This is a genomic window from Gaetbulibacter sp. PBL-D1 (genome assembly GCF_050509525.1).
GTDB classification, from domain to species: Bacteria; Bacteroidota; Bacteroidia; order Flavobacteriales; family Flavobacteriaceae; genus Gaetbulibacter_B; species Gaetbulibacter_B jejuensis.
On record NZ_JBNWKB010000001.1, the window covers coordinates 230,687 to 346,029 of the forward strand.

Annotated in this window: 113 protein-coding genes, 2 tRNA genes and 1 pseudogene (2 of these 116 running past the window's edge); 62 read left to right on the forward strand and 54 right to left on the reverse strand. The window is 32.8% G+C overall.

Annotation, left to right across the window (positions count from 1 at the left end):
- The 4 genes in view from ACQ0RB_RS01195 to ACQ0RB_RS01210 are tightly spaced (at most 2 nt apart) and all read left to right on the forward strand, a layout consistent with a single transcriptional unit that may run on beyond the window.
- Positions 1-305, forward strand: the 3' portion of a protein-coding gene (locus ACQ0RB_RS01195) for a LemA family protein (RefSeq protein ID WP_129759167.1). The gene continues 298 nt to the left of window position 1, outside the view; only the last 305 of its 603 coding nucleotides appear in the window; the start codon falls outside the window, past its left edge; the stop codon is at positions 303-305.
- Positions 305-742 (forward strand): TPM domain-containing protein, encoded by a 438-nt coding sequence (locus ACQ0RB_RS01200; RefSeq protein ID WP_430495923.1) that lies wholly within the window; start codon positions 305-307, stop codon positions 740-742. Before ACQ0RB_RS01195 ends, ACQ0RB_RS01200 begins: the two co-directional genes overlap by 1 nt.
- Complete coding sequence (locus tag ACQ0RB_RS01205; RefSeq protein WP_430495925.1) at positions 742-1,575, forward strand: TPM domain-containing protein; 834 nt, start codon at positions 742-744, stop codon at positions 1,573-1,575. Before ACQ0RB_RS01200 ends, ACQ0RB_RS01205 begins: the two co-directional genes overlap by 1 nt.
- A gap of 2 nt (positions 1,576-1,577) precedes the next feature.
- On the forward strand, positions 1,578-2,123 hold the full coding sequence (locus tag ACQ0RB_RS01210; protein WP_430495927.1) for a hypothetical protein: 546 nt from the start codon (positions 1,578-1,580) through the stop codon (positions 2,121-2,123).
- Positions 2,124-2,184: 61 nt separating this feature from the next.
- On the opposite strand, the gene der is transcribed toward ACQ0RB_RS01210, so the two are convergent.
- The 10 genes from der to ACQ0RB_RS01260 form a co-directional block, all read right to left on the reverse strand.
- A complete protein-coding gene (der, locus tag ACQ0RB_RS01215; RefSeq protein ID WP_131505876.1) occupies positions 2,185-3,489 on the reverse strand; it encodes a ribosome biogenesis GTPase Der in 1,305 nt (434 codons plus the stop codon).
- Between the two features lie 65 nt (positions 3,490-3,554).
- On the reverse strand, positions 3,555-4,436 hold the full coding sequence (gene era / locus ACQ0RB_RS01220; RefSeq protein WP_129759941.1) for a GTPase Era: 882 nt from the start codon (positions 4,434-4,436) through the stop codon (positions 3,555-3,557).
- Between the two features lie 94 nt (positions 4,437-4,530).
- Positions 4,531-6,183 (reverse strand): solute:sodium symporter family transporter, encoded by a 1,653-nt coding sequence (locus ACQ0RB_RS01225; RefSeq protein ID WP_134198724.1) that lies wholly within the window; start codon positions 6,181-6,183, stop codon positions 4,531-4,533.
- 155 nt (positions 6,184-6,338) lie between these two features.
- Positions 6,339-6,411: transfer RNA gene (locus tag ACQ0RB_RS01230), tRNA-Met, on the reverse strand.
- Between the two features lie 113 nt (positions 6,412-6,524).
- Positions 6,525-7,430: a leucine-rich repeat domain-containing protein gene (locus tag ACQ0RB_RS01235; RefSeq protein WP_262732048.1), complete on the reverse strand. Its 906-nt coding sequence runs from the start codon at positions 7,428-7,430 to the stop codon at positions 6,525-6,527.
- A gap of 146 nt (positions 7,431-7,576) precedes the next feature.
- Positions 7,577-7,756: a CPXCG motif-containing cysteine-rich protein gene (locus ACQ0RB_RS01240; RefSeq protein ID WP_430495930.1), complete on the reverse strand. Its 180-nt coding sequence runs from the start codon at positions 7,754-7,756 to the stop codon at positions 7,577-7,579.
- Positions 7,757-7,767: 11 nt separating this feature from the next.
- Complete coding sequence (locus ACQ0RB_RS01245) at positions 7,768-9,084, reverse strand: TolC family protein (RefSeq protein ID WP_430495932.1); 1,317 nt, start codon at positions 9,082-9,084, stop codon at positions 7,768-7,770.
- Positions 9,074-12,268, reverse strand: coding sequence for an efflux RND transporter permease subunit (locus ACQ0RB_RS01250; RefSeq protein ID WP_430495934.1), 3,195 nt, complete (start codon positions 12,266-12,268; stop codon positions 9,074-9,076). The genes ACQ0RB_RS01245 and ACQ0RB_RS01250 overlap by 11 nt, the downstream gene beginning before the upstream one ends.
- 2 nt (positions 12,269-12,270) lie before the next feature.
- On the reverse strand, positions 12,271-13,404 hold the full coding sequence (locus ACQ0RB_RS01255; RefSeq protein WP_430495936.1) for an efflux RND transporter periplasmic adaptor subunit: 1,134 nt from the start codon (positions 13,402-13,404) through the stop codon (positions 12,271-12,273).
- An 83-nt stretch (positions 13,405-13,487) separates the two neighbouring features.
- Positions 13,488-15,401: an ABC-F family ATP-binding cassette domain-containing protein gene (locus tag ACQ0RB_RS01260; protein WP_129759178.1), complete on the reverse strand. Its 1,914-nt coding sequence runs from the start codon at positions 15,399-15,401 to the stop codon at positions 13,488-13,490.
- Between the two features lie 81 nt (positions 15,402-15,482).
- Here ACQ0RB_RS01260 and ACQ0RB_RS01265 point away from each other — a divergent pair, with 81 nt between their 5' ends.
- Positions 15,483-15,866, forward strand: coding sequence for a DUF983 domain-containing protein (locus ACQ0RB_RS01265; protein WP_430495938.1), 384 nt, complete (start codon positions 15,483-15,485; stop codon positions 15,864-15,866).
- Between the two features lie 95 nt (positions 15,867-15,961).
- Here ACQ0RB_RS01265 and ACQ0RB_RS01270 read toward each other — a convergent pair whose 3' ends face one another.
- From ACQ0RB_RS01270 to ACQ0RB_RS01315, 10 genes are all read right to left on the reverse strand, one after another.
- Positions 15,962-17,005, reverse strand: coding sequence for an NAD(P)/FAD-dependent oxidoreductase (locus ACQ0RB_RS01270; RefSeq protein WP_430495940.1), 1,044 nt, complete (start codon positions 17,003-17,005; stop codon positions 15,962-15,964).
- A gap of 100 nt (positions 17,006-17,105) precedes the next feature.
- On the reverse strand, positions 17,106-18,005 hold the full coding sequence (gene gldN, locus ACQ0RB_RS01275; RefSeq protein WP_131505886.1) for a gliding motility protein GldN: 900 nt from the start codon (positions 18,003-18,005) through the stop codon (positions 17,106-17,108).
- A 53-nt stretch (positions 18,006-18,058) separates the two neighbouring features.
- Entirely contained in the window at positions 18,059-19,594 is a 1,536-nt protein-coding gene (gene gldM, locus ACQ0RB_RS01280; RefSeq protein WP_430495942.1) for a gliding motility protein GldM, read from the reverse strand.
- Between the two features lie 58 nt (positions 19,595-19,652).
- Positions 19,653-20,303: a gliding motility protein GldL gene (gldL, locus tag ACQ0RB_RS01285; RefSeq protein WP_129759183.1), complete on the reverse strand. Its 651-nt coding sequence runs from the start codon at positions 20,301-20,303 to the stop codon at positions 19,653-19,655.
- A gap of 78 nt (positions 20,304-20,381) precedes the next feature.
- On the reverse strand, positions 20,382-21,749 hold the full coding sequence (gene gldK / locus ACQ0RB_RS01290; RefSeq protein WP_129759184.1) for a gliding motility lipoprotein GldK: 1,368 nt from the start codon (positions 21,747-21,749) through the stop codon (positions 20,382-20,384).
- Positions 21,750-21,955: 206 nt separating this feature from the next.
- On the reverse strand, positions 21,956-23,122 hold the full coding sequence (locus ACQ0RB_RS01295; RefSeq protein ID WP_343796287.1) for a formimidoylglutamase: 1,167 nt from the start codon (positions 23,120-23,122) through the stop codon (positions 21,956-21,958).
- Positions 23,123-23,125: 3 nt separating this feature from the next.
- The gene (gene topA, locus ACQ0RB_RS01300) at positions 23,126-25,615 is read right to left on the reverse strand and encodes a type I DNA topoisomerase (RefSeq protein ID WP_131505888.1); all 2,490 of its coding nucleotides are present in this window, start codon (positions 25,613-25,615) and stop codon (positions 23,126-23,128) included.
- 116 nt (positions 25,616-25,731) lie between these two features.
- A complete protein-coding gene (locus ACQ0RB_RS01305; protein WP_430495945.1) occupies positions 25,732-26,157 on the reverse strand; it encodes a hypothetical protein in 426 nt (141 codons plus the stop codon).
- A gap of 13 nt (positions 26,158-26,170) precedes the next feature.
- Positions 26,171-27,388 (reverse strand): LVIVD repeat-containing protein, encoded by a 1,218-nt coding sequence (locus tag ACQ0RB_RS01310; RefSeq protein WP_430495947.1) that lies wholly within the window; start codon positions 27,386-27,388, stop codon positions 26,171-26,173.
- Between the two features lie 57 nt (positions 27,389-27,445).
- Entirely contained in the window at positions 27,446-28,207 is a 762-nt protein-coding gene (locus ACQ0RB_RS01315) for a hypothetical protein (protein WP_430495949.1), read from the reverse strand.
- Positions 28,208-28,351: 144 nt separating this feature from the next.
- Here ACQ0RB_RS01315 and miaB point away from each other — a divergent pair, with 144 nt between their 5' ends.
- From miaB to ACQ0RB_RS01370, 11 genes are all read left to right on the forward strand, one after another.
- Complete coding sequence (miaB, locus tag ACQ0RB_RS01320) at positions 28,352-29,800, forward strand: tRNA (N6-isopentenyl adenosine(37)-C2)-methylthiotransferase MiaB (protein WP_129759189.1); 1,449 nt, start codon at positions 28,352-28,354, stop codon at positions 29,798-29,800.
- 78 nt (positions 29,801-29,878) lie between these two features.
- Complete coding sequence (locus ACQ0RB_RS01325) at positions 29,879-31,150, forward strand: sigma-54 interaction domain-containing protein (RefSeq protein WP_335973964.1); 1,272 nt, start codon at positions 29,879-29,881, stop codon at positions 31,148-31,150.
- Positions 31,151-31,657 carry an LptE family protein gene (locus ACQ0RB_RS01330; RefSeq protein WP_129759191.1) on the forward strand — a complete coding sequence of 169 codons (507 nt, stop codon included), beginning with the start codon at positions 31,151-31,153 and terminating at the stop codon, positions 31,655-31,657.
- Between the two features lie 7 nt (positions 31,658-31,664).
- The gene (locus ACQ0RB_RS01335) at positions 31,665-32,615 is read left to right on the forward strand and encodes a hypothetical protein (protein WP_430495952.1); all 951 of its coding nucleotides are present in this window, start codon (positions 31,665-31,667) and stop codon (positions 32,613-32,615) included.
- Positions 32,616-32,618: 3 nt separating this feature from the next.
- Positions 32,619-32,975, forward strand: a complete 357-nt coding sequence (gene secG, locus ACQ0RB_RS01340; protein WP_134198695.1) for a preprotein translocase subunit SecG — start codon at positions 32,619-32,621, stop codon at positions 32,973-32,975.
- Positions 32,976-33,127: 152 nt separating this feature from the next.
- Positions 33,128-33,403, forward strand: coding sequence for a co-chaperone GroES (gene groES, locus ACQ0RB_RS01345; RefSeq protein ID WP_129759194.1), 276 nt, complete (start codon positions 33,128-33,130; stop codon positions 33,401-33,403).
- 23 nt (positions 33,404-33,426) lie between these two features.
- Entirely contained in the window at positions 33,427-35,058 is a 1,632-nt protein-coding gene (gene groL / locus ACQ0RB_RS01350) for a chaperonin GroEL (RefSeq protein WP_131505895.1), read from the forward strand.
- Between the two features lie 111 nt (positions 35,059-35,169).
- Positions 35,170-37,617 (forward strand): hypothetical protein, encoded by a 2,448-nt coding sequence (locus tag ACQ0RB_RS01355; protein WP_430495955.1) that lies wholly within the window; start codon positions 35,170-35,172, stop codon positions 37,615-37,617.
- A gap of 14 nt (positions 37,618-37,631) precedes the next feature.
- A complete protein-coding gene (locus ACQ0RB_RS01360) occupies positions 37,632-40,046 on the forward strand; it encodes a hypothetical protein (RefSeq protein ID WP_430495957.1) in 2,415 nt (804 codons plus the stop codon).
- A gap of 298 nt (positions 40,047-40,344) precedes the next feature.
- Positions 40,345-40,554 (forward strand): hypothetical protein, encoded by a 210-nt coding sequence (locus ACQ0RB_RS01365; RefSeq protein ID WP_430495959.1) that lies wholly within the window; start codon positions 40,345-40,347, stop codon positions 40,552-40,554.
- Positions 40,555-40,622: 68 nt separating this feature from the next.
- Positions 40,623-40,982 (forward strand): hypothetical protein, encoded by a 360-nt coding sequence (locus ACQ0RB_RS01370; RefSeq protein WP_430495961.1) that lies wholly within the window; start codon positions 40,623-40,625, stop codon positions 40,980-40,982.
- 50 nt (positions 40,983-41,032) lie between these two features.
- Here the strand turns inward: ACQ0RB_RS01370 and ACQ0RB_RS01375 are convergent, their stop codons facing one another.
- The 6 genes from ACQ0RB_RS01375 to xrtF all read right to left on the reverse strand — a co-directional run bounded on the left by ACQ0RB_RS01375 (position 41,033) and on the right by xrtF (position 45,930).
- Positions 41,033-41,413, reverse strand: coding sequence for a heavy-metal-associated domain-containing protein (locus ACQ0RB_RS01375; RefSeq protein WP_262732062.1), 381 nt, complete (start codon positions 41,411-41,413; stop codon positions 41,033-41,035).
- 20 nt (positions 41,414-41,433) lie between these two features.
- The gene (locus tag ACQ0RB_RS01380) at positions 41,434-43,674 is read right to left on the reverse strand and encodes a TonB-dependent receptor domain-containing protein (protein WP_430495964.1); all 2,241 of its coding nucleotides are present in this window, start codon (positions 43,672-43,674) and stop codon (positions 41,434-41,436) included.
- Between the two features lie 14 nt (positions 43,675-43,688).
- A complete protein-coding gene (locus ACQ0RB_RS01385; RefSeq protein ID WP_430495966.1) occupies positions 43,689-44,417 on the reverse strand; it encodes a heavy-metal-associated domain-containing protein in 729 nt (242 codons plus the stop codon).
- A 67-nt stretch (positions 44,418-44,484) separates the two neighbouring features.
- Positions 44,485-44,898, reverse strand: a complete 414-nt coding sequence (locus ACQ0RB_RS01390; protein ID WP_343796258.1) for an HYC_CC_PP family protein — start codon at positions 44,896-44,898, stop codon at positions 44,485-44,487.
- 59 nt (positions 44,899-44,957) lie between these two features.
- The gene (locus tag ACQ0RB_RS01395; RefSeq protein WP_430495968.1) at positions 44,958-45,386 is read right to left on the reverse strand and encodes an exosortase F system-associated membrane protein; all 429 of its coding nucleotides are present in this window, start codon (positions 45,384-45,386) and stop codon (positions 44,958-44,960) included.
- Positions 45,379-45,930, reverse strand: a complete 552-nt coding sequence (xrtF, locus tag ACQ0RB_RS01400) for an exosortase family protein XrtF (protein ID WP_131505903.1) — start codon at positions 45,928-45,930, stop codon at positions 45,379-45,381. The genes ACQ0RB_RS01395 and xrtF overlap by 8 nt, the downstream gene beginning before the upstream one ends.
- A 92-nt stretch (positions 45,931-46,022) precedes the next feature.
- Between xrtF and ACQ0RB_RS01405 the strand changes: the two genes are divergently transcribed.
- On the forward strand, positions 46,023-46,481 hold the full coding sequence (locus tag ACQ0RB_RS01405; protein ID WP_430495971.1) for a GAF domain-containing protein: 459 nt from the start codon (positions 46,023-46,025) through the stop codon (positions 46,479-46,481).
- Here ACQ0RB_RS01405 and ACQ0RB_RS01410 read toward each other — a convergent pair.
- Both ACQ0RB_RS01410 and ACQ0RB_RS01415 read right to left on the reverse strand, forming a co-directional pair.
- Entirely contained in the window at positions 46,471-46,683 is a 213-nt protein-coding gene (locus ACQ0RB_RS01410; protein ID WP_129759206.1) for a hypothetical protein, read from the reverse strand. The two genes, ACQ0RB_RS01405 and ACQ0RB_RS01410, sit on opposite strands and share 11 nt — an antisense overlap.
- Positions 46,684-46,686: 3 nt before the next feature.
- Positions 46,687-47,940: an ABC transporter permease gene (locus ACQ0RB_RS01415; protein WP_335973945.1), complete on the reverse strand. Its 1,254-nt coding sequence runs from the start codon at positions 47,938-47,940 to the stop codon at positions 46,687-46,689.
- Positions 47,941-48,157: 217 nt separating this feature from the next.
- On the opposite strand from ACQ0RB_RS01415, the gene purH reads away from it, so the two are divergent.
- The 6 genes from purH (at position 48,158) to rodA (ending at position 55,410) form a co-directional block, all read left to right on the forward strand.
- Entirely contained in the window at positions 48,158-49,690 is a 1,533-nt protein-coding gene (gene purH, locus ACQ0RB_RS01420) for a bifunctional phosphoribosylaminoimidazolecarboxamide formyltransferase/IMP cyclohydrolase (RefSeq protein WP_430495974.1), read from the forward strand.
- A gap of 139 nt (positions 49,691-49,829) precedes the next feature.
- The gene (locus ACQ0RB_RS01425; RefSeq protein WP_129759209.1) at positions 49,830-50,858 is read left to right on the forward strand and encodes a rod shape-determining protein; all 1,029 of its coding nucleotides are present in this window, start codon (positions 49,830-49,832) and stop codon (positions 50,856-50,858) included.
- A 10-nt stretch (positions 50,859-50,868) separates the two neighbouring features.
- Positions 50,869-51,693 (forward strand): rod shape-determining protein MreC, encoded by an 825-nt coding sequence (gene mreC, locus ACQ0RB_RS01430; RefSeq protein WP_129759210.1) that lies wholly within the window; start codon positions 50,869-50,871, stop codon positions 51,691-51,693.
- Entirely contained in the window at positions 51,686-52,192 is a 507-nt protein-coding gene (gene mreD / locus ACQ0RB_RS01435) for a rod shape-determining protein MreD (protein ID WP_335973940.1), read from the forward strand. Before mreC ends, mreD begins: the two co-directional genes overlap by 8 nt.
- Positions 52,189-54,123: a penicillin-binding protein 2 gene (gene mrdA / locus ACQ0RB_RS01440; RefSeq protein ID WP_335973938.1), complete on the forward strand. Its 1,935-nt coding sequence runs from the start codon at positions 52,189-52,191 to the stop codon at positions 54,121-54,123. Before mreD ends, mrdA begins: the two co-directional genes overlap by 4 nt.
- 9 nt (positions 54,124-54,132) lie before the next feature.
- A complete protein-coding gene (gene rodA / locus ACQ0RB_RS01445; protein WP_335973937.1) occupies positions 54,133-55,410 on the forward strand; it encodes a rod shape-determining protein RodA in 1,278 nt (425 codons plus the stop codon).
- Positions 55,411-55,438: 28 nt separating this feature from the next.
- On the opposite strand, the gene ACQ0RB_RS01450 is transcribed toward rodA, so the two are convergent.
- Positions 55,439-56,041, reverse strand: coding sequence for a DUF6705 family protein (locus ACQ0RB_RS01450; RefSeq protein WP_430495980.1), 603 nt, complete (start codon positions 56,039-56,041; stop codon positions 55,439-55,441).
- A 158-nt stretch (positions 56,042-56,199) separates the two neighbouring features.
- On the reverse strand, positions 56,200-58,833 hold the full coding sequence (locus tag ACQ0RB_RS01455; protein ID WP_430495982.1) for a valine--tRNA ligase: 2,634 nt from the start codon (positions 58,831-58,833) through the stop codon (positions 56,200-56,202).
- Between the two features lie 184 nt (positions 58,834-59,017).
- Here ACQ0RB_RS01455 and ACQ0RB_RS01460 point away from each other — a divergent pair, with 184 nt between their 5' ends.
- Positions 59,018-59,443, forward strand: coding sequence for a DUF1573 domain-containing protein (locus tag ACQ0RB_RS01460; RefSeq protein ID WP_129759215.1), 426 nt, complete (start codon positions 59,018-59,020; stop codon positions 59,441-59,443).
- 48 nt (positions 59,444-59,491) lie between these two features.
- On the opposite strand, the gene ACQ0RB_RS01465 is transcribed toward ACQ0RB_RS01460, so the two are convergent.
- Entirely contained in the window at positions 59,492-60,823 is a 1,332-nt protein-coding gene (locus tag ACQ0RB_RS01465) for an aspartyl protease family protein (protein WP_430495984.1), read from the reverse strand.
- Between the two features lie 116 nt (positions 60,824-60,939).
- Between ACQ0RB_RS01465 and ACQ0RB_RS01470 the strand changes: the two genes are divergently transcribed.
- The 4 genes from ACQ0RB_RS01470 to ACQ0RB_RS01485 all read left to right on the forward strand — a co-directional run bounded on the left by ACQ0RB_RS01470 (position 60,940) and on the right by ACQ0RB_RS01485 (position 64,723).
- The gene (locus ACQ0RB_RS01470) at positions 60,940-62,130 is read left to right on the forward strand and encodes a pyridoxal phosphate-dependent aminotransferase (RefSeq protein WP_430495986.1); all 1,191 of its coding nucleotides are present in this window, start codon (positions 60,940-60,942) and stop codon (positions 62,128-62,130) included.
- Entirely contained in the window at positions 62,131-63,144 is a 1,014-nt protein-coding gene (gene murB, locus ACQ0RB_RS01475; RefSeq protein WP_430496129.1) for a UDP-N-acetylmuramate dehydrogenase, read from the forward strand.
- A gap of 236 nt (positions 63,145-63,380) precedes the next feature.
- Entirely contained in the window at positions 63,381-63,911 is a 531-nt protein-coding gene (locus ACQ0RB_RS01480) for an RNA polymerase sigma factor (RefSeq protein WP_129759218.1), read from the forward strand.
- An 11-nt stretch (positions 63,912-63,922) separates the two neighbouring features.
- Positions 63,923-64,723: an anti-sigma factor domain-containing protein gene (locus ACQ0RB_RS01485; RefSeq protein WP_430495989.1), complete on the forward strand. Its 801-nt coding sequence runs from the start codon at positions 63,923-63,925 to the stop codon at positions 64,721-64,723.
- A 73-nt stretch (positions 64,724-64,796) separates the two neighbouring features.
- Here the strand turns inward: ACQ0RB_RS01485 and aqpZ are convergent, their stop codons facing one another.
- The gene (gene aqpZ / locus ACQ0RB_RS01490; RefSeq protein WP_430495991.1) at positions 64,797-65,483 is read right to left on the reverse strand and encodes an aquaporin Z; all 687 of its coding nucleotides are present in this window, start codon (positions 65,481-65,483) and stop codon (positions 64,797-64,799) included.
- A gap of 166 nt (positions 65,484-65,649) precedes the next feature.
- On the opposite strand from aqpZ, the gene ACQ0RB_RS01495 reads away from it, so the two are divergent.
- The 7 genes from ACQ0RB_RS01495 to ACQ0RB_RS01525 are packed head-to-tail and all read left to right on the forward strand — an operon-like array spanning position 65,650 to position 72,928.
- Complete coding sequence (locus ACQ0RB_RS01495; RefSeq protein ID WP_129759221.1) at positions 65,650-65,853, forward strand: membrane or secreted protein; 204 nt, start codon at positions 65,650-65,652, stop codon at positions 65,851-65,853.
- A gap of 6 nt (positions 65,854-65,859) precedes the next feature.
- Positions 65,860-66,972: a glycosyltransferase gene (locus ACQ0RB_RS01500; protein ID WP_430495993.1), complete on the forward strand. Its 1,113-nt coding sequence runs from the start codon at positions 65,860-65,862 to the stop codon at positions 66,970-66,972.
- Positions 66,963-67,511 (forward strand): RNA polymerase sigma factor, encoded by a 549-nt coding sequence (locus tag ACQ0RB_RS01505; RefSeq protein ID WP_131505915.1) that lies wholly within the window; start codon positions 66,963-66,965, stop codon positions 67,509-67,511. Before ACQ0RB_RS01500 ends, ACQ0RB_RS01505 begins: the two co-directional genes overlap by 10 nt.
- Positions 67,511-68,725 (forward strand): Nramp family divalent metal transporter, encoded by a 1,215-nt coding sequence (locus ACQ0RB_RS01510; protein WP_430495996.1) that lies wholly within the window; start codon positions 67,511-67,513, stop codon positions 68,723-68,725. Before ACQ0RB_RS01505 ends, ACQ0RB_RS01510 begins: the two co-directional genes overlap by 1 nt.
- A 50-nt stretch (positions 68,726-68,775) precedes the next feature.
- Complete coding sequence (gene lipA / locus ACQ0RB_RS01515; RefSeq protein ID WP_129759223.1) at positions 68,776-69,654, forward strand: lipoyl synthase; 879 nt, start codon at positions 68,776-68,778, stop codon at positions 69,652-69,654.
- Position 69,655: 1 nt separating this feature from the next.
- Complete coding sequence (gene gap, locus ACQ0RB_RS01520) at positions 69,656-70,654, forward strand: type I glyceraldehyde-3-phosphate dehydrogenase (protein ID WP_430495998.1); 999 nt, start codon at positions 69,656-69,658, stop codon at positions 70,652-70,654.
- Positions 70,655-70,702: 48 nt separating this feature from the next.
- A complete protein-coding gene (locus ACQ0RB_RS01525; protein WP_430496000.1) occupies positions 70,703-72,928 on the forward strand; it encodes an ATP-binding protein in 2,226 nt (741 codons plus the stop codon).
- On the opposite strand, the gene lpxK is transcribed toward ACQ0RB_RS01525, so the two are convergent.
- Positions 72,925-73,935 (reverse strand): tetraacyldisaccharide 4'-kinase, encoded by a 1,011-nt coding sequence (lpxK, locus tag ACQ0RB_RS01530; protein ID WP_430496002.1) that lies wholly within the window; start codon positions 73,933-73,935, stop codon positions 72,925-72,927. The genes ACQ0RB_RS01525 and lpxK overlap by 4 nt on opposite strands.
- 49 nt (positions 73,936-73,984) lie before the next feature.
- Here lpxK and ACQ0RB_RS01535 point away from each other — a divergent pair, with 49 nt between their 5' ends.
- From ACQ0RB_RS01535 to msrA, 3 genes are all read left to right on the forward strand, one after another.
- Positions 73,985-75,079: a Nif3-like dinuclear metal center hexameric protein gene (locus ACQ0RB_RS01535; RefSeq protein ID WP_430496004.1), complete on the forward strand. Its 1,095-nt coding sequence runs from the start codon at positions 73,985-73,987 to the stop codon at positions 75,077-75,079.
- A 2-nt stretch (positions 75,080-75,081) separates the two neighbouring features.
- Positions 75,082-75,861: a zinc ribbon domain-containing protein gene (locus tag ACQ0RB_RS01540; RefSeq protein ID WP_129759228.1), complete on the forward strand. Its 780-nt coding sequence runs from the start codon at positions 75,082-75,084 to the stop codon at positions 75,859-75,861.
- A 121-nt stretch (positions 75,862-75,982) separates the two neighbouring features.
- A complete protein-coding gene (gene msrA / locus ACQ0RB_RS01545) occupies positions 75,983-76,663 on the forward strand; it encodes a peptide-methionine (S)-S-oxide reductase MsrA (protein ID WP_129759229.1) in 681 nt (226 codons plus the stop codon).
- Here msrA and ACQ0RB_RS01550 read toward each other — a convergent pair.
- Both ACQ0RB_RS01550 and ACQ0RB_RS01555 read right to left on the reverse strand, forming a co-directional pair.
- Positions 76,660-77,460, reverse strand: coding sequence for a class I SAM-dependent methyltransferase (locus ACQ0RB_RS01550; RefSeq protein ID WP_262732083.1), 801 nt, complete (start codon positions 77,458-77,460; stop codon positions 76,660-76,662). The two genes, msrA and ACQ0RB_RS01550, sit on opposite strands and share 4 nt — an antisense overlap.
- 103 nt (positions 77,461-77,563) lie before the next feature.
- On the reverse strand, positions 77,564-78,952 hold the full coding sequence (locus ACQ0RB_RS01555; protein ID WP_430496007.1) for a sensor histidine kinase: 1,389 nt from the start codon (positions 78,950-78,952) through the stop codon (positions 77,564-77,566).
- A 138-nt stretch (positions 78,953-79,090) separates the two neighbouring features.
- Between ACQ0RB_RS01555 and kynU the strand changes: the two genes are divergently transcribed.
- The 3 genes from kynU (at position 79,091) to ACQ0RB_RS01570 (ending at position 82,332) form a co-directional block, all read left to right on the forward strand.
- Positions 79,091-80,359 carry a kynureninase gene (gene kynU / locus ACQ0RB_RS01560; RefSeq protein ID WP_430496009.1) on the forward strand — a complete coding sequence of 423 codons (1,269 nt, stop codon included), beginning with the start codon at positions 79,091-79,093 and terminating at the stop codon, positions 80,357-80,359.
- A gap of 73 nt (positions 80,360-80,432) precedes the next feature.
- Positions 80,433-81,830, forward strand: coding sequence for an FAD-dependent oxidoreductase (locus ACQ0RB_RS01565; RefSeq protein WP_430496011.1), 1,398 nt, complete (start codon positions 80,433-80,435; stop codon positions 81,828-81,830).
- A gap of 91 nt (positions 81,831-81,921) precedes the next feature.
- Positions 81,922-82,332, forward strand: coding sequence for a RidA family protein (locus ACQ0RB_RS01570; protein ID WP_129759235.1), 411 nt, complete (start codon positions 81,922-81,924; stop codon positions 82,330-82,332).
- Positions 82,333-82,354: 22 nt separating this feature from the next.
- On the opposite strand, the gene ACQ0RB_RS01575 is transcribed toward ACQ0RB_RS01570, so the two are convergent.
- On the reverse strand, positions 82,355-82,705 hold the full coding sequence (locus tag ACQ0RB_RS01575; RefSeq protein ID WP_430496014.1) for a hypothetical protein: 351 nt from the start codon (positions 82,703-82,705) through the stop codon (positions 82,355-82,357).
- 119 nt (positions 82,706-82,824) lie between these two features.
- Between ACQ0RB_RS01575 and ACQ0RB_RS01580 the strand changes: the two genes are divergently transcribed.
- The 9 genes and pseudogenes from ACQ0RB_RS01580 (at position 82,825) to ACQ0RB_RS01620 (ending at position 89,340) form a co-directional block, all read left to right on the forward strand.
- A complete protein-coding gene (locus ACQ0RB_RS01580; RefSeq protein ID WP_430496016.1) occupies positions 82,825-84,270 on the forward strand; it encodes an aldehyde dehydrogenase in 1,446 nt (481 codons plus the stop codon).
- Between the two features lie 36 nt (positions 84,271-84,306).
- Positions 84,307-84,625 (forward strand): annotated as a pseudogene (locus tag ACQ0RB_RS01585) (GIY-YIG nuclease family protein).
- 33 nt (positions 84,626-84,658) lie between these two features.
- Entirely contained in the window at positions 84,659-85,441 is a 783-nt protein-coding gene (locus ACQ0RB_RS01590; protein WP_430496018.1) for an SDR family oxidoreductase, read from the forward strand.
- Between the two features lie 24 nt (positions 85,442-85,465).
- Complete coding sequence (locus ACQ0RB_RS01595) at positions 85,466-86,002, forward strand: 3-hydroxyanthranilate 3,4-dioxygenase (RefSeq protein WP_134198666.1); 537 nt, start codon at positions 85,466-85,468, stop codon at positions 86,000-86,002.
- Between the two features lie 3 nt (positions 86,003-86,005).
- Complete coding sequence (locus ACQ0RB_RS01600; RefSeq protein ID WP_131505931.1) at positions 86,006-87,088, forward strand: amidohydrolase family protein; 1,083 nt, start codon at positions 86,006-86,008, stop codon at positions 87,086-87,088.
- Between the two features lie 31 nt (positions 87,089-87,119).
- The gene (locus tag ACQ0RB_RS01605) at positions 87,120-87,431 is read left to right on the forward strand and encodes a GIY-YIG nuclease family protein (protein ID WP_131505932.1); all 312 of its coding nucleotides are present in this window, start codon (positions 87,120-87,122) and stop codon (positions 87,429-87,431) included.
- 103 nt (positions 87,432-87,534) lie between these two features.
- Positions 87,535-88,182, forward strand: coding sequence for an O-methyltransferase (locus tag ACQ0RB_RS01610; protein ID WP_430496021.1), 648 nt, complete (start codon positions 87,535-87,537; stop codon positions 88,180-88,182).
- 5 nt (positions 88,183-88,187) lie between these two features.
- The gene (locus ACQ0RB_RS01615) at positions 88,188-88,967 is read left to right on the forward strand and encodes a HipA family kinase (protein WP_430496023.1); all 780 of its coding nucleotides are present in this window, start codon (positions 88,188-88,190) and stop codon (positions 88,965-88,967) included.
- Positions 88,957-89,340 (forward strand): DUF3037 domain-containing protein, encoded by a 384-nt coding sequence (locus ACQ0RB_RS01620; protein WP_129759244.1) that lies wholly within the window; start codon positions 88,957-88,959, stop codon positions 89,338-89,340. Before ACQ0RB_RS01615 ends, ACQ0RB_RS01620 begins: the two co-directional genes overlap by 11 nt.
- A 63-nt stretch (positions 89,341-89,403) precedes the next feature.
- Here ACQ0RB_RS01620 and ACQ0RB_RS01625 read toward each other — a convergent pair whose 3' ends face one another.
- From ACQ0RB_RS01625 to ACQ0RB_RS01640, 4 genes are all read right to left on the reverse strand, one after another.
- Positions 89,404-90,909: a S8 family peptidase gene (locus ACQ0RB_RS01625; protein ID WP_335973880.1), complete on the reverse strand. Its 1,506-nt coding sequence runs from the start codon at positions 90,907-90,909 to the stop codon at positions 89,404-89,406.
- A gap of 117 nt (positions 90,910-91,026) precedes the next feature.
- A complete protein-coding gene (locus ACQ0RB_RS01630) occupies positions 91,027-91,314 on the reverse strand; it encodes a twin-arginine translocase TatA/TatE family subunit (protein WP_129759246.1) in 288 nt (95 codons plus the stop codon).
- 52 nt (positions 91,315-91,366) lie between these two features.
- Positions 91,367-92,239 carry a carboxypeptidase-like regulatory domain-containing protein gene (locus ACQ0RB_RS01635; protein ID WP_430496025.1) on the reverse strand — a complete coding sequence of 291 codons (873 nt, stop codon included), beginning with the start codon at positions 92,237-92,239 and terminating at the stop codon, positions 91,367-91,369.
- On the reverse strand, positions 92,217-93,032 hold the full coding sequence (locus ACQ0RB_RS01640; protein ID WP_166667437.1) for a carboxypeptidase-like regulatory domain-containing protein: 816 nt from the start codon (positions 93,030-93,032) through the stop codon (positions 92,217-92,219). Before ACQ0RB_RS01640 ends, ACQ0RB_RS01635 begins: the two co-directional genes overlap by 23 nt.
- A gap of 150 nt (positions 93,033-93,182) precedes the next feature.
- Between ACQ0RB_RS01640 and pepE the strand changes: the two genes are divergently transcribed.
- A complete protein-coding gene (gene pepE, locus ACQ0RB_RS01645; RefSeq protein ID WP_430496027.1) occupies positions 93,183-93,890 on the forward strand; it encodes a dipeptidase PepE in 708 nt (235 codons plus the stop codon).
- Positions 93,891-93,920: 30 nt separating this feature from the next.
- On the opposite strand, the gene ACQ0RB_RS01650 is transcribed toward pepE, so the two are convergent.
- Positions 93,921-93,993: transfer RNA gene (locus ACQ0RB_RS01650), tRNA-Gly, on the reverse strand.
- A 49-nt stretch (positions 93,994-94,042) separates the two neighbouring features.
- Positions 94,043-94,468 carry a GNAT family N-acetyltransferase gene (locus ACQ0RB_RS01655; protein ID WP_430496029.1) on the reverse strand — a complete coding sequence of 142 codons (426 nt, stop codon included), beginning with the start codon at positions 94,466-94,468 and terminating at the stop codon, positions 94,043-94,045.
- A gap of 57 nt (positions 94,469-94,525) precedes the next feature.
- On the opposite strand from ACQ0RB_RS01655, the gene ACQ0RB_RS01660 reads away from it, so the two are divergent.
- Together ACQ0RB_RS01660 and ACQ0RB_RS01665 are read left to right on the forward strand one after the other, a co-directional pair.
- The gene (locus ACQ0RB_RS01660) at positions 94,526-94,984 is read left to right on the forward strand and encodes a GNAT family N-acetyltransferase (protein ID WP_430496031.1); all 459 of its coding nucleotides are present in this window, start codon (positions 94,526-94,528) and stop codon (positions 94,982-94,984) included.
- Positions 94,985-95,078: 94 nt separating this feature from the next.
- A complete protein-coding gene (locus ACQ0RB_RS01665; RefSeq protein ID WP_129759252.1) occupies positions 95,079-95,849 on the forward strand; it encodes a M48 family metalloprotease in 771 nt (256 codons plus the stop codon).
- Between the two features lie 51 nt (positions 95,850-95,900).
- Here the strand turns inward: ACQ0RB_RS01665 and ACQ0RB_RS01670 are convergent, their stop codons facing one another.
- A complete protein-coding gene (locus tag ACQ0RB_RS01670) occupies positions 95,901-96,296 on the reverse strand; it encodes an ankyrin repeat domain-containing protein (RefSeq protein ID WP_430496034.1) in 396 nt (131 codons plus the stop codon).
- Positions 96,297-96,557: 261 nt separating this feature from the next.
- On the opposite strand from ACQ0RB_RS01670, the gene gpmI reads away from it, so the two are divergent.
- Complete coding sequence (gene gpmI / locus ACQ0RB_RS01675; RefSeq protein ID WP_430496036.1) at positions 96,558-98,075, forward strand: 2,3-bisphosphoglycerate-independent phosphoglycerate mutase; 1,518 nt, start codon at positions 96,558-96,560, stop codon at positions 98,073-98,075.
- 51 nt (positions 98,076-98,126) lie between these two features.
- Positions 98,127-98,540 (forward strand): BT0820 family HAD-type phosphatase, encoded by a 414-nt coding sequence (locus ACQ0RB_RS01680; protein WP_430496038.1) that lies wholly within the window; start codon positions 98,127-98,129, stop codon positions 98,538-98,540.
- Positions 98,541-98,542: 2 nt separating this feature from the next.
- On the opposite strand, the gene ACQ0RB_RS01685 is transcribed toward ACQ0RB_RS01680, so the two are convergent.
- The gene (locus ACQ0RB_RS01685; RefSeq protein WP_430496040.1) at positions 98,543-99,808 is read right to left on the reverse strand and encodes an acetyl-CoA hydrolase/transferase family protein; all 1,266 of its coding nucleotides are present in this window, start codon (positions 99,806-99,808) and stop codon (positions 98,543-98,545) included.
- Positions 99,809-99,935: 127 nt separating this feature from the next.
- Between ACQ0RB_RS01685 and map the strand changes: the two genes are divergently transcribed.
- From map to ACQ0RB_RS01705, 4 genes are read left to right on the forward strand one after another with little or no spacing between them, the layout of a single operon-like run.
- Positions 99,936-100,754 (forward strand): type I methionyl aminopeptidase, encoded by an 819-nt coding sequence (map, locus tag ACQ0RB_RS01690; protein WP_129759257.1) that lies wholly within the window; start codon positions 99,936-99,938, stop codon positions 100,752-100,754.
- A 9-nt stretch (positions 100,755-100,763) separates the two neighbouring features.
- Positions 100,764-101,546, forward strand: a complete 783-nt coding sequence (locus ACQ0RB_RS01695; protein WP_430496042.1) for a DUF3050 domain-containing protein — start codon at positions 100,764-100,766, stop codon at positions 101,544-101,546.
- A gap of 5 nt (positions 101,547-101,551) precedes the next feature.
- On the forward strand, positions 101,552-102,316 hold the full coding sequence (locus tag ACQ0RB_RS01700) for a class I SAM-dependent methyltransferase (protein WP_134198652.1): 765 nt from the start codon (positions 101,552-101,554) through the stop codon (positions 102,314-102,316).
- Between the two features lie 8 nt (positions 102,317-102,324).
- On the forward strand, positions 102,325-102,693 hold the full coding sequence (locus ACQ0RB_RS01705) for a DUF423 domain-containing protein (protein ID WP_430496044.1): 369 nt from the start codon (positions 102,325-102,327) through the stop codon (positions 102,691-102,693).
- Between the two features lie 56 nt (positions 102,694-102,749).
- Here the strand turns inward: ACQ0RB_RS01705 and ACQ0RB_RS01710 are convergent, their stop codons facing one another.
- The 9 genes from ACQ0RB_RS01710 to ACQ0RB_RS01750 all read right to left on the reverse strand — a co-directional run bounded on the left by ACQ0RB_RS01710 (position 102,750) and on the right by ACQ0RB_RS01750 (position 111,532).
- Positions 102,750-103,727, reverse strand: coding sequence for an FAD:protein FMN transferase (locus ACQ0RB_RS01710; protein ID WP_430496046.1), 978 nt, complete (start codon positions 103,725-103,727; stop codon positions 102,750-102,752).
- Positions 103,727-104,104 (reverse strand): Na(+)-translocating NADH-quinone reductase subunit F, encoded by a 378-nt coding sequence (locus ACQ0RB_RS01715; RefSeq protein ID WP_131505950.1) that lies wholly within the window; start codon positions 104,102-104,104, stop codon positions 103,727-103,729. Before ACQ0RB_RS01715 ends, ACQ0RB_RS01710 begins: the two co-directional genes overlap by 1 nt.
- Positions 104,105-104,124: 20 nt before the next feature.
- Positions 104,125-104,994, reverse strand: coding sequence for a DUF4846 domain-containing protein (locus tag ACQ0RB_RS01720; RefSeq protein WP_430496048.1), 870 nt, complete (start codon positions 104,992-104,994; stop codon positions 104,125-104,127).
- Positions 104,995-105,482: 488 nt separating this feature from the next.
- Complete coding sequence (gene nqrF / locus ACQ0RB_RS01725; protein WP_131505953.1) at positions 105,483-106,790, reverse strand: NADH:ubiquinone reductase (Na(+)-transporting) subunit F; 1,308 nt, start codon at positions 106,788-106,790, stop codon at positions 105,483-105,485.
- 1 nt (position 106,791) lies between these two features.
- Positions 106,792-107,508, reverse strand: coding sequence for an NADH:ubiquinone reductase (Na(+)-transporting) subunit E (nqrE, locus tag ACQ0RB_RS01730; protein WP_262732113.1), 717 nt, complete (start codon positions 107,506-107,508; stop codon positions 106,792-106,794).
- Positions 107,509-107,559: 51 nt separating this feature from the next.
- Positions 107,560-108,204, reverse strand: coding sequence for an NADH:ubiquinone reductase (Na(+)-transporting) subunit D (locus tag ACQ0RB_RS01735; protein ID WP_129759267.1), 645 nt, complete (start codon positions 108,202-108,204; stop codon positions 107,560-107,562).
- A gap of 4 nt (positions 108,205-108,208) precedes the next feature.
- Positions 108,209-108,952 (reverse strand): Na(+)-translocating NADH-quinone reductase subunit C, encoded by a 744-nt coding sequence (locus tag ACQ0RB_RS01740; RefSeq protein WP_129759268.1) that lies wholly within the window; start codon positions 108,950-108,952, stop codon positions 108,209-108,211.
- 1 nt (position 108,953) lies between these two features.
- Complete coding sequence (locus ACQ0RB_RS01745; protein ID WP_343796167.1) at positions 108,954-110,177, reverse strand: NADH:ubiquinone reductase (Na(+)-transporting) subunit B; 1,224 nt, start codon at positions 110,175-110,177, stop codon at positions 108,954-108,956.
- Positions 110,177-111,532, reverse strand: a complete 1,356-nt coding sequence (locus ACQ0RB_RS01750; RefSeq protein ID WP_129759270.1) for a Na(+)-translocating NADH-quinone reductase subunit A — start codon at positions 111,530-111,532, stop codon at positions 110,177-110,179. Before ACQ0RB_RS01750 ends, ACQ0RB_RS01745 begins: the two co-directional genes overlap by 1 nt.
- Positions 111,533-111,701: 169 nt before the next feature.
- Here ACQ0RB_RS01750 and ACQ0RB_RS01755 point away from each other — a divergent pair, with 169 nt between their 5' ends.
- A complete protein-coding gene (locus ACQ0RB_RS01755; RefSeq protein ID WP_129759271.1) occupies positions 111,702-112,952 on the forward strand; it encodes a DUF5103 domain-containing protein in 1,251 nt (416 codons plus the stop codon).
- On the opposite strand, the gene ACQ0RB_RS01760 is transcribed toward ACQ0RB_RS01755, so the two are convergent.
- Positions 112,949-113,497 carry a cysteine dioxygenase gene (locus tag ACQ0RB_RS01760; protein ID WP_430496053.1) on the reverse strand — a complete coding sequence of 183 codons (549 nt, stop codon included), beginning with the start codon at positions 113,495-113,497 and terminating at the stop codon, positions 112,949-112,951. The two genes, ACQ0RB_RS01755 and ACQ0RB_RS01760, sit on opposite strands and share 4 nt — an antisense overlap.
- 114 nt (positions 113,498-113,611) lie before the next feature.
- On the opposite strand from ACQ0RB_RS01760, the gene ACQ0RB_RS01765 reads away from it, so the two are divergent.
- A complete protein-coding gene (locus tag ACQ0RB_RS01765; protein WP_430496055.1) occupies positions 113,612-115,024 on the forward strand; it encodes a pyridoxal phosphate-dependent decarboxylase family protein in 1,413 nt (470 codons plus the stop codon).
- Between the two features lie 111 nt (positions 115,025-115,135).
- Positions 115,136-115,343, forward strand: partial view of a Co2+/Mg2+ efflux protein ApaG gene (apaG, locus tag ACQ0RB_RS01770; RefSeq protein ID WP_430496057.1) — the 5' portion only. Its footprint extends 179 nt past the window's final position; the window shows 208 of its 387 coding nt (coding positions 1-208); the start codon lies at positions 115,136-115,138; its stop codon lies beyond the right edge, outside the window.

A 115,343-nucleotide genomic window follows, 5' to 3' on the forward strand; every position in this document is an offset into this window, starting at 1 on the left:
AAGAAGTGCAAAGCACTATGACCTCAGCTTTATCTAGGTTACTAGCTGTTTTTGAGCGCTATCCAGACTTAAAAGCTAATGAAAACTACAAGGAATTGATGAACAGTCTTGATCGTGTTGAAAAACGAATTAAAGTAGAGCGCGACCGTTTTAATGAAACCATTACACCTTACAATAACTTAGTAAGACAGTTTCCTAACAACCTGTACGCAGGCTTTTTTGGATTTGAGAAAAAAGAACGTTTTGAATCTGACGAAGGCGCTGAAAAAGGTATTGACATAAACGACTACAAATCTGACAATTAATGTCTACCGTTGAAAATTTTCTTTCACAAACCGAAGAACAAGAGGTTATTAAAGCCATACGTGAAGCTGAACGTTTAACTTCAGGTGAAATTCGTGTTCATTTAGAAAAATCCGATAATGGAAATGCCGAAGCACGTGCTATGGAAGTGTTTCATTATTTAAAAATGGACAACACCAAATTGCAAAATGGTGTTTTAATTTATGTTGCTGTAGAAGATAAGTCGTTTGCTATTTATGGAGATAAAGGTATTAATAATGTTGTGGCTAATGACTTTTGGGAAAGCACAAAAAACACTATCCAATCTCATTTTAAATCTGGTCGTTATAAGGACGGATTAATCTATGGCATTTTAAGTGCTGGTGAGCAATTACAGCATCATTTTCCTTGGAATCATTTTGATACTGACGAACTCCCAAATGAAATCTCAAAAATTTAATGCGCAATAGAGTTTACATATTAAGTTGTGTGATTGTGTGCTTTTTTGCTACTCAATTTTCATTTGCTCAATTTAAAATCCCAGAAAAACCTACAGGTAGTAATCAAACTAGTGTTTATGACTATATTGGATTGTTATCTAACTCTCAAAAAGACCATTTAGAGCAAAAACTGATAAAATATGCCGATTCTACTTCATCTCAAATAGTAGTTGCCATTATTAGTACATTAAATGGAGACGACATTACCCTAGTTGGTGCAAATTGGGGGCACAAATGGGGAATTGGACAAGCTAAAGAGGATAACGGAATTTTAATCTTACTCGCTAAAGACGACCGTCAAATAGATATTAATACAGGTTACGGTATGGAATATCGACTTACTGATATTTTAGCCGAACGTATTATAAACAGAGTCATGATTCCTGAATTTAAAAAAGGGGATTTTTACAGTGGACTAGACAAAGGAACAGATGCAATTTTTGAAGTATTAAATGGTGAATTTAAAGCCGAATCTACTAAAGAAGACTATAGTTTTCCTATTGGTGTTTTTGTGGTCTTGTTTGTGATGTTTATTGTGCTCTTAATAGCAATTTCTAGTAATCGTCGTGGAAAAGGTGGCGGAAATAGTGGTGGCAAAGGTAAAGACTTAGATAGTAGAGATATTTTAGAAGCCATTATATTGAGTAATATGGGACGAGGTAGCTACGGGAGAAGTTCTGGTGGAGGTATTTTTGGCGGAAGTTCAGGTGGTGGAAGCTTTGGTGGAGGTGGTTTTAGTGGTGGCTTCGGTGGAGGCGGATTTGGAGGTGGTGGAGCCTCAGGAAGTTGGTAGTTATGAAAAAGACGATTGTATTTTTAATAATTATGGCTCTTTTTAGCTGCAATGAAGAACAAAAATTAAAAAATACTAATGGATTATTCTCCAAAATTGAATTTCAAGAATTAAATCTATTACTTCATGATTTTGACTCTATCTTAATTGAAGAGTACAATACATCTCCTATTAAAAATGCTTATTCTGAATTCTCTAAGTATGTATTAAAAAACAATACAATTCCTTCTAATTCTAAAATTGATTCTTTAGGAAAATCTGTTATAAAGTATAATGTTTTTGATAAAATTTGGTGGTCATATAAAAGTTCTAATTCAGATAAATTAAAATACAATTTAGCATCTCAAAGTAACTATCTTAAGTATTTAAAATTAATTGGAGAACAATTTGATTTCATAAAAGAATACACAAATATTATAGAGTCTACAAGTGACATTACACCTGCATTAGCATTTGGGTTTGCTAAAAACATTCAACTAAATGATTTTGAAAATGAAAATATCAGATTAATTTTTGCTATTCACTATTTGACTCTACTGAATAGATAAAATTCACTTCAAAAAACCTCTAACTTTGTAAATTACAAAAACGGAATTAATAAAATAGCAGCTATTTCTTACGCATATAAACGCTTACAGGAACTCCATGAAAATCAAAATGTTCCCTAAGTTTATTTTCTAAAAAGCGCTTATAAGGTTCTTTTACATATTGAGGTAAATTACAGAAAAATGCAAATTGCGGTTGTGGTGTTGGCAATTGCATAATGTATTTGATTTTTACATACTTACCTTTATATGCTGGTGGTGGATTATGGTCTATAATTGGTAATAATACTTCATTAAGCACACTAGTTTTTATACGCTTTGTTCTGTTTTTATAAACTTCAACAGCTGTTTCAATAGCTTTAAAAATACGTTGCTTGTTCAATACCGAAATAAACACAATTGGCACATCAACAAAAGGTTCAGTTTCTCGTCTTATCATTTTTTCAAACTCTCTGGTTGTTTTATTATCCTTTTCAACCAAATCCCATTTGTTTACCAAAATAACAATGCCTTTACGGTTACGTTCGGCTAGCCAAAAAATGTTTTGTACTTGACCATCAAACCCTCTTGTAGCATCTAAAACCAATAAGCACACATCACAATGTTCAATAGCTCTAACGCTTCGCATTACTGAATAAAACTCAAGGTTTTCTTTTACTTTAGATTTTTTACGAATTCCTGCGGTGTCTACTAAATTGAACTCAAAACCAAAACGATTATATTTTGTATCAATGGAATCTCTTGTAGTACCAGCAATATCAGTAACTATATATCTATCTTCACCTATCAAGGCATTGATAAAAGAAGATTTTCCTGCATTGGGACGACCTACAACTGCAAAACGTGGTAACTCTTCTTCTTCTACTTCTTCTTTTTCAGGTAAGGCTTCAACTAGAGCATCTAACAAATCTCCTGTTCCACTTCCATTAATACTTGCAATAGTATAGTACTCTCCAAGACCTAATGCATAAAACTCTACTGCATCTTCAGCACGCTTAGCATTGTCAACTTTATTAACAGCTAAAAACACTGGTTTTTCAACTTTACGAAGAAGTTTAGCAACGTCCTCGTCCATTCCTGTTACACCAGTTTCTACATCAACCATAAAAATAATAGCATCAGCTTCATCTATAGCAAGTTCTACTTGTTTATCAATTTCGGCTTCAAAAACATCATCACTACCAATAACATAACCACCTGTATCGATAAGAGAGAACTCTTTACCGTTCCAATCACTTTTTCCATAATGACGGTCTCTGGTAACTCCACTAACAGCATCAACAATGGCTTCTCTACGTTGTATTAAACGATTAAAGAAGGTTGATTTTCCTACATTTGGTCTTCCTACAATAGCTACTATGTTGCTCATTATGATTATTTTTTGCGCCTGCAAAGATAATATTAGTTTGCAGTATTTTAAGATAAAAAAGTGTTTTACTTTTGGTTATACCCAAAACGCTTTAATTGATTTGTATTTGTACGCCAATTTTTATTGACTTTTACGTATAATTCTAAATGAATTTGTTTTCCAAAGAATTTTTCTAAATCTTTTCTAGCCTCAATACCTACGCGTTTTAAAGCAGAGCCTTTATGTCCAATGATAATACCTTTTTGAGTATCGCGCTCTACCATAATTACCGAACGCATTCTAATGATATTTTCTTCTTCAAAAAACTCTTCGGTATCAATTTCTACAGCATAAGGAATTTCTTTCTTATAGTGTAGAAGTATTTTTTCGCGAATGGTTTCATTAACAAAAAAGCGTTCAGGTTTATCGGTAAGCTGATCTTTTGGATAAAAAGGTGGCGACTCAGGAAGCAACTCTATAATTCTGTTAAACACTTCTTTTACTTGAAATCCTTCTAATGCGGAAATAGGAAAAATTTCAGCATTTGGCACTTTTATTGCCCAAGATTGAACTTGCTCTTCTAGCTGTTGTTGGTCAGAAGTATCTATTTTATTCAATAATAATAAAACAGGAATTTTAGAATTGGTGATTTTATTGAAAAAGGCTTCATCTTTCAATTCCTTTTCTCCTATTTCAACCATGTAGATTAATACATCGGCATCATCAAAAGCAGATTTTACAAAATCCATCATGGATTCTTGAAGCTCATATGCTGGTTTTATAATTCCTGGTGTATCACTTAAAACTACCTGAAAGTCGTCTCCATTTACAATACCTAATATTCTATGACGAGTAGTTTGCGCCTTAGAAGTTATTATTGATAATTTTTCACCTATAAACGCATTCATAAGTGTTGACTTACCAACGTTAGGGTTTCCTATAATATTTACAAATCCAGCTTTATGCATTTTCATTAATTCTTGTTGGCAAAGATACAGCTTAATATTATAAAAAAACCTTTCAAGCTATTTGAAAGGTTTTTTAAGTTAATTGAGGTTTATTTTACTTTGAAAAATAGACGTAAATAGCAACTACTATAAGTGTAATCAATCCGCCTACAAGCTTTACATGTTTCCATGGTGTAATATCAACTTGCTCAGTATACTCTTGCACATAAGCTTCTTTTCTTGGGAAGAAATATCCAATCACAAGCATTATTATAATGTTAGCTACAAACAAGATAGCCATAATGTGCAAAAAGTGTGGATATGCTTCGGCTTCTACCAGCTTTAATGCAGCAGGATCTGTAACACCTGAAGCTTTTGCAGCTTCTAATGCTTTTTCTACTTTATTTGGACCAATGATGAACTGACTAACAATATACATTATTGATCCTGAAATAATACCAATTTTAGCAGCAATGGCTGGTACTCTTTTGGTTAAATACCCAACAACAATAATTGTAAGAATTGGAATACTGTAAATACCATTAATTTCTTGTAAATACTTAAATAAGCTTCCTGCATTTTCTATCATAGGAGCAATAAACATTGCTGCCAATGCTAAGCATATACCAAAGATTTTACCATATTTTACAACTGTAGATTCATCGGCATTTTTATTGATATGTTGTTTGTAAATATCAATACCAAACAATGTTACCGAACTATTCAATACACTATTAAAAGAACTTAAAATAGCACCAAACAACACTGCTGCGAAAAATCCAACAAGATATTTAGGTAATACAGCTCGTACTAATTCAGGATACGCTAAATCACTAGAAGCAAGTCCTCCTTCAAAATAGTAATAGGCAATCATACCTGGAAGCACTAAAATTAATGGTCCTAAAATTTTTATAAATGAAGCAAGCACTAATCCTTTTTGTCCTTCAGCTAAGTTTTTAGCCCCAAGTGCTCTTTGTATGATTTGTTGGTTGGTTCCCCAATAAAATAACTGAACTAACATCATTCCTGTAAAAATGGTTGAAAAAGGAACCTCTTGACCTGGGTTACCTGTAGAATCAAAACGTTCTGGGTTTGCAGACATAAGTGTTTCTAAACCTCCAAAAACCGAACCATCACCAATTGCCATTAATCCGAAAACTGGTATCAATATTCCTCCTATCAATAAACCTATTGCGTTAATTGAATCTGATACTACAACAGCTTTTAAGCCTCCAAAAACTGCATAAATAGATCCAATTATTCCAATTCCCCAAATACAAATTACCAAAGCTGAAGAATCTGAAACGTTTAATAGTGTTGGCACATCAAACATTCCGCTGATTGCTACAGAACCAGAGTACAAAATTACAGGTAGCAATACCACAACATAACCCGTCAAAAACAAAGCTGATGTTATAGTTTTAGTAGAGACGTCAAATCTATTAGCTAAAAACTGAGGAATTGTTGTTAGTCCACTTTTAAGGTATCTTGGCAACAAGAAAATAGCAGTTACAATCATAGCAATAGCAGCTAAGGTTTCCCATGCCATTACTGATAAACCATCAGTATATGCGCTACCATTAAGACCAACAATTTGTTCGGTTGATAAATTAGTCAATAATAAAGATCCTGCAATAACTCCTGCAGTTAGACTTCGTCCTCCTAAAAAGTATCCATCGGAAGATTTTTCATCAGTTTTACGCGTTGCATAATAGGAAATTATAGCCACAAGCGCAGTAAATCCAACAAAGGATAAAATTCCAATCATAATAATGTTACGTTAAATATTAGTTAGTTATAAAGGGTAAAAAACTATGCTCAATGCCTCTAATTTATAAAAGTAACTAAAATATAGTTTATAATTGGTATTCTCAGACTTTTCATAAAATTAAAAAGCCAAACACTTTCGTATTTGGCTTGTTGTAGCGGGAACTGGACTCGAACCAGTGACCTTCGGGTTATGAGCCCGACGAGCTACCTACTGCTCTATCCCGCGATATTGGACTGCAAATATAATACGTTTTTTTTGATTACAAAACTTTATTCAAAATAAAACTCCCAACAGAAAAATCTGTTGGGAGAAATAACTAATTAAAATACTTTAAAAATTTAATCTTCAGTATCTAAAGTTGCAATGCTTCCTTTAGAGTTATTATTTTGAGCATCAAAGTTTCTAATATTTGGAAACTTATCTTGTAAAGATGCTAAGTCTCCTTTAAATGCATTATTTCCTAATAATAACACTTTTAGATTTGTTAAGCTTGCTAATTCAGATGGTAAATCACCATAAAAGGCATTATCAGCAAGTACTAACTCTTCTAAATTAGTTAAGTCACCAATTGAAGAAGGCACTATTCCAAATAAGTTATTATCAAAAACGCTTAATACTTTAAGTTTTTTAAGATTAGAAATGCTTGAAGGAAGCTTTCCTGTTAAGTTATTACTGCTAACTAAAAATTCTCTCAGGTTAGTCAACTTTTCAATAGAAGCTGGAATTGAACCTTTTAAATTGTTGTTATATAATTCTAATGTTCTTAATCTTGTTAAGTTACCAATTTGAGAAGGTATTGTTCCTTCAATACTATTCATGTACAACTGTAATGAAACTAATGATGTTAAATCAGTAATTGTATTTGGCAACTCTCCATTAAGCTTATTGAAAGCTATGTTTAAATATCTTAAGGATTTTAATTTTCCTATTGAAGAAGGAATGCTACCTGTGATGTTATTTCTGAAAAAGTTAATTTTTTCAAGATTAACTAAATCACCAAATTCAAATGGTAAATTTCCTGTTAAGTTATTGAACTCTAAATTCAATTCAACAACTTTATCATTTCTAATAACAACTCCATGCCAATTAGATACTGGCGCGTTTAAATCCCAAGTTTTAGTCCAAGATTGACCTCCTGTAGAGTTATATAATGCTTTTAAAGCATCTTTTTCTTTGGTGGAAATACTAGCAAATGAAAAAACTGTTACTAGACAGAATAACAATGTAGTTTTTATGGTTTTCATAATAGTAGATTTTGTTGAGGGAGCACATTTACATAACGAATATAGATATAAGTCGTTGAATCACCAATTATTTTCGATGAAATGCACAAATCCGCAACACCAAAAAACTTCAAATAATTGATTTTCAGAAAACTAACAAAACACTACTATTCTATATTATTTGCTTCAAAACCAGAAATTTGATTGTTTTTTACACTGATATTCAACCTAATAGGGTTGCAACAAACCTCACAATCTTCGATGTAGTTTTGATTACTTTGTGAAGTATCAACAAGCATGGAAATTTCTTCCCAACAGTAAGGACATTGAAAAAAATGCTCTTCCATTTACTACGCTTTTAAAATTGAACATTCAACAATTCACCACTGATTTGAAGAAGAGTAAGTTCAGCTAATTTAGCATCATATTTTGCTTGGTTTTTACTAAGTTCAGCATTAAGCAAATTTAATTGAGCCTGTCTAAACTCTATTGAAGTTACTTGACCGAGTTTAAATTTTTCCTGAGTACGGTCGAAATTATTTTTAGAGGTGATTATATTTTCTTCCTGAACCCTATATATCGTTAACTTGTTTTGGTAATCGTCCCAAGCATTATTGAAGTTTCGTTCGATATCAATTATAATTTGATCTTTTTGTAACTGCTGAGTTTCTAAATTTATTTTAGCATTTTTAACTCTGGTTATTGCGCTTCCTCCATCAAATAAATTCCAACTTAAATTTAATCCACCAGACAAACCTGTATTAGTTGATACAGCTAAGAATGATGCAGCATTGTTATTGTTTTTATTCCATCCATAAGAACCTACTAATCCTAAGGTTGGTAAATATGCAGCCTTATTAAACTTTATATCGTATTCGCTTATTAAAATGTTTTTTTCTAATTGTAACAATGTAACGTTGTTAGATTTCATTTGTTCTAACAATTGGTCTTTATTAAGCTGAAGTTTAAACGTTACCAAAGTATCTGCTTCAAACTGAGAATTCATAACATTACCCATCACAACATTTAAATCGCGTTTAGAGTTTTTTAATTGCTGATTAGCGTTAATGTAATTAATACTGTCGTTATTAATATCAACTTGAGCGTTCAATACACCAAGTTTTGTGCTTTGACCATAATCAAACTGATATTGCGCTCTTTTTAACCTATCTTTTGAGATGTTTAAGGTTTGTTCTAAAGCCGAAGTATTTTCAGACAATTGAGCTACATTGTAATATACTGAGAGTAATTGCAGTATTGTATTTTCAATTGTTTCTCTTGCTTGTAGTTCTGATAATTGCTCTTCTTCCTTTAATCTTTTGTAGTTATATCGTCTTCCTAATCCATCAAATAATGTATAATTTAGGTTAATTGACGCATTGTAACGCGAACTTTCGGCACCTTCTAAAGTTGTAACACTTCCATCAGAAAACTCTGCTTCTGTATTATCAATATTATATGTTGCTCCTCCACTTGCTGTTACTGTTGGCAAGTATCCAGTATTTAAAACATTGGTATTATTTTCGGCAATTTCAACATTTTTATTCGCTATTTTAATACCATAGTTATTCTCCAAAGCAATTTCAATTGCTTCTTGTGTAGTGAGTACATCTTGAGCGCTGACTAAACTCGCTATTAAAATAAAAATTACAGATATAGAATACTTAATGTTCATCTTCAATATTTTGTTCTTTTATAGCACGTTCTACTTCTTCTTTAGTAACATTTTTACCTGTTGCCAACCATTTAGAATTCTTTTTTGCGCTATTCGTCACTGAAATTAAAAGTGGTAAAATTAACAATGTTAAAACTGTAGCGATACCAATACCATAGGCTATTGAAATTGCCATTGGCTTTAAAAATTGCGCTTGCCTACTCTTTTCTAAAAGTAAAGGTGCAATACCTGCAATTGTAGTTAATGAGGTTAAGAATATAGCTCTAAATCGGGCTTTACCTGCCTCAAAAAGTGCATCGTCAAATTTCATACCTTCTTTTAAAAAGGAATTGAATTTACCTATGAGTACCAATCCATCATTTACCATAATTCCAACTAGTGCAATAATTCCTAAAGCTGACAAAATATTAATTGGAAAATCATGAAACCAATGTCCCCAAGCTACTGCTATGAAACTAAACGGAATCATAAGTATCAATAATAATGGTTGACTATAACTTCTAAATGTAAACGCAATAACTACATATATTAAGAATATAACAACTGGCACTACTATTCTTGCTGAATTGGTGAGTTTGTTCTTCTCTCTGTTTTGCCCTTCGTAAGATGCACTAATGGTAGGATATTTAGACATCAGCTCTGACATAACATTGGTTCTTATGTCTTGTAAAATCTCGGTTGGACTTCCTTTAATATCTTTCAAGTCTGCATTAACCTGAATTTCTCTTCTTCCGTCAAGGTGACTAATACTCTCGTCGCCTCTTTTAATTTCATAAGTTGCTATTTCTCCAAATGGAACTCGTTGACCTAAAGGTGTAACGATACGCATTTCATCAAGGTCATTAATTGACTCTCTATTAACCCTATCATATCTTACCCAAACACGAATTTCATCTTGACCACGTTGAAAACGTTGTGCTTGCAAACCAAAAAAACCTGCTCTCACTTGACTCATCACCTCTCTTAAATTCAAACCAAGTGCATAAGCCGATTCTTTAAGTTCAATATTAATTTCCTTTATTCCTTCTGGGTCAGTATCAGAAATATCAGTCAAAAGTGGGTTATTTTCTAAGGCTAGCCTCAATTCATCTTTAGCCAATTTAAGCTCTTCGGTATTATTTCCTAATAAAGAAATAGACACAGGATTACCTCCAAAGTTTCCTCCCGAACCAAAAGTTAAACGCTCCACTCCATACACTTCTCCAACAGCTTCTCTAATAGAATTTGTAATTTCAGGTGAACCAAAATCACGTTCTTCACCTGGTAATAAGTTAACACTTAAACTTGCTTTGTTATTTCCTGGACCAACACGTTTAATAATATTTTGAACCACTTGCTTATTACCAGATTGTCTTTGGGTGTAATCCTCGTTAACTTCCCAAGCAGCAGTTTCAACCATAGTTATTATTGAATCTGTGATTTTTGGGTTCGTACCTTCAGGCATTAATAAATCTATACTCACTCTATCACTTGCAATACTTGGGAAAAACGCACTTCTAATAACACCTGCTTGAAAAGATCCTATGGTAAGAATCATCATAGCTAAGAGTATTGCAAATGTTATAAAGCGTTGGTTTAAAGCAAATCGTAATGCTGGAGTGTATAACGTATCTCTAAGATACACCATGAATTTATCTCCTAGCTCATTAAACTTCCTAAGTTTTAAAAACAGTTTTGCTATTCCTTTTTTCTTTGCCTTTTCTTCTTCGGATAGATGTGTAAGCGCTTTAGAATGTGCAATATGAGCAGGAAGAATAATTAATGCTTCAACCAACGACACAACTAAGGTCAACATTACAATAACCGAAACTTCGCTAAAAAACGCACCTATACGACCATCTAAAAACAGAAACGTTGAAAAGGCTAAAACGGTTGTAAGAATCGCTGATAAAATAGGAGGTACAACTTCCATAGTACCATCTATTGCAGCTTGTATTCTTGGTTTTCCTTTTTCAAAATGCTGGTAGATATTTTCAGAAATTACAATACCATCATCTACCAGAATACCAATAACTATTATCATTCCAAACAAAGACAATACATTAATGGTAACATTAAACAAAGGAGCAAAAATGAACATTCCTAAAAAGGCTACAGGTAAACCTAACGCCACCCAGAATGCTAAACGCGTATTAAGAAATAGTGATAAAAAGAATAACACTAACAAGATACCTACTGCACCATTTTCTAAAAGTAATTGTGTTCTTTGGTTTAACCGTATTGAAGAGTCGCTAACCACATCTATTTTAACTCCTGAATGCTTTTGATTAAATTCCTCAATGTACGCGTTTACTTTTTCTGCAGCAGAAAGAAGGTCTTCGCTATTTGTATTTGTAATTTCAACATTTACTGCAACATTACCATTAAAATAGGATGCGTTTGGTGTTTCAGAAAAACGGTCTTTTATAGTTGCCACATCTTGCAATCGTACTACAGTACCATCTTCTCTTGCTCTAACAGACAAGTGGTTTAACTCATTACCATAATAAGACCTATTGTTTGCTCTAATTAAGTAATCTTCACTATCGGTTTTTATATTTCCACCAGTAGATAAAATATTAGCTTGAGCGACTGCATTTGCAACCTCAGAAAAGGTTAAGTTATACGCTAAAAGGTCATTTTCTCGTACTGCAATTTCTATTTCTTCTTCAGGATAACCAGAAATACTGATTTGAGAAATCCCATCCATAGCTCTCAAATCGTTTTCTATTTGTCGTCCTATTTGTTTTAATGAAGCGAGTTCAATATTATCTCCACTAATGGCAAAATCAATGGTTTGTCTAATACGTTCTTGTTTTGCAACCACTAAAGGTTCCATTCCTGTTGGGAAATTCGGCACTCTATCAACTGCATTTTTTACTTCGGCGAGCATATCGTCTATATCCTCATCACTTTCAATTTCAACGGTAATACTCCCTCCATTTTCTCTTGAGGTAGAAGTTACTCGCTCAACACCTACTAATCCTTTAAGGTTGTCTTCAACTTTTAAAACAATACCTTCTTCAATCTCTTGAGGTGCTGCTCCAGGATAAGTAATATTTATGGAAATGGTTTCAGATTCTTGTAACGGAAAAAAGGATGATTTTAATTGAAAAACGCCTAAAACCCCAAAGATGAGAAACGCAATAATAATTATATTTACTGCAACTTCATACTTTATGAAATAGCTAATTATTTTTCTCATAATCAGTTATTGGTTTGTTGTGAAGTCGATTCTTGGTTAACTTTTACTAGCATACCAGCATAAGCTCCAGGTACTGATTTAGACAAAATTTTTGTTCCGTCAGGAACACCTTTTATCACAACTTCTTTTGGTGAAAAATAAACTGGCTTAACTTGTATTAAATCTAAAATACTGTCTTTAATAATGAATATTTCAGATTCATCAACTAGTAGCTTTCTTGAAATTTTAATCGCATTTGGTTCGTCTTTAGCCTCCAAATTGGCTTCAAGAAACATACCTTCTTTTAAGTTGTCGCCTTTTACTTCTACAAACACTTTTATGGTTTGAGTAGCTTGGTCAATTCTACCGTTAACTCTTGTTACATTGCCTGTATAAGTTTGGTTACCTTCTAGTGTGTTTAGCTCTACTTTTTCTCCTATTTGAAGTAAATCACTAAAGGTTTTACTAATTGCCAATTCTAACTCATAAACCGAAGTATCAATATATTCTCCTAATTTTTGACCAGAACGCACCAAAGTACCTTTAGTTACTAAAGCTTCGGTTAAAATGCCATTAAAAGGTGCATAAATACTATACTTTGAAAGTCGTTGTTCTAGGTTCTTAATATTGTAGTAAGACGACACAATACCTCTTCCTGTGATAAAATAATTGGCTTTTTCATTAGTTGACTCAGGTAAAGGTGCAACACTTTTGCTAATATCAAAATTTTTAAGATATGCTTCCCAGGCTGGGAAAACTTCAGGGTAATCCAGTCTTAAATCTGGCATTATAGAAGTTATCAAGTTATATAAATCACTTTTTGCTGATTGTACTGAAGCATAATACTCGCTACTATTTATTCTAATTAAGGATTCGCCTTTTCGGTATGGTTGTCCTGGTTTAAAATCGTGAGCACTACTTTGAAAAACACCTTGTACTTCAGAATATAGTTCTAATTTATGTTTTGCCACCAAAGTTCCATTTGCAGGTATGGTTATTGGAACTGTTGTATTTGTTACTGTTTCAGCAAAAACAGTCTTTACTACTTTTTCTATTCTAGGTTTTGGCTTATTGCTATTTTCAATGATTAAATAGGCTCCTAAAACAGCTAACAAAATAATAACTAGCCCAATAGCTGAGAGTATTAGTTTTCTCATTAAATGATTTTTGATGGTAATACCTACAAAAATATTTATTTGCTTGTGGTAAGCCGTTAAAAAAAACTTAAAAAGAACACTCTCTATGAGGTCATACCATCAATTTCCTCCTGAATAGTTTCCCATTCTAACATCAATGTTTCTAATTGGTCTTTTTTAGCTTGATAGGTGTCAAAAAAACTAGGGTCTGAAACGACTTCATCATAATTGGTAGCGAGCTCAACATCAATGTTTTTTATTTCTTTTTCAAGTGAGTTGATTTTAGACTCTGTATTACTTAGTTTATTATTTAAAGATTTTAGTTTCTTTTGATCTTGGTAGGATTGTTTGTTATTTGCTTCTTTAGGAGCTTCTTTAACAACGTCTCTTTTTTCTATTTCCCTAAGACTTTCAACATTTCGTTGCTCTAAGTAATAGTCTATATCACCTAAATATTCTTTAATTTTCTGGTCTTTGAACTCATAAACTTTATCTACTAAACCTTGAAGAAAATCTCTATCGTGAGACACCAAAATTAAAGTCCCTTCAAAACGTTTTAGCGCTTCCTTCAACACGTTTTTGGATTTAATATCGAGATGGTTTGTAGGCTCATCCATTACCAAAACGTTAAACGGCTGAAGCATTAATTTTGCCATTGCCAAACGGTTACGTTCACCTCCTGAAAGCACACGCACATACTTATCAACTTCTTCTCCTCTAAATAAAAAAGCACCTAAAATATCTCTTACTTTAGTTCGGTTAGTTTCGTTAGCAGCATCAATCATGGTGTCATGCACAGTTTTGTTACCATCTAAATATTCTGCTTGGTTTTGGGCAAAATATCCTATTTGCACATTGTGTCCAAGTTTTAGATGTCCTTGATGCTTTATTTCATTAACAATAATTTTTGCTAGTGTAGATTTTCCTTGACCATTTTGACCAACGAATGCAGTTTTAGAATCGCGCTCAATAGTAAGGTCAATATTATTCAATACTTGTAAGTCTCCATAATGTTTTGAAACGCCTTCGGCTTCAACAACTACTTTTCCTGGAGTAATGGAAACCGGAAAATTAAGTGTCATTACGCTGTTATCATCTTCATCGACCTCAATCCTATCAATTCTATCCAGCTTTTTTATAAGCGATTGTGCCATAGAAGCTTTTGATGCTTTGGCTCTAAATTTTTCAATTAACTTCTCAGTTTGTTGAATTTGCTTTTCTTGATTTTTTTGAGCTGCTAGCTGCTGGTCTTTGATTTCTTTACGTAATACCAAAAACTTTGAATACGGTTTAGGGTAATCGTAAATTCTTCCTAATGAAATTTCAATAGTTCTGTTGGTTACATTGTCTAAAAACATTTTGTCGTGAGACACAATAACCACTGCTCCATTATAACTTTTCAAAAATCCTTCTAGCCAAATAATAGATTCGATATCTAAATGGTTTGTAGGCTCATCTAGTAATAATATATCGTTGTTTTGAAGTAATAGCTTAGCGAGTTCAATACGCATTCTCCATCCTCCAGAAAATGTATCGGTTAGTTTACCAAAGTCTTCGCGTTTAAACCCTAAACCTTGTAGTATTTTTTCGGTTTCACCTTGATAATTATAACCTCCAATAATCTCATATTGATGTTGCACATCGTTAAGATCAATCATTAGCTGGTTATACCCTTCACTTTCATAGTCTGTACGTTCAGCTAATTGCGTATTGATGTCTTCCATTTTAGCTTCTAGCGATTTAATCTCTTCAAAAGCTTGGTAAGACTCTTCTAAAACTGTTCTTCCAAAAACAAAATCGATATCTTGTTTTAAAAACCCAATACTTAAGTTTTTATCTGCTGCCATTTGACCTGAATCGGCTTCCATTTCTCCAGAAAGAATTTTAAGCATTGTGGATTTTCCTGCTCCGTTTTTTCCAATCAATCCTACTCTATCTCCAGAGCCTAATTTAAAGGTGATCTCTTCGAATAGATATTCGCCTTGAAAAGAAATGGATAGATTATGAATATTGAGCATTTGCTACTATTGTTACAAAGAATTAATGATTAAAGAGTATTTTTGTATAGAGATACAAAACGCAAAAATAAACTTTTAATCATGATAAAAAAAGGAAGCAAATTATATAGCATTTTCACAGGCGCATGCCCTAAATGTCATGAAGAATCTATGTATACTACAAAAAACCCTTATGTTTTAGGTGATACTCTAAAGATAAATGAGAGATGTTCTAATTGTAACACAAAATACAGAATTGAGCCTTCGTTTTTTTATGGTTCAATGTATGTGAGTTATGCTGTAGGTATTGCATTTGCTGTTGCTGCTTTTGTTATTAGTTACTTATTTTTAAACACTAGCTTAAAAGTTGCTTTTATAGCTATAATTGGAACTTTGGTTGCTTTTGGACCAATAATAATGCGATTATCCAGAAATATATGGATTAATCTTTTTATGCATTATGATAAGACTTTAGCTAAGAAGTAACTCAAAAAACTATCTATCTAAAAAGTAGATTCTGCATCAAGTGCGGAATGACAAAGCTGAACGAAACTGATATATCTATTTGAGAACATATTTGTTCAAATTAAAAATCTTGAAATATTTATTTCGCTATCTAAATTTTCGTTGCGCTCAATATGGTTAAAGAGTTGCTGTGCAACATAAGGAGCAATCATAACACCTCTAGTTCCTAGTCCATTTAATACAAAAACGTTGTTGTAATTATTATGCGAACCTACCAAAGGTCTTCTATCTTTTACCGTTGGTCTTATTCCTGCTACTTGATTGACAACTTCAAAACTGCAAGTCATAAACTTTTTCAGCTTACTAACTAGTTCTTCTTTTGCTTCAATAGTTGTTGAGTTTGTTTTATCATCCCAATTATAAGTCGCTCCAACAGAATATAAATCGTCTCCCAAAGGCACTAAAAAAGCTGATGACTTTAAGATGTAGTCTAGCTTTAAGTCTGGTGCTTTAATGGTTAGTATCTCACCTTTAGTTCCACTAAGTGGAAGGTTTTTAAAATACGGATTTTTTAAAATCCCAAAGCCTTCAGAAAACACAATATGTGATGCACTAATAGTATTGTACTTTATCTCTTGCCTATCTATGATTAGATCTTCATATTTAAACAACTCTTTGTATAGTCTATTATTATCTTCAAGGAATAATCTATACGAATCAATAAGCACATTAGTATCAATTCTACCTGTATGTAAGACTTCTCCAAAACCAAAAGGAGCATCAATCGATACATTGGTATTCTTCACAATCTTTGTAGATAAATAAGGCTCTAAGGCTGGTTTATCAGCAGCTGAGAACCATTCGTTTTGCTCTTCTATTGATGAAAACCTTCTGTAAATAGACGATTTATAATCCAGTTTCTTGCTTAACAAACTTTCAAGGCTTTTATAATAAGGCAAAGCAATATCTAATTGTTCTTGAGCTCTCCAAACTTCAGTAAATCGTTTTAAAATAACTGGGTTATATAATCCTGCTGCAACAGTTGATGAGTGCTGAGATGAATTATCAAATACCACAAAAGATTTGTTGTTCTGTCGTAACTGCTCGCAAAAGGCAATTCCTGCTAGTCCGCAACCTACTATTATATAATCTACTTCCATGTACAATTAAAGAGTGACAAAGGTAAGGCGAAGGGTAATTATTAAAAAACAAAAAGCTCACTTAATAAGCGAGCTTTTTGTTTTATGTAGAAGTCTATACTTAGTAAGACCACATATCTTGTTCAAAGTTTCTAATCTTTTCTTTGATACGATCAGATTCTAATAACTGCATTAATGCGTTATCTGCAACATATTCTTTAACCTCTCTATCTCCATATACATTTTCTTCTTTGTACATGTAACCGTTAAAACGTCTTGAGTTTAACAAGTGGTCAAAAGATATTGGCATTGCACTATTTTTGTTATTGAATGATTTTGCTTCATGCAGAACCTCTCTTGCTTCAGGATAAAATACCCAAAACAAAGCATTAGGCACTTTATTAGCTTCGTCATTTGAGTTAATAAAGTTTACGTCTGGTGCTGCTGGAGCAATACCAAGTAACCTGTACTTTAACTCACCTTGTCTCTTGTCAAAATACCACAGACCTTTAATTAAATACGCTTTAATATCGTAAGCTTCAATTCTAGTTGTAGTAATATATTCAGGATCCACGAATCCTTCAGCGTTGAATTGGTCGTATCCAATACCTAAAGTATCTACTTTTGTTGTAATATCAGCTAAATCTTTAAGTGTTCTTTTAGCAGTGAAATAAGAATCATCATAGATATTCTTGATTTTTCCGTCTCTAACCGCTTTGATTAACACATGATATAAAGAACGTCTTTCACTTCCAATATTATTAGTATCTACTGGATAGTACAGTGGAAAGTTAGCTCTTTCATCAAGAACAATTTTTTCCCAAGTCATTTTAGAAAATAGTATGTCTCTGTCATCAACATATCCATATTCCAATGGCTTATCGTTATCCAATGCTAACTGAGCCTCTGTCTTCACTCCAATTTCTTCAGGTTTCTTAGCATTTAAGATGTTTGCCTGAGAAAATGTATTAAGAGTAAAACCTACTATTAGTACAATTGACAATAAGAATTTATTATTCATTTTTTTAATTTTTAATTTAACCATTATTACATAAGTAGTCTGTATAAAACAGATTAGTTAGATAGCTCTATTAATATAGGAGCTGCTGGTTTGATTTTAGGACCAGAACTTGTTGATCTAATCTCAAAAATTTGAACAGTGTCACCACGCTTAGCTTTACGTAATGCGTTTTTAGCAGCACTATTCAATCTGTTACCTTGTACAGTAACCGATGGTTGACCTGGAACTTTAAATTTAAATCCTGTTACGTTAAGTGGTAAGTCAAAATCAAAGTCTAATAGTTTTGCTTCAACTCTACCTATTTCAACGTTGTTTCTTGGTAAACTAAATGATCCGTCTTGACCAGCTAAAACACCTACAGGTTTAGGGATATCTTTAATTCTAAATGTAGCTCTATCACTAACTTTAGATCCATCTGGTAAAGTACCTGTAACATTAATTGTTACCTCTTTACCACTTGTAGGTACCATGTTATATTTTCCTACTCCAGAACCTTTTGATAAACCTGGTCCACTTGCAGATACATTGTTATCTGAAATACCAGCAAAAGAAATAGTCATAGGGTTATTAACACCTCTATATACTACATTCATTTTATCAGCAGATATTGTAGCAGAGTTTGGTTTAGGTACTACAGCGTAAGTACTCTTGATTGGAATTGGAACGATAGAATCACCTTCCTTAAACTCCAAAGTACCATTGATTTCACGCTCACCTACAGCACCTGCAGGAAAGTCAAGGACAACTTGACCAGCTTGTGTGTTCTCAATTTCACTACCGTTAACAACAATTTTATCAAAGTTCATTGTATTGTCAAAACGACCTAGAACTACTTTTCCTTTAAAATTTTCGCCACTGAAGAAAGCAGTTTTTTCAGGAATAACAATTGCTTGATAGTTTCTCATTGAAAGCTGTTTTACTTGTTCACCCGCCAGCATTGAAGATAATACTTCAGACTCAGTAGTTTTAATATCAGCTTGTAATTGAGTCATTTTAGTTAAAGAAGCAACTAAAGGGAATCCTTTATAGTGGTAATCTAACCAATCAATAGTGTTTCCATCTCTATTTTTTACAGGCTCTGTAGCAAATTTCTTCTTTACATCATCAGCCATACTTGCTAACTCTGGGTTACCTGCTAAAATATTAGACACTCCATCTCTAAACTTAGCTATTTGATTTAAAAATTCTTCTCCTTCAGGCTTTAGTTTATCTCCTTTAAAGAAATGGTTATCAAGGAAATCTCCTTTATCCATTACTTCATAATCTTTAGGGTCTTCAACCTTAGCAGTCATTTGAGCTTTTAAATCATCTAAATAACTATTAAAATCGGTCGCTAATTTGTCTATTTGATCAGCGTCAGCCTTTAAAGGTCTATACTTAGCTGGTTGCTCGTCTACTTTAGCAGCTAAACCTTCCATAAATGCAGCGTTACGTTCAGTAGCAGCTTCGTTAGACTCGGTTAGCTTTTCGTTCATTAATCCAAATGCCGATAGCACTTCTTTTGACATATTCAATGCTAGCATCGCAATGAAGATCAAATACATCAAGTTAATCATTTTCTGCCTTGCAGATAATTTTCCTCCTGCCATTTTAAATTAGTTTTTTGTTGTTAATTGTTTTAATTAATTGCGAAAATTAAAAACTAATTTAGTTTTTGTTCATAGCAGATAGCATTCCACCATATACTCCATTTAATGAAGAAAGGTTAGATGCTAAAGATTGCATTTGCTCTTTAAGTTTAGTTGCGTTTTCAACAGCTTCTTCGTTAATAGCAGCTTGACGGTTAACGCTTTCTAATTGTACTTTATAAAGGCTGTTTAATGATTCCATTTGTGCAGCAGCAAGAGATAATTCTTCTCCATACTTTTTAGTAGCAGCAATTGAATCTACAGTTGGGCTAATGCTTTTAGCAGCACCTTCGAAGTTTTTGATGCTTTCACCTAAGCTAGTCATAAGCTCACCATCAATTTTAGCTTCTTTTAATAAGTTATCTAATTTCTTAGACAATAAACCTTCAGCGTCTTTTGGCTCTTCAGCTTTTTTCTTTTTGTTTGAAGAAGCTCCTCCAGCCAATTCTGGGTATACTAAAGACCAGTCTAATTCATCGTCTACTGGTTCGAATGCAGATAATGCGAATATAATTGCCTCAGTAATAAGACCGATTGCTAACATAACATTACCAGTTAAAAATCCAATTTCGAAGTGAATAATTTTGAATAGTGCTCCAATGATTACTACTGATGCTCCTAGTCCGTAAGCCATGTTCATGAACCTCTTACTTGCTTTTGATTGTGCCATAATTTTTGTGTTTTTAGTTTAAGTTAAATATTACCTAAGTAGGTTAGTATTAATTGTTAATTTAAGTTGTTGTTGTTTTTAATTTCTTGCGTTGTTTGTTACTTCAGTACCCATGTAATCTTGTACTGTTCTAAATCCTATGTAACTTCTTGCAGAATCAGCATATTCATAATCTCTTGAGCTTACTTGTAAGAAATATGCAACATCTTTCCATGATCCACCACGTACTACTTTACGCTCATTATCAGGATCGTTTACATTAGGGTTAATTGTTGAAGAGTATTCATAAGAACCTGGATCATAAGAACCGTACACCCATTCTGACACATTACCTGCCATATTGTATAAGTTGTAGTCGTTTGGCTCATATGCATCAGCTTCTACAGTATATAAAGCTTGGTCAGCAGCATAATCTCCTCTTAAAGGCTTAAAGTTTGCCATAAAACAACCTCTGTCATTTTTAGTATATGGTCCACCCCAAGGGAAAGTTGCTCCTTGCAATCCACCTCTTGCAGCATATTCCCATTCTGCTTCTGAAGGCAGTCTGAATGAATTCACAAAAGCTTTACCTTTACTCTTTTGGTAACCATTTTTATTTAATGTTCTCCACTGACAGAAAGCATTTGCTTGTTTCCATGACACTCCTACTACAGGATAATCTCCGTAAGCATCATGCCAAAAATAATCGTTATGCATTGGCTCATTATAAGAGTAAGCGAAGTCTCTAATCCAAGCAGTAGTATCAGGATACACCTCAACCTCTTCAGTAATTAATACATCTTTACGTCTTAGGTTTTTGTTTTTAGCTGCTTTTTTAATGTCCATATAAGTATACTGGAACTTGAATTTTTTCACATCCCAAGTACGTTGTCCATTGTAAGATTCCTCAATTGGTAAATACATTGTATCCATAACCTCAGCATAGTACTCATCTGGATATTCAGAAGTATCAAAAATCAAATCTACATCATGATTTAATTTTCTTCCTTCATAACCAGTTGGCCCAAGTCCACTATAATTATCAATCATGTATTTTTCATAAACACTCATGTTTGTAGTATCGGCATCTTTAAAGGCAAATTCGCCAGTACCACCATCGTCAGGTGTTAATCCAAAATCATCTGCAATAATTGCAAGGTTAGTTCTAATAATTGAGTCTCTTACCCAATTAACAAACTGACGATACTCACTGTTAGTGATTTCAGTTTCGTCCATGTAGAACGCTCTAACTGTAGCAGTTCTTGTTGGTGCATCTTGCACACCAGCTAGGTCATCATCTGATTTACCCATAATAAATGCTCCACCTGGAACAAGCGTCATTCCATAGGGCTTTTCAGGATGCCATTTCTTTCCTTTAACTCCAACTAGTTCTCCTCTGTCTCCAGAGCCACAACTAACTAATAGAGCTAACACAGCGGTTAATAAAGCAAACTTCTTCATATTCATAGAAACTCGAGGTTAAATTAGTTTAAAATTGTTCGGTTATTAAATGTTAAATTTTTAAAAAAAATTTGTTTTCCCAATTTTGAGGCAGTAAACATATCCATATATTTTCAAAAAAACAATTTTTTTTTATTTTTTTTTGCACTTCATCCTGAAAAGCATGCATTTCATCGATGAAATTGACTTTTAGGATTAAAAAAGTAAATATACTAAAAACTATTCTTTTTATACGCCTTATACCATCTTTCAGGTATTTTTCCATGGCTTGCCTCTACATAATCTTCATGCGTGCATGGTAATAACGTATGCTTTTTTAATTTATTATTAACATTTGGCAAAAAAGGTATTTCTATCCACCAACGTCCAGTTTTTATACTCCTATAAAAAATAAGATCTTCATCTTCTACTAACACATTGAATTTTTGATAGTTATTGTCATCTTTAAAATCGTCGTCTTTTACTCGACAATTTACGCCCTCGACGAAATACCAAATTATTTGTGCAACTAACATTGCAGTGACTTCATCTTCTCTTGAAAGTTTATATTCATAAATCCCAAATGAAGATACTTTATTACTTATACCAGCATACCTTGAAATAGCACAAACTTCCTTTCCGTCAAGTCCATTTGGTGAGTACTTTTGCTTTTCTCCAACTTCAGATGCTTTTACAGATTTTAAATCGACACTCACTAAATGAGCATCTCTCATTACTGGCTCTACTAAACTTATATTATTAGACACCTCTCCTAAACGATACGCTTCAAAATAAAGCTTATCCATTAAATCAATTTCTTCTTGCGGATTGAAATAGGTTTGATATCCTATTGTAGAATAATTAAAGAGGTTAAATGGTTGCTCTAGTATAATCTTACCTAAATAACTATTATTCTTTATTGGTTGTGTTGAATCGCCTAAATCAAAATTACTATCTACATTTACAATATTAACCATTGGTATAACATTATCGTAAGCGCGATAATTAGCATAGGTTAAATCTTGACTTCCTCCTAATATTACAGGTATTATCTTTTTTTCAAGTAAAACAGTGATTATTGTTTTAAGAGCAAAGTAGGTATCTTCTACTGAATCTCCTTGATGAATATCGCCTAAATCGGCAAGTTTGGTATTCCAGTTTCCAGGGAAAAGTGCATAGAGTGCTTTTCTTACATTGGTAAAATCAACCATGTCACCAATGTAATTGACATCATTACGATTTTCTAATACACCAATGATAGCAATTTTGACATCCTCTAAATCTGGAATTCCTTTTTGAGCAGAGTGAACTTTTATTTTTCTTCCTAGTGCTTGTTGAGACAGCAACTCGTTATGAGCTAAAACAGTATCGGAAACAGGAGAAAGAAAATTAAAGTTCATGTATTATTTCTTTTTTGTGGTTGTCTTTTTCTTTGTGGCTTTTTTCTTAGGAGCAGCTTTTTCTAAAATTTCTTTAGCTTCTTCTAAAGTCATATCAGTTACGTCAACAGTTTTTTGAAGCTCAACTTTAGTTTTACCTTTTATAACATTGTGTCTTCCCCAACGTGCTTTTTCAACTCGTATACCTTCACTTTCCCAAGAGTGCACTAATTTATCCTTTTCTTTTTGAATTTTGTCCTCTATTAACTCAATAATATCAGAATCGGAAAGATTATCCCAATCATACTTCTTGTTTACGTTGATAAACATGTTGTTCCACTTTATAAATGGTCCAAAACGTCCTTTACCTTTTTGAACTGGCAACTCCTTATACATATATATAGGAGCATCGGCTTTTTGTTTTTCTTTTATTAAAACAATAGCGTCATCCATTTCTACACTTAGAGGATCAACACCTGCAGGTAATGACACAAACTTTTTACCAAACTTAACATAAGGTCCAAAGCGTCCGTTGTTAACTTCAACCTCTTCTCCTTCATAAGTTCCTAAACTTTTTGGAAGCTTAAATAAATCCATTGCTTCTTCATAAGTTATAGTATTTAATTGTTGGTCTGGTGTTAAACTCGCAAACTGAGGTTTTTCTTCGTCATCAACTGTTCCTATTTGTACCATAGGTCCAAACTTACCTAAACGCACACTCACTTGCTTACCTGTTTTTGGATCGGTTCCTAAAACACGTTCACCAGATTCTCTATCGGCATTTTCTTGAACATCCTCAACTTGCGGATGAAAATCTTTATAAAAGTCTTTCATCATTTTAGACCAATCTACTTTACCTTCAGCAATATCATCAAAATCTTCTTCAACTTTTGCTGTAAAGTTATAGTCTAAGATATATTCGAAATGATTCACCAAGAAATCCGTTACAATCATTCCTATATCAGTAGGCACTAGTTTACCTTTATCTGAACCTACTTTTTCTGTAAGTTTCTTATCTTTTATTGCACCTTGTTGCATGGTTAATTGAGAATAGTCTCTTGCAACACCATCCACAGTTCCTTTTTCAACATAATTTCTGTTTTGAATTGTTGAAATTGTTGGCGCATATGTAGATGGACGACCAATACCTAACTCTTCTAATTTCTTTACCAAAGATGCTTCAGTATATCTAGCAGGTGGTCTTGTATAACGCTCAGTAGCTGTAATGTAATTATTAAGCAAGGTCTCGTTTACTTTCATTGCTGGCAACATTCCGTCTTGCTCTGCATCTTCATCATCAGTACCTTCAAGGTAAACCTTTAAGAACCCATCAAAAGTGATTACCTCTCCATTAGCTGTAAAGGTCTCATTGTGCGTTGAAGCACTTATTTTTACATTGGTACGTTCTAATTGTGCTTCACTCATTTGAGAAGCAATGGCACGTTTCCAAATTAAATCGTATAGTCTTGCTTGGTCTCTATCTGCATTAACAGAATGTGCAGAAAAATCGGTTGGTCTAATAGCCTCATGCGCTTCTTGAGCTCCTTTAGCTTTACCTTTATAATTTCTAGGCTTACTATAGCTAGAGCCATAAGCATTTTTAATTTCGGCCTCGGCACCTTTTCTCGCCTCGTCTGATAAGTTAACACTATCAGTTCTCATATAGGTTATCAATCCAGCTTCATACAAACGTTGTGCATTTGACATGGTTCTACTTACTGAAAACCCTAATTTTCTAGCAGCTTCTTGTTGTAAGGTTGATGTTGTAAATGGTGCTGCTGGTGATTTTTTAGCAGGCTTTTTTTCGAGGTTAGCAACTTTAAAGTCTGCTGAAATATTCTGCTCTAAAAACTTATACGCTTCTTCTTTGCTAGAAAAGTTCTTAGGTAATTTTGCTTTAAAAGCTTGACCGTCTTCGTTAGTGAACTCTGCATCAATCCTATAAGATGCTTCAGGTGAAAACTCTTGAATTTCGCGTTCACGCTCTACAATAAGTCTTACTGAAACTGACTGCACACGACCAGCAGATAAACCACCTTTAACTTTTCGCCATAGTACTGGAGATAATTCGTAACCTACAATTCTATCTAATACACGACGTGCTTGTTGCGCATCAACTAAATCGTAATCAATACCTCTTGGGTTTTCTATTGCACGTTGAATTGCTGTCTTGGTAATTTCATGAAAAACGATTCGTTTGGTCTTTGATTTGTCTAGTTTTAACGTTTCAGCTAAATGCCACGCAATAGCTTCTCCTTCGCGATCCTCATCACTTGCTAACCAAACCGTTTCGGCTTTTGCTGCTAGCTCTTTTAGTTTTTTTACGACATCTCGCTTGTCTCTAGACACCTGATATTTAGGCTTAAAATCTCCATCAACATCTACTCCAAGTTCTTTTGAAGGCAAGTCGGCAATGTGACCAAAGCTAGATTCAACTTTAAAATCCTTACCTAAAAATTTTTCGATAGTTTTAGCCTTTGCAGGTGACTCAACAATTACTAGATTCTTCGCCATAAATCATTTTTTAAGGCTACAAATGTATGTCAAAAAAATTTTATGCACCTAATTTTTCATTCTTTCAATAAAAAAAGCCTGAAAACATTCAGGCTTTTTTTATATCTTTTTTAATGCTATTCGTTATGAATCAGAGCACCTCCATCCCAATCTTCAAGCCAATATATTGCAGTCTCATTATTGTTGCTTCCTAAATAAAACTGAAATGTTCTAGTGATAACAGCTGTACAGACTTCAATATTGGTAAAATCAACACGTATCGACCTACTAGGAGGAACAGATGTTGTTTCCAAACCATCAGTAACTAAGTCTGCTTCCCAAGAAGTTCCATCACATCCGCTAGCTGATAAGGTAACCATCAAACAATCACCATCTATTTCGGCATTTTGAATAGAAAAACTAGATGACGACTCTTGATTAAATAATTCTTCATCAAAAATCATTTGGTCTCCACATTCATTATTTGAACCATTGTCATCATCGGAATTACACCCTAAAAGCAACAGTAGAAAAACAAACGACATGTACTTTTTTAAAATCATAACTACACTGTATTTAGTTTAAGTCTAGCACACTAATTTGCTGTAAAGTTCCTTCACCATACTCATATTGATACACAATATTATCACCTATCATGATGAGTACATCATCCATAGGCACTACGTCTTTTGCTTGCAGGTCAATAAATGTTTGTGATAATTGTAGCTGTATTGGATCAGTTTTGTCATATACTTTCAAACCTGAAGTACCATCGCACACGTAAAGACTATTTCCTTTAAAACCTAACCCATAAGGATTATCTAAAAAATATGCAGCCACAAGAGTTGGATAAGCTTTATCACTTATATCGATAACCTCCAGAACACTTTCTTGTTGACCACACTCATTACCTCCTCTAAGTGTTAAATAAGCATAGTCTCCATCAACCACAACAGGATCACACCCTTCCCAATGTATAAACTCTGACACATAACTTGGATTAGCTGCATTTTCTAAACTATAAATATACATTCCGTTACTTCCTCCTAAATACAAATAGCCATCAGCATGAAACATTGTTTCAATATTCCAACCAGAATATTGTGTAGTCACCAGATTAGGTTGTGCGAGGTTTTCAATATTAAAAATAGACATTTCAGACACTCCTACCGTGTACAAATAATTATCTACAATTTGAAAACGCGCCAACGAACCTCCTGTACCAACATCACCAGATGCTCCTCCATTAAAAGTCTCTAACACTGCATCATCATTTATTACTTCGCGTTGTTGCTGAACAAGTTCCCAACCAACAATAACATCGTTTTCTGGGTTATAATCTCCAAACTCAGCAACATCGGTTCCTACAGGAATTTGGTAATTATAATATGAAAACACATCCTCTAAACGCTCAACCATTTGGATGTTGTTAATATTTGAAATATCAAACACTAACAAATCAATAGAACTATCGGCAAACAAATAATTATCTTTAATTGAAATATCTACATTTCCTGGTATCTTAATTGAAGATATTTGTTGAGGAGAAGCAGGATTACTATTATCTATAATATGCACACCTTTAAACTCATCATTAACAAAAATATAATCTTGGTACACATAAATTTTACCAGCTTCATCAATGGTTTGAGAAGGTAATATTTCAACTGAGTTTCTAAATTCTGCTTTACTCATTACTTGCGGAATAGCAACGTTTACTGTTTCGTACTGAATGTCGTCATCATTGCACGACCAAAGCACAAACACCAACAAGAGGCATAAAAGATTTTTCATAGATTGATTAGTTTACAAGTAGATGCAAAATCCATAAAAAGGTTGCGTGAGTTTTTGTTAAAACTGCTGACCCTCACCTATTCTATCTATCTCTTTTTCATCTAGTCCCACTGAATCTTTATAAATGTAATACAATGGCAACACTGTAAATGATGCTGTAACTAATACACCAATAAAGCACATTAGAATACCTACTACTTGAGCCAACATACCAGAAACTAAAATAAGTCCAAAAGTAATGAGCCATTTTTTGTTTCCTAAATTAAATGCAGCTTTAGTAATTTCGGAAGGTGAAAGGTGCGGATTAAATGCAAATATTACGTTCATTAATGTAACAGGCACCATAACATAAAATAACGGTAAAACGCATAAAAGTGTAGCTGCAAACGTAATTCCGAAAGAGATGAGGGACAATGAAAACACTTTACCTAAATATGGTTTTTTCAAAAAGTAGAAATAATCCTCTTTACCAACTTCATCAAGGTCTTTCATTTTACAAATTCTTAAGAATGCTGCTTTTAACGCAAACCCAATTACCATTGCAAAAAACGAGAAAACTAGCATCATTAAATAAAATGGAATCATAAGAGCAAAATTAGGTTCTCCAGACTCTAGCGCTTGAGGATCAAACAAACCCATAGCTATTAAAGGCAAATACATTATAATGTAAAACGGAATCATTAAAGCCATAGTAAGAATGGTCATGACAAGTCCTTGCACCCAGACCTTTTTAAAAAGCTCAATACTTCTGTTGAAAATATCACCAAAATCTAAATCTTTAGCGTTTTGGATTTTTAATTGTAGTTCTGTGAATGTCATAATTTTTTATAGTTGATTTATTGTAAAAGTACACTAAAATTCATCTTTAGCAAAAACAGAATACACACTGTCACTTTGTCATAAATTGCAAATTAATTGTATCTTTGCACACTTATTGACTGATAGAAATTTTCAGTATAGAATATGGAAAAGATAATAGACGAAAACAAACAAGGTGAACGCCTTATTTTAGAAACTAAAGACGGAAACACACGTAAGCTTTTTATTGAAAGTTATGGTTGTGCCATGAACTTTAGCGATAGTGAAATTGTTGCTTCAATTTTACAAAATGAAGGATTTAATACTACTCAAAGCCTTGAAGATGCCGATTTGGTTTTGGTAAACACTTGCTCCATTAGAGACAAAGCTGAGCAAACCGTAAGAAAACGTCTTGAAAAATATAATGCTGTAAAACGAAGTGTAAACCCTAAAATGAAAGTTGGTGTTTTAGGTTGTATGGCAGAACGCTTAAAGAGCAAATTCCTTGAGGAAGAAAAAATAGTTGACCTTGTTGTAGGTCCTGATGCTTACAAAGACTTACCCAATCTACTTGCTGAAGTAGATGAAGGCAGAGATGCTATAAATGTTATTCTTTCAAAAGAAGAAACTTATGGAGACATTTCTCCTGTGCGTTTAAATACAAATGGTGTTACCGCTTTTGTATCGATTACGCGTGGTTGCGATAATATGTGTACATTTTGTGTAGTACCTTTTACTCGTGGTCGTGAGCGCAGTAGAGACCCTCAAAGTATTATTGAAGAAGTTAACGATCTTTGGAACAGAGGATTTAAAGAAATTACACTTCTAGGTCAAAACGTTGATAGTTATTTATGGTATGGTGGCGGACTCAAAAAAGATTTTGAAAAAGCTACTGATATGCAAAAAGCCACTGCTGTAAATTTTGCTAAACTGCTAGAGCTTTGTGCCCAAGCGCAACCTAAAATGCGTATTCGTTTTTCCACTTCAAATCCGCAGGATATGACTTTGGATGTGGTTGAGTCTATGGCAAAATATGACAACATATGCAACTACATACATTTACCTGTACAAAGTGGAAGCGACAGAATATTAAAGGAAATGAATCGTCAACATACTCGCGAAGAGTACATAGAACTTATTGACAACATCAAGCGCATTATTCCTGATTGCACAATAAGTCACGATATGATTGTTGGTTTCCCAACTGAAACTGAACAAGATCATCAAGACACGCTAACTTTAATGGAGCATGTAAAATATTCATTTGGATACATGTTTGCCTATTCTGAACGACCAGGAACACTAGCGGAACGAAAAATGGAAGATGACGTTCCTGAACCAGTTAAAAAAAGAAGATTAGCCGAAATTGTAGCCTTACAGCAAAGACACAGTTTATACAGAACACAACAAGAAACCAATAAAATTGTTGAAGTCCTTATTGAAAAAGACTCTAAAAAGTCTTCTAACCATTGGTCTGGAAGAACACAACACAATACTGTTGCTGTGTTCCCAAAAGAACATTATAAAATTGGTGATTTTGTAAATGTAAAAATCACCGATTGTACAACTGCTACACTTATTGGTGAAGCTGTTGGATATTCAAATAATAATTAAACACATGTCGCCTCGAGCGCAGTCGAGAGGTCTTTATTAGGTCTCGACTACACTCGACCTGACAAACTATAATATAACATGGAATCAGTTCAAGCTATAAAACAACGTTTTGGCATTATTGGCAACGACCCAAAACTCAATCGTGCCATAGAAAAAGCCATACAGGTTTCTCCTACTGATATTTCGGTATTAGTTACAGGAGAAAGTGGTGTTGGTAAGGAAAGTATTCCAAAAATTATACATCAATTATCACATCGCAAACACGGAAAATACATTGCAGTAAACTGTGGTGCAATTCCCGAAGGCACCATTGACAGTGAACTATTTGGTCATGAAAAAGGAGCTTTTACAGGAGCAACACAAACACGCTCTGGGTATTTTGAAGTTGCCGATGGTGGTACTATTTTTCTTGATGAAGTTGGAGAACTTCCTTTAACCACTCAAGTAAGGTTACTTCGTGTACTTGAAAATGGCGAATTTATTAAAGTAGGAAGCAGCAAAGTACAAAAAACCAATGTACGCATTGTAGCTGCAACAAACGTTAATATGTTTGAAGCCATCAAAAAAGAAAAATTTAGAGAAGACCTTTATTATCGTTTAAGCACAATAGAAATCAATATTCCACCGCTTCGCGAACGCAAAGAAGATATTCATTTATTGTTTAGAAAATTTGCAAGCGATTTTGCACTTAAATACAAGATGCCAACAGTAAAGTTAACAGATGATGCTGTTAATCTTTTACTAAAATACAGATGGAATGGTAATATTAGGCAACTTCGTAACGTTGCTGAACAAACATCAGTTTTAGAACAAAATAGAACTATTAATGCAGAAGCGTTACGTCATTATCTTCCTGATGCTGGCAGCAACCTTCCTGCTGTGATTAACAATTCAAAATCAGAAAGTGATTTTAGTAACGAACGTGAAATTTTGTACAAGGTGTTGTTTGACATGAAGAGCGATTTAAACGATTTAAAAAAGCTCACTATGGAGTTGATGAAACATGGTAATGGCTCTGACGTTCAAAAAGACAATCAAGGTTTGATACAAAAAATCTATGGCAACAACGATGAAGATGACGATTCAACAATTGAAGATTTAGAAGTATTATCAATTCCTGAAAAAACTATTGATTCAGTTGAAGAGATAAGCAATATTGAAGACGTGCAAGACAAATACCACTTTGCTGAAGAAATTGAAGAAGAAGAAACCTTATCGCTTCATGACAAGGAATTGGAATTAATTAAAAAATCGCTTGAACGTCACAACGGAAAACGTAAATTAGCAGCTGCCGAACTTGGAATAAGTGAACGCACGCTTTATAGAAAAATTAAGCAATACGATTTGTAAATGAAAGCATTAAAATATAGTCTATTAATATGTATTTCTGTTTTAATCACAGGATGTAAGGTTAAGTATTCGTTTACTGGTGTGCAGGATTTAAAAGCCGAAACCTTTCAAGTTAATTACTTCCAAAATAACTCAGCACTTATTGAACCTGGTTTAGATAGAGATTTTACGCAAGCGTTACAAGACCTTATTCAAAACCAAACGAGTCTTAGCTTGGTAAACTCTGGTGGAGATTTAATTTATGAAGGTGAAATTACTGAATATAGAATTTCTCCAACTACAGCCACTGCCAACAATACTGCAGCTCAAAACAGACTTACTATAAGTGTTAATGTTCGTTTTTTTGATAAAGATGCTCCTGAAGAAGATTTTGAACAGCGTTTTTCATTTTTCTATGATTATGATGGTGATGCGCAACTTATAGGCAGTCAAAAAGACACTGCACATGAAGAGATTTTTGAACGTCTTACACAAGATATTTTTAATGCTACTTTAGCAAAATGGTAAATTACTAATGCAGTTGCAAGATTTTACATATTTACTTCAAAACCCGCAAAACATCACTACAGATCAAATTAGCGGCATTACTTCGGTTATTGAAGAGTATCCTTATTTTCAACCAGCAAGAGCACTATACCTCAAAGCCTTAAAAAACAAACAAAGCTTTAAATACAATCTTGAATTAAAAACTACTGCAGCCTACACTACTGACAGAAGTATTCTATTCGATTATATTACCAGTGATGCGTTTAACCAAAATGAAATATCTCAGATTATAAAGCAAAACTATGAGCATTTAAAAACTATTGAAGTTAAAGATGCCGACGATATTTCAGTAAATAAAAGTGTAACTATTGACGACGCACTTAAACAACATATAAAAGATACTGAAGGTGTTTTGGATCCAAATTTATTTGAGGAAAAATTCATCGCAAAAAATGTTGAACAATTTATTTCCGACATTAACGATGCTCCAAAAATTCCAATCATAGATATTGATACTGACAATATTGAACCTTCTCCAAAAGAGCAACTAAACATTGGGAAACCATTAGAGTTTAACAAGGCTGAAACACACTCGTTTACAGAGTGGTTAAAGATTACTAGTTTTAAACCTATCGAGCGAGAATCCTCAATAGAAGTAGACGAAACAAACGACACTCAAGAGGAAGCACAAGAATCTACCATTGATAAAAAGTTTGAACTTATAGATAAGTTTTTAAGTGAAAATCCTAAGATTGTACCTGTAAAAGATACCAAACCTCAACAAAATTTAGCGCAACCTAAACCAGAGCAAAATGATGGTTTAATGACCGAGACTTTAGCTAGAATTTATCTAGAACAAAAAAACTATGATAAGGCAATTCAATCTTATAAAATATTAAGTTTGAAATATCCAGAAAAAAGTGGTTTCTTTGCAGACCAAATTAAAGCAGTAAAAAAATTACAAGAAAATAATCAATAAATAATGACACAGTTTACAATATTTTTAGTTCTTATAGTTATTGTAGCATTTTTATTAATAGTAGTAATCATGGTGCAAAATCCAAAAGGTGGTGGTTTATCATCTTCATTTGGTGGTGGAGGTACTCAACAATTAGGAGGTGTTAAAAAGACAACCGACTTTTTGGACAAAAGTACTTGGACATTAGCAACAGTATTATTGTTATTAATCCTTTTGTCAAACTTTGCAATTGGAGGAGCTAATGGTTCTGAATCTAAAGCATTAGACCAAGACGAAGCTACAACTACAACTCAAGACGCATTACCAACCAGTACAGAAACTGCTGATGATACTGCAACAGTAGGAGATTCAGTTCAGTAATTTCTGATTATACAATTTAAGAATGCCAACTTTATGTTGGCATTTTTTTTTGCCCTAAAATGAAAAAATGTCAGTTACAATGTATTGGCACATTTTTAGCATAACGCTTAAGCGTTAAACACATTTTAATAACCAAAAAAAGAAATATAAAAATGGCATTAAACATTAAACCTTTAGCAGACAGAGTTCTAGTAGAACCTGTAGAGGCTGAAACCAAAACAGCTTCAGGAATCATTATTCCAGACAACGCCAAAGAAAAACCTCAAAAGGGTAAAGTTGTCGCTGTTGGTAAAGGCACAAAAGACGAAGCAATGACAGTAAAAGTTGGTGACACAGTACTTTATGGGAAGTACTCTGGCACTGAACTAAAACTTGAAGGCAAAGACTATTTAATTATGCGCGAGAGTGACATTTTCGCAATTGTTTAATCATCATTTAAAAACCAAATAAAATGGCAAAAGATATAAAATTTGATATTGAAGCACGCGACGGATTAAAACGTGGCGTGGACGCATTGGCAAATGCAGTAAAAGTAACTTTAGGACCAAAAGGTAGAAATGTAATTATTGGTAGAAGCTTTGGCGCTCCTCAAGTCACTAAAGATGGTGTTTCTGTAGCTAAAGAAGTAGAGCTTGAAGACGAGCTTGAAAACATGGGAGCACAAATGGTAAAAGAAGTAGCTAGTAAAACCAACGATTTAGCTGGAGATGGGACAACTACTGCAACAGTTTTAGCTCAAGCTATTGTAAAAGAAGGCTTAAAAAACGTTGCTGCTGGTGCTAATCCAATGGATTTAAAACGTGGTATTGACAAAGCTGTTGAAGCCATTACTGCTAACCTAGAAAAGCAAGCTAAAAAAGTAGGAAACTCATCTGAAATGATTAAGCAAGTAGCGTCTATCTCTGCAAATAACGATGACACTATTGGTGAGTTAATTTCTCAAGCATTTTCTAAAGTTGGAAAAGAAGGTGTAATTACTGTTGAAGAAGCTAAAGGAACTGATACTTATGTTGACGTTGTTGAAGGTATGCAGTTTGACAGAGGTTACCTATCGCCTTACTTTGTAACTGATAGCGATAAAATGATTGCTGATTTAGAAAACCCATACATTTTATTATTTGACAAAAAGATTTCTAACTTACAGGAAATCCTTCCAATATTAGAACCAGTTGCTCAATCTGGTCGTCCATTATTAATCGTTGCTGAAGATGTTGAAGGACAAGCTTTAGCTACTTTGGTTGTAAACAAACTACGTGGTGGACTTAAAATTGCTGCTGTAAAAGCTCCTGGTTTTGGTGACAGACGTAAAGCAATGCTAGAAGATATTGCGATCTTAACTGGTGGTGTTGTGATTTCTGAAGAAAGAGGATTCTCTTTAGAAAATGCCGATTTAAGCATGTTAGGTACTGCTGAGTCAGTTATGATTGACAAAGACAATACAACAATAGTTAACGGTTCTGGTAAATCTGCTGATATTAAAGCTAGAGTAAATCAAATTAAAGCACAAATTGAAACTACAACTAGCGATTATGACAAAGAAAAACTTCAAGAGCGTTTAGCTAAACTTGCTGGTGGTGTTGCTGTATTATACGTTGGTGCTGCAAGTGAGGTTGAAATGAAGGAAAAGAAAGACAGAGTTGACGATGCTTTACATGCTACAAGAGCTGCTGTTGAAGAAGGTATTGTTGCTGGTGGTGGAGTTGCTTTAGTAAGAGCTAAATCGGTTTTAGAAAAACTTACTACAGAAAACCTTGATGAAACTACAGGTGTACAAATTGTAAACAAAGCTATTGAAGCACCTTTAAGAACCATAGTAGAAAATGCTGGTGGTGAAGGTAGTGTTGTAATCTCTAAAGTAATGGAAGGTAAAAAAGATTTTGGTTTTGATGCTAAAACTGAAACTTACGTAGATATGCTTAAAGCTGGAATCATTGACCCTAAAAAAGTAACACGTATTGCTTTAGAAAATGCAGCTTCAGTTTCTGGTATGATTTTAACTACTGAATGCGCTTTAGTTGATATTAAAGAAGACGCTCCTGCAATGCCTCCAATGGGAGGAGGCGGAATGCCAGGTATGATGTAAAACAAAGTTTTTTAAAAACTAAAAAAGCCTCAAGACAATCTTGAGGCTTTTTTTTGGCATAAATATTGTGACTGAATCTCTTAATCGCTATTCACTCTAAAACTTATAATTATGAAAAACAATTATTCTCATCGCTTAAATCTTACCACCAAACATTTATCTTCTTTACTAATTTTAATCATTTTTATTTTAAACACAACCAAAGTATTAAGTCAAAAACCCAATCTAAAAGAAACTACCGAAAATGCCTACGCTAAATATTTTAATGCAGAACGAGAAACTATTTACTTACACTTTAACAAGCATACTTTTTTAACAAACGAACCAATATGGTTCAAAGGTTATGTGTACGACAAAAAAAATGGTATTCCTTATATTACAACTTCAAATGTATATGTAACACTTTACGATAAAAACGGTAAAGAAATAGAAACCAAACTATTTTATTGTGAAAATGGAATGTTTACTAGCAGTTTTGATGTAGATACAAGTTTAGCAACAGGTTATTATTTTTTTAAGGCGTATACTAACTGGATGAAAAACTTTAAAGAGGATGAATCTTTCACCTCTAGTCCTATTCAAATTTTAAATCAACATTCCAATCAAGAAACCACTAATAATAAAATATTAGACTATGATTTACAGTTCTTGCCTGAAGGTGGACATTGCATAGTAGATGTCACCAATTCAATAGGTTTTAAAATTATTAATTGTAGTGGAGAAAGCCTTGAAATTGAAGGTATAATAACTGATTCAAACGACAAGACCATAATGCCTTTTAAAAGTAACACATTTGGAATGGGTAAGTTTGATTTATTGATGAAAAAAGGCGAAACCTACAACGCTATTTATAACATTAATGGCAAGAATTATAAAACCCCTTTACCTCAAAGTGAAGCTTTAGGATACTCTTTTTCTGTTAACAACCATATCAATACTAATATGGTTTACATAACACTTAAAACAAATAAAGCAACACAAGCATTGGAAGCTAATAAAACGTATTATTTAGCTATACACCAAAACAACAAAAGTTCAATTACTGAATTAAACACTTCAGTTTTAAAAACTGAATACACTATACCTATTTCATCAAAAACTCTTCCTTACGGAGTAAACACTATTACTTTATTTGATGATGAATTAAATCCACTTTTGGAACGCATGATATTTAATCCTAAAAACAAGGATTTTATGAGAGCTACAGTTGAAAAGACATCAAGCTCTTCAGATTCAATTGGAATAAAAATCAACCTAAAAGACAACAAGAAAATCGCTACTTCTACTAGCCTAAGTGTTTCTGTTTTACCGCTTGAAACCAAAGCAATAAACACCAATAAAAGTATAATAAGCAACTTATTAATTGACCCTTACATAAATGGTTCTTTTGAAAACTCAGAATATTACTTCAATAATTTTGATCGAATAAAAGCTTTGCACCTAGATTTAGTATTATTAACCCAAGGCTGGAGTAAATATAGTTGGGAAGATATCAAAAATGGCGAACAAGAATTAATTATTCCTTTTGATAAAGGGGTTTCAATTACAGGAACACTTAATGAACCAATAGACGAAGACTCTAATTACCAAGTTCATATGTTTTCTCTAGTTAACAACATTAACGAAACTAAATATATAGACAATAATAAACAATTTAACTTTGAGAATTATTTCATAGCAGATTCTTCTAAAGTACATTTCAATGTGCTTAAAAACGGAAAAAAAATAACCGACCCAAAGTTGTATGCAAGAGTAATAAGCTCAGGAAAAACTTCACTAAATCAATTATTTTCTATTCCTAATACTTGTGTTTTTGAAACTTTACCAATAGATACTGTTAACAGCTACAATGACATGGAGTTTGAAGGCGAATTACTAGATACTATAAACTTACACACGAAAATAGTTGATAAAAAAGCGCATCTTAAGAACAAAAAAGCCTATATTGGAGATGCTTATAGTATAGGTGTAAAAATTGATTCTATCCAAGAAAGAATGTATTCTTTCGTATCTGATATTATAGACGCAAATGGTTTTATGTCTTACCAAGCGCAAGGAAAAGTTATTATTATAAATAAGCGTCCTATTTCTATTAAAGCTGGTTCTAGCCCTTTATTAATAATTGATGGTGCCAATATGGGAACAGATTATGACATACTGTATAACATGCCTTTAAATCAAGTTGATGAAATATATTTTAATAAATCTGGTCTTGGATATGGAGTAAGAGGAGGTGCAGGAGTAATAAGTATATTTTTAAAGAAAAGTTATGGAGTTGGAGCTAAAGGAGATTTTAAAAGGTATGCTAACACACTAATAACAACTGGAGGATTTTCTCCTGAAAAAGAATTTTATATACCACTTTTTTATTTGAACTCGCCTAGTAACTTTATGTCATATGGAGCTATTGATTGGAAACCAAAACTTACAACAAACGAAAAAGGTTCAGTTGAATTTAACATAAAAAATACGTCAATAAAAAAGCTACTTTTAATCATCGAAGGTTTTTCAATTAATGGAAATTTGATTTCTGAAACTAAAGAATTACTATTAGACTAAGCCCAACCTAAAATATGAAAAACACACTTGTTTTAACTATAATGATTGCTCTATTTTTCTCAAAAAACATAGCATCACAAACTAATGAAAAGTCAAAAATAGAGCAAGCATATACTTCATATTTTAATACTGAAAGAGAAACTATTCATTTACATATTAACAAAAACATCTTTATAAGTAACGAACCTATTTGGTTCAAAGGTTATGTCTACGATAAAAAAAATGGAGTTCCTTTTATAAACACAACAAATGTTTACATATCGTTACTAGACTCAAACGGTAAGGAGATAACAAACAAATTATTTTTTGCCCAAAACGGTTATTTCACAGGAAGCCTAGACACCAACAATTTAATTGCAGGTGACACCTATTATATAGTTGCTTATACAAACTGGATGAATAATTTTAAAGAAGACGAAGCTTACGTCTCTATGCCTATACATATCCTCAACCCAAATTCTGATTTAAACACAAGTGCAACTAAAGATTCTACAACCGAAAAACTTAAACATGATTTACAGTTTTTACCTGAAGGCGGTTATAGCATTATAGGCGTTACAAACACTTTTGGTTTCAAAATCACTGATTGTAACGCTAGAGGATTAGAAATAGATGGCTCAATAGTCAATTCTAAAAATGAACCGATAACCAACTTTAAAAGTAACATTTTTGGTTTAGGTAAGTTTGATTTATTACCAGAGAAAAACGAAAAATACACAGCTAAATATACAGTTAATGGTATAGACTATTCTAAGGAAATAGTAATTGATGGTGAAGAGGGGTTTGCTATTTCGGTTAATAATTATACAAATCAAGAGTTAACCTATATAACCCTAAAAACAAACGACGTAACACTTAAAAACAATACAGGACTAACTTACTACTTAGTGATAAATCAAAACAACAAAGTAGTGGTTATTGATTTAAAAGTTGACGATTTAAAAACAAGCAATGTTATTCCTGTAAACAAAAAAAATCTAGTATCAGGAATAAATACAATTACATTATTTAACGAAAAATCTGAACCATTAATTGAACGCTTAATTTTTAACTACGACGACTCATTAATTTTAAACTCAGATATTATTGTAAATACTAAAACTAATGATTCTATCCCTTTATCAATCAAAACATTTACCCATACTAAAACACCAATAGCTTCTAATTTAAGTATTGCTATTTTACCAGACGATACTCTAACACAAACCAATAACCAGAATTTAATAAGCTCTTTTTTATTAAAGCCTTATGTGAAAGGTTATATTCAAAATCCTAATTATTATTTTACTGATATTAACAGGTTAAAAACATATGAGCTAGACTTGCTTTTATTAACTCAAGGCTGGAGCAAGTATAAATGGGAAAATATAAAAACCGGAACCCCAAAAATAACTCACAATTTTGATGCTGGACTTTCAATAAAAGGTTCATTAAATCCTCCAAAATCCAGTGTGCCTTACACCATTCAAATGTTTTCAATCACTAATCAAATTAATGAATCAACAACGCTAGTCAACAACAGTTTTTCTTTTAACAACTTTTACTTAAAAGACTCTGCATCTATAAACTTTACTGTTTTAAAAGGAGACAAAGTAATTAATAATTTAAAGCCTTACATTGATATTACTGACAACAATCGTAAGCTGCTAAAACAACCTACACTTCCTTTAATAAATAAATGCAAGACAACCATAACAAATAGTTTTTCTCTAGAACACGCAAGCAGTCTAGGACAAGAATTAGACACTATCAACCTTACTTATGTACACAAAAAAAATAGTGATACAATCTTACAAAACCGCAAAGAATATATAGCTAATAGGTATAGTAAAGGAATTAAAGTAGACGATGAATTAAGAAGAATGTACTCATATGTAACTGATATAATTAATTCTCATGGCTTTGTCGTTGATCAACTGCAAGGTGCAGGAGTTGTAAAAATAAAAAATCGTAACCCTGTAACTTTTATGGCGAGTAATGAACCTTTACTTATCATTGACGGATCAAGCTACGATAGAAATTATGATATATTATATAACATGACACTAGAGCATGTAGACGAAATATTTATTGATCCTGACGGAAATGGATATGGTTCTAGAGGTGGTGCAGGTATTATTAGAATATATTTAAAACAGAGTTACAAGTTAGATTACACTAAAAAAGCCATTGCAAATGAATTTACTGTAAACAATGGTTTTTCTACAGAAAAAAAGTTTTATGTTCCTGAGTTTTATGCGTTATCAAAAAATGACTTTATAAACTACAGTAATATTGATTGGAAATCAAACATTGAAACTGACCAATCAGGAAATGCTAATTTTAAAATTTTTAATACTAATATTAAAAAAGCTATTTTCGTGATACAAGGTTTTAGCTCAGACGGCAAGCTACTTTCTGAAATCAAAGAAATAAATTTAATTGATTAACAAAATATAAAAGCCACCTTTTTGAGGTGGCTATTTGCTTTAATCATCTTTAAATTGAAGGGCTATCAGAGTTTGTAGCCCAAAAACAGACTACTTCTTTTTAGCAGGAGCCTGTGGAGTCTTTTTTACTGCTTGTTTAGGCAGTGTAGACTTTCCTTTTGACTTGTCTTGTCCCATAACTTTATTGTTTTTAAAAGAACATACTAAAGATATGCAGAAAATAGATTCGTGATATTTTTATTGGCAAAAATTTAACTAAAAAATATTTATTAGTTTTAAGAGGATAATCTATTAAAAAATGAAAAAGAAATTCACGTATGCCTTAGGCGAAATACTAATAGTTATAGTAGGTATTTCAATAGCTTTCACCATGAATAAATGCTCTGAAAATTCAAAAAGCGAGGCATTAAAACAACAGTATTTAGAAAATATTAAAAGTGACATTGAAATTGATAAAAAAATCTTAAATCAATATTTCAATCCATTGATAAAAAAATTGAAACTTTAAACACTGTTTTACCTTTAATAAACACTGACAATCCTGAAAAACACTCAAAATTAAGCACAATATACACTGTGTTTACCTCAACAGACTTTTTCCCTAAAGATGTTACCTACCAAACCATGATAAACTCTGGCGACTTTAAACTCATTGATGACTTCAACTTAAAAACAGCTATTGAAAACCATTATTCCAACTACAAAATAATGCTCAAGGATTACGAACGTCTAGATATAATCCACAAAGAATATTTAGGAAAATACATGATAGAGAATGTAGATTTTGACATTATGAAAAAAGGACAATTTGGATATAATAATGAAAAATTGTTTAAAAATATTTTACAAAGTGTCAATGGAGCTTTAATGATTAAAAGACGAGCTACTGAACAAGGCATTAAAAGCTGTGATAGCCTATTGAAAATTTTACCTTAAGTGAGTGAATAAAAAAAAGCCTAAACAAATGTTTAGGCTTTTTTTATTTTTTAGTGTTTTTTATGCTCAGGATCCTTTTCATCTTTGTGGTCATCTCTCACATCTTCATCACGATATTTACAACAAGGGTGTACTGAGTTATAAGCTTCATCAGTAGCTTTCATGTCTTTTAAATCATGTCCTACTGCAACAATATTTTTTTTAATATCATCTAAGCTTGTTTTCCCTTCATTGTAAATCAATTTCAGCTCATGTGTTTCCACATTCCAAATCGCACTTTTTACACCTTTAGTTTTTATGCATGCTTTTTCAATTCGATCTTTACACATCATACATACTCCATCAACCTCAAGAGAAGCTTTGGCATTTTTATTTTGTGCAAATGTTACTGTTGCCATTAAAAACGTAATTAATACTGCTATTTTCTTCATTTTATTTTTGTTTTAAAAGTTTATTTAATTCTAAATCGTAATCCTGCGTAATACATACTTCCAAAAATTGGACCATACACAAATGTACTGTCAAAGTTCGAACCAAAAGGATCGTTTACACCTAATATAGGATTGTCTTGACGCACATTGGTAATATTCTCACCTCCTAAATATACTTCAAATTTTGGAGAAAACACCTTAGTAACTTGTGCATTAAGTGTTGCTACAGTTGGAGAGTTTTCAGGTAATTGGTATTCTACAGGGTTACTAGTTGTTGACGCAAAACGTTGTTCGCCTAACCAATTAAAGGTTGCATCAAATTTCCACAACCCTCCTGCATCATTAGGATGTGTTTCATATCCAGCATTTGCAAAAAACCTGTGTTGAGGTGTTAGAGGCCTTATAGCTTTACCTGTTTGATATTTAGTCTTCACGTCATAATACTTATAAGCTAATCGCACATCAAAATGCTCAAAAGCATTGTAATTTAATTCCGTTTGAAAACTATTAGCATAACTATCATTTTCTAAATTATAGAAGCTTATTTCTTGCGGATTTTCCCAATCTACAACTACTTGGTTTTGAAAATCGGTTCTGTAAAAATCTAGGGTTACGTCAGCTTTTCTTCCAAAGAGATTAAACCCTTGCAGATAAGACACACCATAATTCCATGCAATTTCTGGGTCTAAACCATAAATTTCTCCACCATTAGCTCCAATAATATTAATGGCTCTTGAAGTTGCAAATAAGCTTTGATTTTCAGCAAAAATATTAGCAGAACGTTTACCTCTTCCAAAAGAGGCTCTAAACGCAGATTTTTCCCAAGGCGTGTATCGTACATGAAAACGTGGTGTCACAAAAAAGCCTAATTTGTTATGATTATCAACACGCAATCCAGCTGTAAGATTAAGCTTATCTAAATTGTCAAAATTGTATTCAAAAAAGGCTCCCAATGAGTTATCTGTACGCTCATAAATGGTACTCTCAACAAACTCATCATAATGGTCGTAAGAAAAACTAAGTCCTGTTTTAATTTTATGACGCGAATCGCTAATAATTGAATTATAAACAACACTTGAATAAATGCTATTATGCTCAATATCGTACTGTCGTAATCCAAAATAAGAATCTTGCTGATGGTTGCTAACCGCAAATTGCACACCAACACTTTGCCATGGAATTTCAGGGTTTACATAACCTAATTTCCCTGAGAAATCAAATCGTTTGGTATCAATTTCACTTCCCCAAGCGTTGGTAGTCAACTTATCAGTGTCTGGGTTAAAATCTAGCTCACCTGTTTGTTTTTCATCGGTTAAAAACCTGAAATTAAAAAACCCAACAAACCCTTTTTCAGTGTCAGTATATTGCCATCTATTCATCACATTTATTTGATGATACTTTGGCATATCTAAAAAGTTATCATTATTTACATCATGCTCTTTTTGATGTGTGTTACCATGTAAATACAAACCTGTACTCCACTTATCACTTACTTTAGTATTAAAGTGTGTATTCAATTCCATACGTTCGCTACTTGCTCCGTAAAAATTCACAAATAGCTTATCGTCTTTTGTTGGTTTTTGAAGTTCAGCATTTATTTGTCCTGCAATACTTTCATATCCATTAACCACACTTCCCATTCCTTTAGTGATTTGAATACTCTCAACCCAAGTTCCTGGTGTAAAGGTTAATCCGTAAGCTTGCGAAGCTCCTCGAACTGTTGGTATGTTTTCTGTTGCTATTAAAATATACGGACTAGTAAGACCTAACATTTTAATTTGACGTGTTCCTGAAACTGCATCGGCAAAATTAACATCGATAGATGGATTAGTTTCAAAACTCTCAGAGAGATTACAGCAAGCAGCTTTTAACAACTCATCGCTACTTACAGTAAATGTATTGGTAGCTTGCAAATATGATTTTGAAGTTGCTTGCTTTCTTGAGGTTACTGTTATTTCGTCCAACTCACTTGTTGGTTTCAACCAATGTGTTATAGCCTTAGCTGAACTAACGGTTATAGTATCGGTTTTATAGCCTACATAACTCACAACCAGCTTTGTGTATTCACTTTTATAAGGTATCGAAAATTTCCCATCGATATCAGTAACAGCTCCTATAGTTGTATCTAACCAATATACATTGGCTCCAACAACTGGTATTGGTTCGTTTTCTTTATTCTCTTCTAGAATAGTTCCGTTAAGGGTATCTTGAGAAAGCCCAATAAGCGGAAACAAGAGGATTATATATAATAGTTTTTTCATTTTTAAAATTTTATTTAACTGTAGATTTGAACAAGCATAATCACTGCCATAACAATCATTATACTGTTTTCAATAAAGGTTGCTTTGGTCATAGGTAGTTTTAATGCTGTACCCAAACATGCACATTGTATTGCTTTTTTATCCAGCAATGTTTTGGTTACTCCTATGGTAGTAATTCCTAAAATAATTAAGGTAATCACTAATGCCAACGGAATTTGAATACGCATTAAAAACATGATACCCAAAACTGTTTCTATAAAAGGATACACCCAACCATAAGCAGGAATTGCTTTAGCTAATGGGTCGTACATTTTAAAACTTTCAGGAAATCCTTTTAAATCCAGTAGTTTGAAAAAACTAAAAACGATATAGAATAAGCCCATGAAATCGAGCATGAAATCGCTCCAATTCCACGACTTGAAATTGATTAATACTGATGCAGCAATGATGTATCCAAATATTAAAAACAACGGAAACAATTGCTGTAAATCAGATTTTTGCTCTTCTTGCTGTACTGTTGAAGCAAACACATTTCGCTCTTGCTTTTCAGACAGCTTATATTTTTCTGGTAGTGCATTTTGTAATACACTTGTAGCTATATGTTGAGACATGGTTACTGCAACTTCACCTAATTCTAAATTTACTTTAGCATCATCAACATAGTCTAAATCTTGTAAGACATTTTCAACTTTTGCCTTACAACCGTTACAGGTCATTCCTGTAACGCTGTATGTATGTGTCATTATTTTTGATTTTTTGATTGAACAATAAAAGTTTACTATCCGTTTTCACGGAAATTGTTCAAAAAAATCAAATTAGGAAGACTTGATCGCGCACTTGTATGTCGGCAACCAAGTTTGGTGGAGAATAATATTTATGAGGGATAACCTGTTGTGGCAATCCTTCAAAAAGATTAATGTATGAATACGCAAATGTTGATAAAAACAATTGCTGATCAAAATCTAAATCTTCAAACTTTTTAATGGTTAAATGGTCTTGACCTTTAACTAAATCAACTGTATCTTTACAACAATGCACTTGTGTTTTTTCAGCCATTTCAATTTCAAAGGCTTCCATAGCGCATTTTTGTAATTCAGAAAACACAGAAACATCTACCAACACATCACCACAAAAATGTTTCTCTACAGTAAAAGAAACTGTAGAAAAGAACACTAAAAGTGCTAATGCAACTGAAAAAGTTTTATGTAAAACATTTTGTATCACAATACAAATTTATAAAAATTAATGAAGTTGTATTGCATTTTAAAAAAGCATTAACATTTCTACCTATTAAGTTTATAGTAATAAAATGCTGGTATTAAGAGCAAAAGAATGACTGGTTGGATTAAAAATCGTCTAAAATTAAAAAACAGATAATAATCTTCTTGTCTAGGATTAATGACAAAATACAAGAAAATTAAAATCAAAATTAAGTATGCTATAGTATAAACTATAACCGAAAACTTAACGATAGACTTATCTTTAAAAAAGAGACATATAATAGCTAAGGACACGACTCCATTTAGCACATACCTTAAGGTTGTAAACAGCGTTAACTTTAATATTTCTCGTCTTGGGTAATCCATATACAAATAGTCGTTTTTAAAAAACAACAAGTATGGATCATAAAACAACTCATTTTCGAACACTCTTATCAATACAAGAAGCCCAAACAAAACCATGAGCAAAACAATTTTAAAAATGTTATTCATGCTTTTTGTTTATTGATGAAAACCTATTAACCCAAAACATCCAAAGGATGAATACCATTCCGTAAATAATCAAAGGAAAAATAGCAGTGTGCAAAATTTCTCTTCGCCATGGATAATTATACAAGCCAATTGACAAAATTGCAATTCGAATAATATTAACAGCATAAATAAGAACACCTCCTGCTAAAGTGTAAAAAAATGTTGGTTTTAATCTTCCTGCAAAAGCTACCATAAAAGCCACAAACAATATAATCACACTTACCGAATTACAACCCTCTACTACTCTAGCAACGTACTTGCCATTGAGTATAAGTTTAAGCGAAGGTTCATTTTCATGCGCTAAATAGTGTACATCATAGCCCATAGCTCCAACAAGTTCACTACTTTGTTTAGCTACTAAATTGGTTATAAAATCAGGATAGTATTTTGAACCACTAGACATATCTAAATACAATTTATAGCATAAAGACAAGACCAAGTACACTATTAAAAACGTGAGAATGAACTTTATGACAGACTTGTATTTTTTTAGTAAGTTTTTCAAAAGTAAACGACTGATATATTCTGTTAAATTTATATAAATTCAGTTTTTGAATTTACACCTTTTAAATACTTTTGCAAAAACTTTTTGAACAAATGACGTTTGAACAATTACAACTTAAAGTAAGCGAAATTACTTCTAATTCGAGTACAACTGTAGATGAAAAACTTTATGCAATTTGTGAATTGCTAGAAGCTAATATCACATATTACAACTGGGTAGGATTCTATTTTAAAAATGGAGATAAAAACGAATTAAAATTAGGTCCTTATGTAGGCGAACCTACTGACCATACTATTATTCCTTTTGGAAAAGGTATTTGCGGACAAGTTGCTGTGAGTAACCAAAATTTTGTTGTACCAGACGTATCTGCTCAAGATAATTACATTGCTTGCAGTATTACTGTTAAAGCAGAAATTGTAATCCCAATTTTTGTTCATGGTGAAAATATTGGTCAAATAGATATCGACTCTAATACTCCAGATCCTTTTACTGAAGCGGACGAGCGCTTTTTAGAGTTTGTTTGTAAACAGGTTGCTGAGATTATTGCTTAAATTTCTTTTTAACAATAATAATTATATCAGTAATAATGTAAACTAGAGCGACAATAATTAAACCAACTCCTGAAATTATAGCTTTAGATTTAAGAAATTCATGTTTATAATTAGGTGTTTCAAAAATCATTTGAAAACCAATACATATCATGAACACACAAAAAGGATAAGCTAAAAACCGTATTAAAATACTTTTTAGCATAAATTACATTCCAGTTCTAATCGCTTCCACAGGATCAAGTTTTGAAGCTGAAATTGCTGGTACAATACCAGAAATCAACCCTATTGCAGTTGACAACGCAAATCCTAACATCATGTTTCCTGCTGAAAGCACAAATTCAAAATCGCCTGTAAAGTTTGACAACACTGTTGTTGTTATCCATACTAATATCAATCCTACAATTCCACCAATAAAGGCTAATACTATAGCTTCAAACAAAAACTGGAATAAGATAAACCTGTTTTTGGCACCCAATGATTTTTGAATTCCAATAAGGTTGGTGCGTTCCTTAACACTCACAAACATAATATTAGCAATACCAAAACCACCTACTAATAATGAAAACGCACTAATGGTCCAACCTACACCATTCATAAACCCAATAATACTATCTACAGCATCTGTTAAACCTGACAATTTATTGATAAAGAAATTATCTGGCTCATCAGCTTTCAAACCTCTGTAAACTCTATATTTTTGTTTTAAAACCGATTCAAAGGCATCAAAATCGACATCTTTTTTAGGCTTAATTACAACAGCTCCTGGTAAACCATTTGCTCCTCCATTATTAAAACGTCTTACAAAATTTGCAGGCACATAGGCACGTTCATCTGGAGAATCACCTCCAATTCCTCCTCCCACTTTCTTTAAAACGCCAATAACTTTGAGTTTTCGTCCATAAGCCCTAATCGTTTTACCTATAGGGTTATCATTATCAAATAAATTTGTAGCAGTTGAGCTTCCTAACACAATAACAGGAGCTCCAGAATTTGATTCAGATTCGTTATAAAAACGACCTGATTCAATTTTTAAATTTTCAATATCATAAATACCGTTAGAGACAGGTGTAACGTTAACTCCTGAAACTGTTTTTCCTTCGTACTTTAAATTTTCTGAGCCTCCAAAAATCACATAGGCAATAGCCTCAATATCATCTACACTTCCTTCTATAAACTCATAATCATCATGCTCTACCTGAGGGAAATTATCACGTTGCCATCTTGGGACACTTGTAGGTCCAAACGAATACTTAGTAAGATACATGGTGTTTTTATCCAATCCGCTCAACTGCTCTTTGATATTCCTATCAAGCGAATCAACAGCTGCAAGTACAGCTATAATAGAAAAAATACCAATTGTTACTCCTAATAGCGATAAAAAAGTACGTAGTTTATTGTTTCGTAATGCGTTAATAGCAAACGTAAAACTCTCCTTAAATAATCGTAAATAAACAAGCATGAATTGGTCGAAATTTTATCAAAGTTAAAGATAGGACGTTTTTAACAATCTATTGTTACAAAAAACTTAAATAATCTGCGTTATCAAGCCTTAAAATCTCTTTAAGAATATGTACTTTTGCACTCGCAAACAACACTTTTTAATACTTGATATTGAAAAAACATTAAAATTGTTATTTCCATAAAAAATGGAAATCAAAAAAACACACAACTATACAATGAATAACAACAAAACCATTAAATCTGCTTTAATCTCTGTTTTTAGCAAAGAAGGATTAGAACCAATCGTTAAAGAACTTAATGCACAAAATGTAACTATTTACTCAACAGGAGGTACCGAAAAGTTTATAAAAGACTTAGGAATTAATGTTGTACCTGTTGAAGATGTAACCTCTTATCCTTCAATTTTAGGAGGTCGTGTTAAAACATTACACCCAAAAGTTTTTGGAGGTATTCTTAACAGACAAAATAATGAAAGTGATGTTGCCGAATTAAAAGATTTTGACATCCCTCAAATAGATGTGGTTATTGTTGACCTTTACCCTTTTGAAAAAACTGTAGCTTCAGGTGCTGCACATCAAGATATTATTGAAAAAATTGACATTGGAGGTATTTCATTAATTAGAGCTGCAGCCAAAAACTATGCTGATGTAGTTTGCGTGTCTTCGGTTGAAGATTACAGTGAATTTTTAGAACTTTTAAAAGCTAAAAACGGTGAAACATCTGAAGAAGACAGAAAACGTTTTGCAGCAAAAGCCTTTAATGTATCGTCACATTACGACTCGGCTATTTTTAACTATTTCAATAGCAATCATGATCTTGCTGCTTTAAAAGTAAGCGAAACCAAAGGACAAGTGTTGCGTTATGGCGAAAACCCTCACCAAAAAGGATTTTTCTTTGGAGATTTTGAAGCAATGTTCACCAAATTACATGGTAAAGAACTAAGTTACAACAACCTTTTAGATGTTGATGCTGCTGTTACTTTAATGAACGAGTTTAAAGGAGAAGCACCTACTTTTGCTATACTAAAACACAATAACGCTTGTGGTTTAGCACAAAGAGAAACATTGCACAAAGCTTACGTTGATGCTTTAGCAGGAGATCCTGTTTCAGCTTTTGGTGGTATTTTAATTGCAAACTCTGAAATTGACAAAGCTACAGCCGAAGAAATTCACAACTTATTTTGTGAAGTTGTTATTGCACCATCATTTTCTGCAGAAGCATTAGAAATTTTAAAAGGAAAAAAGAATAGGATTCTTTTAATTTTAAATGATATTGAACTACCAAAAACTACTGTAAGAAGTTGTTTAAATGGTGTTTTGGTTCAAGAAAGAGATAACGTTACTGATGCTGTTTCGCATTTATCTGAAGCCACAAACAATAAACCAACTCAAAACGAGTTAGAAGATTTAATATTTGCCTCAAAAATTTGTAAGCATACCAAATCTAACACAATCGTTTTAGCAAAAAACAAACAATTATGTGCAAGTGGAACAGGACAAACTAGTCGTGTTGACGCTTTAAACCAAGCTATACATAAAGCACAATCTTTCAATTTTGATTTGCAAGGTGCTGTAATGGCTAGTGATGCATTTTTTCCGTTTCCAGATTGTGTAGAAATTGCTGATAAAGCTGGAATTACTGCTGTAATACAACCTGGAGGCTCTATAAAAGATCAACTAAGTGTTGACTATTGTAATGAAAACAATGTTGCTATGGTATTTACAGGAACACGTCATTTTAAACATTAACATTTTTTCTAAAAAAATTGAAATCTGTTAATTCATTTTAAACGTATTTTGTTATACTATAATTAATGTATATTTTATTACATTTACAACAATGTCTAAAAGACTAAATAATATCAACCCACATAACTAACAACAGCGTATGGGATTTTTTGATTTCTTAACAGAAGAAATAGCCATAGATTTAGGAACAGCAAACACACTTATTATCCATAATGACAAAGTAGTTGTGGATAGTCCATCAATAGTAGCAAGAGATAGAATTTCTGGAAAAATAATTGCAGTTGGTAAAGAAGCCAACATGATGCAAGGAAAAACTCACGAAAACATTAAAACCATTAGACCATTGAAAGATGGTGTAATTGCCGATTTTGATGCTTCTGAGCAAATGATAAGCATGTTCATTAAGAACATTCCTGCATTAAAAAAGAAATTGTTTTCTCCTGCTTTGCGTATGGTTGTTTGTATTCCTTCTGGCATTACTGAAGTGGAAATGCGAGCTGTAAAAGAATCTTGTGAACGTGTAAATGGTAAAGAAGTTTACTTAATACACGAACCAATGGCTGCTGCAATAGGTATTGGTATTGATATTATGCAACCTAAAGGAAACATGATTGTGGATATAGGTGGAGGAACAACAGAAATTGCTGTTATTGCTCTTGGTGGAATTGTTTGCGACAAATCAGTTAAAGTTGCTGGTGATGTATTTACAAATGACATTATTTACTACATGCGTACTCAACACAACCTTTATGTTGGAGAGCGTACTGCTGAAAAGATAAAAATTCAAATTGGCGCAGCAACTGAAGATTTAGAATTACCTCCAGAAGACATGAGTGTTCAAGGTAGAGACCTCTTAACAGGTAAACCTAAGCAAGTGAATATTTCGTATCGCGAAATTGCTAAAGCTTTAGATAAATCTATTTTAAGAATTGAAGACTCTGTAATGGAAACCTTATCTCAAACACCTCCTGAGCTTGCTGCAGATATTTACAATACAGGAATTTATTTAGCAGGTGGAGGTTCAATGCTTAGAGGTTTAGACAAGCGTTTATCTCAAAAAACCGACTTACCTGTTTATATTGCTGAAGATCCATTAAGAGCTGTAGTAAGAGGAACAGGAATTACACTCAAAAACCTTTCTAAATTCAAAAGTGTATTGATAAAATAAGTAATTAATAATGCAACAAATCATCAACTTTGTTATTAGAAACAAAACATTTCTTTTGTTTTTGTTGTTGTTTGGTGTATCGTTGGCTTTAACAATTCAATCGCACTCTTACCATAAAAGTAAGTTTATAAATTCTGCTAATTTTTTCACTGGTGGAGTTTACAAACAAGTAAACAACATTGGTCAGTATTTTGATTTAAAAAGCGAGAACCAAAAACTTCTTGAAGAAAACAACAGACTAAAGTCTATCTTATTCAATAGAGAAACTGATACTTTAAAATCGTTTTATGCTGACAGTACGATGTACAGCAAACGCTTTAAACTTACTCCAGCAGTTGTTTATAAAAATAGTTATTCAGCAACCAACAACTACCTTACTATAAATAAAGGAAAAAAAGATGGTATCCAACAAGATTTTGGAGTTATCACTTCCAAAGGTATTATTGGTATTATTGACAACACATCTAATAGTTACGCTAGAGTACAATCTATTTTAAACACAAATAGTAGAATAAATGCTCAACTTAAAAAAACGAGCCATATTGGGTCTTTAAGATGGGATACAAAGTCACCTGAATTAGCACAATTGAAAGACGTTTCAAAATTTGCACCTGTTGCCGAAGGCGACACTATTGTTACTGGTGGGCAATCAACTATTTTCCCTAAAGGAATTCCCATTGGAACTGTTAATGATTTTGTTTTAGACATTGGTGGAGACACATATACCATTAATGTAAAACTATTTAACGACATGACTAACGTTGGGCATGTTTACATTATTGAACATCTTGATAGAGAAGAAATAGAGACACTTCAAAACCCAGTAAATGAATAATTCTGCAGTAAATACTACATTACTTTTTATTACTGTATTACTAGTACAGGTTTTGGTATGTAATCACATCAATTTTTTAGGCTATATAAATCCGTATGTTTACATACTTTTTATTATGCTTTTTCCGATAAGAACCAATAGAACCGTTATTATTATTCTTGGTTTTTTATTAGGTTTATGTGTAGATTTTTTCTCTGACTCTGGTGGTGTTCATGCAGCTGCAGCAGTTACTATTGCTTACATTAGACCTGTATTGCTTAAGTTTTCCTTCGGAATGATTTACGAACACCAAAGCATTAAATTTAGCAATACTGAGTTAGGAAACCGATTGATATATATTTCACTGTTTACTGTTATTCATCATTTCGTGCTATTTTCACTTGAAGTTTTTAACATTTCTAAAATAATTTTAATACTTCAAAAGACGTTATTCTCTAGTATTTTTACTACAATACTATGTTTTATGTCAACAATTCTATTTAGCAAAAAACGTCGATGAGAAAACTTTTACTTCTTTCAACAGTTGTTATTGTTGGACTTATTTTTATTGCAAGATTATTTTATTTACAGGTTTACAACCAAAGTACTTATAATCTTTATGAAGATAATGCCATTAGAAAAGTATATGATTACCCAAAACGTGGTTATGTTTACGATAGAAACGGTAAACTCTTAGTTGCCAATCAACCCTCTTATGATGTAATGATTATTCCTAGAGAAGTTGAGCCTTTAGACACTTTAGAATTTTGTAATCTTTTAAAAATCACAAAAGAAGACTTCAAAAAAAAGTATGATAAAGCTTACCACTATTCTCCTAGATTACCTTCGCCTTTTGTAGCACAATTATCTAAAGAAGATTATGCCTTGTTACAGGAAAAAATGAGAAAATTTGAAGGCTTTTACATTCAAAAACGTTCACTTAGAGATTACCAAACCAGTATTGGAGCAAATGTTTTAGGAGACATTGGAGAAGTAAACAATACCATTATACAAAGGCAACCATATTATAAAATGGGAGACTTAATTGGCAAACAAGGTATAGAGATTTCTTACGAAGAAACTTTACGAGGCGTTAAAGGCATTAAATTTATACAAAAAGACCGTTTTAATAGAGATATAGGACCTTATAAAGAGGGTATTTATGACACTTTGCCTGAACCAGGAAAAGATATTACTATTACAATTGATGCAGAATTACAGGCCTATGGCGAGCTTTTAATGCAAAACAAAAGAGGTGGTATTATTGCTATTGAACCTAGCTCAGGAGAAATACTAACTATGATTTCATCACCTACCTACAACCCTAATTTGTTAGTAGGTAGAAACCGCTCTAAAAATTTCACTAAACTTTATAACGATTCGCTTTCACAACCACTTTACGATAGAGGTTTACAAGCTATGTATCCTCCAGGTTCTCCTTTCAAAGTAATTAATGCTTTAATAGGTTTACAAGAAAATGTAGTTACAACCAACGATAAGTTTACGTGTGCGCATGGTTATAGATATGGAAACCGAAAAATGGGTTGCCATGGTCATAAAAGTCCTGCTGACATGAACTTGGGAATTTACGAGTCTTGTAATGCCTATTTTGCCAATGTATATCGTCGTATTATGGACAAGTATGATACTCCTGCTGAAGGAATGGACATTTGGAGTAATCATGTTAAGAGTTTTGGACTAGGGAATTATCTGGGTTATGACCTAAGGGTTGGACAACCAGGAAAAATCCCAGATGCTGAAACCTATAATAGAGCCTATGGAAAAAACAGATGGTATACCACATTTACACTTTCAAATGCTATTGGGCAAGGTGAAGTGCTTGCTACTCCAATTCAGTTAGCTAACATGGTTGCTGCTATTGGAAACAGAGGTTATTATTACACACCTCATATTATTAAAAAAATTGAAAACGACACCATAGACAGCAAGTATACAACTCCTAATCACACCACTATCGACAAACAAAATTTTGAACCTGTTATTCAAGGTATGTATGATGTTTACAATAAAGGAACAGCAAAATACCTACAAGTTCCTGGTATTGAAATTTGTGGAAAAACAGGAACTGCTGAAAACTTCACAAGAATAGATGGCGTAAAAACTCAACTTACTGACCACTCTATTTTTGTCGCTTTTGCTCCCAAAGACGACCCTAAAATAGCCATTGCTGTTTTTGTTGAAAATGGGTATTGGGGAAGTCGTTTTGCTGGTAGAATTGCTAGTTTAATGATTGAAAAATACATTAAAGGAGAAATCACCAGAACAGATATGGAAAACTGGATACTTCAACACACTTTAGAGCATGAATATGAAAAACCTCATTCTGGAAAACCATTTAAAATTAATGGCGAATCAAGAATTATGACGGTTAATGAGTATGAGTTGGAGAAACAAAGAAAAATTAATATCAATACACAAACTGCTAACTAACCAAGATAAATGCAGAGAGAACACAGAGGCTTTAAATTTGATTGGATAACAATAGCGTTGTTTTTAATTCTTGTTGGGTTTGGGTGGCTTAACATAGTTTCGGCATCACACACAGGAGAAATCACTAGTTATTTTGACATGAGTCAACCTTATGGTAAACAGCTTATGTTTATCATGCTTACTCTTGCGCTAATAGTCATTATTCTTTCTATAGAAGCAAAATTTTATGAACGGTTTGCTAGCATCATCTATTTCATTTCATTACTCTCCCTAATTGGTTTATTCATTTTTGGAAAAAACGTTAATGGTGCTACCTCATGGTACGCCATTGGAGGCATGACATTACAACCAAGTGAGTTTGCAAAATTTGCAACATCACTAGCAGTTGCTAAATACATTAGCGATTTGCAAACCAACATGAAAACCCTTCAAGACCAATTAAAAACTGTAGCTATAATAGTTGTCCCTGCAATTCTTATTTTATTACAAAATGATGCAGGAAGCACCATAGTGTATGCTTCTTTTTTCTTTGTATTTTATAGAGAAGGCCTACAACAAATTTACTTACTTATTGCTATTGCAATACTATTATTATCTGTACTATCCTTAAAGTTTGGTGTCTTGTTTACAGCTATTCTCTCAGCTATTTTAATATTCACCATTTACTTTTTAAAACGAAAAAAGCGTGCTTCGTTTTTGCAACCCATTGTTGTTTTAGTCTTATGCATTGGATTCGCTTTTGGAGTTCGTACGTTTTATGATAGCATCTTAAAACCTCACCAAAAAGACCGTATTAGCCTTTGGTTACGCTTAGAAAAAGATCCTGAAAAGCTACAACAGATGAAGCAAACCATCTTGTACAACCTCAACGAATCTGAAAAAGCAATTAGCTCTGGTGGTCTAACAGGAAAAGGATATTTACAAGGCACTAGAACTACAGGAAAGTTTGTACCAGAACAGCATACCGACTATATTTTTAGCACAGTTGGAGAAGAATGGGGTTTTGCTGGTAGTGCATTGGTTGTTGTTTTATTTGTAGCATTAATTATTAGAGTTCTGTACTTAGCCGAATCTCAAAAGAACCAATTTAGCCGAGTGTATGGCTATTGTGTTGCATCCATCCTTTTTGTGCATTTTACAATTAATACAGGAATGGTAATGGGCTTAATACCTACAGTTGGTATTCCTCTACCCTTTTTTAGTTATGGAGGCTCTGGACTTTGGGGCTTTACCATACTACTTTTTATTTTTGTAAAGCTAGACAGTAACAAGATTAATGAGTGGTAAAAACCTTATGTATCGTCTTAAAAGTTCTTTATTGTTTAATAAAAACTAACTCGTCTAGTAAAGGTATTGTTGGTAATGGTCTTGGTAAATCTGTATCAGGATTAATGCTCATTTCTCCACTTAATGTCATAGTTGCCTTTATTGCTTCTTGCCCATTAACAACTCTTTTATGTAATACTAATGCACCTGTATATGGCTTTAAAGCATCAACATACCCAATATCTAATCTTTTTTCTCCTTCAACACAATCATCAGAAGGTAAATACTTACAGTCATTATATATAAGATTTCCTCCTAAGTGGTGATCATATGCTCCTATTGATGTATCATTTAAATTAGTTAATGTATTTACTTTCTCTACACCATTTTCTATAAATTGATATTCACCTACTATAATATCTTCATAACATACATTATTAAAATACATTGGTTTTTTTCTTAAAACTATTTTAAACGATGTATTGTCATTTGTATATATCCAAGTACCTACAAATGTATCTAAAACATTATTGATATCTTTATAATAAGCGTTAGCTTGTTCTTCTCCTTTCCAAGTTTCTAAGGCTATTATTGGACTTTGTGCTTTGCAATTTAAAAAGCTAAATATTATTACTATTACAATGCATTTCATTTTTTTATATAAACCTTATTAATTTTAGTAAATATAAATGCTGAAAACATGTTTCCCAAACCAATAATGAGTAAAAGAAGAGTTTCAATTAGTTATAGTATAAAACAAAAAGGAACTGAAATTCAGTTCCTTTTCTTTTATCTATAGTTTTCAATGCTTTATTTCAAACTCGCTAAACTTGCTTTTAAGGTTTCAATTTTTGCTAAAGCATCAGCTTCTTTTTTCTTTTCAGAAGCTACAACCTGCTCTGGTGCATTGTTTACAAAACGTTCATTTGATAGTTTTTTCTGTACTGATTTTAAGAACCCTTCAGTATAGTTTAACTCTTCGGTTAGCTTTTTAATTTCAGCTTCAACATCAATAGCTCCAGACATAGGTATAAAATACTCGTTAGATTTTACTCTAAAAGTCAAAGCTCCTTCAACAGCTTCAGTAACATAAGCGACTTCTTCTAAGTTTCCTAACTTTTTAATTACCTCATCAAATGTTGGTTGAATTTGCTCATTGTTTAAAACCGAAAATGCAATAGCATCTTTAAACGCAATATTTTTATCTTTTCTTACAGAACGAATTCCTGAAACTACTTGTGAAGCAAAATCAAACTCGGTAATTAAAACTTCGTTTACTGATTTTTGCTCAGGCCATTTTGCTACGATTAAAGCTTCTTCTGGTGAACGCTCTCCCATAGCTTGCCAAATTTCTTCAGTTATAAATGGCATAAATGGATGCATAATTTTTAAGTTCTCTTCAAAAATGGAGATTAACTTGTTATAGGTTACAGCATCTATTGGTTGACCATAAGTTGGTTTTACTATTTCTAATAACCAACCACAAAAATCATCAAAAATAAGTTTGTAAATACTCATTAAAGCATCGCTCAAACGGTATTTACTAAAATGATCTTCGATCTCAATTAACGCCTTTTGAAACTTGGCTTCATACCATTCTAATGCTATTTTACTTGAATTTGGTTGCTCAATATCTTGAGATACTTCCCAAAGTGTTGTTAAGTAAAATGCACTCCATACTTTATTGCCAAACCCTTTACCTTGTTGACATAAGGCTTCGTCAAACAACAAGTCATTTCCTGCAGCAGAACTTAATAGCAACCCTACACGAACACCATCTGCTCCAAACTCTTCAATTAGCTTTAAAGCATCAGGAGAATTCCCTAAAGATTTACTCATTTTACGGCGTTGCTTGTCGCGTACCAATCCTGTTAAGTATACGTTTTCAAATGGTCTTTCATCAGTATATTCATAACCTGCAATAACCATACGAGCTACCCAAAAGAATAAAATATCAGGACCTGTTACCAAGTCGTTTGTTGGATAATAGTATTTAAACTCTTCGTTATCTGGGTTTCTAACACCATCAAACACACTCATTGGCCATAACCAGGATGAAAACCAAGTATCTAGAGCATCTTGGTCTTGAGTTAAATCTGAAACCTGAAGTTCGGAGTTTGAAGTTTTAGTCTTAGCTAACTCTAGTGCATCTTCTATGGTTTCAGCAACCACAAAGTCTTCTTTTCCATCTCCATAGAAATAGGCAGGAATTTGATGTCCCCAATATAACTGTCTAGAAATATTCCAATCACGAATATTCTCCATCCAATGACGATAAGTATTTTCAAATTTCTTTGGAAACAACTTAACATCTCCTGTTTCTAAAACAGCTTTTATTGCTGGTTTTACCAGTTCTTCCATTTTTAAAAACCATTGATCGCTTAATCGAGGTTCGATAACAGCTTTGGTTCTTTCGGAAGTTCCTACTTTATTAATGTGAGTTTCGGTTTTAATTAAAAACCCTTTTTCTTCTAGTTCTTTAGTGATTTCTTTTCTTACTACAAAACGATCTTTTCCTTCGTAATGCAACCCAAAACTATTAAGTGAAGCATCCTCATTAAAAATATCAACAACTTCTAAATTATGTTTATCACCAAGCATTTTATCATTCTCATCATGAGCTGGTGTAACTTTTAAACAACCTGTACCAAACTCAACATCAACATAATCATCTTCAATAATAGGAATCACACGATTACATAAAGGCACAATTGCCTTTTTACCTTTTAAATGCGTAAAACGTTCGTCATTAGGATTAATACAAATTGCTGTGTCTCCAAAAATGGTTTCAGGACGCGTAGTAGCAATAGTTAACGTATCATCACTTCCTTCTATTTTATAATTTAAGTAGTAAAGATTTCCTTGTTTTTCTTCATAGATTACCTCTTCGTCTGAAAGTGTTGTTTTTGCTTCAGGATCCCAATTCACCATTCGGTAACCACGATAAATAAGTCCTTTGTTATACAAATCAACAAATACTTTTATCACAGCTTCACTCATGTCTTCGTCCATAGTGAATTTTGTTCGTTCCCAATCACAAGAGCAACCTAATTTTTTAAGTTGATCTAGTATTACACCTCCATATTCGTGAGTCCAATCCCAAGCGTGTTTTAAAAACTCATCGCGAGTTAAATCGTTTTTATCTACACCTTGGTCTTTAAGTTTTGCTACAACTTTTGCTTCGGTAGCAATAGATGCATGGTCTGTTCCAGGAACCCAACATGCATTTTTACCTTGTAAACGCGCACGACGAATTAAAACATCTTGAATGGTATTATTCAACATATGTCCCATATGTAGTACTCCAGTGACATTAGGTGGTGGAATGACAATAGTATATGGTTCTCTACTGTCTGGTTTTGAATGAAAATAATTATGTTTCATCCAGTAATCATACCACTTGCTCTCTACATTTCGTGCATCATATTTTGATGGAATACTCATCTTTGGAATAGTTTTTGAATAATGATGTGCAAAAGTACTTATATTTCTTTTTTTTAGAAATTATTGAGCAAAATAATAGTGTTATTTGCTTTTAACTATGTTAATATTGCTGTAATACGTCTAATAAATTTTGCTTAACAATAAAAAGTAAGTAGCTTTGAAGTATCAATTTAAAATTAAAATGATGAAAAATTTAGTAGTAATTTTATTTGTAGGGCTTTTAAGCCTAGGAACTTTTGCTCAAGAGAAAGTTGCAAAAATTGAATTTAAAACAGATGTCATTGATTACGGAACCATTGAAAAAGGTTCAAATGGTGTTCGTGTGTTTGAATTTACAAACACTGGTAATGCGCCTTTAATAATTTCTAACGTAAAGTCTACTTGTGGTTGTACTGTACCAAAAAAACCTGAAGGTCCAATTATGCCTGGTGAAACTGGTGAAATTGAAGTAAAGTATGATACTAACAGAGTAAACCCAATTAGAAAAACTATTACAGTAACATCTAATGCTGAAACACCTACTGTAGCTCTTAAAATTAAAGGTCTAGTTGTTGACCCAAGTAAGACAAGTGTTTTAGAAAAGAAAGACAAGAGTGTTATGGAACAATAATACTTTGTTAAATAAAAAATTGAAGCCCTCTTTTGAGGGCTTTTTTAGTTATAATAGGCTTTCTAACCTAAAAGTGAATGTTTTTATAATTCCTTTTCGTTCAACCTCTAATTTAATCAGTTTTTTATCTTCTTCACAAAAATATAAAGTAGCTTCTTGTAATGTCATTTTATGAGTCCCTTTATTGTTGATTGATAAAATAACATCTCCTATTTCAAGTCCTGCTCTCTCAGCAGGAGATCCTTCTCTTAACTCAACAATTGTATACGATGGTTTTAAACTGTAATGAAATGTTTGAGAAAAATCAACAATAATGTTATCTCTATTTTCTCTTCCATAACTATCTATATACTTTTTTTCACCTAATTCTTTTATAACCCTTACTCCATATTGCTCTAATACTATTCCACTTTTATTATAAAAAAAAGGCTTTCTAAAGTTGCTGTTCTTTTTTAATGTTACTTTTAAGTTTTTATAATCTACAACTATATTAAAGCGTTTCAATAAATCTCCTGAAATACTTCCATTTCGTTCCTCAAATTTTCGCGCATGACTTATAGAAGCAGAATCAGGATATGCAACGTTTACATTTTCTAGATGGAAATCACCTAAAGAAAATGAATTAACTCTTGAGCGTTTTCCATGTATATTACCACTCAAACCTTTACCTAAAAAATCATGAAAATATTTTTCATTAGGTGGTAATATTTGCTTTTCATGATCTTCAAATAACCATAAAGCATCACTACTCCCTGTATCAATTAATAATTTAACAGGAGTTTTAATTGTATCTATTTCAGCATATGCATCTATATAAGGTTTGTTCTTATTTAATATCATATCGAAAGATTCGCATTTCCTACAGTTTTTATACTTATACTCACTATGTTTGAATAGTTTTATAAATTTTGAACTATAGTTTATTTCTACAACAAAATCTTTGAAAATATCATACCCAATAATTCCATGAACATCTACACCTAATCTAGGTGTAAAATTAATTGAGTTATCAAAAACCACATAAATGTCTTGATTTATATTAATAGCATCACCTACTTTTAAAAAGTTCTCTCTAGATCGTAACGCTTCAATTTCACCATCAGCACCTAATCCACGTAAGTAAATACGCTCTACATTATTAATCAGCAATGAGTCTGTTAAATTAAGAATGTTAAACAAGATAGGTTTACTAACTCCAGAATCTAGCAAAAACGAGAGTTCAACACCATTAACCTCTACTGGAAAAACTATTAGGTTATTAATAAGTTTAAAGTTAATTTTTGTGTAATCTTTATTGTTTGGCAGATTAAAATCATCTTGCGCACAAACCAAAGTACACATCAAAAAAAGCCCAATATTGACAAGTATCCTTTTAAGCATTTTAAATGATTGACTATATACAATTTACAAATCTTTGGAGTAAGATTTTTTTTTAGATGTGTTTTTTAAAAAAACTTTAAGATAATTTTCAGAACTTTGCGTTTTAAATCAAAAAAATGCCGACAATTTCTAAAAAAGGGCAATTAATGCCTGAATCTCCAATAAGAAAATTAGTGCCTTACGCTGAACAAGCTTATAAAGATGGTAAAACTGTTTATCATTTAAACATAGGACAACCAGATATTAAAACTCCTGAAGTGGCTCTAGATGCTGTAAAAGTGCATTCTTTAGACATACTTGCTTACACAAGATCTGAAGGATCTGAAGCCTACAGAAAAAAAATTGCTGAATATTACCATAAAAACAATATTAAAGTTGAATATGATGATATCATAGTTACTACTGGAGGAAGCGAAGCGTTGTTATTTGCTTTTGGTAGCATAATGGACTCTGACGATGAAATTATTATTCCTGAGCCTTTTTATGCAAATTACAATGGGTTTTCAACAGCTTCTGACATTAAGGTTGTTCCTGTAATTTCCAAAATTGAAGACAACTTTGCCTTACCTGCTATTGAAGAGTTTGAGAAACTAATTACGCCTAAAACAAAAGCAATTCTTATTTGTAATCCAGGAAACCCAACAGGTTATTTGTATTCTAAAGAGGAAATAAAAAAACTAGCTCAAATAGTAAAAAAGCACGATTTGTTTTTAATTGCAGATGAAGTTTACCGTGAGTTTGTTTACGATGGTAACGAGTTTTACTCCATTATGCAAGAAGAAAGTATTGCAGAAAACGCGATAATGATTGATTCTGTTTCAAAACGTTACAGCATGTGTGGCGCAAGAATTGGGTACTTGGTATCAAAAAACAAATCGTTTATTAAAACTGCTCTTAAATTTGCTCAGGCAAGACTTAGTCCGCCAACTTTAGCACAAATTGCTAGTGAAGCAGCTTTATCCACTCCTCAAAGCTATTTTAATGGTGTTATAAATGATTATGTATCTAGAAGAAATACGCTTATCTCTGAATTAGAAAAGATTGATGGTGTAAAAGTAGCTAAACCAAAAGGAGCATTTTATTGTATTGCTGAATTACCAGTAAAAAGTGCTGATAATTTTGCTAAGTGGTTGTTAGAAAAATTTGATATTGACAAAGAAACTGTAATGGTTGCTCCTGCTGCTGGATTTTATTCTACTCCTGGAGTTGGTTTAAACCAAATTAGAATAGCTTACGTACTTAATGAAAATAGCCTTATAAAAGCTGTTAATATTTTAAACGAAGCACTAAAAGTTTACAAAGACTAAATCTTGATAGAGCAACAAAAATCTTTAAAAACCTATAACACATTTGGTATTGATGCTAAAGCAAAACACTTTACATCAGTAAACTCATTAGCTGAACTTACAAGTATTTTGGCTTCAAATGAGTATCCAGAAAAATTCATATTAGGTGGTGGTAGTAACATGCTACTTACTAAAGATATTGATGCGCTAGTAATTCATGTGAATCTTAAAGGAATTGAAATAATTTCTGAAGATGATAACTATGCTATTGTTAAAGCTTATGCTGGCGAAAATTGGCACAAATTTGTATTGTGGTGTCTTGAGCATAATTTAGGTGGAGTTGAAAACCTATCTTTAATTCCTGGTAATATTGGAACTGCTCCAATTCAAAATATTGGTGCTTATGGTGTTGAGTTAAAAGATGTTTTTGAAAGCTGTGAGGTAATGGAAATTGCTACACAACACACAAAAACATTTAATAAACAAGATTGTAAATTTGGGTATAGAGAGTCAATCTTCAAGCAAGACGCTAAAGGAAAATACATTATTACAAGTGTTAACTTAAAACTTACCAAAAAAGAGCATAAGTTAAATACTGGTTATGGAGCTATTATTAGTCAACTCGAAGACATGAAAGTAAGCCATCCTACTATTCAAGATATTTCAAAAGCAGTTATTGCTATTCGCCAAAGCAAATTGCCTGATCCAAAAGAAATAGGCAATAGCGGAAGCTTCTTTAAAAATCCTGTAATTTCCTCTGATCATTTTAATGAATTACAAGCTAATTTTCCTGAAATACCAAGTTATACAGTTTCTGATAAATTAGTTAAAGTACCTGCTGGTTGGTTAATAGAAAAAGCTGGTTTTAAAGGAAAAACCTTTGGAGATTATGGAGTTCATAAAAAACAAGCTTTAGTTTTGGTTAATTACGACAACGCTAAAGGAAGTGACATTTTAAAACTCGCTAAATTAATTCAGCATACTATAAAACGAATATTTAATATTGATATCGAAACCGAAGTCAATATCATCTAATAAAAAAAGCCTCTAAATCAGAGGCTTTAACGTGCTATAGAATATTTTTTGAAAAAAGCTATTAATCAATTTCTTACTAAGAAAATAGTACTCTATAGTATTTAATTTGTAATCAATCTATCAACTATGTAGTAATTTTAGTAATTTTACTACCTTTATTTATATACGTTTAAAAAGGTACTTTGGATTTTTTTAAGGTACATTTTTTTTAAATTAACACTAAATTTTAAAAAATTTTGAGCACGTCGATTGAGCAAACCATTGTTAATCTCCTTGAGAAAGGAGACAAAGCGGCAATTAATTTACTGTATGAAAATTATGCTGACAGTCTTTATGGTGTTATTTTAAAAGTAACCATAAACGAAGAAATAGCTCAAGATGCACTACAAGAAACCTTTGTAAAAGTTTGGAAAAACGCTAAAAAATACGACTCTAAAAAGGCTAAATTATTTACTTGGTTATACCGAATTGCAAGGAACACAGCAATAGATAAATTAAGAAGTTTTAATAATAGATTTGAAAAAGAAGTCCAAATCGACAAATCAAACGTATATATTCTACCAACAGCAACTTTAAATCAAGATGTTATCGATTTAAAAGAGCATGTTGCAAGGCTAGACGAAAAGTATCAAATTATCTTGAAAGCCCTGTTTTTTGAGGGCATGACGCAACAAGAAGCCAGTGATGAATTAGATATTCCGTTAGGTACTGTAAAGTCTAGATTAAAAATTGGATTACGAGAATTAAAAAAGCTCTATGTCCATTAAAAAGTATTGAAATGGAAACAAAACTACATTCTTTTTTACAATCTGGTCTAATAGATAAATACATATTAGGCACAGCAACTCCTTCTGAAATAACGGAAGTAGAACACTACATTTCTACTTATCCTGAAGCAGAAGAAGAGTACATGAAATTGCAAGACAACCTAGAAATTCTTGCTAAGGCTAATGCTATTGAAGCTCCTATGTTTATTTTAGATTCAATTCATGAAGCCATTGACGAAAAACCTGTAATTTCTTTAGAGCCAAAAAAGGTAAAGTCTAAAACGCCTTGGTACAAATACAGTATTGCTGCAAGTATTGCTGCATTTGTTTTTGCTGGAGCAGCTACAATGTTATACCTTCAAAATCAATCTTTATTAAAAGAAAACCAAGTAGTTGTAGACGAGATTTTTGATTTAAGAAGCGACATAGAAAAAAACAACAGTAAGTTAGATGATGTTATGCGTCAGTTTATGGAACTTAATAATCCTGACACTGAAAAATATGTTTTAAGAGGCAATGATAGAGCTAAAGACCTTAAAACCGTTGCCTACATTAATGCAAAAGAAAAAACATCAATGATTGATGTGGTGTCTTTACCAAAATTACCAGAAAACCAAACCTATCAAATTTGGGCTGAGTTACAAGACAAGATGGTAAACCTTGGTATTTTGGACGTTGCTAACAGAAAATTAAAACAAATACCTTATATGGAAGATGCTTTAGGTTTAAGTATAACTATAGAGCCTAAAGGAAACCAAAACAGTGCTAGTGCAGAAAATGCTGTAGCAGAAATTGCTTTAAAAAACAACTAGTTAATTTCACATTAATAAAACTAAAAACCACCTGAATTCAGGTGGTTTTTTTATTCAATCATCTCTATAAAACTTATTCTTTTGAGAATAATGCTTTATGAATTAACCCAGCAACAATAGCACCTGCAATTGGAGCTAACCAAAACAACCATAACTGAGAGGTAAATTCTCCTCCAGCAAATAATGCTTGACTTGTAGACCTAGCAGGATTTACTGATGTATTAGAAATTGGAATACTTATTAAATGAATTAAAGTTAAAGCTAAACCAATAGCAATTCCTGCAAAACCTTCAGGTGCTTTCACGTAAGTACTTCCTAAAATAATCAGTAAAAAGAACATTGTTAACACAAACTCGGTAATTAAAACAGAAGTCATACTAAACCCTCCAGGAGACAACTCTCCATAACCATTAGCAGCAAAACCTCCAATGTTCACAAAATCTGATTTTCCTGTTGCAATAACATACAACACTCCTGCAGCTGCAATTGCACCAATTAATTGAGCTATAATGTAACCCAACACATCTTTAGCAGGAAACTTTCCTCCTGCCCATAACCCTAACGAAACTGCAGGATTAAAATGCGCTCCTGAAATATGACCAACAGCATAAGCCATTGTTAGCACTGTTAAACCAAAAGCCAATGCTACTCCAACAAACCCAATACCTAAATCAGGATAAGCAGCTGCAAAAATTGCACTTCCGCAACCACCAAATACAAGCCAAAAAGTTCCGAAGAATTCTGCGAATAATTTTTTCATGATTAAAAAATTTTATTAGTTAGATAAATAAATGTAATTCTATTTATGCTTACGACACTAATTTTGTTAATAAGTCACAAAATGAGCACTTTACAATCCGTTAAAAGCTTATTAAAACCCTTTCATCATTCTATATTAAAATAGTATCTTTGTAAAAATTTTTACAATGAAACTCTTACTTATTACATTAATTCTTTTAGGCTTAGGAATTGCTGGAATTGCTATAAAACTTTGGGCAAAAAAAGATGGGGAATTTGCTGGTACTTGTGCTAGTCAAAACCCTATGCTAAACAAAAGTGGAGAAGCTTGTGGTTTTTGCGGAAAAACGCCTGATCAGTTCAATAATTGCAATGAACCTCAACACTCATAAACCTTAATGCTTATACTAGAAATACTGTTCTATATATTTATATTAGTTACAGCTATTCAAGCATTTTTTTATATTATTTTATTTGGAAGGTTTTCGTTCTCAAAACCTCAAGAACAGAAACCTCAGAATAGTCCTATTTCAGTCATTATTTGTGCCAAAAATGAGGCTGAAAACCTAAAGGAATTCCTTCCATCTATTCTAAATCAAGACTATCCCAACTTTGAAGTTGTACTCATAAACGACAGCTCAAAAGACGATACTTTAGAAGTAATGGAACACTTCAAAAGTCAATTTAACACTATTAAAATTGTAAACGTAAAAAACATTGAAGCTTTTTGGGGAAACAAAAAATATGCGCTTACATTAGGCATTAAAGCTGCAAAAAACAACTTTTTGTTATTTACTGATGCCGATTGCAAGCCTACATCAAAGCATTGGATTAGTGAAATGAGCAGTCATTTTTCAAATACTAAATCTATTGTAATTGGGTATGGTGCTTACCAGAAAATTAAAGGTTCGTTTTTAAATAAGTTAATACGGTTTGAAACTCTTTTAACCGCAACTCAATACCTTTCTTACACAAAAATAGGGTTACCTTACATGGCTGTTGGCAGAAACTTAGCTTACAGAAGCGAAACGTTTTATGAAGCCAGAGGTTTTATGAACCATATTGATTTAAACTCTGGTGACGACGATTTATTTGTAAACGAAATTGGAAATTCAAAAAACACTACAATTTGTGTATCAAAAAACAGTTTTACAATTTCCAAACCTAAAACAACCTTTAAAGATTGGATTCTTCAAAAAAGAAGACATATAAGTACTGCTAACCGTTATAAAACAAAACATAAAGTTTTATTGACACTATTTTACTGTTCACAATTCTTGTTTTGGATTTTAGCAATTGCACTCTTAAGTTTTATGTTTAAATGGCAAATAGTAGTATCATTGATTACTTTTAGGCTTATCTTTTTTTACACCATTTTAGTTATTAATACCAAAAAGCTAGACGAAAAAGATTTACTCCCTCTACTCCCTATTCTAGAATTGTTTTTAATTGTTGTACAATTCTTTATATTTATAAAAAATCTGAAATCAAAACCTAACCATTGGAAGTAAAAGAAGCCATTGAAAAAGCTAAGCTAAATGACCAAATGGCGTTTAACTTTTTATTGGATAAATTTTGGAATGACGTTTATGGTTTTCAATTAAAAAGAACCGAAAACGAAAATGACGCTGAGGACATTAGCATTCAAACATTCTCAAAAGCTTTTGATAAAATTCACACTTATGATGATAAATATGTTTTTAAAACTTGGTTAATTACCATTTCAAAAAACATTCATATAGATTTAATTCGAAAACGAAAATCATCAATTTCAAACACTGTAAATAGCGATGTTGAAAACGAATATTATGGTATTATTGATGAGTCTCCATCACCTGAAGACAAATTAATTACCGAACAAAATTTAGCAAAGCTACTTCGCGACATAAAAAAACTAAAGCCTCATTACCAAGAAGTTATTAACCTTAGGTATTTTCAAGAGTTGAGTTACAAAGAAATTTCTGAACAACTTGAAGAACCAATTAATAATGTTAAAGTAAAACTCTTAAGAGCAAAAAAGTTATTAGCTGAAATTATTACTAAAAAGTAATGCGATTTAATTTAAAAACCCTAGGTCCTGGTTTATTGTTTGCTGGAGCAGCAATAGGTGTTTCTCATTTGGTACAATCCACAAGAGCTGGAGCCGATTTTGGTTTTGGGTTAGTTTGGGCTTTATTAATTGTTCATCTGTTTAAATATCCTTTTTTTCAGTTTGGACCTCGTTATGCAATGGCTACAGGTGAAAGCCTTTTAGACGGTTACAAAAAACTAGGCAAAGGTGTCCTAATCATCTATTTCTTACTCACATTCGCAACAATGTTTACCATTCAAGCTGCTGTAACTATTGTAACTGCTGGTTTAGCTTCTACGCTTTTTGGAGATTTTATTACTGTTGAAGTATGGAGTATTATCATTTTAGTTATTTGCTTAGGCATTTTAATAAAAGGTCGTTATAACTTCCTTGACAAATTAATGAAGGTTATTGTTGTTACACTTACTATAAGTACTATTGTAGCTGTTATAATTGCATTAATTAACAATGAACATAGTGTTTCCTTTTCTCAAATTTTACCAAAAGGCAGTATTGAAGTTGGCTTTTTAATTGCATTTATGGGTTGGATGCCTGCACCTTTAGACATTTCAATATGGCATTCGCTTTGGGCAATAGAAAAACAAAAAGAAACTAAAGACATTACTGTAAAATCATCACTTACCGATTTTAATGTTGGTTACGCTTCTGCCATTATTATTGGTTTAGGTTTTATAGCATTAGGAGCTTTGGTAATGTTTCAATCTGGTGAAACCTTTAGCAGTAAATCCTATATTTTTTGTAATCAATTGGTAAAACTATACACACAAAACCTTGGCAATTGGTCTTATATTATTATTGCAATTGCAGCTTTTACTACCATGTTCAGTACAACTTTAACTACACTAGATGCTTCACCAAGAGCAATGGACAGGACGTCTCAGCTATTGTTTAAAAACTCATTAAAGAAAGGTTATTTATTTTGGATTTTACTATTAACAACAGGAACTATTTGCATCTTTTTTCTGCTAGCTTCAGAAATGGTTTTACTTGTTAAAGTAGCAACAATATTATCTTTTTTAACAGCGCCTTTTTACGCTATTATAAACTACAAACTCATTAGCAGCAAAAATACACCAAAAGAGTGGAGACCATCTATTACAATGCATATTTTAAGCTGGTTAGGAATTCTATTTTTATTTGCATTCAGCATTTGGTATCTCACTACATTATAACATCATTTTAAGATTATACTTTGTATCTTTGCATCTGCAATTGATAATAAATGAATACAGAAACTGCTACAAATACTTCAACTGAAAGACAACCAAAACCAAAATGGCTTCGTGTAAAATTACCTACAGGTAAAAAATATACTGAACTAAGAGGTCTTGTTGACAAGTACAAATTAAATACAATTTGTACCTCAGGAAGTTGCCCTAACATGGGTGAATGTTGGGGAGAAGGAACTGCTACTTTTATGATTCTTGGTAACATTTGCACACGTTCATGTGGGTTTTGCGGTGTTAAAACTGGACGACCAGAAACACTTGATTGGGACGAACCTGAAAAAGTAGCACGTTCAATAAAAATAATGAACATTAAGCATGCTGTTTTAACTAGTGTTGATAGAGATGACATAAAAGACATGGGAAGCATTATGTGGGCTGAAACAGTAAAAGCTGTCCGCAGAATGAACCCTAATACCACAATGGAAACACTTATCCCAGATTTTCAAGGTATTGAACAACATATTGACAGAATTATAGATGTAGCACCTGAAGTTGTTTCGCACAATATTGAAACTGTGAGACGCTTAACAAGAGAAGTTCGTATTCAAGCAAAATACGATAGAAGTTTAGGTGTTTTAAAATATTTGAAAGCTCAAGGACAACGCAGAACAAAGTCTGGTATCATGTTAGGACTTGGTGAAACCAGAGAAGAAGTTATTGAAACGCTTCACGACCTAAAGGAAAATGATGTTGATGTAGTAACAATAGGTCAATACTTACAACCAAGCAAAAAACACTTACCTGTTAAGCAATTTATTACTCCAGATCAATTTAAAGAATACGAAGAAATAGGACTTGGTTTAGGTTTCCGTCATGTAGAAAGTAGCGCATTGGTTAGATCGTCTTACAAAGCGCAAAAACACATCAACTAAAATGACAAGGGTTGCTATTAATGGCTTTGGTAGAATAGGCAGACGTGTTTTTAGGCTCATTCAAAACTACAAAAACATTGAAGTTGTCGCTATCAATGATCTTGCTGATACTAAAACGCTAAGCCACTTACTTAAATACGATAGTATTCATGGTATTTTCAACAAAAAAATTTCTCATGATGAAAACAACATCATCGTTGATGACAAAACCATTCCTTTACTAAATAAAAACAATCCTAAAGATATTGATTGGAGTCCTTACAATGTCAATTTTGTAATTGAAGCTACAGGAAAGTTTAAGGATAAAAACACCCTCGAATATCATATTAAAAATGGAGCAGAACGTGTAATTCTTTCAGTTCCACCAAATGAAGATGACATAAAAACTGTAGTTTTAGGTGTTAATGATAGCATTGTTGATCAGCAAGAAGTTATACTTTCCAACGCTTCATGCACTACAAATAATGCAGCTCCAATGATTCAAATTATTAATAAACTTTGTGGTATCAATCAAGCTTACATTACTACAGTACATTCTTACACAACCGATCAAAGTTTACACGACCAACCTCATAGAGACCTACGAAGAGCAAGAGCTGCAGGACAGTCAATAGTACCAACAACTACAGGTGCTGCAAAAGCTTTAACTAAAATTTTCCCTGATTTGGCCAATGTTATTGGAGGTTGTGGTATTAGAGTTCCTGTTGCAAATGGCTCTTTAACCGATATTACCTTCAATGTTAAAAAAAGCACTTCAATAGAAGCCGTAAACGCTGCTTTCAAATCTGCTTCTGAAACCTACTTAAAAGGCATTTTGGAGTACACTGAAGATCCTATTGTATCCATTGATATTGTGGGAAATACACATTCATGCATCTTCGATTCTCAAATGACTTCAGTGATTGGAAATATGGTTAAAATTATTGGTTGGTACGACAATGAAACTGGTTATTCTTCAAGAATTTTAGATTTAATTTGCAATTTATCGGATAAATCATAACTTTTATCGAATAAATAATTATATTTGTTCAATTAAAGTGGTCTAAATATGTCCCAAATTAAGTACTACATAGTTATTTTTTTAGTTTGCTTTTCTACTCAATCATCATCGCAAAACGCTGTAGATGATGCTGATATTTTAGAATTGCGTTTAGAAAATCATATTACCCAAGCATCTTTTGATAGCGAAAGAGGTAATTACTATAGCGCCAAAGATAACCTCGAAAAAGCGCTAGAAATCTCAGTAAAATTAGGTGATAAAAAAAGTGAAGGTATCATTCACACTAAAATTGCCAGATTACAATTTACTGTTGACGAACCTGAAAATGCATTATTATCGTTATCAAAGTCGGCAGAAATTCAACGAAGCATTGATGACTACGCTAATTTAGCAACTACCTATAATGTTTGGGGAATTATTAACTACAACTTAAAAGATTACACTACTGCTTTAGGTTATTTTAATTCAGCTAAAACTAAGTTTGAAGAAGAGGATATGGAAGAATACATTTCTGAAGTATGCCTAAATGAAGCTAAAGTTTACATAAAACTAGAAGATTATAAAACCGCAAAATCTCTGCTTGAAAAATCTATAATACTTTCAAAAAAGTATAAGCAAAATAGCATTTTAAGTAGTGCTTTAATAAACAGCGGAAAAGTACTACAAGAGCTTGGAAACAACAACTTAGCACTTTCGATGACCAAAGAAGGTTTAGACATTGCAAAAGACAACAATATTGTTGAAAGCATTAACGAAAGCTATTTAACACTAAGCGATATTTATCAAAAAAGCAGTAATTATAAGCTTGCTAATGAATTCCTTAAAAAACATATTAGGCTATCTGACTCTATTTTAGATATTAAAAGAGAAAATCTTTCTCCTGAAAAAAGAGCACAATTTATAAATGAATACAAAGACGCTGAGAACCAACAATTAAAAGCTCAAGTAAAAGAAAAAGATCAAGAAAGTAATCTTACAAAAATCACAACTATATTGAGCATTGCTTTAATTACTATCCTTTCTTTACTTACTCTATCTTTATACAAAAACAACAACATAAGGCTAAAAACCAACAACATGCTGCATAAGAAGAATGATGAGTTGGTAATCGCAAAAGAAAAAGCTGAGTTAGCCTCAAAAACCAAAGCAAACTTTTTATCAACCGTAACTCATGAGTTGAGAACACCTTTATATGCTGTAACTGGTCTTACAAACATGTTATTGGATGAAAACCCAAAACCAGACCAGATACCACATTTAAAATCGCTTAAATTTTCGGGAGACTATTTATTAACCTTCATTAATGATATTCTTCAAATTAATAAAATTGAAGCTAACAAAGTTGAGTTAGACCCTGAAGTTTTCAATCTTAAAAGCAAGGTTGAAAATGTAATTTCAGCATTAAATAATTCGGCATTGGATAATAATATTCAAATGCATTACGAATATGACAAAGACCTTCCAACAACGTTTGAAGCTGATCAATTAAAGATTTCTCAAATCCTTATCAACCTAATTGGTAACTCTATAAAGTTTACTAAAGATGGAGACATTTGGGTAAGAGTTAACAAGATCAACGAAAAAAATGGTGTCTTTAATGTGCGATTTGAAATTGAAGATAACGGAATTGGAATTACTAAAGAAAAGCAAGAAAATATGTTTGAGAGTTTTTCACAAGGCTCTATTCAAATTAACAGAAAATATGGTGGAACAGGTCTAGGGCTTTCCATTGTAAAAGGACTTATTGAGATATTAAAAGGTAAAATTTATTTAAAAAGTGAATTAGGAAAAGGATCAACATTCTTTTTTGAAATACCACTTGCCTACACTGAAGAAACTGTAAAAGTTAAAAAAGAGAATTTTTCTAAAAACATCAACGAATTGGACTTAAGTAACATTAAAATTTTAGTGGTTGAGGATAACAAAATCAACCAAATGATTACAAAGAAAATTCTGAATAAAATGAATCTTTATTGCGATGTTGTTGATAATGGTGAAGAAGCTGTTGAAAGAGTAAAAGAAGAAAACTACAATGTAGTTTTAATGGACATCCACATGCCTGGAATTAGTGGTTTAGAAGCCACTAAAATAATAAGAACCTTTGATAAGGAACTTACTATTTTTGCCTTAACAGCTGTGACCTTAGAAGACAAAATGCACGAGTTTGATGAAGCTGGTTTTGATGATATTATTTCAAAACCATTCAAACAAGAAGATTTTGAAAGAAAACTGTTTAATGCCTTGGTACAAAACCAAAGTCCAACGGCTATTTAACAGCTTTCAATGTAATTATTAATTAATCTATCAAACCTCAATTTACCATCTATACTTACCTGTATTGGTAAGTAGTAGAGATTCCCTTCTCCTTTAAAATGAGGCGAAAGTCTCATATAATCTTTTTCGGTGGTTAATATAATGTGTTCTTCTTTCAATGCATTAATCTCATTTTCCGAAAACAAATGATGATCTTTAAAGTTCAAATGCTTAAAGTCTAATGCTTTTGATTTTAAATACTCAACTAGCGGGTTCGCATTAGCAATACCTGTTACCAAAGTAATTTTTTTACCTTTAAAAAACTCAAGAGGTTGCTCTTCTGCTAAACTATAAACAGTATTAGAATACTCAATAGAACTAAAAAACACATCTTGATTAGCATTAGGTTTCAACCTTTTTATAATCTCACTTTTTTCTTGTTCAGATAAACTAGGAGGACATTTGGTAACTACTATTGCATTAGCTCGTTTTGCACCTTGCTTTGGTTCTCTTAAATTTCCTGTTGGTAATAAAAAGTCATCTACATACAACGCATTGTAAGATGTTAGCAATACATAAAAACCAGCTTTTACTTTTCGATGTTGAAAAGCATCATCCAATAAAATCACATCTGGCTTAGGGGTTAAAGCCCTTAAGTTGACAATACCTTCTCTCCTATTAGCATCAACTGCAACTTTAATAGTTTCAAACTTTGAATAAAACTGAAAAGGCTCATCTCCAATACGCATTGCATCAGTATTTTCACCAGCTAGCACAAATCCTTTAGTGGTTCTTCCGTAACCTCTACTCAAGGTTGCCACTTCATAATTAGACTTTAGCAATCTAATTAAGTATTCTATCATTGGTGTTTTTCCTGTACCTCCAACACTCAAGTTACCAACTGCTATTAAAGGAAAATCATAAGATGTGGATTTAAAAATCCCAGCATCGTAAAACTTATTTCGCAACCATGTTACCAAATAATAAATTGGAACAACAGGCAACAATATGTTTCGTATTAACTTCATCGCAACTAAAGTATAATATTTTATCTTTGATACAAACTTTACTGCCATTATGCTTATAAAAGATGTAATTAATTATTTAGAAGAACTAGCCCCTTTAAACTATGCCGAAGATTTTGACAATGTTGGACTTTTGGTTGGTGATAAAAACGAACCATTAACTGGTGTTTTAGTCACTTTAGACACGCTAGAATCTGTTGTTGATGAAGCCATTGAAAAAAACTGCAACCTTATTGTTAGTTTTCATCCTATAATATTTAAAGGCTTAAAAAAACTAAATGGCAACACTTATGTTGAACGTGTAGTAATTAAAGCCATTAAGCACAATATTGCTATTTTCTCTATCCACACTGCATTAGACAATGCTCTACAAGGTGTTAATGACATTATCTGTGACCAGTTAAACCTTGAATCGAAAAAAATTCTTATCCCTCAAAAAGGCACAATTAAAAAACTTACAACCTATGTTCCTAAAAATAATGCTGAAGCACTAAGAACTGCTTTATTTAATTCTGGTGCAGGAGCTATTGGTAATTATGATAATTGTAGCTTTAACAGTGAAGGCATTGGCACTTACAAAGGTAATGCATCTTCAAACCCTACTATTGGAGAAAAAGGCGTGCTGCATTTTGAAGAAGAAACTCAAATTTCAGTGACGTTTAGTAAACATTTAGAATCAAAAATTGTTACTGCTTTGTTTAAAAACCATCCTTACGAAGAAGTAGCTTATGAAATAACAACTCTAGACAATTATAACCAAAACATAGGAATAGGTATGGTTGGAGAGCTTGAAAAAGAAATGCCAACTACTGATTTTTTTAATTATGTGAAAGAAAAAATGAATGTTACTGCAATTCGTCATTCAAAAATCGTAAAAGATGGCATTAAAAAAGTTGCTGTGCTTGGAGGCTCAGGTAGTTTTGCGATATCTGCTGCAAAGTCAGCAAATGCTGATGTTTTAATAACTGCTGATCTAAAATATCATGATTTTTTTGCTGCAGAAGACCAAATAATCTTAATGGATATTGGTCATTATGAGAGCGAACAACACACAAAAACATTTTTAGCTGACTATCTATCAAAAAAAATTACTAATTTTGCAGTCGTTTTATCAATGACAAATACAAATCCGGTAAAGTATTTATAATTATGGCAAAAAAAGTTGAAGTTTCTGTTGAAGATCGATTGAGAGCCCTTTACGACTTACAATTAATCGACTCGAGAGTAGACGAAATAAGAAATGTGCGTGGAGAACTCCCTTTAGAAGTTAGAGATCTTGAAGATGAAGTGGAAGGTTTAAATACAAGACTAGAAAAATTAGGTTCTAATCTTGAAATGATTGATGAGGACATCAAAGCTAAAAAGAATTTAATCGAAGAAGCTAAAGCCTTAATCAAAAAATACAGCGAGCAGCAAAAAAATGTAAGAAACAACAGAGAGTACAACTCACTTACAAAAGAAATAGAATATCAAGAACTTGAAATTCAATTAGCTGAAAAGCACATTAAAGAATTTAAAGTTCAAATAGAGCAGAAAAAAGAAATTATTTCTGAAACTAAAAGCAAACTTAAAGACCGTCAAACACACTTAAAGCACAAAAAAGGTGAACTAGACGCTATTTTAGCTGAAACTGAAAAAGAAGAAGAAGCTCTAATTAAAAAGTCTGAAGAGTACCAAAAGCAAATTGACGAAAGGTTAGTAAAAGCGTATTTAAGAATACGTAATAACGTAAAAAACGGATTAGCTGTTGTACCAATTGAAAGAGGTGCATCTGGTGGTTCTTTCTTTACTATTCCTCCTCAAGTACAGGTAGAAATTGCTTCACGTAAAAAAGTAATTACTGATGAGCACAGTGGTCGTATCTTAGTTGATGCAGCTTTAGCTGAAGAACAAAAAGAAAAAATGGAAAAGCTTTTTGCTAAGTTATAATCCATTTTAAAATGCATATTTAAACCCAGACCACAACGTCTGGGTTTTTTATTTAATAAAATTTTCACACTTCATCTTTAAGGTTAATTATCTTTATACGACTATAAAAAGAAAATTACCTATGAAAAATTACATTTCAATATTAGTTATTACCCTTTTATTTAGTTGCCAAAACACTGCTCAAACCAATAAAAAACAACAAGCTTTAATGACTCTAGAACCTGTTGAAGTTCCTTTAAAAGATGGAAAAGCTAAAGCTTATTTTGCAAGTGGTTGCTTTTGGTGTGCTGAAGCTATTTACCAAAGTGTTATTGGTGTAGACGAAGTAATCTCAGGATATTCTGGAGGTCATACTAATAACCCAACATACCAATCTAGCAATACTGGTAGAACAGGTCATGCTGAAAGTATTGAGGTAATTTACGACCCTGAGGTTGTAAGTTTTTCTGATTTGGTTGAAGTCTATTTTAGCTCTCAAGACCCAACACAAGTTAATGGTCAAGGTCCTGATAGAGGTTCGCAATATCGCTCTATTATTTTTTATCAAAATAACGAGCAAAAACAAATAGCTGAAACCCAAAAAGCTAAATGGGCAACCAAATTAAATGCTGTTATAGCTGCCGAAATAATGCCGTTTCAAAAATTTTGGGAAGCTGAAGATTATCATCAAGATTTTGAAGAACGCAATCCAAATAATGCTTACATTCAAAATGTATCTAGAAAACGTTTGGAGCAGTTTAAAAGATCATGTCCTTACTTAGTAAAAAAAGAAGCTAAAGACATTATAAACAAAGACAACTAAACCTTAGTTGCTTTTATCTCAAATATTAAAGGATAAAGTTTATCCTTAGTAGCATGCATACCAGATTTGGTTTGTTCTAAATCTGGTAGTACGTTATATGGGCTTTCGTCATACTCATTTAGATAGTCTATTCGTAATCCTGCTTTAGTTAATGCATTGATTACCTCACTCAACCCATGATTCCAACCATATTCCTTACTAATCATTGTTGAATCGGTATTAGCGTAAGTACCTTCATACTCCTCATAGATTACTTCATCTTGCATGTAACCATATTTCATAATAGGTTTGCCTTCTAGATAATCAAACATCCAAACTATAGGATGAAACTCAGCCATATAAAAAACACCTCCTTTGTTTAAACGATCAGCAATCATTTGTCCCCAAGGCTCTAAATTTGGTAACCAACCAATAACACCATAGCTTGTAAAAACAATATCAAAGGTATCAGTAACATACTTAGAGGTTTCTAAAACATTACAACACACAAAATCGGCATCTAACTCTAGTTCTTCATTTAGTTTTTGGGCAAATCGAATACCTTCATCACTTATATCGACACCTACACAATTGGCTCCTAGTCTGCTCCAACTTAAAGTATCTTGACCGAAATGACATTGCAAATGCAACAAAGACTTTCCTTTAACATCACCTAAAGCCTTTAACTCATATGGCATAAGTGAAGATGCTCCATTTTTAAAAGCTTCATGATCATACATTCCACTTTCAACATGAATCTTGGTCTTTTCATTCCAAGTTGCCTTATTGGTTTCAAAATATTTTGTTAAGTTTTCCATATTTCAGCTTTTAAAACATCCAAAGTACAATTTTGATACGTATATATTGTATAAAATATCCCGCTTTATGCGTCTATATATATTCAGCAAGCGCCTTGTTTCTTCAAGGCGCTTTTTTATTATAATCCATTAACTGAAAAGACACTTCAGTTCCCTCGCCTAATTCACTTTTAATATGTAGTTGACCTCCAAGATTTTCTATATAAGCTTTTGCTATAGCTAACCCCAACCCTGTACCATGTATACCTGCTTTATTATCTAAATCAGTGATAAAAAAAGGCAAATGCACTTGATTTAATTGATCTTTAGATATGCCTATACCATTATCTTTTATTACAAATTCAATTGCATTAGGATTTAAATAATTACAATATATAATCACTTTACTCTTATGCCCTGAAAACTTTATTGCATTGTCGATAATATGGCTTAATGTTTTCTTTAGCTTTTCTTCATCACTCATTAGGCTATAGTTAGTGTCACAATTAAAATTTACAGATAATTGGATATCTTTTTCCATAGCTTTCTTAGCAAACTCACTTCTAAGGTCATCTATCAATTTGTAAATATTAATGCTCGAAATATTGAGAGCCACATTACCACTTTCTAATTTTGAAATCTCTAAAACATCATTAAACATGTTTAGCAACAAATTGCTATTATCTTCAATAATACTGAAATACTGATTATTCTCTTCATTAGAATCCGTATTAGATTTCAATAGATTTGCACTACCAACAATACCATACATTGGTGTTTTAATTTCATGACTCATGTTGCTTAAAAAGGCTGTTTTAAGCTTATTTGAGCGTTCAGCTTCATTTTTTGCATTAATAGTAATCTCATGCTCTTTTTTAAGCATTTCTTGAAGTTGATTTTCCTTAATAAATGCTTTATGTAGTTGTTTAATTAAAAAAGAAACAGAATACACTGTAAGCAAACTAAAAATAACATTATTGGTAAAAACAATAACTAGACCTTCAAAAGGTCCTTCTAGAAAAAAAGTAATTTCAACAATATTAAAATACTTAACCAGCAAGACAACAGAATAAAACAGAGCTGTTAACAAAACCGAATTAACTCCAGACTTAGTACTACTATACAATGTAACCAAAACACTAAGCATAAACAGCAAAATTGGACCATTACCTCCCAGACCTAAATCTAAAACCAGTCCAAAAGAAAGCAAGAAAAAAGTTACAGTAAACACTTGTTTTCTAACACTTAAACTAAAACTTTTATAAAAAAAAGCAAACAATAAAATAGCAAATGCAATAGTATCTGCATAAAACACAAACCATTTATCTAAAATAATCGCAGCAGTAATACTTGGGATATAAGAAATAGCTCCAAGCACAATGGTTAGTGTAAATATAGATATGAAAAGGTTATCTCTATAATAAGACAATCTATCGGTTTCATACTTGTGATTTTGCAACCCAAGGTAGTTTATGTACCACTTTCTATATGAAAACCAAAGATTTTTTAGCATTGTAATGAGGTGTTAGTCTGGGGCGAACAAATCTATTTAATACAAATCTACTCAATTCTAAAGCTATATACTGTATTTTATAACCATAAGTGCATAAAATAATTCTTATTTTTGTTAACAACACAAAATTTTATTCAATTGACCAATTATAAATTAGGTCTTGATTTTGCAAGAGAACAGGACCAAAATGACGCAATATCACACTACAGAAACCAATTCCACATCCCAAAAGACAAACATGGAAACGATTGGTTATACTTTACAGGAAACTCACTAGGATTACAACCAAAAAACACAAAAAAGTATATTCAACAAGAGTTAGATGATTGGGCTGATTTTGGTGTTGAAGGTCATTTTGAAGCCAAAAACCCTTGGATGCCTTATCATGAGTTTTTAACTGATTCTATGGCAAAAATTGTAGGCGCAAAACCTATTGAGGTGGTTGTAATGAACACACTTACCACTAACCTACACTTGTTAATGGTTAGTTTTTATCAACCTACAAAAACTAAATATAAAATAGTTATTGAAAGTGATGCTTTTCCTAGCGATAGATATGCTGTACAAACACAATTAGAATTTCATGGGTTTGATGCAAATGAAGGTTTAATTGAATGGAAACCTCGAAAAGGAGAAGAACTTTTAAACATTGAAGATTTAGAGGCTATACTAAACGAACAAGGTGATGAAATTGCATTACTACTTATTGGTGGTGTAAATTACTACACAGGACAATATTTGGATATAAAAAAAATTGCTGAGTTAGGTCACACCAAAAACTGTATGGTAGGTATAGACTTAGCACATGGCGCAGGAAACATAAATCCAGATTTGCACAACTCTGGAGTAGATTTTGCTGCTTGGTGTACTTATAAATATTTAAACTCAGGACCAGGTAGTTTAGCAGGATTATTTGTACACGAAAAACATGCGCACAACACAAAACTAAAACGTTTTTCTGGTTGGTGGAGTCACAACAAATCTACACGATTTAACATGCGTCAACCGTTAGATGTTATTCCTGGTGCTGAGGGTTGGCAACTCAGTAATCCTCCAATTTTATCAATGGCTGCCATAAAAGCATCGTTAGATATGTTTAACGAAGTTGGTATGGATGCACTTCGTAAAAAATCAGAACAACTAACTGGTTATTTTGAATTTTTATTGAATGAATTAAACAATGACCAAATAAAAATCATTACACCATCCAACCCAAACGAAAGAGGTTGTCAACTTTCTATTCAAGTAAAAAATGCTGATAAAAGTTTACATAAAAAATTAACCGAAGCTCATATTATAACCGACTGGAGAGAACCTGACGTTATTCGTTGTGCTCCTGTACCATTGTACAACACATTTGAAGATGTGTATAGAATGGTTGAAAAGTTGAAAGAAATATTAAATTAAACTTGTCATTCCGCACTTGATGCGGAATCCAAACAAATAGATTCTGCGTCGTAGCGCAGAATGACAATTAAACATGACTAAACAACAAAACATACTCATTATTGGCGCAGGACTTTGTGGTTCGCTATTAGCATTACGCTTAGGACAACGAGGTTTTAACGTCACTGTTATGGAAATGCGTCCTGATTTACGTAAAGTAGATATTTCTGCAGGTCGTTCCATTAACCTAGCTTTTTCTGATCGTGGTAACAAAGCCATGAAACTAGTTGGTATTGAAGACAAAGTAAAAGACCTTTGTATTCCCATGAATGGTCGTATGCTTCATGACATAGAAGGCAATACTGTTTTAGCTCCTTATAGTGGTCGTGAACATGAATTTATAAATTCTATTTCAAGAGGTGAACTCAATGCACTTTTACTTGACGAAGCTGAAAAACATAAAAATGTTTCCATTTACTTCAACAGAAAATGTAAATCGGTAGATTTCGAAAAAACGACAGCTCTATTTAAAGATTACACAAACAACACTGAATTTATTGAAGACGCAGATGTTATTATTGCTACTGATGGAGCAGGTTCTGCAATGCGAAAAAGCTATTATTTGGGAAAAAAGTTTCTATTTAGTTTTTCGCAAGATTGGTTAACACATGGCTATAAAGAATTAAGTATTCTTCCTGGTGAAAACGGAAGCTATAAAACCTATAAAAATGCGCTGCATATTTGGGGACGCGAATCGTTTATGCTTATAGCATTACCAAATCTCGATGGTAGTTTTACAGTAACGCTATTTTTAAGCTACGATGAAGGCGAATATAATTTCAATAATCTAACCACAAAAGAACGTGTTCTAGAGTTCTTCGAAAAATATTTTAAAGACGCTCTAGAGCTCATGCCTAATCTTGTTGACGATTTCTTTGAAAACCCAACAGCACCTCTCGGCACAGTAAAATGTTCGCCTTGGCATTACAAAGGCAATACGCTTTTAATGGGAGATGCTGCACATGCTATTGTTCCGTTTTATGGCCAAGGTATGAATGCTTCCTTTGAAGATGTTGTAGAATTTGATAAAGTACTAGATGAAGGTCATGACGATTGGGAAACCATTTTCAAGATTTATGAAAAATCTCGCAAAAAAGACACTGATGCCATTGCTGACTTAGCTATCGATAATTTCCACGAAATGAAAGGTCATGTTAATCATGCAAACTTTAGAGAAAAACGCACTTTAGAAATGGCTTTAGAAAAGCATTTTCCTAATGATTATTCTTCAAAGTATTCTCTAGTAACTTTTAACGAAGACATTGGTTATAGAGAAGCAATGTTAAGAGGTCGTGCACAAGACAAAGCTATACTCAATATGCTAGCAGATGGCAAATTGAATATTCAAGACGATTTAAAATTGAATTTAGAAAAGGTAAAAACTGAAACCGAAAACATCCTAGAAGACGATAGAATAGCTGGATTGAAATAAAATAATGTCACCTCGAGCGCAGTCGAGAGGTTTTTTTAAATAAGAATTTTTAGGTCTCGACTGCGCTCGACCTGACAAAAGAACAAAAGTTATGAACGAAGGAACAAACGTAACACCAAGAGGCGCTTATCCACATGTAAAAATAGTAGGCGATTTTATATTTGTATCAGGTACAAGTTCGCGCAGAAAAGACAACACTATTGCTGGTGTTGATAGTATAGATGAAATGGGTACAAAACGATTAAACGCTTACACCCAAACACAAGAGGTTTTAAAAAATATTGACAAAAATCTACAAACCGTTGGAGCGAGCTTAAAAGATGTGGTTGATGTCACATCGTTTCTAGTGAACATGAATGACTTTGCTGATTATAATAAAGCTTACGCTGAATTTTTTGATAAAGAAACTGGACCAACAAGAACAACCGTTGCGGTTCATCAATTACCACATCCAGATTTGGTGGTTGAGATTAAGGTGATGGCTTATAAAAAACAAGACTAAAGAATATTCGTTTAATAAAGAATTATTTACCAAAACGATCTATCAAGGCATTATCGACCTTTATTCTAATAATAGTTATGCCTATGCAAACAATTGTAATAGCCATTATAAAGCCTATCATAAATCCAAAATCAATAAAAAACCCAAGTACACCCAGTATAAGCAAAACAATTGCAAGCTTAAAATAAAGTGTACCACCATAAATATGGGAAAAATCCCAATGAGCTTTACTTCTACCTTCATACTTAGACTTAGTCAAACCTTTGTATGATTTGCTGTATTTAGGTGTTCGCTTTATATACCACCAACTTGTTAAAAACAGCATAAAAGCACAAGTCAACAAGATTATGGAAAAAGAGTTTTGATCGTTCATGCAAATAAAGATAATTAAAGACAGGCAAATTTCTTAAAATCTGAGTATTGTTTTATAATACATAGTAAAACTTTCCACTAATTCGTACTTTTGAAAAACACCATAAAATTTGAACAATTGTGTCAACCTCAATAAAAAATTACATAAACGGTCAATTTGAAAACCCAGCATCTAACAATTGGATTGACAACTACAATCCTTCAAATGGTGAAGTCTATGGGCAAATCCCAAACTCATCAAAAGAAGACGTAGAACAAGCTTATCAAAGTGCTAAATCTGCTTTCCCAAGCTGGAGTCAAACTACTTTAGAAGAGCGTAGCAGGATTCTAATTAAGATTTCAGAATTATTAGAAGCCAATTTAGACCGTTTTGCAGAAGCTGAAAGTAAAGACAACGGAAAACCTGTAAGTCTTGCTAAAATGGTTGATATACCTAGAGCAGCAAGTAATTTCAGATTTTTTGGAAATGCCATTACACAATTTGCAAGCGAAAGTCACGAAAGCGTTGGTCAAAACGCGGTGAATTATACGCTTCGCCAACCTATTGGAGTTGTGGGCTGCATTAGTCCGTGGAATTTACCGCTGTATCTTTTCACTTGGAAAATCGCACCAGCAATCGCAGCAGGTAATTGCGTTGTTGCCAAACCAAGCGAAGTTACACCAATGACAGCTTATTTATTAGGCGAAATTTGCAACGAAGCTGGTTTACCAAAAGGTGTATTGAATATTGTTCACGGTTTAGGCACAACGACTGGTCAAGCTATTGTAGAACATCCAAATATCAAAGCCATTAGTTTTACTGGAGGAACAGCAACTGGCGCACATATTGCCAAAGTAGCTGCACCAATGTTTAAAAAATTGTCTTTAGAATTAGGCGGAAAAAACCCAAATATCATCTTTGCCGATTGCGATTATGACGATATGTTGAACACAACCGTACGTTCGTCGTTTGCTAATCAAGGTCAAATTTGTTTATGCGGAAGCCGAATTTTTGTAGAGGAAACTATTTACGATAAATTCAAAACAGACTTTATAAACAAAGTAAAAGAGTTGAAAATTGGTCATCCTTCTGAAAAGGATACAAACATTGGCGCTTTAGTTTCAAAACCGCATCTTGAAAAAGTAAAAGCTTATATTGAAATTGCTAAAGAAGAAGGCGCAACTGTTTTATGTGGCGGAAACGAAGTTTCTGTTGAAGGTTACGAAAATGGTTACTATTTACAACCAACAGTTATTGAAGTAAAAACAGACGATTGTCGCGTAAACCAAGAAGAAATTTTTGGTCCAGTAGTTACCATTATGCCATTTAAAACTGAAAATGATGTGTTAGACATGGCTAACAAAGTAAAATACGGATTATCAGCAACACTTTGGACAAACAATTTACGGCGAACTATGCGAATGAGCAACCAACTGCAAGCAGGAATTGTTTGGGTAAACACATGGATGATGCGCGATTTACGAACTCCTTTTGGAGGTGTAAAAGCAAGTGGTGTTGGTCGCGAAGGTGGTTTTGAAGCTTTACGTTTTTTTACTGAACCTAAAAATGTATGTATAAAGTATTAATTTGATGTCGCCTCGAGCGCAGTCGAGAGGTTAATTATGAAAACGTATTATGTTTACATATTGAAATGTTCAGATGGGTATAACTTATACTGGAATAACAAATAACATATCTAGGAGATTTGAAGAACACCAAAACGGATTAAATAAAACATGTTTTACATATAAAAGAAGACCTTTAGAATTAATATTTCATCAAGAGTTTAACAATGTAGAACAAGCAATATATTTTGAAAAGAAAATAAAAAAATGGAGTGCAAAAAAGAAGTTTGCTTTAGCTAATGGAGAGTATAATTTGTTGCAAATTTTAGCCGAATGTAGAAATGCAACACATTCTAATTATATACCGAACAGTTAAATAGGTCTCGACTGCGCTCGACCAGACAGAATTATGAATCTAAACTTAAACAACAAATACGCGCTAGTATGTGGTAGCACAGCAGGAATAGGTAAAGCTACAGCTCTAGCTTTAGCCGAAGAAGGTGCAAACATCACTCTAGTAGCAAGAAACGAAGACAAGCTAAAAGCTGTTTTAGCCGAATTACCAAAACACAGAAATCACGATTATATTGTTGCTGATTTTTCTAATCCGATGGAATTAAAAGAAAAAGTTGAAAGCTATATTAAAAACAATCACGGATTTCATGTGTTAGTAAACAATACTGGTGGACCAGCTGGTGGACCAGTTTTTGATGCTAAAATAGAAGAATTTGAAAATGCCTTTACACAGCATTTAAAATGCAATCACGTTTTAGCACAAGCGGTTGTTCCGTTTATGAAAAAAGAAGAGTTTGGACGTATTATCAATGTGATTTCAACATCTGTAAAACAGCCTTTAGACGGACTTGGTGTAAGCAATACCATTCGTGGTGCAGTAGCCAACTGGAGTAAAACCTTAGCTAATGAGCTTGGACAGTTTGGTATTACAGTAAACAACGTATTACCAGGTGCTACAGGAACTGAACGATTAACCGAAATCATCAAAAACAAAAGCGCTAAAACTGGTAAAACAGAAGAAGATGCTGCTAATGCGATGAAAAGCGCTGTACCAGCAAAGCGTTTTGCAAAACCTGAAGAACTAGCTGCAGCCATCACTTTTTTAGCTAGTGAATGTGCCAGTTACATTAACGGAATTAACCTTCCTGTTGATGGTGGACGAACAAAATCTTTGTAACTTTATAACATAAAATCAAACGTCATGAGTAAATTATATCCTCCCATAAATTTTAAAGAATGGATTGAAGAAAACCGTCACTTATTAAAGCCTCCTGTTGGCAATAAAGTAGTTTGGAAAGATGGTGATTTTATTGTTATGGTTGTTGGAGGACCAAACAGCAGAAAAGATTATCATTATAATGAAACTCCTGAGTTTTTCTATCAAGTTGAAGGTGATATTACCTTAAAAGTTATTGATGAAGGCGAGCCTAAAGATATTCATATACGTGAAGGAGAAATGTTTTTATTACCTCCTAAGGTACCACACTCACCTCAACGTGGCGCTAACACAGTTGGATTAGTTATAGAATACCCTCGAGAAGAAGGTGTACAAGATGCTTTACTGTGGTTTTGTGAAAACTGTACAACAAAACTGTATGAAGAAGATTTTACTCTAGACAATATTGAAACTGATATGCCTAAAATTTTTGATAAATATTATGGTGATTCTGGTAAACGCAGTTGTCCTAACTGTGGACATGTAATGCAACCACCAAAAAAAGTTCAGATAGAAGAATAACTTATGAAACGTAAACTTCGTATAAACGGTCACTCACACTTACTTCCTTATCCTGAAGAAATCCCTAAGTTCATGAAAGACAAAGGTATTTTTTGGGTGGATAAAGACCGAAAATTCATGCTTCAAAAAGATTGGAGTCGACCAGTAACTGATTCTAGTTTCTTCCTCAATGAAAAATTAGCGTGGATGGAACGTTTTAAAATAGACCATGCTGTCGTTTTAAACCTTTCTCAACTCTACGGAAACGGATTACGTGTTGAAGAAATGAAGCAAGCCTTACGTTTTCAAAATGATTTCAATGCTAAAATTCAACATGACAACCCAAGCAAGTTTACTTGTGGCTTTGTAGTTCATCCTGGATTTGTACGTGGTGCTTGTTGGGAAATTGAACGTTGTGTAGAAGAATTAGGCCTACAATTGCTATGCTTACCTACACACTACATGGATACAATAGGTACTTGGCGTTGTATTTTTGATGAGGAAAACGAACCCATCTTTGAGCTTGCAAACAAGTATAATTTAGCTGTAGAAATTCACCCTTACGATGGTGAAAAATTTATAAAGCTAGAAAACACCTCATGGCGTTTTCACCTTATTTGGATGCTAGCCCAATGTGCAGATGCATATCACTTTTTAACCTTAAACGGTTATCAAGACAAATATCCAAATATGCGAACTTGTTTTGCTCATGGTGGGCAGTTGGCACAGATAAACTTAGGAAGACGTATTCAAGGGTTTGATGGACGACCAGATTTATTTGAAGGGAAACACCACCCAAGAAAAGCAGTTGGACACAAAAACATCTTTTTTGACACCTTAGTTCATGATACAGGAAGTTTATCTTTACTTATAAAAAACCAAACTTCTAAACAGGTTTTAATGGGATTAGACGATCCTTATCCTTTAGGAGAAATGGAAAGCGCTAAACAATCTTCTTATCCTGGTAAAATTTTGGATTTAGCTATAGAACGAAATATAATTACCGAAGAAGAACGTGATGCGATGTGGGAAGATAACGTCATACAATGGTTGTGTGGTGATGATGAAGATGCTAAGAAAAAATTGGTTAATAGAATTTTAGGATAACGTGTCTCCTCGAGCGCAGTCGAGAGGTATTATGAAATCATACTATGTTTACATATTAAAATGTTCTGATGGATTAACTTATACTGGTATTACAAACAATATATCTAGAAGATTTGAAGAACATCAAAAAGGTTTAAATAAAGATTGTTTCACTTATAAAAGAAGACCTTTAGAGTTAATTTTTTATCAAAAATTTAATGATATTGACCAAGCTATCTATTTTGAAAAGAAAATTAAAAAATGGAGTGGGAAGAAAAAATTAGCTCTAGCAAGTGAAAATTTTAATTTATTACAAATTCTTTCAGAATGTAGAAATGCATCACATTCAAAATATAAACCTTAAGGTCTCGACTGCGCTCGACCTGACAAACCTTGACTGCGCTCGACCTGACAAAACTAGACTAAACTCAATGTGGTGGTCAACCTAACATTTACAAATAAACATTATGCACTTTTTACCTCAAAAATTAGATGATTACGTAGTAGCACATTCTGAAAACGAACCAGAATTACTACAACAACTTACTAGAGAAACTTACCAAAAAATATTGCAACCACGTATGCTCAGTGGCCATTATCAAGGTAGAGTGTTGAGCATAATTTCAAAATTGGTTAACCCAAAAAACATCCTTGAAATAGGCACTTACACTGGTTATTCGGCTTTATGTTTAGCTGAAGGCATGCAGAGTAATGGCGAATTAGACACTATAGATATTAATGAAGAGCTGGTAGATTTTCAAAGGAAATATTTTAACAAATCACAGTACGGAAATCAAATTCATCAACATTTAGGTAATGCACTGGAAATTATTCCAGAACTAAATAAGACTTTTGATTTAGTTTTTATTGATGCTGATAAGCCAAATTATGTAAACTATTTTCACACCATTATTGACAAACTCAACGTTGGCGGCATCATTTTATCTGACAATGTACTGTGGAGCGGAAAAGTTATAGAAGCCCTAAATCCTGATGATGCATCAACTAAAGCATTACTGGAATACAATATACTTTTAAAAAATGATCCTAGAGTTGAAACCGTTTTATTACCTTTAAGAGACGGATTAACCATAAGTAGAAAACTACCATCTTAAATAATATGAACACATTAGACATAAGAACTGTTGATGTTGTAAAATATATTACACCTTTAAGAGAAGGTGGTTCTTTACCTGCTATTGTTGAAGCTAGCGACGGTTTTCTCTATGTACTAAAATTTAGAGGTTCTGGTCAAGGAAAAAAAACACTAATTTCCGAATTAATTGGAGGTGAAATAGCACGCGCTATTGGTTTAAAAGTTCCTGAATTAGTGTTTATGAATTTAGACGATTCATTTAGCAAAACAGAGCCAGACGAAGAGATACAAGACTTACTTAAATTTAGTGTAGGCTTAAATTTAGGATTACATTATTTAAGTAGTTCTATTACTTACGACCCTTTAGCATTTGATGTTGATCGTTTAACAGCTTCAAAAATTGTATTATTAGATAGTATTATTAGCAATATAGACAGAACAGCCAAAAACACAAATCTGCTTAACTGGAATAAAGAATTATGGGTTATTGATAATGGTGCTAGCTTCTATTTTCATCATAATTGGGCTACTTGGGAAAGTCATCTAACAAGAACATTTCCTCTTATAAAAGATCATGTACTAGTTAAACTGGCAACACGTCTTGATGAAGCTTCAAAAACAATCATTGAAGCTTTAAATAAAGACACGTTAGAAACCATTATTAATACAATACCCGAAAATTGGCTACTAAATGAATCTGATGTGTTAAACCCAAGTCAAATAAGAACAGCCTATTTGAGCTATTTAATTTCTAGACTATCAAACATTGATGCTCTAATAAACGAAATCGAAAATGCAAGATAAAGTCACTTTTGAATATGCCATAATTAGACTCGTTCCAAAGGTTGAACGTGAAGAGTTTTTTAATGTTGGAGTCATTTTATACTCTAAACGAAAAAAATTTCTTAATGTTAAATATCATGTCGACAATGAGAAGTTAAAGGCTTTTTCTTGCGAACTTGACATAGAAGACATCAATAATCACTTAAAATCTTGGGAACTAATTTGTAAAGGCTCACCTTCATCTGGAGCAATTGGACAATTTGAACTTTCTGATAGATTTCGTTGGTTAGCAGCCTCAAGAAGCACAGTAATACAAAGTTCTAAAACACATTCTGGTTTAACCGATAATCCAGAAGAAGAATTAAATAAAATTTTTGAAAAGCACGTATTATAGCTAACAATACAAACAAAAAACCTCTCAATGCTGAGAGGTTTTTTAATTTATAAAGTGTTTTTATTATTGTACAGCTTGTAAAGCATCAATATTACCATAACCAAAACTTCCGTTTTTATTTGGGTAAAAGTCTGATGACGTTTTTAAACGGTTTAGTACCTGTGTTCTGCTCCAGTTAGGGTATCTAGACCATACCAAAGCAGCAATACCTGCAGTTGTTGCAGTGGCAACCGATGAACCTCCTGTATAACGACGCTCACCATTGTAAAACCCTAAAACTGGTGGTGCTTTACTAGTATTGTTATCACCTTCCATAATAATGGTAAAATCTATTTTGCTTCCGCTATGGCAAGTGTCGCAACGTTCATAATTACTCCCATCATCAACTCCTGTTACAGCAACAGTTTCGCTCATTGTTGCTGGGAAAATTACACCAAAGCCATTAGTAAAACTGGTTGACGTTCCTCCTGCCGCAAAAATAAGTTTGCCTTTACTGTAAGCATATTTTACAGCATCTTTAATATTACCTATTGACCATACATAACCAATAGACATTGAGATGATTTTCACATCACTTCTATTTCCCAATTGGGTTAACGCATCCGACACACCTTTACGTTCATGGTAATCATTTAAAAGCACGTCTTCAGTTGCTCTATAAGCTACCAAATTTGAGTTATAAGCAACACCTACTGGCATTCCGTTATCGTTTCTTGGAGCAGCCATAGTAGACGCCATTGCTGTTCCATGACCACACTTGTCATGTGGCCCATCATAATTACTACTCCACCACCAAGCAGAATCTATAAACGTACCATACTTTTGAACGAAGCGTCCATTGGAAACTCCATCGTTAAACCCACTAGAATTCAACAGCGATTGTGATTGTGATACTCCAGTATCAATCAATCCAATAGTTACTCCTGAGCCAGTACTTAAATTCCATGCTTGCGGAATGTTATGCTCACTAAAATGCCATGACACTTGTGCATTGTTAGGACTAACTGTAGTGTAATGCGAGGTGTTTATTGACTCTCCATTTTTGCTACATCCTGAACTTGATCTTGCAGTTGCACTCATTCCAAATTGATTGTAACCATTTGGTTCTAAATAGCGAACATATGGACTCTTTTTAAGCGCTACAATTGTATTAATATTGTCAACATACACATCAACAACATTAATAATTTCGTGTTCTACAAGTTTTAAATCTTCCTTAGCAACACCTTCTTGCTCCAAAACAATATTTAATACTGCTTCCTTTTTATTTTCAATGTCTCTTGTTCTAATTTCTGAAAAATATTCTCCTTCACTTCCATAACCAATAGTAAGTAAATTTTGCCCATGCTTTACTGCACTCCATAAAAAATGGGTATCAGCAGCATTCCAATCAAAATCACCAGTATTTGTAATAGTTGCATTGATGGTTGCGTTAATTTCTTCAATAGTTAAAGGATTTTCAGGAAATACTTGTTGAATGTCTTCTTCTTGAAATGTGGCATCTTCCTTAGAACAGGAAACCACAGTAATAGCCAAAAGTAAAATGACTTTAACGTAGAGTCTTCTCATGTAAATATATATTTAGATGGTTAATGGTTTTCTAAATATATTAAATAATCTTAAAAAAATTAATTGAAAAACTCAGTTTTCGACAAAAAACTAAATATAATTTTACGAATATAGTATTTACAATTTACGTCTTACCGAACCTGTGAAATCTTCTAAATCGTCTTTCACTTTGTTAATTTCGTCTTGAACATCTTTAGTAATACTGGTATCAATACCATTTTGTTCAGCGCTTTTAGTAATTTCAGATTTAATATCGTTTGACGCATCGCGAAGAACTCGCATACCTTTTCCTAAGCCTTTGGCAATCTCAGGAATTTTGTCGGCTCCAAAAACCAAAACCACTACAACAAGTATAAACATAACTTCTGTAGTACCAATGAATAAAAATGTAGCTGCTTGTATCACTTTGCAAATATAATGAGTTGTTAGATTAGAACGTACTATTTAACATTGAATTTTAATCTTGGGAAGAATTAACGTTTGCTTTGTAAGCTTTAAGCTTAATTTGTAAAAACTCTAGTAGTTTTATATCATTTTTTTCTTTTGCAATTTGCATAAACTCTGGATCTTCTGAACTGAAATAGAAAAACTCCATTCTTTGAGCTTCATCCAAATCATCTATTTCAAAAAGCATTTCAGAAAACTCTGATATAGCTCTATTCATCTGAATATCTTGTCTTTCCAATTCAATTAAGTGTTTTAATCGTTTTGTTCTACCAGAAATCCAGTTCAAAATTGGATTTAAAGGAATTAACCCACTACCTGTTTGGGCTTCGTAAAGTCTTCGCTCGCTTTGTGTTTTTGGCTTTCCTGTGTAACCAGGAATTCCAACATCATAAAAGTTTATATCTCGTTCAACATCTGAGTTTTTTATATCAGAAGTTAAATCACCAGACAAGATTTTACCAACCACAACTTCGTTTAACTCATTAATGTTTTCAGTAAGAATCACTTCAAGCAACTTGGAATTAATATGGTTTTGGGAAATGACAATTTCTTCTCTTAAATATTTAACACCTGAAACAATAATGGTGTCGTTGAGCGTTGCAGGAATTTCAAACTCGCCTTTTTCACCTGTAGTAGTATATTTACTTGCTGTTTTATTTATAATATGAATACCTTCAACGTCATCATTTGCTATCACTTTACCTGAAAGTGTAACAGTTTGCGACTGCATTACAAAAGCGGTTAAAAGAGAAAAAACAAGTAAGCTTCTTCTGATTACATTTATAGATACTCTAGCAGAAAACAAGTTTGATTTCACAGCAAAATTTGGAGCATGTAAATAATTTTCAAACAGACTAAATTTAATCTTTTTGAGGAGTTTCATTTAAAAACTGCTTACTTTTTTGGCTTATAAATTCTAAAAACTCAAGTTCATTACCTTTATCTAACAAACTATAGTCTAAACCATGGTCTTCAACATAAATTATAAATTCATTGATTCTATCCTTTGGAATCTTGAAATTTTGATATAAGAATTCTTCGGTGTAATGGTCTTTAAACGTACTTGTTGGAATGTTAGGAACATTGGAACGAGTCGAAGCCTTCTCTCCTTTAGATTTAAAAAGTGGTTTTAATAAAAACCCTACCACATTTATAACGTTAAGTCCGTTTTGCATGGTTTGAGACTGCGAATGCATTGCTATATTATCTGATTGTGATCTTATATCGTCAGAAAACTCATATTCGTGTACGTTGTCAATACCAAAATAAATTGGATCCATATTTGGGTTAAAAGTTCTTACACTTTCAACATCTAAAGTTAAATTTCCAGTAAGGTCATAAGGCAGAATAACAACTTCGTCTAGTTTGTTTACTTCTTCAACCAAAAAAACTGTTAGCTTTTTTGATGCTATAACATATTCGTCAATTACAATTTCAAAATCTTTAAACTGTAGTGCTCCAAATTCAACTCTATCGTTTAAAGCCACAGCAATGGTAAACTCTCCATTTTCGTCAGTAGTCGTTCCTCTGTTAGAAGATGAATTAAAAACCGTAATTCCTATGACATCATCACTATCTACCACAACTTTACCTTTAACCTCAACACGCTTGAGATCTTGGGCGTTCATCTGAAATACAGACACTAACATGAATATAACAAATAGGTACTTTTGCATAAGGGTTGGTTTTATGTTATAAAGAAAAGTTTTCATATCTTAATTTAATTCCAAAACACACATAAACTTTTGTTAAAAGCTATGTTTACTTAAATTTACAACAAAATAATCAATACCAAAAAAAATAAAATTGGTATAAACACAACATTAATGAAAAACATAATTATAGCCAGCACATCTACTGTACATGGTAGTGGCACTTTAGAATATATTTTACCAGAATTGAAACTTTTTTTTAAGGATGCTAATGAACTACTCTTTATTCCTTATGCAAGACCTGGAGGCATAACACATGATGAATATACAGCTAAAGTAAATGATGCTTTTTCAAAGATTGGGAAATCTGTTAAAGGTATTCATGAATTTGAAAACCCTAAAGAAGCATTGCAAAATGCTGAAGGGATTTTTACAGGAGGCGGAAACACTTTTGTTTTGGTTAATCAGCTTTATAAAAATGATTTAATTGAAACCGTAAAAGCTGCTGTAAATAATGGTACGCCTTATTTAGGAACAAGTGCAGGAAGTAATATTTGCGGTCTTACAGTTAATACTACCAACGATATGCCTATTGTATATCCACCAAGTTTTAAAACCTTTGGTTTTGTACCTTTTAATATCAATCCGCATTATTTAGATCCTGATCCAAGCAGTACTCACATGGGAGAAACCAGAGAGACACGAATAAAAGAATTTCATAAATTCAACACACAACCTGTTATAGGACTAAGAGAAGGTAGCTGGCTTGAAGTAAAAGGGGATTCTATTATTTTAAAAGGAGAATTGAATGCTCGTGTTTTTGAATATGACAAAGCCCCTTTTGAAGTAGAAACTGGTACAGATCTAAACACTTTAAAATAAAAAAGACTTTACTTAAAGTAAAGTCTTTTGAGCGGGAGACCGGGTTCGAACCGGCGACATTCAGCTTGGAAGGCTGACGCTCTACCAACTGAGCTACTCCCGCAATGCGGATGCAAATATATGTAAACTCTTTTTCTTAATAAAGAAAAAAATTAAAGCTTTTTAAAAAAATGATATCCTAGTATTTCAAACCCTTCGTTGTAGTAAAACTTATGCGAAGGATAATTTTGAACATAAGTATTGAGTTCCACAGCTTTACAACCTTTACTTTCGGCATAGTTGTATATCCAACTTAAAAATTGTTTTCCTAAACCTTTGCCTCTATAGTCATCATCAATATAAACATGGTCAATTTCCACACTTCTACCAGCATAATGTCGTGTACAAAACCACATTCCCGACATTCCTATTAGCTTTTCACCATCATAAATTACAGCACACTCATAGTTTTGCGTTATCATTTCAGCAAATCGTTCTTTTAAAACAGCATCTGAAACAGTGTTATTATTCAACTTTTTAACTAAAGGAATAATCGTGTTTATTTCAGATTTTTTAATAATTTTAAATACTGGAGACATCTTCTTGAAATATTTCGTGAAGATAATTAATTTGCCGCTACACTTTACCAATAATTTATGTCTAAAAACACAACTAATTACTCCATAAAGCTTATCGCATCTAAAGACACTTATAGTGTAAGATACCCTGTTTTAAGAGAAGGACGACCTATTGAAGATTGTATTTTTGAAAATGACGATTTAGAAACCACTTACCACGTAGGGTTATATTCTCAAAACAAGCTTGTAGGCGCAGTGACCTATATGAAAAACAACACACCTTTACTTGAAACTAAAAAACAATATCAATTAAGAGGAATGGCTGTATTGAAAGAATGTCAAGGTTTAAAATATGGCAATGCTTTAATACATTATGGAGAAAACCTACTTAAAGAAAAAGGCATTACTACTATTTGGTGTAACGCAAGAGAAATTGCTGTTCCATTTTATGAAAAAAATGGATTTTCAATTATTGGCAAACCTTTTAATATTGAAAAAATAGGATTACACTTTACAATGCAAAAAGATATTCAATAAATTTCATGCGCTTATTTTTAAAACACATTAAAAATCACCTAGAATTATTAAGCTATTTTTTTTGTAAATTTATTACAACTAATACCTAACTAACATGAGAAGCAACAAATTTAAAATAAGACTTTTAATAGGCATAGCTATAGTTGCTTTTGCATTTATTAAAAGATGTAGTAGTAAAGAAACCAATCCATTTACAGGAAGGGTTCAAACTATAAATATGACTTCTGACCAAGAAATCGCAATTGGTTTACAGAGTGCTCCACAAATGGCACAGCAACATGGAGGTTTGCACCCTAATGAAAGTTATCAAGCCTTAGTTGATAATGTTGGAAATAAATTGGTAAGTAATAGTATTGCCAACCAAACACCTTACCAGTATGAATTTCATTTATTGGCAGACCCAAATACTATAAATGCATTTGCATTACCAGGAGGTCAAATTTTTATCACTTATGCTTTATTTTCAAAATTAGAAAATGAAGACCAGTTGGCTGGTGTATTAGGTCATGAAATTGGTCATGTTTTAGGTAGACATTCAGCAGAGCGTATTGCAGAATCAGAATTTTGGAGCACTGTTACAACTGGAGCTTCGGTTGGTGCTGATATGGGTGGATTAGTAAGTGGAATTGGTCAACAAACTTTACTAACCAACGGTCGTGGAGACGAACTAGAAAGTGATGATCTAGGCGTAAAATTTATGATTAAAGCTGGATACAATCCTGAAGAAATGATAGGTGTAATGGAAATATTAAAAGCTGCTGCAGGACCTAACAGAGTCCCTGAGTTTCAAAGCACACATCCGGACCCAGACAATAGAATAGAAAAAATTAGAGAAGCTATCACTAAATATAAAAAGACTCCCTAAACAAGGAGTCTTTTTACAACTAACTAACCAACCAACTTATTAATACATAAGTTAAGCTTTTCTTTTCTTTTGAGATTCAAAATGATTGATAGCTTTTATTGCGTCTTGAGCATTAGATAATTCAGCATACTTTTCAGCAGTATACCCTTTATCAGATTTCTTATTTAAATCTGCTCCATTTTCAACTAAAAGCTTTAAAATTTCAACTCTATTAAATTTTGCCGCATACATAAGCGGTGTCATTCCATTAGATTTTTGATTTACATCAGCACCTAATTCAATAAGTTTTTTTACGGTTTCAAAATCTCCTTTAGCAATTGATGCACAAAATGGGCTAACTGAGTTTTCTGCTTTTACAATTTTAAAATTGTTAGATGTCGTAGTTGTTGCAAAAGTGCTAAACGAAAAGCCTAATGCAATTGCTAAAATAATTACTGTTTTTTTCATGATGAAAGATTTAAATTAATTGATTGTTTTTTGATTATACTAAAGAGACGATATATTTCTCGTTCTGTTACACATAAAAATTATAAATAACATTTATTTAACGCTTTACAAACAAATATGTTAAGGTTTTATTAAATTGAAAAAAATGGTTAACAATAAGTCGTTAATCATATAATAAATCTTTAAATTCATTTTTTTGGTACTTAAAATTTAAGGTTACTACTTTAAACTTTTATCTTTGAAGCTTAAAGCCATTCCACTATGAACAAAAAAGTTATTCTTATGATTCTTGATGGTTGGGGAACATCTCCTGACCCTAAAGTTTCAGCAATTGACAATGCAAAAACGCCTTATATAGATTCACTATACCACAATTACTCTCATGCTAGCCTTAGAACTGACGGTTTACATGTAGGTTTACCAGAAGGTCAAATGGGAAATAGCGAAGTTGGACACATGAATCTTGGTGCTGGACGAATTGTTTACCAAGACTTGGTTAAAATAAACCTTGCTGTTAAAGATAAAACATTAGGTAAAGAAGCTGCTTTGGTTAATGCCTTTAATTATGCTAAAAGTAATAACAAGCCTATTCATTTTTTAGGTTTGGTAAGCGATGGTGGTGTTCACTCACACATTAATCACTTGTTTGGGTTAATTGATGCAGCCCAAGAATTTGGTGTTCAGCAATCTTATGTCCATGCATTTACTGATGGTAGAGACGTTGATCCAAAATCTGGTTACGGATTTATCACATCGTTACTGTCTCATATAAAAAACACAAACACGCAACTTGCAACAGTTACTGGTCGTTACTATGCTATGGATAGAGACAAACGCTGGGAACGCGTTAAACTAGCTTATGATGCTATAGTTAATGGCATAGGAGAAACATCAACAAATATTTTAAAATCTATCGATAACAGTTATGACAATAATGTTACTGACGAATTCATAAAACCAATTATTAATCTTGATACTAATAATGAGCCAGTAGCAAAAATTAAAGAAGGTGATGTGGTTGTCTTCTTCAATTTTAGAACAGATAGAGGACGTCAACTTACTGAAGCCTTATCTCAAAAGGATTTTCATGAACAAAACATGCATAAATTGGATTTACATTATGTAACAATGACCAATTATGACGATTCATTTAAAGGAATTAATGTTGTTTTTGACAAAGACAACCTTACTGAAACCTTGGGAGAAATTCTTGAAAAGAACCATAAAACTCAAATTAGAATGGCTGAAACCGAAAAGTATCCTCATGTAACATTCTTCTTTTCAGGCGGAAGAGAAACTCCTTTTGAAGGTGAAACAAGAATACTTCGCAACTCTCCTAAAGTAGCGACTTACGATTTAAAACCCGAAATGAGTGCCTACGAACTAAGAGATGCTTTAATACCAGAACTTGATAAAGGCGAAGTAGATTTTGTATGTCTCAATTTTGCAAATGGTGATATGGTAGGACATACTGGAGTTATGGAAGCTGCAATACAAGCCTGTGAAGCTGTAGATAAATGCGTGGAAGATGTGATTACAACTGCATTAAAAAACAATTATACTACATTATTAATTGCAGACCATGGTAATTGTGAAACCATGATAAATCCTGATGGTTCACCAAACACGTCACATACTACAAACCCTGTTCCTATAATTTTAATTGACAACGATAAAACAAAAATTAAAGATGGTATTTTAGGAGATGTTGCTCCAACAATATTAAAATTAATGGGTGTTGAGCAGCCAAAAGCCATGACACAACATCCATTGGTATAATTAAGTCAATGCCATTATTTTATGTATTTTTGCAACGTTAAAAAATGAAAGATGAATTTTCAGGATAAGTTAATTATAGCTGTCGATTTTGATGGTACAATCGTTGAAGACGGTTATCCCAAAATAGGAAAACCTAGAATTTTTGCGTTTGAAACCTTAAAACGACTTCAAGATGATGGACATCGCTTAATATTATGGACCTATAGAAGTGGATCAAAATTAGACGAAGCAGTAAAATTTTGTGAAGATAAAGGCATACAGTTTTATGCTGTAAACAAGAGTTTTCCTGAAGAAAAATTTGACTATTCAAAGAGTCGAAAAATATATGCAGACATTTTTATTGACGACAGAAACATTGGAGGTGTTTTAGGTTGGGGAGAAGTATACCAATTGATAACCAACGACACACCAGACATCAAAGCTCCTAAGCGTAAAAAAGGGTTTTTAGGTTTATTTAATAAATAAGTTTACATCATTTCAAAATAAGCCTTATCCAACGACTCTCTATGATCTGGATGCGCAATTTCCACTAAAGATTTCACACGCTCTTTAATCGTTTTCCCATACAAATTGGCAACTCCATATTCTGTAACAACATAGTGAGTATGTGCTCTGGTTGTTACTACTCCTGCTCCCATTTTTAATGTTGGTACAATTCTACTAATGCCATATTTTGTAATTGATGGTAAAGCAATAATTGCTTTTCCTCCATCACTTAAAGATGCGCCTCTAATAAAATCCATTTGACCACCAACTCCAGAGTACATACTAGCTCCAATTGAATCAGCACAAACTTGTCCTGTAAGGTCAACTTCAATAGCAGAATTGATAGCTACCATTTTTGGATTTTGCTTAATGTATGCTGTATTATTAGTATAATTAGATGCTCGCATTTCTACAAAAGGGTTATCATCAACATAATCATACAAACGCTTCGATCCCATTAAAAAGGTCGTTAATGCTCTACCTCTATTAATTTTTTTGTAATTACCATTTATGACGTCATTCAAAATTAAATCAATCACACCATCTGAAAACATTTCGGTATGTAATCCTAAATCTTTGTGATTAGTTAATCGCGATAATACAGCATTAGGTATAGAACCGATTCCCATTTGAAGTGTACTTCGATCTTCAATTAAATTGGCTACATAATCTCCTATTTTATTTTCAATAGCACTCGGCTCTGCCATGTCGTGAGTTGGGAGCGCTTCATCACACGCTACAAAATAATCTATTTCAGTATGATGAATAATTCCTGCACCATGAGTTCTAGGCATTTGCGGATTAACCTGAGCTATAACCGTTGCGGCATTGTCGATGGCTGCTAACGTAGCTTCAACAGAGACACCTAATGAGCAATAACCATGTCGATCAGGAACTGAAACGTGTATTAAAACAACGTCAAGATCAATTATATTTTGCTTAAATAAACGTGGAACTTCGCTTAAAAACACTGGTGTATACGAACCATTACCAGCTTTTAAAGTATGTCGCACATTCTTTCCTATAAAGAAAGAATTCACATGAAAACTTTCAGCATATTCTGGATTTGCATAAGGTGCATCTCCTTCAGTATGCAATTGACATATGGTTACATTTCGTAATTCTTCATGTCTATTAGCAAGTGCCTTAATTAAAACGGTTGGCACAGCTGCTGCTGCTTGAATATAAATTTTATCGTTTGATTTTACGATTTTAAGTGCTTCTTCAGCGCTAACAGTCTTAAACATATTTTTCAGATTTAATGAGATTACAAAGGTAATGTAGAATTCAATCTTAAAAACTGTCATATATCATGTTTAGGTTAAAAGTTTTACATTTTAATTTTAAGTATCTTTGCACATATTTTTTTAAAAGATGATTATAGTTAAGACCAAAGATGAAATTGAGTTAATGCGCCAAAGTGCTTTGGTGGTATCAAAAACACTTGGTATGCTTGCTAAAGAAGTAAAAGTTGGCGTTACCACAAATCAATTAGATAAACTTGCAGAAGATTTTATAAGAGCTCAAGGTGCATTACCTGGCTTTAAAGGTCTTTATGACTGCCCTTCTACATTACTTTGTAGTGTAAACGAAGCTGTTGTTCATGGTTTACCTACAGACAGACCACTAGAAGATGGCGATATAGTTTCTATAGACTGTGGTGCATTAATGAACGAGTTTTATGGTGACCATGCTTACACTTTTGAAGTTGGCGAAGTTGACCCTGAAACTAAAAAACTTATAGAAGTTACTAAAGAATCGCTTTACGTTGGTATTAGAGAATTTAAATCTGGAAACCGTGTAGGCGATGTAGGTTATGCCATTCAAAACCATTGCGAAACTCAAGGTTATGGTGTAGTGCGTGAATTAGTAGGACATGGACTTGGACGTAAAATGCACGAAGACCCTGAAATGCCAAATTACGGTAGACGTGGTAGAGGAAAAAAGTTTATAGAAGGTATGGTTGTAGCCATTGAACCTATGATTAATGGTGGCACACATCGTGTAAAACAACTTAAAGATGGTTGGACAATTGTAACGCTTGACGGAAAGCCTAGTGTCCATTTTGAACACGACGTAGCTCTAGTTGATGGCAAACCAGAAATACTATCAACCTTTGCTTATGTTTATGAAGCTTTAGGCATTACGTCTGACGAAGAAAATGAGTTTAGACAACAAGCTTTAATTCTTTAATTTCTCATTATGAATACCATTGAGTTTATTGAAAAGGAACTTAAATCATTAAGAGACTCCTTAAATAATCACGACCTATACAAAGCACTTTCAACACCTGATGATATTAAAATTTTCATGGAACAGCACGTATTTGCTGTTTGGGATTTTATGTCACTTTTAAAAGCGCTACAAAACCAATTAACAACAACATCGTTACCTTGGTTACCAGCAAAAAATCCTGCAACTGCACGTTTTATCAATGAAATTGTTTTAGGTGAAGAAAGTGATGTTAACGAACTAGGAGCTCCTAAAAGTCATTACGAAATGTATCTAGACGCCATGAATCAAATAGGTGCTAGCACATCTCAAATGCATCAATTAGTACAGTTTTTAAATAATGGTGATTCGCTTGAAAATGCTATTAAAAACTGTAATTTAGATACTGCTACCGAAAATTTCATCAACTATACGTTTGAAATTATCAGCACAAATGAAGCTCACAAAATAGCATCGGCATTTACATTTGGTCGTGAAGATGTGATTCCTGATATGTTTTTTCAAATTATCAATCAGTCACAAACCAGTGATAATTATTACAGCAAGTTAACCTATTATCTTAACAGACATATAGAGCTTGATGGAGACGAGCATGGACCTTTATCCTTAAAAATGATTGAAGAACTTTGTGGTAATGACGACCAAAAATGGCAAGATGTATTACAAGTGGCTAAAGATGCATTAAAGCAACGTATTGCGCTTTGGGATGGCATTTATGAAAACATCCTTTCTAACAAAACCATATTAGTATAAACTGTTTGAAAAAGCTTTTTAAAATACTACTAAACCTCATACCTAGACCGTTATTAATCAGGTTTAGTTATTTAGTACGTCCTGTTATAGCGACATTTTTAAAAGGAGAAAACCACACTGATCCTATTGATGGTAAAAGCTTTAAAACCTTTTTACCTTATGGGTATGGCACACAACGCAACAATGTTTTGTCGCCTTCAACCTTAAGTTTAGAGCGTCACAGGTTGTTGTGGTTGTATTTAAAAAATGAAACTGATTTCTTTTCAGCAAAAAACAAAGTACTTCATTTTGCACCAGAACAGTGTTTTTTAAAACGTTTTAAAGCACTAAAAAATATAGATTATACAACCACAGATTTACTATCACCTATTGCTGATGTAAAAGCTGATATTTGTAACCTTCCATTTGCAGATAATAGCTATGATGTTATTTTTTGCAATCATGTTTTAGAGCATATTCCTGATGATACTAAAGCCATGCAGGAATTGTATCGCGTTATGAAACCTGGTGGTTTTGGTGTTTTTCAAATTCCGCAGGATTTAAATCGTGAAACTACGTTTGAAGACGATAGCATAACTGATAAAAAAGAACGTGCTAAAATTTTTGGTCAATATGATCATGTACGTATTTATGGTCGTGATTATTTTGACAAATTAAGACGTATTGGATTTAAGGTTGAAGAAGTAGATTATACCGCATCGTTATCTGATGCTGACATACATAAATATTGTTTAGCAAAAGGTGAAATTATTCCGGTTGTTTATAAATAACTCTTAATATGACACAACAAGCATTTATAATTACAGGCGCTTTATTTGGAATGTTAGCCATAATTTTTGGTGCGTTTGGTGCACATGCTTTAAAGAAAACACTATCGGAAGACCAGCTAAAAAGTTTTGAAACTGGTGTAAAATATCAAATGTATCACGCTATCGTTTTGTTAATACTTGGTTTTAATCAAGAATTCTCTACATCAGCAATGTATTGGTGTTTTACTTTAGGTATTGTCCTTTTTTCTTTTAGTATCTATGGCTTAATTTTAAGTGATGCCAAAGGAAAGAAATTACGTTTTTTAGGACCAATTACGCCTATTGGCGGTTTACTTTTTGTTGTGGGTTGGTTGTTGATTTGTATTCAGGCGCTATAAATTAAATAGTATGATGTGATTTCTCCTTTCAGTTGAAATAACAAAAAGCAAACTATTTACTCCTCAGGAAAACCATTTAGATTTAAAGTTTCAAACTCATTTTTATCATTTTCAAAAATTAAAAATGCTTTTAATTCAGGATGTGATTGAAGAAAGTCTTTTACACCCTCAATTCCCATAGCTTGAAAAGCTGTTGCATAAGCATCAGCTGTCATACAATCTTTTGCAATAACTGACACACTTAACACATTAGTTTTAGATGGATAACCTGTTTTTGTATCAATAATATGAGCATATCTATTACCATTTTCATCAACTTTAAATTTTCTATAGGTACCAGAAGTTGCCATAGCTTCATCTTTAATACTTATCGCTTTTAATATAGACTGTTCACCATCAAACCTAGGTTGATCTAAGCCAACTTTCCAATTACTATCCTTTTCAGCATTTATACCTTTACTTCTTATCTCACCTCCTATTTCAACTAGATAATTATCAACTTTTTTCTGTTCTAAAAAATTAGCAATAACATCTACTCCATATCCTTTTGCTATAGCATTGAAATCTATAAATGCACCTTTCAACTTCAAAATCTTATTATCAACTCTATTCACTTTATCAAAACCAACATATTGCATAAGGCTATCAATTTTTAAGCTATCTAGCGCAACTATTTTCCCTTGCGGACCAAAATCCCATGCGTTTACAACAACTCCTATAGTTGGATCAAAAGCGCCTTGAGTATTATTATAAATAACTTTAGATGCATCAAAAACAGTTATAAAATGGTCGTCAATAGAATTGCTCTCGTTTCGGTTTATTTTAGAAATATCAGAATCTGGAATATAGGTAGATAATGAGGTATTAATTACCGCAAAAAGACTATCAAATGACTTGGTATAGTCAACGTCTTTATCATAAATAACTGAGTAACTAGTACCAAATACATCACCTGATAATTTAGTGTTTGAAGGTCCTTTTTTACATGTAAAAAAAACTGATGCAATCAGTAAAAAAACTAAAACTTGTTTCATTAGTTAAGATGTGTTTCAATCACCTGAATACCATTATACTCTATAAGATATTCTTCGTTAAAATATATTGGTAAATCTTCACCATTTGGATTTCCTAAACCAACACCAGCATAAAGTACTTTGGCGTCCTTATCTGCTGCGTGTTTTTTAAAAGTTTCCATCCAAACAATGTCATAGTTATTTGGGTTTTCTGGCAACATTACAGCTCTTACAATCACAAAATAGTATTGACTGTTTTTATCAATACACACAAACTGTGGATGTTTTTTTAATTTGCTATTTATAGCAACAAACTCAAAGCCACGTTGCTCTAAATCTTTCCCAACATGGTTCATAGCCAAATTATGAAGTTCTTGTTTGGTAAGTGGTTTACTCATAACACAAAGATACGAACTTGCTATTTAAACCTCACAAATTTTGAATCGTAAAATGTATAGTTAGAGACAGGAATCACTGCGTCTTTTTCCAGTTTATACCAAGGTGAAATAGTACTATCTTCTAAGTTTTTTACCAAATGAACGCTTTGTGCTGGTGTATTTCCTTGAAAAAGCAAAAACAACTTGTCTCCTGTTTCGTTTACTATTTCATCACATATAATAGCTATATGTCCTGGCGTACCACCTTTAATGAGCATATCTCCAATTTGAAGCTTACTTACGTCATTAATCTTTGGAAGTTCATTGTAAAGCGATAAAGTTCCTGAATAGGTATAAATAAGATTTAAGTACTTATAAAAATTTGTTTTAGAATGGTCTTTAGCTGCTGTTTTATGAAAACTTACTTTGTTACCATCTATTTTTGGTCTATAGCCTTCAGCGTATTTTGACCATGAGCAATAATGTCCAGAAGTAAAATTAAACCCAATTTCATCTTTTCGGTTATTGTCCCAAAGATACTCACTTCTTACTCTAATTAAAGCATCAGCACATTGTTGCAATCCGTTTTTTGGAACAGGTATTTCTAGCACTCCAACATGTCCACTTTGCCAAAAATATTGAGAGTCGTCATAATTAATAATCTTACTACCAAAAGGTTTCAATTCATAATTTCTTAAATATTCTTGAAAACTCCCTTTGGCATACTCAACACGCTTAAAATCTTTAGGTATATTTACTCTAGATTGAATTGTTAAACTATCCTTATTGACTAAATCTGGAGTTTTTATAGCTGATGAAATAATCTCTACTGATTTTTTCACTGGCTTAAACTGATACGCAAAAGCTCCAACAACCACTAAAGCTAAAATGACAAGTAGTATTTTTTTCATATTGAAATAACGCTGTTTATCTTTATTTTGGTATGTAAAACTTTAAATTGTGTATCTTTTTTAACGGATGAAACGATTAACTCAAATTATATTACTATCTCAAGTATTGATTCTTTCTTGTAAAGAAAAACAACAAAACTTACCTGATCCTTTAAGCTGGTTGGAAAGGAAAAGCTGTTTGTGAAGTTATTGAAAACAACCCAAAGCTAAGAGTATTAAAATTTACTTTTGCTCCAGGAGTTGGACATGAAAAACATTATCATAATCCGCATTTTGGTTATACCTTAAAAGGCAGTAAATTTAGAATTACCGATTACAAAGGTACTCGCGAAGTGAATGTACCTTCAGGATATAGCTTTAAAAAAGACAGCATAACTACTCACGAAGTTTTAAATATTGGTGACAGTACAGCTGTATTTTTAATAATGGAATACAAATAAAAAAACCAGCAATTGATGCTGGTTTTTTTATTTAATTCAGAAGGTTTATTAACCTCCAAAGTCATCAAATCTAATGTGCTCATCTGGGATACCAAAATCCTCTCCCATTTTTTGAACTGCTTTGTTCATTAATGGAGGTCCACAGAAATATAACTCTATATCTTCTGGTGCATCGTGATGACTTAAGTAGTTATCTATAACACAGTTGTGAATAAATCCTACAAATCCGTCTCCTGGTGCATCAATATTTTCTTTTACTTTCCAGTTATCTTCTTCTAATGGTTCAGATAATGCTAAGTAAAACTTAAAGTTAGGAAAATCTCTTTCTAAAGCTCTAAAGTGCTCTAAGTAGAACAACTCACGTTTAGAACGTCCACCATACCAATACGTAACTTTACGTCCAGTCTTTAAGGTTTTAAATAAGTGGTACAAGTGTGAACGCATTGGTGCCATACCTGCTCCACCACCAACATATAACATTTCAGATTCTGACTCATTGATGAAGAACTCTCCATAAGGTCCTGAAATAGTTACTTTATCTCCTGGTTTTTGGTTAAAAATATAAGACGAAGCAACTCCAGGGTTTACATCCATCCAACCGTTTTTATTACGATCCCATGGTGGAGTAGCAATACGAACGTTAAGCATGATATCTCGTCCTTCAGCTGGGTAAGAAGCCATAGAATAAGCTCTTTCAACTGTTTCGTCATTTTTCATTACTAATGGCCAAAGACCAAACTTATCCCATTCTGCTTGAAACTTATCTGGTGTTTCGTGCTCTTCAGGATGTGCAGTAATATCAATATCAGCATATTTTACTTCACATGGTGGAATTTCAATTTGAATATATCCACCTGCTTTATAGTTCATATCTTCTGGAATACGAACTACAAACTCTTTAATAAAAGATGCTACGTTATAGTTACGTACAACTTCTGCTTCCCATTTCTTGATACCAAATACTTCTTCTGGAATGGTAATTTCCATGTCTTGTTTCACTTTTACCTGACAAGATAAACGTGCTCCATGCTGTAACTCTTTACGCGTAAAGTGAGGCGTTTCAGTTGGAAGTGCTTCACCTCCACCTGATAATACATGACACTCACATTGAATACATGTACCACCTCCACCACAAGCTGATGGTAAAAATATTTTTTGGCTTCCTAAAGTTGTAAGTAAGCTTCCTCCTGAGGCAACCTCTATTTCTTTTTCACCATTAATTTTAATGGTCACTGGACCTGATGGTGATAATTTTTGTTTTACGAATAATAACAAACCTACCAATAGTAGTGTTACTATTAAAAAGGCCGCTACGGTTGCTAAAATTGTTCCTAATGTACCTGCTGCTAATATCATATTACTCGTTTATTGTAGTCGTGTTTTCAGCTAATTTTTGTTCTTTTTCTTCTACCTGTTCAACTTGTGCTGTTTCAGGCTCTTTTGTTGCTTCATCATCTCCACCAGTTAACATTCCTCCAAAACTCATAAATCCAATTGCCATTAAACCAGTAATAATGAATGTAATTCCTAATCCTCTTAAAGGAGCAGGAACATTTGAATATCGTATTTTTTCACGAATAGCTGCAATAGCAAGAATTGCTAAAAACCAACCAATTCCTGAAGAAATTCCATAGTTAAACGCTAATCCAATACTTTCAATTTCTCTTGACTGCATAAATAACGATCCTCCAAGAATTGCACAGTTTACAGCAATAAGTGGTAAGAAAATACCAAGAGAGTTATATAATGATGGAGAAAACTTCTCTACCACAATTTCTACTAATTGTACCATTGTTGCAATGGTAGCGATGAACATGATAAATGACAGGAAGCTTAAATCGTAATCAGCATACTCTGCTCCTAACCACGTTAATGCTCCTGGTTGTAAAATGTATTGGTCCAATAACCAGTTTACAGGCACAGTTACTGCTAATACAAATATTACAGCTGCTCCAAGACCAACTGCAGTACTTACCTTTTTAGATACTGCTAGGTAAGAACACATTCCTAAGAACGTGGCAAATACCATGTTATCTATAAAAATTGATTTGAAAAATAATTCTAAATGTTCCATATTCTATATTTTGATGAAATTCTGAATCAAGCTCAGAATGACAAGTCAATTTTAGTCTTCTATTAAATCTTTGTTTCTACTACGTTGTACCCAAATAATGATACCTACAACTATCAATGCCATTGGTGATAATAGCATAAAACCGTTGTTTTCATAACCAATAGCGTATAATCCTGTTTTTTCAATTGGGTCTCCTAATACTTTAAATCCTAATAAAGTACCAGAACCTAACAGTTCTCTAAAGAAACCTACAATAACAAGAATTACTGCATATCCTAAAGCGTTACCAATACCATCTAAAAACGATTTCCATGGTCCATTACCTAAAGCGAAAGCCTCAAAACGTCCCATAATGATACAGTTGGTAATGATTAATCCAATAAATACTGAAAGCTCTTTACTTAACGAATACGCATACGCTTTCAACACTTGGTCAACAATAATTACCAATGCAGCTACAACTGTAAGCTGAACAATAATTCTAATCTTTGATGGAATAATATTACGGATTAATGAAATAACCACGTTACCTACTCCCATTACAAATAATACAGACAATGACATTACTATAGATGCCTTTAATTGTGCTGTAATAGCCAGTGCAGAGCAAATACCTAATACCTGAATAGTAATTGGGTTGTTATCTGCTAACGGATCTGTTATTAATTTTGCGTCTTTTTTTGAAAGTAATCCCATAAGATTATTTGTTTAAGTTTTTAAAATAAGGTACATACAACGACAAGTCTCCTTTAATCATTGCTGCTACACCATCACCAGTTATTGTTGCTCCAGCAATAGCGTCTACTTCATTATCAGTCTTATCTTGGTTAGTTGGGTCAGCATTACTTTTTGACACTGCTACACCTTTAAAGTTTCCTTGGCTATCTAATAAATGCTCACCAATAAAGTCGTCCATAAAATAACGTTCTTTAATGTTTGCACCTAAACCTGGAGTTTCTCCTTTATGGTCAAAATAAGCACCTTGTATCACCATGTTTTCATCCATAGCTATATATGCCCAAACAGCATCCCAAAGTCCTTTACCTCTTATTGGAGCGATGTAGTACGTTTTACCGTCTTTTTCTCCTACAAATAATGGTAATCTTCTTTTAGAAGCATCTCCTTTAGCTTTTTCTTTTTTGATATCAATTAAGTAAGCTTCATCATTTTCGGTTACATCACCATTTAAAATAACATATTGTTTTGTGATGTATTTGTTAAATAATTCTGGTGCTACATCAGTAGATACAAAGTTTGCACTACTCTCGTCGTTTTCATTTACACCCATTGCATATAGGATGTTTTGCTGCATTTCCAACTCAACATTTTTTGTAATTGTAGGTTTAAGTGATGCTGCTGTAAAAGCTAACAAAGCACCTACTACTACTACCATTCCTATGGCAAACAATACTGTATATACGTTGCTATCTGTTTTATTACTCATTTTAAGCTGTTTTTGCTTTTAAACGTTTCATTCTTCTTTTCACATTTCCTTGAACCACGTAGTGATCGATTGTTGGTGCAAACACATTCATTAATAGAATTGCAAGCATTACACCTTCTGGATATGCTGGGTTGAATACTCTAATTAATATTGAAATGAATCCGATTAAGAATCCGTAAATCCATTTTCCTTTATTGGTTTGTGAAGCCGTTACAGGATCGGTTGCCATAAACACAGTACCAAAGGCAAATCCACCAATTAGTAAATGATGCCAGAATTCAGTACTCATTAATCCATAAAACTTGCTTCCTTCTCCTATCCATCCTGCATCTACAACACCATTGAAAATTAATCCCATTACCAATGCACCAAGTACAGATGACAACATAATTCTCCAGCTTCCTATTTTAGTAAAGATTAAGAATAAACCTCCTAAAAGAATTAATACTGCTGAAGTTTCACCTACTGAACCAGGAATTAATCCTGTAAACATATCCCAAACAGAATAGGTTATTTCTTTTCCTTGTGCTAAACTTCCTAAAATAGTTTCACCCGAAATAGCATCAAGATTCTCACCTGCCGCAATAGCTTTATCTCTTGCTACAGCGCCATGAACCCATACTTTATCTCCAGACATCCAAGTAGGATATGCAAAGAATAAAAAGGCACGAATAGTTAATGCAGGGTTAAGAATATTCATTCCTGTTCCTCCAAACACTTCTTTACCAATTACAACACCAAAAGCTACAGCAACTGCTAACATCCATAATGGTGTATCTACTGGTACAATTAGTGGCACAAGCATACCTGTAACTAAGTAACCTTCTTCTACTTCGTGACCTTTAATTACTGCAAAAACAAACTCGATTGCTAGACCAACTCCGTAAGACACAATTACCAGTGGTAATACTTTCCAAAGTCCTATTACTAAGTTATCCCAACTCCAAAATACAGAGTCAAAAAAACCTGTGGCTTGACTAATTTCTCCTAAAGCTAAATAATGTTGGTAACCAGCATTGAACATACCAAAAATTAAACATGGAATCAATGACATGATAACCGTGTTCATGGTACGCTTTAAATCGTCAGCTACTTTTATATGAGTACCACCATGAGTAGTCTCGTTAGGTAAGTATAAAAACGTATGTAATGCGTTAAACGCAGGCGCCATTTTGGTGCCTTTATACTTTTCTTTTAAGTTATGTAAATTACTTTTTAAGCTCATTATCCTATCTCTTTAAGCATTAAGTCTAAACCTTGTCTAATTATTTTTTGGTGTGGTTGTTTAGACACACAAATAAACTCTGTTAAGGCAAAATCTTCAGGTGCAACTTCATACATTCCTAAAGCTTCCATTTCGTCTAAATCTTGATACATACATGCTTTAAGAATTTGCATTGGATATATATCTAAAGGAAAAACCTCTTCGTAACTTCCTGTTACTACAAACGCACGATGTTCACCATTTGTATTGGTATTTAAATCGTACTTTTTCTTAGGGTTTAACCAAGAAAACGTCATCGCTCTTGAAGTAGAAATCTTATTGAATACAGGTTTATTCCATCCAAAAAACTCATAGTCATCACCTTCAGGAATAACCGTTACTGTATTACTGTAATAGTCTAGAGCACCATCTGGTTTAATTTGTTTTCCTGACAATACGTTTCCTGATATAATACGGTCGTTACCATCTTTATCAACACCATTGTCATAAACCATAGTTGCTATTTCGCTTCCTATTTTTGTTTTAAAATATCTTGGTTTCTTAACCGATGATCCAACCAAAGCAACAATACGCTCTGCATTGAATTTACCAGTTAATAACAATTCACCAATAACAACTAAATCTTGTGGATTAATCGTCCAAACTACTTCACCTTTGTTTATTGGGTCAATTTTATTGATTTGAGTACCAACGTTTCCTGAAGGATGTGGTCCTGACACTTTATGTAGTGTAATACCTGATAATCCTGCAAGTGGTGAATTGGAATTTTTACCAACCGACACATGTACTTGTCCTTCAGTTAATTTTCCTAAAGCTGTTATTGCTGCTTGCATTTCAGCTTCTTTACCTTGAAGTACATAATCGTAGTCTGCTGCTAAAGGAGCTGATGCGTAACCTGATACAAATATCGCTTTTGGCGACTTGTTTGGGTTTGCAATAACATCGTAAGGACGTTGTTTAATAAATGGCCAACAACCAGAAGCTAACAAGTGCGCTTTAACTTTATCAGCATCGGCAGCATCTAAATTAAACTTACCAAAGTCAACATACGTTTGCTCTTTGTCTGCTTGAATTTTAATTGCCATAATTCGTCTTCTCTCTCCACGAGCAACCTCAACAACTTCACCTGAAACAGGAGACACAAACTTCATGTCTTCGGCATCTTTGTTGTAAAATACAGTTTCACCTGCTTTTACTTTAGTGCCTTCTTTTGCTACAAGTTTAGGAATTATGCTATGGAAATCTTCTGGCCTGATAGTGCAGTAATTGCTGATAATGGCATTTTCTGTCGTTTTCTCAGCGTCACCTTTAAGGTTTATGTTCAGACCTTTTTTAATCTTAATGTCGTTTGACATATGTTTGATATTGAAATTAATTGTCTAAAAAATCGCTGCAAATTTACGAATTAATAGCTAAAAATAATTTGAAAACACCTCAAGTTATTTATTTATATCAATTCTAAATAACAAAAATTAATTAGGCATAAAATTTGTGTATCTTTACAGAGACAACCGTATAATTTTGATGACAAAGACCATACAGCTTTTAATATTTTTAATTTGCCTACCGCTTTTAACTTTTGGGCAAATTGAAGAAACCAATCCTCCTGAGTATATTAGCACTATAACTTTTAAAGGAAACACCTCTGAAAGTCAACTACCTATACTCCGTTTAGGCGAGCCTTTAATACTTGAGTTTGATGCTTTAAATGGTGATGAGGCCGATTTTTACTACGAAATAGTGCACTATAATTTTGACTGGACGCCTTCTCAACTGGTAAAGTCTGAATACCTAAGTGGTTTTGACAACCAACGTATTCGCGATTATGAAAACTCTTTTAATACGTATCAAATTTATTCGCATTACAAGCTTCAAATACCAAACGCGCAAACTCGTGGTATTTTAAAAAGTGGTAACTACATGATTTTTATATATGATGATTATGATGAGTTGATGTTTTCAAGAAAATTTATGGTTTATGAAGATATTGTAAACGTTGGTGTAACCATAAAACGCTCAAGAGATGTAAAATTCATTAACGAAAAACAATCGGTTGATTTTGTAATTGCAACTAACAATGTCAATTTCAACAACCCAATGGAAACCATAAAAACACTAGTTATTCAAAATAATAATTTAAATACAGCTATCTCAAACCTAAAACCACAATATGTTTTAGGAAATGAACTTATGTATAGATACAATACAGAGTCAAGCTTTTGGGCTGGAAATGAATATTTGTTTTTTGAAAACAAAGATGTTAGGGTTGCCAACGTTGGCGTTCAGTTTATTGACCTCAAGGAGATTTACCACAACTACCTATTTACAAATGAAGAGAGAGCAAGCAGACCATACACTTACAATCCTGATATTAACGGTAATTTTCTTATAACAGCTGTAAATACTGACAATGTTACCATTGAAGCCGATTACACTATGATGCATTTTTCATTGCTTTACCCTGAGCTTTTAGACGGAAAATCTATATACGTCTATGGTAATTTCAACAACTACGCGTTAGACAACATGAATAAAATGGTATACAATCCTGAAGCTGAAGTTTACCAAACCTCATTTAAGCTTAAACAAGGATTCTACAACTATAAATATGTTGTAGTTGACGACAAAGGAACTCTAGATGAAGGTGCAATAAGTGGAAACTTTTACCAAACCGAAAACAACTACAAAGTACTAGTGTATTATAGAGACTTGGGTGCACGTTTTGATAGATTGATTGGTTTAGGAGAAGGTACTTCGGTGAATATTTCCAATTAAATAGAAGACACTATTTTGCTAGAAAGGATTTCTCCTTTGTAAGTATCGTAGCTTAGATTTTTTTTGATAAAGGTCTTTGACTGTTCATCAAAATAACTGCAAGATTCTATAGGTTTTGCATAGAGATGCAAGCTAATTGTTCTTCCTTTTGAATTGTTTTTTAACTTATGTAAACCAATTGCATCATTAATATAAGCTTGTTGTTGATTAGCTATTTTTCGAATTCCTTTAGGTTCAACGTCGCCATTTTCATGCTTATGGTATAGCACTTCTTCTATTTCGCCTTCTATTAAATACATCCAGCATTCTTCTCCACTATGACAGTGTATTGGTGTTTCTTGACCAGCTTCCCAACACAATAAAATCAGTTCAAAATTGTCGCTTTTATAAATACCATTTCTTACATACTTTTTAGTTGACCAGTTTAGGTATTCATCTAACACATTTTTATCTAAAACTAAATTTTTAAAAATGGTTTTGTAATTATCCTTTGAAGATTGAGACAAAGCACTTATTAATTCATTTAAAGAAAATATAGGTTTCAATAGTTATAACTTTTTATTTTAAAATTTTTAATGTTTATTGAAGTCTTAAAACCATCGCCACGAGATTTGGCTTTAATACACACAATAGAAACTTAGGCTTAAATTTCGGCATTAATGTCAAAAGTATTCAAATCTCGATTATCGAGTCAATTAGCCCAATTTATGAATAAAGATTTAAAATTGTTTAATGAGTTAGCAGAAATCCTTCTTAAAGAAGAAAAACAACAACCTGTAGCAAAACCTATAGACACTGATAAGCTCTATAAAACTTTAGACCTTTCGCTCAATGAACACCCAAGTTTAGACGAAGACTTAAAAAAAACATTACTAGAAATTATAAAAAGCACTCCTAAAACTGCTTCAACGTCGTTTTTCAATCAGCTTTTTGGCGGCCGAATGAGTAAAGCTACATTAGGTGATTTGTTAGCTGTTATGCTAAACAATAGTATGTACACTTATAAAGTTGCAGGACCGCAAGTTGGTATTGAAAAAACCATATTACATAACATTTGCGATATAATTGGATATGGTAAGCATAGCGATGGCACTTTTGCTCCTGGTGGATCTATGAGTAATTTTATGGCTATGGTAATGGCTAGAGACAAACACAACAGCACTGTAAGAACTGCTGGCGTAAACAGTAAAATGATTGTTTACACTTCAGAAGTTTCACATTACTCCATTAATAAAAATGCTGCATTAATGGGAATTGGAAGAGACCAAGTAAGACAAGTTAAGGTTAATGCCAAAGGACAAATGATTGCTAGCGACCTTGAACTTAAAATCAAAGAAGATTTAGCAAATAACAACCAACCATTTTTTGTCAATGCTACAGCAGGCACAACGGTTTTAGGTGCTTTTGATAACGTTGATGAAATAAGCCCTATTTGCAACACTTATAATTTATGGTTACACCTTGATGGTGCTTATGGAGGATCGGTTATTTTTAGTAAAAAATACAGTCACCTAGTAAATGGTATTGAAAAAACAGATTCGTTTAGCATCAATGCTCATAAAATGCTAGGAACACCTCTAAGCTGTTCGATAATTGTTGTTCAGGATAAAAAATATTTAAATCAGTCATTTTCTAACGATGCTGAATATTTATACCAAACCGATGGTGATGATTTCAATTTAGGAAAAACATCATTGCAATGTGGAAGAAGAAATGATGCTTTAAAATTTTGGACACTATGGAAATCGGTTGGCACTACTGGTTTAGAAAAAATAGTTGATAAGCAATTTGAAATAGCCGATTATGCAAGAGATTATATAAAAGCACATCCTGACTATACACTTTATAGTTTTGAAGACTCCATATCAGTTTGTTTCAATTACAAAGCTATTGATGCAAAAACACTTTGCACCAAACTTTATGAAAGTGCAGAATTAATGGTAGGCTATGGTTCTTTTAACGACACTGACTTTATTAGGCTCGTTACCATAAACAGTTCTATTGATAAAAACGATATCTCAAACTTTTTCAAATCCTTAGAAACGTTCGTTAAAACTGAAAATTTAGCATAACAAAGAAAAAATAGTGTTAAGTTGTTAAAAATTAGTCTATTTGTTGTGAAATAATAGCGACTAAAAGAAAATATTATTATATTTAACAACTATCATTGTTCTAATCCCCACATGGTACAACAAGTTACAAGCGGAATAAAAATTTCAGTAGAGACATCCTTTGAGGGCACTTTTTATAAAAATTATAAAGTGCACTTTGCTTTTGGGTACAAAGTAACTATTGAAAATCAAAGTAAAGATTCAGTTCAGCTTAATTCCAGATACTGGAAAATAATGGACGCATTAAACAATACCGAAATTATAGAAGGTGAAGGTGTTA

Bases quoted from the DNA above. Each gene is read 5' to 3' on its own strand.
- purH (WP_430495974.1), top strand. From the start codon at position 48,158: ATGAATAACAACAAAACCATTAAATCTGCTTTAATCTCTGTTTTTAGC.
- ACQ0RB_RS01590 (WP_430496018.1), top strand. From the start codon at position 84,659: ATGAATCTAAACTTAAACAACAAATACGCGCTAGTATGTGGTAGCACA.
- gldN (WP_131505886.1), bottom strand. From the start codon at position 18,005: ATGAATAATAAATTCTTATTGTCAATTGTACTAATAGTAGGTTTTACT.
- groES (WP_129759194.1), top strand. From the start codon at position 33,128: ATGGCATTAAACATTAAACCTTTAGCAGACAGAGTTCTAGTAGAACCT.
- ACQ0RB_RS01385 (WP_430495966.1), bottom strand. From the start codon at position 44,417: ATGACACATACATACAGCGTTACAGGAATGACCTGTAACGGTTGTAAG.
- gldM (WP_430495942.1), bottom strand. From the start codon at position 19,594: ATGGCAGGAGGAAAATTATCTGCAAGGCAGAAAATGATTAACTTGATG.
- nqrE (WP_262732113.1), bottom strand. From the start codon at position 107,508: ATGGAACATTTAGAATTATTTTTCAAATCAATTTTTATAGATAACATG.
- secG (WP_134198695.1), top strand. From the start codon at position 32,619: ATGACACAGTTTACAATATTTTTAGTTCTTATAGTTATTGTAGCATTT.
- ACQ0RB_RS01625 (WP_335973880.1), bottom strand. From the start codon at position 90,909: ATGAGAAGACTCTACGTTAAAGTCATTTTACTTTTGGCTATTACTGTG.
- ACQ0RB_RS01755 (WP_129759271.1), top strand. From the start codon at position 111,702: ATGACAAAGACCATACAGCTTTTAATATTTTTAATTTGCCTACCGCTT.
- ACQ0RB_RS01295 (WP_343796287.1), bottom strand. From the start codon at position 23,122: ATGAACTTTAATTTTCTTTCTCCTGTTTCCGATACTGTTTTAGCTCAT.
- lpxK (WP_430496002.1), bottom strand. From the start codon at position 73,935: ATGAAGTTAATACGAAACATATTGTTGCCTGTTGTTCCAATTTATTAT.
- ACQ0RB_RS01425 (WP_129759209.1), top strand. From the start codon at position 49,830: ATGGGATTTTTTGATTTCTTAACAGAAGAAATAGCCATAGATTTAGGA.
- ACQ0RB_RS01570 (WP_129759235.1), top strand. From the start codon at position 81,922: ATGAACGAAGGAACAAACGTAACACCAAGAGGCGCTTATCCACATGTA.
- ACQ0RB_RS01555 (WP_430496007.1), bottom strand. From the start codon at position 78,952: ATGCTAAAAAATCTTTGGTTTTCATATAGAAAGTGGTACATAAACTAC.
- ACQ0RB_RS01250 (WP_430495934.1), bottom strand. From the start codon at position 12,268: ATGAGAAAAATAATTAGCTATTTCATAAAGTATGAAGTTGCAGTAAAT.
- ACQ0RB_RS01745 (WP_343796167.1), bottom strand. From the start codon at position 110,177: ATGAGCTTAAAAAGTAATTTACATAACTTAAAAGAAAAGTATAAAGGC.
- ACQ0RB_RS01460 (WP_129759215.1), top strand. From the start codon at position 59,018: ATGAAAAATTTAGTAGTAATTTTATTTGTAGGGCTTTTAAGCCTAGGA.
- ACQ0RB_RS01245 (WP_430495932.1), bottom strand. From the start codon at position 9,084: ATGAACATTAAGTATTCTATATCTGTAATTTTTATTTTAATAGCGAGT.
- ACQ0RB_RS01540 (WP_129759228.1), top strand. From the start codon at position 75,082: ATGGCAAAAAAAGTTGAAGTTTCTGTTGAAGATCGATTGAGAGCCCTT.
- ACQ0RB_RS01510 (WP_430495996.1), top strand. From the start codon at position 67,511: ATGCGATTTAATTTAAAAACCCTAGGTCCTGGTTTATTGTTTGCTGGA.
- ACQ0RB_RS01265 (WP_430495938.1), top strand. From the start codon at position 15,483: ATGATAAAAAAAGGAAGCAAATTATATAGCATTTTCACAGGCGCATGC.
- ACQ0RB_RS01525 (WP_430496000.1), top strand. From the start codon at position 70,703: ATGTCCCAAATTAAGTACTACATAGTTATTTTTTTAGTTTGCTTTTCT.
- mreC (WP_129759210.1), top strand. From the start codon at position 50,869: ATGCAACAAATCATCAACTTTGTTATTAGAAACAAAACATTTCTTTTG.
- ACQ0RB_RS01270 (WP_430495940.1), bottom strand. From the start codon at position 17,005: ATGGAAGTAGATTATATAATAGTAGGTTGCGGACTAGCAGGAATTGCC.
- aqpZ (WP_430495991.1), bottom strand. From the start codon at position 65,483: ATGAAAAAATTATTCGCAGAATTCTTCGGAACTTTTTGGCTTGTATTT.
- ACQ0RB_RS01740 (WP_129759268.1), bottom strand. From the start codon at position 108,952: ATGAGTAATAAAACAGATAGCAACGTATATACAGTATTGTTTGCCATA.
- rodA (WP_335973937.1), top strand. From the start codon at position 54,133: ATGCAGAGAGAACACAGAGGCTTTAAATTTGATTGGATAACAATAGCG.
- gap (WP_430495998.1), top strand. From the start codon at position 69,656: ATGACAAGGGTTGCTATTAATGGCTTTGGTAGAATAGGCAGACGTGTT.
- ACQ0RB_RS01410 (WP_129759206.1), bottom strand. From the start codon at position 46,683: ATGCTAAAAAGTATTTTAATACGGTTTTTAGCTTATCCTTTTTGTGTG.
- ACQ0RB_RS01610 (WP_430496021.1), top strand. From the start codon at position 87,535: ATGCACTTTTTACCTCAAAAATTAGATGATTACGTAGTAGCACATTCT.
- gpmI (WP_430496036.1), top strand. From the start codon at position 96,558: ATGAACAAAAAAGTTATTCTTATGATTCTTGATGGTTGGGGAACATCT.
- ACQ0RB_RS01205 (WP_430495925.1), top strand. From the start codon at position 742: ATGCGCAATAGAGTTTACATATTAAGTTGTGTGATTGTGTGCTTTTTT.
- ACQ0RB_RS01605 (WP_131505932.1), top strand. From the start codon at position 87,120: ATGAAATCATACTATGTTTACATATTAAAATGTTCTGATGGATTAACT.
- mreD (WP_335973940.1), top strand. From the start codon at position 51,686: ATGAATAATTCTGCAGTAAATACTACATTACTTTTTATTACTGTATTA.
- ACQ0RB_RS01380 (WP_430495964.1), bottom strand. From the start codon at position 43,674: ATGAAAAAACTATTATATATAATCCTCTTGTTTCCGCTTATTGGGCTT.
- gldK (WP_129759184.1), bottom strand. From the start codon at position 21,749: ATGAATATGAAGAAGTTTGCTTTATTAACCGCTGTGTTAGCTCTATTA.
- ACQ0RB_RS01575 (WP_430496014.1), bottom strand. From the start codon at position 82,705: ATGAACGATCAAAACTCTTTTTCCATAATCTTGTTGACTTGTGCTTTT.
- ACQ0RB_RS01750 (WP_129759270.1), bottom strand. From the start codon at position 111,532: ATGTCAAACGACATTAAGATTAAAAAAGGTCTGAACATAAACCTTAAA.
- ACQ0RB_RS01330 (WP_129759191.1), top strand. From the start codon at position 31,151: ATGAAAGCATTAAAATATAGTCTATTAATATGTATTTCTGTTTTAATC.
- ACQ0RB_RS01200 (WP_430495923.1), top strand. From the start codon at position 305: ATGTCTACCGTTGAAAATTTTCTTTCACAAACCGAAGAACAAGAGGTT.
- ACQ0RB_RS01255 (WP_430495936.1), bottom strand. From the start codon at position 13,404: ATGAGAAAACTAATACTCTCAGCTATTGGGCTAGTTATTATTTTGTTA.
- ACQ0RB_RS01355 (WP_430495955.1), top strand. From the start codon at position 35,170: ATGAAAAACAATTATTCTCATCGCTTAAATCTTACCACCAAACATTTA.
- ACQ0RB_RS01260 (WP_129759178.1), bottom strand. From the start codon at position 15,401: ATGCTCAATATTCATAATCTATCCATTTCTTTTCAAGGCGAATATCTA.
- ACQ0RB_RS01365 (WP_430495959.1), top strand. From the start codon at position 40,345: ATGAAAAAGAAATTCACGTATGCCTTAGGCGAAATACTAATAGTTATA.
- ACQ0RB_RS01695 (WP_430496042.1), top strand. From the start codon at position 100,764: ATGAATACCATTGAGTTTATTGAAAAGGAACTTAAATCATTAAGAGAC.
- ACQ0RB_RS01735 (WP_129759267.1), bottom strand. From the start codon at position 108,204: ATGGGATTACTTTCAAAAAAAGACGCAAAATTAATAACAGATCCGTTA.
- ACQ0RB_RS01550 (WP_262732083.1), bottom strand. From the start codon at position 77,460: ATGGAAAACTTAACAAAATATTTTGAAACCAATAAGGCAACTTGGAAT.
- nqrF (WP_131505953.1), bottom strand. From the start codon at position 106,790: ATGATATTAGCAGCAGGTACATTAGGAACAATTTTAGCAACCGTAGCG.
- ACQ0RB_RS01455 (WP_430495982.1), bottom strand. From the start codon at position 58,833: ATGAGTATTCCATCAAAATATGATGCACGAAATGTAGAGAGCAAGTGG.
- ACQ0RB_RS01225 (WP_134198724.1), bottom strand. From the start codon at position 6,183: ATGATTGGAATTTTATCCTTTGTTGGATTTACTGCGCTTGTGGCTATA.
- ACQ0RB_RS01710 (WP_430496046.1), bottom strand. From the start codon at position 103,727: ATGAAACAAGTTTTAGTTTTTTTACTGATTGCATCAGTTTTTTTTACA.
- ACQ0RB_RS01765 (WP_430496055.1), top strand. From the start codon at position 113,612: ATGTCAAAAGTATTCAAATCTCGATTATCGAGTCAATTAGCCCAATTT.
- ACQ0RB_RS01685 (WP_430496040.1), bottom strand. From the start codon at position 99,808: ATGTTTAAGACTGTTAGCGCTGAAGAAGCACTTAAAATCGTAAAATCA.
- map (WP_129759257.1), top strand. From the start codon at position 99,936: ATGATTATAGTTAAGACCAAAGATGAAATTGAGTTAATGCGCCAAAGT.
- ACQ0RB_RS01335 (WP_430495952.1), top strand. From the start codon at position 31,665: ATGCAGTTGCAAGATTTTACATATTTACTTCAAAACCCGCAAAACATC.
- ACQ0RB_RS01360 (WP_430495957.1), top strand. From the start codon at position 37,632: ATGAAAAACACACTTGTTTTAACTATAATGATTGCTCTATTTTTCTCA.
- ACQ0RB_RS01600 (WP_131505931.1), top strand. From the start codon at position 86,006: ATGAAACGTAAACTTCGTATAAACGGTCACTCACACTTACTTCCTTAT.
- msrA (WP_129759229.1), top strand. From the start codon at position 75,983: ATGAAAAATTACATTTCAATATTAGTTATTACCCTTTTATTTAGTTGC.
- ACQ0RB_RS01655 (WP_430496029.1), bottom strand. From the start codon at position 94,468: ATGTCTCCAGTATTTAAAATTATTAAAAAATCTGAAATAAACACGATT.
- ACQ0RB_RS01325 (WP_335973964.1), top strand. From the start codon at position 29,879: ATGGAATCAGTTCAAGCTATAAAACAACGTTTTGGCATTATTGGCAAC.
- ACQ0RB_RS01210 (WP_430495927.1), top strand. From the start codon at position 1,578: ATGAAAAAGACGATTGTATTTTTAATAATTATGGCTCTTTTTAGCTGC.
- ACQ0RB_RS01705 (WP_430496044.1), top strand. From the start codon at position 102,325: ATGACACAACAAGCATTTATAATTACAGGCGCTTTATTTGGAATGTTA.
- ACQ0RB_RS01495 (WP_129759221.1), top strand. From the start codon at position 65,650: ATGAAACTCTTACTTATTACATTAATTCTTTTAGGCTTAGGAATTGCT.
- miaB (WP_129759189.1), top strand. From the start codon at position 28,352: ATGGAAAAGATAATAGACGAAAACAAACAAGGTGAACGCCTTATTTTA.
- groL (WP_131505895.1), top strand. From the start codon at position 33,427: ATGGCAAAAGATATAAAATTTGATATTGAAGCACGCGACGGATTAAAA.
- lipA (WP_129759223.1), top strand. From the start codon at position 68,776: ATGAATACAGAAACTGCTACAAATACTTCAACTGAAAGACAACCAAAA.
- ACQ0RB_RS01620 (WP_129759244.1), top strand. From the start codon at position 88,957: ATGCAAGATAAAGTCACTTTTGAATATGCCATAATTAGACTCGTTCCA.
- der (WP_131505876.1), bottom strand. From the start codon at position 3,489: ATGAGCAACATAGTAGCTATTGTAGGAAGACCAAATGTAGGAAAATCA.
- ACQ0RB_RS01635 (WP_430496025.1), bottom strand. From the start codon at position 92,239: ATGAAACTCCTCAAAAAGATTAAATTTAGTCTGTTTGAAAATTATTTA.
- mrdA (WP_335973938.1), top strand. From the start codon at position 52,189: ATGAGAAAACTTTTACTTCTTTCAACAGTTGTTATTGTTGGACTTATT.
- ACQ0RB_RS01640 (WP_166667437.1), bottom strand. From the start codon at position 93,032: ATGCAAAAGTACCTATTTGTTATATTCATGTTAGTGTCTGTATTTCAG.
- topA (WP_131505888.1), bottom strand. From the start codon at position 25,615: ATGGCGAAGAATCTAGTAATTGTTGAGTCACCTGCAAAGGCTAAAACT.
- ACQ0RB_RS01615 (WP_430496023.1), top strand. From the start codon at position 88,188: ATGAACACATTAGACATAAGAACTGTTGATGTTGTAAAATATATTACA.
- era (WP_129759941.1), bottom strand. From the start codon at position 4,436: ATGCATAAAGCTGGATTTGTAAATATTATAGGAAACCCTAACGTTGGT.
- ACQ0RB_RS01595 (WP_134198666.1), top strand. From the start codon at position 85,466: ATGAGTAAATTATATCCTCCCATAAATTTTAAAGAATGGATTGAAGAA.
- ACQ0RB_RS01535 (WP_430496004.1), top strand. From the start codon at position 73,985: ATGCTTATAAAAGATGTAATTAATTATTTAGAAGAACTAGCCCCTTTA.
- ACQ0RB_RS01715 (WP_131505950.1), bottom strand. From the start codon at position 104,104: ATGAGTAAACCACTTACCAAACAAGAACTTCATAATTTGGCTATGAAC.
- ACQ0RB_RS01310 (WP_430495947.1), bottom strand. From the start codon at position 27,388: ATGAAAAATCTTTTATGCCTCTTGTTGGTGTTTGTGCTTTGGTCGTGC.
- ACQ0RB_RS01720 (WP_430496048.1), bottom strand. From the start codon at position 104,994: ATGAAAAAAATACTACTTGTCATTTTAGCTTTAGTGGTTGTTGGAGCT.
- ACQ0RB_RS01315 (WP_430495949.1), bottom strand. From the start codon at position 28,207: ATGACATTCACAGAACTACAATTAAAAATCCAAAACGCTAAAGATTTA.
- gldL (WP_129759183.1), bottom strand. From the start codon at position 20,303: ATGGCACAATCAAAAGCAAGTAAGAGGTTCATGAACATGGCTTACGGA.
- ACQ0RB_RS01395 (WP_430495968.1), bottom strand. From the start codon at position 45,386: ATGAATAACATTTTTAAAATTGTTTTGCTCATGGTTTTGTTTGGGCTT.
- ACQ0RB_RS01465 (WP_430495984.1), bottom strand. From the start codon at position 60,823: ATGCTTAAAAGGATACTTGTCAATATTGGGCTTTTTTTGATGTGTACT.
- ACQ0RB_RS01485 (WP_430495989.1), top strand. From the start codon at position 63,923: ATGGAAACAAAACTACATTCTTTTTTACAATCTGGTCTAATAGATAAA.
- ACQ0RB_RS01665 (WP_129759252.1), top strand. From the start codon at position 95,079: ATGAGAAGCAACAAATTTAAAATAAGACTTTTAATAGGCATAGCTATA.
- pepE (WP_430496027.1), top strand. From the start codon at position 93,183: ATGAAAAACATAATTATAGCCAGCACATCTACTGTACATGGTAGTGGC.
- ACQ0RB_RS01375 (WP_262732062.1), bottom strand. From the start codon at position 41,413: ATGAAGAAAATAGCAGTATTAATTACGTTTTTAATGGCAACAGTAACA.
- ACQ0RB_RS01660 (WP_430496031.1), top strand. From the start codon at position 94,526: ATGTCTAAAAACACAACTAATTACTCCATAAAGCTTATCGCATCTAAA.
- ACQ0RB_RS01240 (WP_430495930.1), bottom strand. From the start codon at position 7,756: ATGGAAGAGCATTTTTTTCAATGTCCTTACTGTTGGGAAGAAATTTCC.
- ACQ0RB_RS01670 (WP_430496034.1), bottom strand. From the start codon at position 96,296: ATGAAAAAAACAGTAATTATTTTAGCAATTGCATTAGGCTTTTCGTTT.
- ACQ0RB_RS01470 (WP_430495986.1), top strand. From the start codon at position 60,940: ATGCCGACAATTTCTAAAAAAGGGCAATTAATGCCTGAATCTCCAATA.
- ACQ0RB_RS01405 (WP_430495971.1), top strand. From the start codon at position 46,023: ATGACGTTTGAACAATTACAACTTAAAGTAAGCGAAATTACTTCTAAT.
- ACQ0RB_RS01450 (WP_430495980.1), bottom strand. From the start codon at position 56,041: ATGAAATGCATTGTAATAGTAATAATATTTAGCTTTTTAAATTGCAAA.
- ACQ0RB_RS01565 (WP_430496011.1), top strand. From the start codon at position 80,433: ATGACTAAACAACAAAACATACTCATTATTGGCGCAGGACTTTGTGGT.
- ACQ0RB_RS01415 (WP_335973945.1), bottom strand. From the start codon at position 47,940: ATGCTTGTTTATTTACGATTATTTAAGGAGAGTTTTACGTTTGCTATT.
- ACQ0RB_RS01500 (WP_430495993.1), top strand. From the start codon at position 65,860: ATGCTTATACTAGAAATACTGTTCTATATATTTATATTAGTTACAGCT.
- ACQ0RB_RS01680 (WP_430496038.1), top strand. From the start codon at position 98,127: ATGAATTTTCAGGATAAGTTAATTATAGCTGTCGATTTTGATGGTACA.
- ACQ0RB_RS01235 (WP_262732048.1), bottom strand. From the start codon at position 7,430: ATGAAAACCATAAAAACTACATTGTTATTCTGTCTAGTAACAGTTTTT.
- ACQ0RB_RS01305 (WP_430495945.1), bottom strand. From the start codon at position 26,157: ATGATTTTAAAAAAGTACATGTCGTTTGTTTTTCTACTGTTGCTTTTA.